The 112,362-nt window shown below is 65.2% G+C and carries 116 protein-coding genes, 1 tRNA gene and 1 pseudogene (1 of these 118 cut by a window edge); 21 read left to right on the forward strand and 97 right to left on the reverse strand.

Annotated elements, in window-relative coordinates; all coding sequences use genetic code 11:
- The 3 genes from rpsI to VLI63_RS05595 all read right to left on the reverse strand — a co-directional run.
- Positions 1-336 (reverse strand): 30S ribosomal protein S9 (gene rpsI, locus VLI63_RS05585; protein WP_409155910.1); only part of this gene is annotated, 336 nt, incomplete at its 3' end.
- Positions 337-368: 32 nt separating this feature from the next.
- Positions 369-815, reverse strand: coding sequence for a 50S ribosomal protein L13 (gene rplM, locus VLI63_RS05590; protein ID WP_185201693.1), 447 nt, complete (start codon positions 813-815; stop codon positions 369-371).
- 168 nt (positions 816-983) lie between these two features.
- Positions 984-1,895, reverse strand: a complete 912-nt coding sequence (locus VLI63_RS05595) for a tRNA pseudouridine synthase A (protein WP_409156585.1) — start codon at positions 1,893-1,895, stop codon at positions 984-986.
- Between the two features lie 139 nt (positions 1,896-2,034).
- Here VLI63_RS05595 and VLI63_RS05600 point away from each other — a divergent pair, with 139 nt between their 5' ends.
- A complete protein-coding gene (locus VLI63_RS05600; RefSeq protein ID WP_409155911.1) occupies positions 2,035-3,915 on the forward strand; it encodes an acyltransferase family protein in 1,881 nt (626 codons plus the stop codon).
- Between the two features lie 13 nt (positions 3,916-3,928).
- Here the strand turns inward: VLI63_RS05600 and ligD are convergent, their stop codons facing one another.
- The 62 genes and pseudogenes from ligD to VLI63_RS05910 form a co-directional block, all read right to left on the reverse strand.
- Entirely contained in the window at positions 3,929-4,954 is a 1,026-nt protein-coding gene (ligD, locus tag VLI63_RS05605) for a non-homologous end-joining DNA ligase (protein ID WP_409155912.1), read from the reverse strand.
- An 86-nt stretch (positions 4,955-5,040) separates the two neighbouring features.
- Complete coding sequence (gene rplQ, locus VLI63_RS05610) at positions 5,041-5,586, reverse strand: 50S ribosomal protein L17 (protein ID WP_409155913.1); 546 nt, start codon at positions 5,584-5,586, stop codon at positions 5,041-5,043.
- A gap of 39 nt (positions 5,587-5,625) precedes the next feature.
- Positions 5,626-6,621 (reverse strand): DNA-directed RNA polymerase subunit alpha, encoded by a 996-nt coding sequence (locus VLI63_RS05615; RefSeq protein WP_354574440.1) that lies wholly within the window; start codon positions 6,619-6,621, stop codon positions 5,626-5,628.
- A 261-nt stretch (positions 6,622-6,882) separates the two neighbouring features.
- The gene (rpsK, locus tag VLI63_RS05620) at positions 6,883-7,281 is read right to left on the reverse strand and encodes a 30S ribosomal protein S11 (RefSeq protein WP_161885428.1); all 399 of its coding nucleotides are present in this window, start codon (positions 7,279-7,281) and stop codon (positions 6,883-6,885) included.
- A gap of 42 nt (positions 7,282-7,323) precedes the next feature.
- Entirely contained in the window at positions 7,324-7,698 is a 375-nt protein-coding gene (gene rpsM / locus VLI63_RS05625) for a 30S ribosomal protein S13 (RefSeq protein ID WP_185201698.1), read from the reverse strand.
- A 162-nt stretch (positions 7,699-7,860) separates the two neighbouring features.
- Positions 7,861-7,977: a 50S ribosomal protein L36 gene (gene rpmJ, locus VLI63_RS05630; RefSeq protein ID WP_185201699.1), complete on the reverse strand. Its 117-nt coding sequence runs from the start codon at positions 7,975-7,977 to the stop codon at positions 7,861-7,863.
- Positions 7,978-8,062: 85 nt separating this feature from the next.
- Entirely contained in the window at positions 8,063-8,284 is a 222-nt protein-coding gene (gene infA, locus VLI63_RS05635) for a translation initiation factor IF-1 (protein ID WP_022883252.1), read from the reverse strand.
- A gap of 176 nt (positions 8,285-8,460) precedes the next feature.
- Entirely contained in the window at positions 8,461-9,291 is an 831-nt protein-coding gene (gene map, locus VLI63_RS05640) for a type I methionyl aminopeptidase (protein ID WP_409155914.1), read from the reverse strand.
- Positions 9,288-9,878, reverse strand: coding sequence for an adenylate kinase (locus VLI63_RS05645; protein WP_409155915.1), 591 nt, complete (start codon positions 9,876-9,878; stop codon positions 9,288-9,290). The genes map and VLI63_RS05645 overlap by 4 nt, the downstream gene beginning before the upstream one ends.
- Complete coding sequence (gene secY / locus VLI63_RS05650; protein WP_409155916.1) at positions 9,875-11,200, reverse strand: preprotein translocase subunit SecY; 1,326 nt, start codon at positions 11,198-11,200, stop codon at positions 9,875-9,877. Before secY ends, VLI63_RS05645 begins: the two co-directional genes overlap by 4 nt.
- Before the next feature lie 104 nt (positions 11,201-11,304).
- Complete coding sequence (gene rplO / locus VLI63_RS05655) at positions 11,305-11,913, reverse strand: 50S ribosomal protein L15 (protein WP_409155917.1); 609 nt, start codon at positions 11,911-11,913, stop codon at positions 11,305-11,307.
- Positions 11,913-12,098, reverse strand: a complete 186-nt coding sequence (gene rpmD / locus VLI63_RS05660) for a 50S ribosomal protein L30 (protein WP_097060176.1) — start codon at positions 12,096-12,098, stop codon at positions 11,913-11,915. The genes rplO and rpmD overlap by 1 nt, the downstream gene beginning before the upstream one ends.
- On the reverse strand, positions 12,098-12,760 hold the full coding sequence (gene rpsE / locus VLI63_RS05665; protein ID WP_185204175.1) for a 30S ribosomal protein S5: 663 nt from the start codon (positions 12,758-12,760) through the stop codon (positions 12,098-12,100). Before rpsE ends, rpmD begins: the two co-directional genes overlap by 1 nt.
- A gap of 32 nt (positions 12,761-12,792) precedes the next feature.
- Positions 12,793-13,164 carry a 50S ribosomal protein L18 gene (gene rplR / locus VLI63_RS05670; RefSeq protein ID WP_185204174.1) on the reverse strand — a complete coding sequence of 124 codons (372 nt, stop codon included), beginning with the start codon at positions 13,162-13,164 and terminating at the stop codon, positions 12,793-12,795.
- Between the two features lie 2 nt (positions 13,165-13,166).
- On the reverse strand, positions 13,167-13,703 hold the full coding sequence (gene rplF / locus VLI63_RS05675) for a 50S ribosomal protein L6 (RefSeq protein ID WP_185201704.1): 537 nt from the start codon (positions 13,701-13,703) through the stop codon (positions 13,167-13,169).
- Between the two features lie 6 nt (positions 13,704-13,709).
- Positions 13,710-14,108 (reverse strand): 30S ribosomal protein S8, encoded by a 399-nt coding sequence (gene rpsH / locus VLI63_RS05680; protein ID WP_354574444.1) that lies wholly within the window; start codon positions 14,106-14,108, stop codon positions 13,710-13,712.
- 75 nt (positions 14,109-14,183) lie between these two features.
- Positions 14,184-14,774, reverse strand: coding sequence for a 50S ribosomal protein L5 (gene rplE, locus VLI63_RS05685; RefSeq protein WP_185201706.1), 591 nt, complete (start codon positions 14,772-14,774; stop codon positions 14,184-14,186).
- 320 nt (positions 14,775-15,094) lie between these two features.
- Positions 15,095-15,430 (reverse strand): annotated as a pseudogene (gene rplX / locus VLI63_RS05690) (50S ribosomal protein L24); the annotation flags it as partial.
- Positions 15,431-15,432: 2 nt separating this feature from the next.
- Positions 15,433-15,801, reverse strand: a complete 369-nt coding sequence (gene rplN, locus VLI63_RS05695) for a 50S ribosomal protein L14 (RefSeq protein ID WP_196830804.1) — start codon at positions 15,799-15,801, stop codon at positions 15,433-15,435.
- Between the two features lie 32 nt (positions 15,802-15,833).
- Positions 15,834-16,130: a 30S ribosomal protein S17 gene (gene rpsQ, locus VLI63_RS05700; protein WP_185201708.1), complete on the reverse strand. Its 297-nt coding sequence runs from the start codon at positions 16,128-16,130 to the stop codon at positions 15,834-15,836.
- A complete protein-coding gene (rpmC, locus tag VLI63_RS05705) occupies positions 16,130-16,453 on the reverse strand; it encodes a 50S ribosomal protein L29 (RefSeq protein ID WP_354574445.1) in 324 nt (107 codons plus the stop codon). The genes rpsQ and rpmC overlap by 1 nt, the downstream gene beginning before the upstream one ends.
- The gene (gene rplP / locus VLI63_RS05710) at positions 16,453-16,872 is read right to left on the reverse strand and encodes a 50S ribosomal protein L16 (protein ID WP_147783470.1); all 420 of its coding nucleotides are present in this window, start codon (positions 16,870-16,872) and stop codon (positions 16,453-16,455) included. The genes rpmC and rplP overlap by 1 nt, the downstream gene beginning before the upstream one ends.
- Positions 16,873-16,876: 4 nt before the next feature.
- A complete protein-coding gene (rpsC, locus tag VLI63_RS05715; RefSeq protein WP_185201710.1) occupies positions 16,877-17,686 on the reverse strand; it encodes a 30S ribosomal protein S3 in 810 nt (269 codons plus the stop codon).
- Complete coding sequence (gene rplV / locus VLI63_RS05720) at positions 17,686-18,099, reverse strand: 50S ribosomal protein L22 (protein WP_185201711.1); 414 nt, start codon at positions 18,097-18,099, stop codon at positions 17,686-17,688. Before rplV ends, rpsC begins: the two co-directional genes overlap by 1 nt.
- Positions 18,100-18,124: 25 nt before the next feature.
- Complete coding sequence (gene rpsS / locus VLI63_RS05725) at positions 18,125-18,406, reverse strand: 30S ribosomal protein S19 (protein ID WP_185201712.1); 282 nt, start codon at positions 18,404-18,406, stop codon at positions 18,125-18,127.
- 12 nt (positions 18,407-18,418) lie between these two features.
- A complete protein-coding gene (gene rplB, locus VLI63_RS05730) occupies positions 18,419-19,258 on the reverse strand; it encodes a 50S ribosomal protein L2 (RefSeq protein WP_185201713.1) in 840 nt (279 codons plus the stop codon).
- Positions 19,259-19,277: 19 nt separating this feature from the next.
- Positions 19,278-19,580, reverse strand: coding sequence for a 50S ribosomal protein L23 (gene rplW, locus VLI63_RS05735; protein ID WP_185201714.1), 303 nt, complete (start codon positions 19,578-19,580; stop codon positions 19,278-19,280).
- The gene (gene rplD, locus VLI63_RS05740) at positions 19,577-20,308 is read right to left on the reverse strand and encodes a 50S ribosomal protein L4 (protein WP_409155918.1); all 732 of its coding nucleotides are present in this window, start codon (positions 20,306-20,308) and stop codon (positions 19,577-19,579) included. The genes rplW and rplD overlap by 4 nt, the downstream gene beginning before the upstream one ends.
- Before the next feature lie 4 nt (positions 20,309-20,312).
- Positions 20,313-20,963, reverse strand: a complete 651-nt coding sequence (gene rplC, locus VLI63_RS05745) for a 50S ribosomal protein L3 (RefSeq protein WP_185201716.1) — start codon at positions 20,961-20,963, stop codon at positions 20,313-20,315.
- 8 nt (positions 20,964-20,971) lie between these two features.
- Positions 20,972-21,280, reverse strand: coding sequence for a 30S ribosomal protein S10 (gene rpsJ, locus VLI63_RS05750; RefSeq protein WP_147783478.1), 309 nt, complete (start codon positions 21,278-21,280; stop codon positions 20,972-20,974).
- Between the two features lie 407 nt (positions 21,281-21,687).
- Positions 21,688-22,374, reverse strand: coding sequence for a YoaK family protein (locus VLI63_RS05755; RefSeq protein ID WP_409155919.1), 687 nt, complete (start codon positions 22,372-22,374; stop codon positions 21,688-21,690).
- A 41-nt stretch (positions 22,375-22,415) separates the two neighbouring features.
- Positions 22,416-22,625, reverse strand: coding sequence for an antitoxin (locus VLI63_RS05760; RefSeq protein ID WP_409155920.1), 210 nt, complete (start codon positions 22,623-22,625; stop codon positions 22,416-22,418).
- An 87-nt stretch (positions 22,626-22,712) separates the two neighbouring features.
- On the reverse strand, positions 22,713-23,681 hold the full coding sequence (locus VLI63_RS05765; protein ID WP_409155921.1) for a DNA topoisomerase IB: 969 nt from the start codon (positions 23,679-23,681) through the stop codon (positions 22,713-22,715).
- A 305-nt stretch (positions 23,682-23,986) separates the two neighbouring features.
- Positions 23,987-25,180, reverse strand: a complete 1,194-nt coding sequence (gene tuf / locus VLI63_RS05770) for an elongation factor Tu (RefSeq protein ID WP_185201720.1) — start codon at positions 25,178-25,180, stop codon at positions 23,987-23,989.
- A 108-nt stretch (positions 25,181-25,288) separates the two neighbouring features.
- A complete protein-coding gene (gene fusA / locus VLI63_RS05775) occupies positions 25,289-27,406 on the reverse strand; it encodes an elongation factor G (protein WP_409155922.1) in 2,118 nt (705 codons plus the stop codon).
- A gap of 120 nt (positions 27,407-27,526) precedes the next feature.
- Complete coding sequence (gene rpsG / locus VLI63_RS05780; RefSeq protein ID WP_185201722.1) at positions 27,527-27,997, reverse strand: 30S ribosomal protein S7; 471 nt, start codon at positions 27,995-27,997, stop codon at positions 27,527-27,529.
- Complete coding sequence (rpsL, locus tag VLI63_RS05785) at positions 27,997-28,371, reverse strand: 30S ribosomal protein S12 (protein WP_130981949.1); 375 nt, start codon at positions 28,369-28,371, stop codon at positions 27,997-27,999. Before rpsL ends, rpsG begins: the two co-directional genes overlap by 1 nt.
- Positions 28,372-28,758: 387 nt before the next feature.
- The gene (locus VLI63_RS05790; protein ID WP_409155923.1) at positions 28,759-29,055 is read right to left on the reverse strand and encodes a WXG100 family type VII secretion target; all 297 of its coding nucleotides are present in this window, start codon (positions 29,053-29,055) and stop codon (positions 28,759-28,761) included.
- A gap of 141 nt (positions 29,056-29,196) precedes the next feature.
- Positions 29,197-30,066, reverse strand: a complete 870-nt coding sequence (locus tag VLI63_RS05795) for a hypothetical protein (protein ID WP_409155924.1) — start codon at positions 30,064-30,066, stop codon at positions 29,197-29,199.
- A 149-nt stretch (positions 30,067-30,215) separates the two neighbouring features.
- A complete protein-coding gene (locus VLI63_RS05800; protein WP_409155925.1) occupies positions 30,216-30,794 on the reverse strand; it encodes a hypothetical protein in 579 nt (192 codons plus the stop codon).
- A gap of 121 nt (positions 30,795-30,915) precedes the next feature.
- The gene (locus VLI63_RS05805; RefSeq protein ID WP_409155926.1) at positions 30,916-31,509 is read right to left on the reverse strand and encodes a hypothetical protein; all 594 of its coding nucleotides are present in this window, start codon (positions 31,507-31,509) and stop codon (positions 30,916-30,918) included.
- Positions 31,506-32,030 (reverse strand): hypothetical protein, encoded by a 525-nt coding sequence (locus VLI63_RS05810; RefSeq protein WP_409155927.1) that lies wholly within the window; start codon positions 32,028-32,030, stop codon positions 31,506-31,508. The genes VLI63_RS05805 and VLI63_RS05810 overlap by 4 nt, the downstream gene beginning before the upstream one ends.
- Positions 32,031-32,143: 113 nt before the next feature.
- Positions 32,144-33,472: a putative T7SS-secreted protein gene (locus tag VLI63_RS05815; protein ID WP_409155928.1), complete on the reverse strand. Its 1,329-nt coding sequence runs from the start codon at positions 33,470-33,472 to the stop codon at positions 32,144-32,146.
- Positions 33,469-33,780 carry a hypothetical protein gene (locus tag VLI63_RS05820; RefSeq protein ID WP_409155929.1) on the reverse strand — a complete coding sequence of 104 codons (312 nt, stop codon included), beginning with the start codon at positions 33,778-33,780 and terminating at the stop codon, positions 33,469-33,471. The genes VLI63_RS05815 and VLI63_RS05820 overlap by 4 nt, the downstream gene beginning before the upstream one ends.
- Before the next feature lie 117 nt (positions 33,781-33,897).
- Entirely contained in the window at positions 33,898-38,388 is a 4,491-nt protein-coding gene (locus tag VLI63_RS05825) for an FtsK/SpoIIIE domain-containing protein (RefSeq protein WP_409155930.1), read from the reverse strand.
- 68 nt (positions 38,389-38,456) lie between these two features.
- On the reverse strand, positions 38,457-38,951 hold the full coding sequence (locus VLI63_RS05830) for a DUF6121 family protein (protein WP_409155931.1): 495 nt from the start codon (positions 38,949-38,951) through the stop codon (positions 38,457-38,459).
- 9 nt (positions 38,952-38,960) lie between these two features.
- Positions 38,961-39,833, reverse strand: a complete 873-nt coding sequence (locus tag VLI63_RS05835; protein ID WP_409155932.1) for a hypothetical protein — start codon at positions 39,831-39,833, stop codon at positions 38,961-38,963.
- A 99-nt stretch (positions 39,834-39,932) separates the two neighbouring features.
- On the reverse strand, positions 39,933-40,634 hold the full coding sequence (locus VLI63_RS05840; protein ID WP_409155933.1) for a hypothetical protein: 702 nt from the start codon (positions 40,632-40,634) through the stop codon (positions 39,933-39,935).
- On the reverse strand, positions 40,631-41,317 hold the full coding sequence (locus VLI63_RS05845; RefSeq protein ID WP_409155934.1) for a hypothetical protein: 687 nt from the start codon (positions 41,315-41,317) through the stop codon (positions 40,631-40,633). Before VLI63_RS05845 ends, VLI63_RS05840 begins: the two co-directional genes overlap by 4 nt.
- Positions 41,314-42,366, reverse strand: a complete 1,053-nt coding sequence (pilM, locus tag VLI63_RS05850; protein WP_409155935.1) for a type IV pilus assembly protein PilM — start codon at positions 42,364-42,366, stop codon at positions 41,314-41,316. Before pilM ends, VLI63_RS05845 begins: the two co-directional genes overlap by 4 nt.
- Positions 42,367-42,390: 24 nt before the next feature.
- Positions 42,391-43,224 carry a prepilin peptidase gene (locus tag VLI63_RS05855; RefSeq protein ID WP_409155936.1) on the reverse strand — a complete coding sequence of 278 codons (834 nt, stop codon included), beginning with the start codon at positions 43,222-43,224 and terminating at the stop codon, positions 42,391-42,393.
- Entirely contained in the window at positions 43,221-44,798 is a 1,578-nt protein-coding gene (locus tag VLI63_RS05860) for a hypothetical protein (protein ID WP_409155937.1), read from the reverse strand. Before VLI63_RS05860 ends, VLI63_RS05855 begins: the two co-directional genes overlap by 4 nt.
- Entirely contained in the window at positions 44,795-45,442 is a 648-nt protein-coding gene (locus VLI63_RS05865; protein ID WP_409155938.1) for a type II secretion system protein J, read from the reverse strand. Before VLI63_RS05865 ends, VLI63_RS05860 begins: the two co-directional genes overlap by 4 nt.
- Positions 45,435-46,082: a prepilin-type N-terminal cleavage/methylation domain-containing protein gene (locus VLI63_RS05870; RefSeq protein WP_409155939.1), complete on the reverse strand. Its 648-nt coding sequence runs from the start codon at positions 46,080-46,082 to the stop codon at positions 45,435-45,437. Before VLI63_RS05870 ends, VLI63_RS05865 begins: the two co-directional genes overlap by 8 nt.
- A gap of 105 nt (positions 46,083-46,187) precedes the next feature.
- The gene (locus tag VLI63_RS05875) at positions 46,188-46,598 is read right to left on the reverse strand and encodes a prepilin-type N-terminal cleavage/methylation domain-containing protein (protein ID WP_409155940.1); all 411 of its coding nucleotides are present in this window, start codon (positions 46,596-46,598) and stop codon (positions 46,188-46,190) included.
- Positions 46,599-46,822: 224 nt separating this feature from the next.
- Positions 46,823-47,212: a type IV pilin protein gene (locus VLI63_RS05880; protein WP_409155941.1), complete on the reverse strand. Its 390-nt coding sequence runs from the start codon at positions 47,210-47,212 to the stop codon at positions 46,823-46,825.
- Positions 47,213-47,266: 54 nt separating this feature from the next.
- Positions 47,267-48,490 (reverse strand): type II secretion system F family protein, encoded by a 1,224-nt coding sequence (locus VLI63_RS05885; RefSeq protein WP_185201746.1) that lies wholly within the window; start codon positions 48,488-48,490, stop codon positions 47,267-47,269.
- Positions 48,490-50,289, reverse strand: coding sequence for a type IV pilus twitching motility protein PilT (locus VLI63_RS05890; protein ID WP_409155942.1), 1,800 nt, complete (start codon positions 50,287-50,289; stop codon positions 48,490-48,492). The genes VLI63_RS05885 and VLI63_RS05890 overlap by 1 nt, the downstream gene beginning before the upstream one ends.
- 64 nt (positions 50,290-50,353) lie before the next feature.
- Positions 50,354-52,024: a GspE/PulE family protein gene (locus tag VLI63_RS05895; RefSeq protein WP_409155943.1), complete on the reverse strand. Its 1,671-nt coding sequence runs from the start codon at positions 52,022-52,024 to the stop codon at positions 50,354-50,356.
- A 320-nt stretch (positions 52,025-52,344) separates the two neighbouring features.
- Entirely contained in the window at positions 52,345-56,226 is a 3,882-nt protein-coding gene (locus tag VLI63_RS05900) for a DNA-directed RNA polymerase subunit beta' (RefSeq protein ID WP_409155944.1), read from the reverse strand.
- Positions 56,227-56,295: 69 nt separating this feature from the next.
- Entirely contained in the window at positions 56,296-59,805 is a 3,510-nt protein-coding gene (rpoB, locus tag VLI63_RS05905; RefSeq protein ID WP_409155945.1) for a DNA-directed RNA polymerase subunit beta, read from the reverse strand.
- A 314-nt stretch (positions 59,806-60,119) separates the two neighbouring features.
- A complete protein-coding gene (locus VLI63_RS05910) occupies positions 60,120-60,479 on the reverse strand; it encodes a group I truncated hemoglobin (RefSeq protein WP_409155946.1) in 360 nt (119 codons plus the stop codon).
- A 133-nt stretch (positions 60,480-60,612) separates the two neighbouring features.
- On the opposite strand from VLI63_RS05910, the gene VLI63_RS05915 reads away from it, so the two are divergent.
- The 4 genes from VLI63_RS05915 to VLI63_RS05930 are packed head-to-tail and all read left to right on the forward strand — an operon-like array spanning position 60,613 to position 63,614.
- Positions 60,613-61,476, forward strand: coding sequence for a spermidine synthase (locus VLI63_RS05915; protein WP_409155947.1), 864 nt, complete (start codon positions 60,613-60,615; stop codon positions 61,474-61,476).
- A 36-nt stretch (positions 61,477-61,512) separates the two neighbouring features.
- Complete coding sequence (locus VLI63_RS05920) at positions 61,513-62,634, forward strand: PQQ-dependent sugar dehydrogenase (protein WP_409155948.1); 1,122 nt, start codon at positions 61,513-61,515, stop codon at positions 62,632-62,634.
- Positions 62,635-62,644: 10 nt separating this feature from the next.
- Positions 62,645-63,157, forward strand: a complete 513-nt coding sequence (locus VLI63_RS05925; protein WP_409155949.1) for a hypothetical protein — start codon at positions 62,645-62,647, stop codon at positions 63,155-63,157.
- On the forward strand, positions 63,150-63,614 hold the full coding sequence (locus tag VLI63_RS05930) for a SprT-like domain-containing protein (RefSeq protein WP_409155950.1): 465 nt from the start codon (positions 63,150-63,152) through the stop codon (positions 63,612-63,614). Before VLI63_RS05925 ends, VLI63_RS05930 begins: the two co-directional genes overlap by 8 nt.
- A gap of 43 nt (positions 63,615-63,657) precedes the next feature.
- Here the strand turns inward: VLI63_RS05930 and VLI63_RS05935 are convergent, their stop codons facing one another.
- Complete coding sequence (locus VLI63_RS05935) at positions 63,658-64,068, reverse strand: SRPBCC domain-containing protein (protein ID WP_409155951.1); 411 nt, start codon at positions 64,066-64,068, stop codon at positions 63,658-63,660.
- A 49-nt stretch (positions 64,069-64,117) separates the two neighbouring features.
- Between VLI63_RS05935 and VLI63_RS05940 the strand changes: the two genes are divergently transcribed.
- Positions 64,118-64,726, forward strand: coding sequence for a CGNR zinc finger domain-containing protein (locus VLI63_RS05940; RefSeq protein ID WP_409155952.1), 609 nt, complete (start codon positions 64,118-64,120; stop codon positions 64,724-64,726).
- A gap of 16 nt (positions 64,727-64,742) precedes the next feature.
- On the opposite strand, the gene VLI63_RS05945 is transcribed toward VLI63_RS05940, so the two are convergent.
- Positions 64,743-65,048, reverse strand: a complete 306-nt coding sequence (locus tag VLI63_RS05945; protein ID WP_354574482.1) for a DUF427 domain-containing protein — start codon at positions 65,046-65,048, stop codon at positions 64,743-64,745.
- An 89-nt stretch (positions 65,049-65,137) separates the two neighbouring features.
- On the opposite strand from VLI63_RS05945, the gene VLI63_RS05950 reads away from it, so the two are divergent.
- From VLI63_RS05950 to VLI63_RS05960, 3 genes are all read left to right on the forward strand, one after another.
- Positions 65,138-65,617, forward strand: coding sequence for a hypothetical protein (locus VLI63_RS05950; RefSeq protein WP_409155953.1), 480 nt, complete (start codon positions 65,138-65,140; stop codon positions 65,615-65,617).
- Entirely contained in the window at positions 65,614-66,228 is a 615-nt protein-coding gene (locus VLI63_RS05955; protein ID WP_409155954.1) for a DUF1684 domain-containing protein, read from the forward strand. Before VLI63_RS05950 ends, VLI63_RS05955 begins: the two co-directional genes overlap by 4 nt.
- A 230-nt stretch (positions 66,229-66,458) precedes the next feature.
- Positions 66,459-68,000, forward strand: coding sequence for a DEAD/DEAH box helicase (locus tag VLI63_RS05960; RefSeq protein ID WP_409155955.1), 1,542 nt, complete (start codon positions 66,459-66,461; stop codon positions 67,998-68,000).
- 148 nt (positions 68,001-68,148) lie between these two features.
- Here VLI63_RS05960 and VLI63_RS05965 read toward each other — a convergent pair whose 3' ends face one another.
- On the reverse strand, positions 68,149-68,688 hold the full coding sequence (locus tag VLI63_RS05965) for an NUDIX hydrolase family protein (protein WP_354574486.1): 540 nt from the start codon (positions 68,686-68,688) through the stop codon (positions 68,149-68,151).
- On the reverse strand, positions 68,666-69,154 hold the full coding sequence (locus VLI63_RS05970) for a hypothetical protein (RefSeq protein ID WP_409155956.1): 489 nt from the start codon (positions 69,152-69,154) through the stop codon (positions 68,666-68,668). Before VLI63_RS05970 ends, VLI63_RS05965 begins: the two co-directional genes overlap by 23 nt.
- Between VLI63_RS05970 and VLI63_RS05975 the strand changes: the two genes are divergently transcribed.
- From VLI63_RS05975 to VLI63_RS05985, 3 genes are read left to right on the forward strand one after another with little or no spacing between them, the layout of a single operon-like run.
- Complete coding sequence (locus VLI63_RS05975) at positions 69,153-73,784, forward strand: ATP-dependent helicase (RefSeq protein WP_409155957.1); 4,632 nt, start codon at positions 69,153-69,155, stop codon at positions 73,782-73,784. The two genes, VLI63_RS05970 and VLI63_RS05975, sit on opposite strands and share 2 nt — an antisense overlap.
- A gap of 33 nt (positions 73,785-73,817) precedes the next feature.
- Positions 73,818-74,594 (forward strand): DNA-formamidopyrimidine glycosylase family protein, encoded by a 777-nt coding sequence (locus tag VLI63_RS05980; RefSeq protein WP_409155958.1) that lies wholly within the window; start codon positions 73,818-73,820, stop codon positions 74,592-74,594.
- A gap of 55 nt (positions 74,595-74,649) precedes the next feature.
- On the forward strand, positions 74,650-75,216 hold the full coding sequence (locus tag VLI63_RS05985; protein WP_409155959.1) for a hypothetical protein: 567 nt from the start codon (positions 74,650-74,652) through the stop codon (positions 75,214-75,216).
- A 6-nt stretch (positions 75,217-75,222) separates the two neighbouring features.
- On the opposite strand, the gene VLI63_RS05990 is transcribed toward VLI63_RS05985, so the two are convergent.
- Positions 75,223-75,678, reverse strand: a complete 456-nt coding sequence (locus tag VLI63_RS05990; RefSeq protein WP_409155960.1) for a hypothetical protein — start codon at positions 75,676-75,678, stop codon at positions 75,223-75,225.
- A gap of 147 nt (positions 75,679-75,825) precedes the next feature.
- Between VLI63_RS05990 and VLI63_RS05995 the strand changes: the two genes are divergently transcribed.
- Together VLI63_RS05995 and VLI63_RS06000 are read left to right on the forward strand one after the other, a co-directional pair.
- A complete protein-coding gene (locus tag VLI63_RS05995; RefSeq protein WP_409155961.1) occupies positions 75,826-76,614 on the forward strand; it encodes a hypothetical protein in 789 nt (262 codons plus the stop codon).
- Positions 76,615-76,658: 44 nt separating this feature from the next.
- The gene (locus VLI63_RS06000) at positions 76,659-77,288 is read left to right on the forward strand and encodes a DedA family protein (protein ID WP_409155962.1); all 630 of its coding nucleotides are present in this window, start codon (positions 76,659-76,661) and stop codon (positions 77,286-77,288) included.
- A 6-nt stretch (positions 77,289-77,294) separates the two neighbouring features.
- Here the strand turns inward: VLI63_RS06000 and VLI63_RS06005 are convergent, their stop codons facing one another.
- Both VLI63_RS06005 and VLI63_RS06010 read right to left on the reverse strand, forming a co-directional pair.
- The gene (locus VLI63_RS06005) at positions 77,295-77,639 is read right to left on the reverse strand and encodes a hypothetical protein (protein ID WP_409155963.1); all 345 of its coding nucleotides are present in this window, start codon (positions 77,637-77,639) and stop codon (positions 77,295-77,297) included.
- Between the two features lie 25 nt (positions 77,640-77,664).
- Positions 77,665-78,306 carry a LysR family substrate-binding domain-containing protein gene (locus tag VLI63_RS06010; RefSeq protein ID WP_409155964.1) on the reverse strand — a complete coding sequence of 214 codons (642 nt, stop codon included), beginning with the start codon at positions 78,304-78,306 and terminating at the stop codon, positions 77,665-77,667.
- Positions 78,307-78,374: 68 nt separating this feature from the next.
- Here VLI63_RS06010 and VLI63_RS06015 point away from each other — a divergent pair, with 68 nt between their 5' ends.
- A complete protein-coding gene (locus VLI63_RS06015; RefSeq protein WP_409155965.1) occupies positions 78,375-78,785 on the forward strand; it encodes a DUF5997 family protein in 411 nt (136 codons plus the stop codon).
- A 234-nt stretch (positions 78,786-79,019) separates the two neighbouring features.
- On the opposite strand, the gene VLI63_RS06020 is transcribed toward VLI63_RS06015, so the two are convergent.
- Positions 79,020-79,676, reverse strand: a complete 657-nt coding sequence (locus VLI63_RS06020) for a response regulator transcription factor (RefSeq protein WP_409155966.1) — start codon at positions 79,674-79,676, stop codon at positions 79,020-79,022.
- Positions 79,677-79,897: 221 nt separating this feature from the next.
- Between VLI63_RS06020 and VLI63_RS06025 the strand changes: the two genes are divergently transcribed.
- Positions 79,898-80,506 carry a hypothetical protein gene (locus VLI63_RS06025; RefSeq protein ID WP_409155967.1) on the forward strand — a complete coding sequence of 203 codons (609 nt, stop codon included), beginning with the start codon at positions 79,898-79,900 and terminating at the stop codon, positions 80,504-80,506.
- A 447-nt stretch (positions 80,507-80,953) separates the two neighbouring features.
- Here the strand turns inward: VLI63_RS06025 and VLI63_RS06030 are convergent, their stop codons facing one another.
- The 8 genes from VLI63_RS06030 to VLI63_RS06065 all read right to left on the reverse strand — a co-directional run bounded on the left by VLI63_RS06030 (position 80,954) and on the right by VLI63_RS06065 (position 91,457).
- Complete coding sequence (locus VLI63_RS06030) at positions 80,954-81,610, reverse strand: response regulator transcription factor (RefSeq protein WP_409155968.1); 657 nt, start codon at positions 81,608-81,610, stop codon at positions 80,954-80,956.
- The gene (locus tag VLI63_RS06035; RefSeq protein ID WP_409155969.1) at positions 81,607-83,085 is read right to left on the reverse strand and encodes an ATP-binding protein; all 1,479 of its coding nucleotides are present in this window, start codon (positions 83,083-83,085) and stop codon (positions 81,607-81,609) included. Before VLI63_RS06035 ends, VLI63_RS06030 begins: the two co-directional genes overlap by 4 nt.
- A 60-nt stretch (positions 83,086-83,145) precedes the next feature.
- The gene (locus VLI63_RS06040) at positions 83,146-84,678 is read right to left on the reverse strand and encodes an FAD-binding oxidoreductase (protein WP_409155970.1); all 1,533 of its coding nucleotides are present in this window, start codon (positions 84,676-84,678) and stop codon (positions 83,146-83,148) included.
- Between the two features lie 169 nt (positions 84,679-84,847).
- Positions 84,848-85,489, reverse strand: coding sequence for an alpha/beta hydrolase (locus VLI63_RS06045; RefSeq protein ID WP_409155971.1), 642 nt, complete (start codon positions 85,487-85,489; stop codon positions 84,848-84,850).
- 4 nt (positions 85,490-85,493) lie between these two features.
- Entirely contained in the window at positions 85,494-87,434 is a 1,941-nt protein-coding gene (locus VLI63_RS06050) for a dioxygenase (RefSeq protein WP_409155972.1), read from the reverse strand.
- Entirely contained in the window at positions 87,431-88,519 is a 1,089-nt protein-coding gene (locus VLI63_RS06055) for a maleylacetate reductase (protein WP_409156586.1), read from the reverse strand. Before VLI63_RS06055 ends, VLI63_RS06050 begins: the two co-directional genes overlap by 4 nt.
- Positions 88,516-90,312 carry an FAD-dependent oxidoreductase gene (locus VLI63_RS06060; RefSeq protein ID WP_409155973.1) on the reverse strand — a complete coding sequence of 599 codons (1,797 nt, stop codon included), beginning with the start codon at positions 90,310-90,312 and terminating at the stop codon, positions 88,516-88,518. The genes VLI63_RS06055 and VLI63_RS06060 overlap by 4 nt, the downstream gene beginning before the upstream one ends.
- A 92-nt stretch (positions 90,313-90,404) precedes the next feature.
- Positions 90,405-91,457, reverse strand: a complete 1,053-nt coding sequence (locus VLI63_RS06065; RefSeq protein ID WP_409155974.1) for an AraC family transcriptional regulator — start codon at positions 91,455-91,457, stop codon at positions 90,405-90,407.
- Positions 91,458-91,662: 205 nt separating this feature from the next.
- Between VLI63_RS06065 and VLI63_RS06070 the strand changes: the two genes are divergently transcribed.
- Positions 91,663-91,938 carry a DUF4342 domain-containing protein gene (locus VLI63_RS06070; RefSeq protein WP_409155975.1) on the forward strand — a complete coding sequence of 92 codons (276 nt, stop codon included), beginning with the start codon at positions 91,663-91,665 and terminating at the stop codon, positions 91,936-91,938.
- A gap of 341 nt (positions 91,939-92,279) precedes the next feature.
- On the opposite strand, the gene VLI63_RS06075 is transcribed toward VLI63_RS06070, so the two are convergent.
- From VLI63_RS06075 to VLI63_RS06120, 10 genes are read right to left on the reverse strand one after another with little or no spacing between them, the layout of a single operon-like run.
- Entirely contained in the window at positions 92,280-93,764 is a 1,485-nt protein-coding gene (locus VLI63_RS06075; protein WP_409155976.1) for an NAD-dependent succinate-semialdehyde dehydrogenase, read from the reverse strand.
- Positions 93,761-94,963 (reverse strand): iron-containing alcohol dehydrogenase family protein, encoded by a 1,203-nt coding sequence (locus tag VLI63_RS06080; RefSeq protein ID WP_409155977.1) that lies wholly within the window; start codon positions 94,961-94,963, stop codon positions 93,761-93,763. Before VLI63_RS06080 ends, VLI63_RS06075 begins: the two co-directional genes overlap by 4 nt.
- A complete protein-coding gene (locus VLI63_RS06085) occupies positions 94,960-95,886 on the reverse strand; it encodes an NAD(P)-dependent oxidoreductase (protein WP_409155978.1) in 927 nt (308 codons plus the stop codon). Before VLI63_RS06085 ends, VLI63_RS06080 begins: the two co-directional genes overlap by 4 nt.
- A gap of 14 nt (positions 95,887-95,900) precedes the next feature.
- A complete protein-coding gene (locus tag VLI63_RS06090) occupies positions 95,901-97,406 on the reverse strand; it encodes an aldehyde dehydrogenase (protein ID WP_409155979.1) in 1,506 nt (501 codons plus the stop codon).
- Positions 97,403-98,506 (reverse strand): mandelate racemase/muconate lactonizing enzyme family protein, encoded by a 1,104-nt coding sequence (locus VLI63_RS06095; RefSeq protein ID WP_409155980.1) that lies wholly within the window; start codon positions 98,504-98,506, stop codon positions 97,403-97,405. The genes VLI63_RS06090 and VLI63_RS06095 overlap by 4 nt, the downstream gene beginning before the upstream one ends.
- The gene (gene fae / locus VLI63_RS06100; protein ID WP_409155981.1) at positions 98,503-99,048 is read right to left on the reverse strand and encodes a formaldehyde-activating enzyme; all 546 of its coding nucleotides are present in this window, start codon (positions 99,046-99,048) and stop codon (positions 98,503-98,505) included. Before fae ends, VLI63_RS06095 begins: the two co-directional genes overlap by 4 nt.
- On the reverse strand, positions 99,049-99,987 hold the full coding sequence (locus VLI63_RS06105; RefSeq protein ID WP_409155982.1) for a glycine betaine ABC transporter substrate-binding protein: 939 nt from the start codon (positions 99,985-99,987) through the stop codon (positions 99,049-99,051).
- Positions 99,988-100,047: 60 nt separating this feature from the next.
- The gene (locus VLI63_RS06110; protein WP_409155983.1) at positions 100,048-100,827 is read right to left on the reverse strand and encodes an ABC transporter permease; all 780 of its coding nucleotides are present in this window, start codon (positions 100,825-100,827) and stop codon (positions 100,048-100,050) included.
- Positions 100,824-101,882 carry an ABC transporter ATP-binding protein gene (locus VLI63_RS06115; protein WP_409155984.1) on the reverse strand — a complete coding sequence of 353 codons (1,059 nt, stop codon included), beginning with the start codon at positions 101,880-101,882 and terminating at the stop codon, positions 100,824-100,826. Before VLI63_RS06115 ends, VLI63_RS06110 begins: the two co-directional genes overlap by 4 nt.
- On the reverse strand, positions 101,875-102,564 hold the full coding sequence (locus VLI63_RS06120; protein ID WP_409155985.1) for an ABC transporter permease: 690 nt from the start codon (positions 102,562-102,564) through the stop codon (positions 101,875-101,877). The genes VLI63_RS06115 and VLI63_RS06120 overlap by 8 nt, the downstream gene beginning before the upstream one ends.
- Positions 102,565-102,677: 113 nt before the next feature.
- On the opposite strand from VLI63_RS06120, the gene VLI63_RS06125 reads away from it, so the two are divergent.
- Positions 102,678-103,547, forward strand: a complete 870-nt coding sequence (locus tag VLI63_RS06125) for an IclR family transcriptional regulator (RefSeq protein WP_409155986.1) — start codon at positions 102,678-102,680, stop codon at positions 103,545-103,547.
- Between the two features lie 251 nt (positions 103,548-103,798).
- Here the strand turns inward: VLI63_RS06125 and VLI63_RS06130 are convergent.
- A tRNA-Ser gene (locus VLI63_RS06130) sits at positions 103,799-103,888 on the reverse strand.
- A 60-nt stretch (positions 103,889-103,948) separates the two neighbouring features.
- On the opposite strand from VLI63_RS06130, the gene VLI63_RS06135 reads away from it, so the two are divergent.
- Positions 103,949-104,725, forward strand: a complete 777-nt coding sequence (locus VLI63_RS06135) for an SGNH/GDSL hydrolase family protein (RefSeq protein ID WP_409155987.1) — start codon at positions 103,949-103,951, stop codon at positions 104,723-104,725.
- Between the two features lie 10 nt (positions 104,726-104,735).
- Positions 104,736-106,094: a DNA repair protein RadA gene (radA, locus tag VLI63_RS06140; RefSeq protein ID WP_409155988.1), complete on the forward strand. Its 1,359-nt coding sequence runs from the start codon at positions 104,736-104,738 to the stop codon at positions 106,092-106,094.
- A gap of 2 nt (positions 106,095-106,096) precedes the next feature.
- Here the strand turns inward: radA and mmuM are convergent, their stop codons facing one another.
- The 4 genes from mmuM to VLI63_RS06160 all read right to left on the reverse strand — a co-directional run bounded on the left by mmuM (position 106,097) and on the right by VLI63_RS06160 (position 110,973).
- Positions 106,097-107,017 (reverse strand): homocysteine S-methyltransferase, encoded by a 921-nt coding sequence (gene mmuM / locus VLI63_RS06145; RefSeq protein WP_409155989.1) that lies wholly within the window; start codon positions 107,015-107,017, stop codon positions 106,097-106,099.
- A 28-nt stretch (positions 107,018-107,045) separates the two neighbouring features.
- Positions 107,046-107,663 carry a hypothetical protein gene (locus tag VLI63_RS06150; RefSeq protein WP_409155990.1) on the reverse strand — a complete coding sequence of 206 codons (618 nt, stop codon included), beginning with the start codon at positions 107,661-107,663 and terminating at the stop codon, positions 107,046-107,048.
- A gap of 70 nt (positions 107,664-107,733) precedes the next feature.
- A complete protein-coding gene (locus VLI63_RS06155) occupies positions 107,734-110,334 on the reverse strand; it encodes an ExeM/NucH family extracellular endonuclease (protein WP_409155991.1) in 2,601 nt (866 codons plus the stop codon).
- Between the two features lie 138 nt (positions 110,335-110,472).
- On the reverse strand, positions 110,473-110,973 hold the full coding sequence (locus VLI63_RS06160; RefSeq protein ID WP_409155992.1) for an amino-acid N-acetyltransferase: 501 nt from the start codon (positions 110,971-110,973) through the stop codon (positions 110,473-110,475).
- 345 nt (positions 110,974-111,318) lie between these two features.
- On the opposite strand from VLI63_RS06160, the gene VLI63_RS06165 reads away from it, so the two are divergent.
- Positions 111,319-111,819 (forward strand): hypothetical protein, encoded by a 501-nt coding sequence (locus tag VLI63_RS06165; protein WP_409155993.1) that lies wholly within the window; start codon positions 111,319-111,321, stop codon positions 111,817-111,819.
- 64 nt (positions 111,820-111,883) lie between these two features.
- Here VLI63_RS06165 and VLI63_RS06170 read toward each other — a convergent pair whose 3' ends face one another.
- Positions 111,884-112,362 carry the 3' portion of an ATP-dependent Clp protease ATP-binding subunit gene (locus VLI63_RS06170; protein ID WP_409155994.1) on the reverse strand. The gene runs 2,008 nt beyond the window's last position, so the window shows 479 of its 2,487 coding nt (coding positions 2,009-2,487); its start codon lies beyond the right edge, outside the window; it ends in the stop codon at positions 111,884-111,886.

The raw sequence follows: 112,362 nt of genomic DNA on the forward strand, positions 1-112,362 counted from the left end.
GAGACGCAGAGCGCCGGCCTGGCCCGAGGGGCCACCACCGGTGATGCGGGCGATCACGTCGTAGCTGCCGAGCAGATCGAGGATCTTGAACGGGTCGTTGATGAGCTGCTGGTGCAGCTTGTTGGGGGAGTAGTCCTCGAGGGTGCGACCGTTCACGGTGATGACACCGGATCCGGGAGCAATGCGCACGCGGGCGATGGCCTGCTTGCGACGTCCGACGGCTGCGCCGGGAACGTTCAGAACCGCGCGAGGGGTCTTCGTCTCGACCGCTGCGCTGCTCTCGGTGGAATAGCTCTCGAGAACTGCTTCGTCGAGTGAATCTTCGATCTTCGCCATGATGTTGGAAATCCTTATTCTGTCGGTGCGCGCTACTGCGCGACCTGGCCGAGGGTGTAGGTCTTGGGCTGCTGGGCAGCGTGGGGGTGCTCGGCGCCTGCATAGACCTTGAGCTTGGTGAGCTGGGCGCGACCGATCGAGTTCTTCGGCAGCATCCCTCGCACAGCCTTCTCGACGGCGCGCGTCGGGTGCTTCTCGAGCATCTCGATGTAGGTCATCGAGCTGAGGCCGCCCGGGTAACCCGAGTGGCGGTAGGCCCGCTTCTGCGCGAGCTTCGCGCCGGTGAGGGCGACCTTCTCGGCGTTGATGATGATGACGAAGTCGCCCATGTCCATGTGGGGAGCGAAGGTCGCCTTGTGCTTGCCGCGCAGCAGGACTGCCGCGTGGGTGGCCAGACGACCGAGGACGATGTCAGTGGCGTCGATGATGACCCACTCACGCTGAACGTCTTCGGGCTTGGGGGAGAAAGTGCGCGTCACAGTAGTACTGCTTTCTTGTGTCGAAATGAGGTGTTCGTGAATCCCACTCCGATGGGTGTTCCGCTGACGATGTCGCGGAACGCTGCCGGTGGAGGGCTCAAGTTCGTGATACCACGCCACACAGCGCAGGCACCAAGGGTCAAGACTAGTCTCTGCGCCCGTCTGGGGTCAAACCGGCCGACGGTTGCGCGTGATGTGCGCGCGGGCCACCATCTCCGTCTCCGGCGGATAGCCCACCTCCACGAGAGTCAATCCCTTGGCAGGCAGAACCTTGAAGTCACTCGGCCGATCGAGCTCGTCTCGCAACTCGACGAGTCGGTCGGACTCGAGCTTGGACTCCCCCACCGCGATCGTCGCACCGACGAGGGATCGCACCATGCTGTGGCAGAACGCGTCGGCCCGCACCTCTGCCGTGAGCACCCCGTCGTCGGCCCTGGTCCAGAAGAAGCGCTCGAGACTCCGCACCGTGGTCGCCCCCTCTCGCGGTTTGCAGAAGGCGGCCCAGTCGTGCAGCCCGAGGAGATCCTCCGCCGCCTGGTTCATTCGATCGAGGTCGAGAACGGCGGGATACCAGAGCGTGTGACCCCGAAGCAGCGGATTGCGCGGGGCCGAGGCATCCGCTACCCGATACTGGTACCGCCGCCAGGTCGCCGAGAACCGGGCGTCGAATCCCTCGGGAGCGAAGGATCCGCGCGACACGTAGATATCGGCGTTCAGCCCCGCGATGCCATTGAGCCGCCTGCCGAGGGCGCGCGGTCCGTCGAAACGAGCCCCGGGCGCCAACGGAGGTGTCTTGCCCCTCGGGCGGGACAGGACACCGAGTTGCTCCTTCGTCACGTCGAGATGCGCAACCTGTCCGGTCGCATGCACCCCCGCATCCGTTCGTCCGGCGACGGTGAGCGGCTCGACCGGCCCGTGCTTGCCGAAGATGATGGCCAGCGCCGACTCGAGCTCGCCCTGGACGGTACGCAATCCTGGCTGCGCAGACCAGCCGAGGAAATTGCCGCCGTCATAGGACAGGTCGAGTCGGATGCGGGTCTTTCCCGGCAGGGGACCGGACACCTGCGGAGGGCCGTGCATGATGTTCACGCCAGGGAGATTCTCGACGTCCACACCCCAGAGTCTAGATCGAAGTGTGTTCATCGATCTGCCCACCGGGCGCCGCTCCGAGCGGAGTTGACCTCCCGCCCGGTCCCGACGAAACTCGAGTGGTCTCCCTATGACCACTTCCCCCACACTTCTCGAATCGACGGCTCCCGCGCCAGCGGGGATGCCGCGCTCCGTCGATCCCCGATCGACGCGGCTACCCGGGCTGGACGGCCTTCGCGCCATCGCCGTCGCCGCGGTGATCCTCTACCATCTGGGATCCGGCATCCTTCCGGGCGGATTCATCGGCGTCGATGTCTTCTTCGTGATCAGCGGATTCCTCATCACCGGGCTCCTGATGCGCGAGAAGGATTCGCAGGCTCGCATCCGCCTCGCCGGGTTCTGGGTGCGCCGCGCCCGGCGCCTCTTGCCGGCCCTCGGCCTCGTCGTGGTGGTGTCTGCGACCCTCGCCCTCGTGATCGGCGGCAATCCGCTCGTTCACCTGGGGCGCCAGGTACTCGGGGCCGCGACCTTCAGCAGCAATTGGCTGTCCATTGCGGCAGCCCAGATTTATTTCGATGAGACTTCGCCCGAGTTGTTCCGCAACCTCTGGTCGCTGGCGGTCGAAGAGCAGTTCTACCTCGTCTGGCCGGTGGTGATCCTGCTGGTGCTCGCACTGCGGTCCCGGCGTGCACGGTTGCTCGTCGTCGTGGCGATCGGCGCGGCCTCGGCCACAGCCATGATCCTCCTCGCCTCGACCGGTGATCTCAGCCGCGTCTACTACGGCAGCGACACGCACAGCTTCGGCCTGGCGATCGGGGCGACGCTCGCGATCCTTCACCGGGACTGGCCGTCGAGCACCGGGCCGACCGCCCGCCGGGCGCTCCCCCCGGTGGCCGTGGTCTCGATTCTCGGCATCCTCGCCATCGCCCTGGCGCTTCCGGCCGGTGCCGCGTTCACCTACCGAGGCGGGCTGCTGTTGGTCGCCCTGCTCACCGCGCTGGCGATCGCCGGTGCCGTCGTCTCCCGCGTCGGCGCGGCTCTCGACTGGCCTCCGCTGCGCTGGATCGGCGCGCGCTCGTACGGCCTCTATCTCTGGCACTGGCCGGTGTGGGTGTTGGTGACGGCTGCACTCCCCTCGCTGTCGAGCAGCGGGAGCGGATGGATGCTCGGCGTGATCGCACTCGTACTGACCGTCGGGGCCGCCGCTGCCTCCTACCGCTTCATCGAGCAGCCGATCCACCGCACGGGGTTCCGCGCTGTTGTCGCCGGATGGCTCGGATCCGGGCCGCGGACGGCGCCCAGGATTATCGGGATCGTCTCGTCTGCGGCGCTGATTGCGGCGCTCGTCGGCACCACCGGTGTCGCCATCGCGGCCGACCCCGGGACCACCGACGCGCAGGCCGTGATCGAGAAGGGGAGCAAGTCGGTGGCGCCGGCGCGCCCACGGCCCTCCCCCACCGCCGCGACCCCTCCCGCCTTGCCGGGCGGGGACCAGATCGATGCGATCGGCGACTCGGTCATGCTCGCTTCCGCGCCCGAACTCCAGGCCGGCTTTCCCGGCATCCAGATCGACGCCGTCGTGTCACGGCAGCTCTCTTCAGCACCCGCGATCGTGCAGGGAATGCGCGACTCCGGTACGCTGCGGCCGGTGCTTCTGATCGGCCTCGGTACCAACGGCCCGATCGACCGGCAGTCCCTCGACCAGATCCGGTCCATCGTGGGCCCCCGTCACGAGATCGTGGTGGTGAACGTGCAGGCTCCCCGTGGCTGGACCGATGAGGTCAACGTCACCCTCACGCGATTCGCCCAGCAGTATCGCTCGGTCGAACTGGCCAACTGGCGTGACGCCATCTCCTCCCGGCTCGACCTGCTCGCCAGGGACCAGATCCATCCCGGAGCCGCCGGCGGTGTCATCTATGTTCGCGCGGTGACGGATGCACTGCAGCGGCTGGCCGAACTGCCGCCCTCACGCAGCCCCAACGACTTCGGGCTCGCCGGCGTGCCGCTCTAGAAACGGTTCGGGGTCAGGACTCCGGATGCTTCGCCCGACTGGGCTGCACGCGTGGGGGCTCCCCGGGCATCTTGGGGAAGTCGGGAGGGAACGGCAACTCGCCGAGACCGTTCGCGAGATCACGCTCCCACCATCCATAGAGCGCGTCTATGGTTCCGGGCTTCTCCCCCATGCGCTGCCAGGGATCGCCCGAGCTCACCAGCCGCGCGGGAACCGTGAGCACGGTGAGCGCTCGAGGGTCCACAGACTCCAGCTCGCTCCACTCGATCGGGCAGGACACCGGTGCGTGCGCAAGCGCCCTCGGACTGTAGGCCCCGGCCATGGTGCGATCCCGGTTGGCCTGGTTGAAGTCGACGAAGATCCGCTCTCCCCGCTCCTCCTTCCACCAGGCCGTCGTCACCTGTTTCGGCATCCGTCGTTCCAATTCCCTGGCCGCTGCGATCACCGCGTGCCGCACGTCGAGAAACTCGCGGCTCGCTTCGATCGGTGCGAAGACATGGAGCCCGCGGTTGCCGGAGGTATTGATGAATGCCTCGAGGCCGACCTCGGCGAGCAGGGCGCGCAGCTCGATCGCCGCGGGAATCGCGTCGTCGAAGTCTGTGCCGGGCTGCGGGTCGAGGTCGATGCGCAACTGGTCGGGATTGTCGGTGTTCTCCGCACGGGAGGGCCAGGGGTGGAAGACGATCGTGTTCATCTGCACCGCCCAGACGGCCGCCGCGGGCTCATCGATGACGAGTTGCGGATGCGATCGCCCGCTCGGGTAGACCACCGGAACAGCGCGCACGAAATCCGGCACCCCTTTCGGCGGGTTCTTCGAGAAGAACTGCTCCCCGTCGATCCCCTCCGCAAACCGCTGGAGGGAGACGGGTCGATCGCCGTTCGCCCGAACAAAGGCATCGCCGACCTCCACCACGTAGCGCGCGAGGTCGAGCTTGGTGATCCCGAGGTCCGGCCAGAGCACTCGTGACGGGCTCGATACCCGCATCTGCCGCGTGCCGTGGGGTCCGGGGACTTCGAGGGTTGCTGCATCGCTGGCCATGGTGCCACGGTACTCGGGCCTGCGGTGCTATGGCCGATTAACGAATGATGGCCCCGCCATCGGCGGGGCCATCATTCGGTGAAAAACTACTTCGCGTCTTCTTCCGAAGCAGCGGGCTCCTCAGCGGTGACCTCGGCGGTCTCGGCGTCGACGGCTTCGACCTCGGCCTCCGACTCGACGACCTCGGCCGCGGGGGCCTCTTCCTCTGCCGGCGCCTCGGCGACGGGCGCCTCGGCCTTGGCGGACTTCTTGGCCGACTTCGGCTTCGGGGTCACGGGCTCGAGGACGAGCTCGATCTGAACCATCGAGGCGTTGTCGCCCTTGCGGAAGCCGAGCTTGGTGATGCGGGTGTAGCCGCCTTCACGCAACTCGACGAGCGGCGCGATCTCGGTGAAGAGCTCGTGCACGACGGTCTTGTCGCCGATCGTCGCGAGCACACGACGACGCGCGTGGAGGTCTCCGCGCTTGGCGAACGTGATGAGCCTCTCGACGAGGGGACGCATGCGCTTGGCCTTCGTCTCGGTCGTCTTGATGCTCTTGTGGGTGAACAGGGCAGCCGCGAGGTTCGCAAGCATGAGGCGCTCGTGCGCCGGTCCACCGCCGAGGCGGGGTCCCTTAGTTGGTGCAGCCATTAGTTATTTCTCCAGGTCTGAAAGGTAGGTGCCGAGGGCCTAGTTGGCTTCTTCGACGTCGTCGTAGCCGCTGTAGAAGTGCGCGCCGTCGAAGCCGGGAACGGTGTCCTTGAGGCTCAGGCCGAGCTCTACGAGCTTGTCCTTGACCTCGTCCACCGACTTCTGTCCGAAGTTGCGGATGTTCATGAGCTGCGTCTCCGAGAGGGCGACGAGTTCGCTGACGGTGTTGATGCCCTCGCGCTTGAGGCAGTTGTAGCTGCGCACAGACAGGTCGAGGTCCTCGATCGGCATGCTGAGTTCGCTCGAGAGAACGGCGTCGACCGGAGCCGGGCCGATCTCGATGCCCTCGGCGGCCGAGTTGAGCTCGCGCGCCAGGCCGAACAGCTCGGTCAGCGTGCGACCGGCGGAAGCGATGGCATCGCGAGGGGTGATCGCGTTCTTGGTCTCGACATCCACCACAAGGCGGTCGAAGTCGGTGCGCTCACCGGCGCGGGTGGCCTCGACGCGGTAGGTGACCTTGAGAACCGGGGAGTAGATCGAGTCGATCGGAATCTGGCCGGCTTCGCTGAACTCGCTGCGGTTCTGCGTCGCGGAGACGTAGCCGCGGCCACGCTCGATGGTCAGCTCGAGTTCGAACTTCGCCTTGTCGTTGAGCGTCGCGATCACGAGCTCCGGGTTGTGGATCTCGACCCCGGCCGGAGCCGAGATGTCTGCGGCCGTGACCTGGCCCGCGCCCTGCTTGCGCAGGTAGGCGGTAATCGGCTCGTCGTGCTCGCTCGAGACGACGAGGCCCTTGATGTTCAGGATGATCTCGGTGACGTCTTCCTTCACGCCCGCGATCGTCGAGAACTCGTGCAGGACTCCGTCGATGCGGATGCTCGTGACGGCAGCTCCGGGAATCGAGGAGAGGAGGGTGCGGCGAAGAGAGTTGCCGAGGGTGTAACCGAAGCCGGGTTCGAGCGGCTCGATGATGAACCGTGAACGGAACTCGGAGATGTTCTCTTCGGTAAGAGTTGGACGCTGTGCAATAAGCACTGGTGATTCCTTTCGGCGAAGTGTCCGCTATTTGACACTTGTGCGTGCGGCGGGTGGCGGGCCCGTCGTTCTATTGAGTTGTGTTCGTGGTGGAACCTGTGCTGGTCGAGTGGGCCGCGTGCGGCCGTATCGAGACCCCCGTGCTGGCCGGGTAGGCCGCCTGCGGCCGTATCGAGACCCCGCACGCGGTGGTGGCGGTGTCTCGACACGCTCGACAAGCGCTCCCTACTCGACCAGCAGGCGAGTGTTGGCGCTTCGCGCCTACACGCGCCTGCGCTTGGGCGGGCGGCAGCCGTTGTGTGCCTGCGGGGTGACGTCGTTGATCGAGCCGACCTCGAGGCCTGCAGCCTGAAGTGAGCGGATCGCGGTCTCGCGGCCGGATCCCGGTCCCTTGACGAAGACGTCGACTTTCTTGACGCCGTGCTCCTGCGCCTGGCGCGCAGCGGACTCGGCGGAGAGCTGGGCGGCGAACGGCGTGGACTTACGCGAACCCTTGAAGCCGACGGTGCCGGACGATGCCCAGCTCAGTACGGCACCGGTGGGATCGGTGATCGTCACGATGGTGTTGTTGAAGGTCGACTTGATGTGAGCCTGACCGACAGCGACGTTCTTCTTCTCTTTACGACGCGGCTTACGAGCGGCCGATTTTGGTGCTGCCATTGTTTTCTCCTAAAACTTTTATGGCGATACGAGCAGTGCTCGCTATCGGGCCTTCTTCTTGCCTGCGACGGTGCGCTTCGGGCCCTTGCGGGTACGAGCGTTGGTTTTGGTGCGCTGTCCGTGAACCGGGAGACCACGGCGGTGACGAATGCCCTGGTAGCTGCCGATCTCGACCTTGCGACGGATGTCCGCGGCGACCTCGCGGCGGAGGTCACCCTCCACCTTGAAGTTTCCTTCTACGTAGTCGCGGAGCGCGATGAGCTGGTCATCGGTCAGATCCTTGACGCGGATCTCCCCGCTGATTTCGGTGTCCGCGAGGGTCTTGAGTGCCCTCGTGCGGCCAACACCGTAGATGTAGGTCAATGCGACCTCGACGCGCTTATCGCGCGGGATGTCGACTCCTGCTAGACGAGCCATTGTGGCTTCTCCTGGTTGTGAGTGGAGGTCTGTAGCAGCACCTGTGCAGCGGCCTCCGACCTCTGGTGTCCCCCACCTGCGTGGGATCTGGTGTTGCTATGTGTGGTGCGTTTTCAGTTGTGTCCGGTGCTCGAATGGGCCGCTCAGCGGTCCTCTCGAGACCTAGCCCTGGCGCTGCTTGTGGCGCGGGTTGTTCTTGCAGATGACCATGACGTTGCCGTTGCGACGGATCACGCGGCAGTGCTCGCACATGGGCTTGACGCTCGGGGCGACCTTCATTGTTTTCTTCTTTCGCTGTCTTCGTACTGGTTCGACATCATGCCGAACCAGCCGTTACTTTCCAGCAATCACGTGCCGGGTGGCACTACTTGTAGCGGTAGACGATCCGGCCGCGGGTCAGGTCGTACGGGCTCAGCTCTACGATCACGCGGTCCTCAGGGAGGATACGGATGTAGTGCTGGCGCATCTTCCCCGAAATATGGGCGAGGACTTTGTGGCCGTTGGTCAGCTCAACGCGGAACATTGCGTTGGGCAGAGCTTCGACTACTGCACCCTCGATTTCGATGACACCGTCTTTTTTGGCCATAGCCTCTTCGTCGCTAAAAGTATTGTTTACTGGTCGTGCGGATGGATTGTGGCAGTCTGGGCGTGATTAAACAGGCAGCAGACACCAAAGATCGATCTTATGCCAATCCCGGGCGTTTTGCCAACTTGTGCCATACTCCGCCTCCGCCCCCGGCGAACGGCGGTGCGGGAGCCTATTCAGGGGATGGGTACGGGGACGACGCCGAGCGCAGCGAGACCGGCTGCGCCGCCGTCCTCGGCGGTGAGCACCCAGATGCCACCGGCGTGAACAGCCACTGAGTGCTCCCAGTGCGCAGCCATCGTGCCATCCACAGTCGCAACGGTCCACTCGTCTTCCCGGGTGAAGGTATCGATCCCCCCGGCGGTCACCATCGGTTCGATCGCCACGACGAGCCCGGGTTTCACCCGCGGTCCCCGGTCGCGCACCCGGTAGTTGAACACGGGTGGATCCTCGTGCATGGAGCGCCCGATACCGTGGCCGACGTAGTCCTCGAGGATGCCGTAGCTCCCCTGGGAGTCGATGTAGTCCTCCATCTCCCCACCGATGTGGTTGAGATGGGTGGCGGAGGCGAGGGAGGCGATGCCGCGCCAGAGAGACTGCTCCGTGACATCCGAGAGCTTCTGCCGCTCCGCAACGAGGGAAGGGCGCGACGGGTCCGGCACGACGACGGTGATGGCCGCGTCCCCGTTCCAGCCGGCGAGCTCGGCTCCGCTGTCGATCGACACGATGTCACCCGGCTCGAGCACGCGCGCGCCCGGTATGCCGTGCACAATGTCGTCATTCACGGAGGTACAGATCGTGTGCCGGTATCCCGGCTCCTTCATGAAGTTGGGCGCGGCGCCGAGCGCCCTGATCGTCGCCTCGGCGATCGCGTCGAGCTCGAGCGTCGTGACGCCCGCCCGAATCGCCGACTTCACTGCGGCGAGGGATGCTGCCGTGGCGCGACCTGGCGAAACCATGAGCCTCAGCTCCGCCGGAGTCTTGTAGATGTTCTTGCGAAGGCTCACTTCGCCGAGGGCACGATTCCGCGAGCGGCGAGTGCCTCGGAGATGCGGGAGCTCACGTCGTCGATGTCACCGAGGCCGTCGACCTCGATGAGCAGGTCGCGGTCGCGGTAGACCGCGATCAGGGGTGTGGTCTCGCGGCCGTACACCTGCTGACGGTGACGGATCGCCTCTTCCGTGTCATCGGCGCGACCCTGATCGATCGCGCGCTTGCGCAGCCGGGCGACGACTTCCTCCTGGTCGGCGACGAGCTGGATCACCGCGTCGAGGGACTGTCCCATCGCTGCGAGCAGGTCGTCGAGGTAGGACACCTGCTCGAGGGTGCGGGGGTAGCCGTCGAGCAGGAAACCGTCCCGCGCGTCAGCTTCTTCGAGACGACTCTTGACCAGCGCGTTGGTGAGCGAATCGGGAACGTAGTCGCCCGCATCCACGATCGCCTTCACCTCGATGCCGAGAGGGGTCTCTTCCTTTATGTTCTTGCGGAAGATGTCTCCGGTGGCGATCGCCGGAATCGAATACGTCTCAAGAAGTCGAGCTGACTGCGTGCCCTTGCCGGCCCCGGGCGGACCGACGATCAGCAGCCGGGTCAACGGAGCAGGCCCTCGTAGTGGCGCTGCTGCAGCTGGGAGTCGATCTGCTTGACCGTCTCCAGTCCGACACCCACGATGATCAGGATGCTCGCTCCACCGAAGGGGAAGTTCTGGTTCGCCCCGAACAGGCCGAGCGCGATCAGCGGCACGAGAGCGATCAGGCCGAGGTAGATGGACCCCGGCAGAGTCACGCGGGTGAGAACGTAGTCGAGGTACTCGGCGGTCGGGCGGCCGGCACGGATGCCGGGGATGAATCCGCCGTACTTCTTCATGTTGTCGGCGACTTCCTCCGGGTTGAAGGTGATCGCGACATAGAAGTAGGTGAAGCCGACGATGAGCAGGAAGTACAGGACCATGTACAGCGGGTTGTCACCCGTGCGCAGGTTGTCGGTGATCCAGGTGACCCAGGGGGCCGGGGCCTTGCCCGCAGCCGGCTGGTTGAACTGGGCGATCAGCGCCGGCAGGTAGAGCAGCGAGGAGGCGAAGATCACCGGCACGACCCCGGCCATGTTGACCTTGATCGGAATGTAGGTGTTGTTGCCGCCGTAGGTGCGCCGGCCGACCATCCGCTTGGCATATTGCACGGGGATGCGTCGCTGGGACTGTTCGACGTAGACCACGAGCGCCATGATCACGATGCCCATCGCGATGACCAGCAGGAAGGTCTCGAAGCCCTTGGACTGCTTGATCGCCCAGAGGGATCCGGGGAAGCGGGCGGCGATCGAGGTGAAGATGAGGATCGACATTCCGTTGCCGATGCCGCGCTCGGTGATGAGCTCGCCCATCCACATGATGAGGCCGGTGCCCGCCGTCATGGTGATCACCATGAGGAGGATCGCGTACCAGGCGGAGTTGGTGATGAGGGCCGAGCACTCCGGCGTTCCGGTGGAGGTCGGGAACAGGGCGCCGCTGCGAGCGACGGTGATCAGGGTCGTGGACTGCAGCACACCGAGCGCAATGGTGAGGTAGCGGGTGTACTGGGTCAGGCGAGCCTGGCCGGACTGGCCCTCTTTGTAGAGGGTGTCGAAGTGTGGGATCACCACGCGCAGCAGCTGCACGATGATCGATGCCGTGATGTAGGGCATGATGCCGAGCGCGAAGATCGACAACTGGAGCAGTGCCCCGCCGCTGAACAGGTTGACCAGCTCGTACAGACCAGAGGTGCCGGAGTTGGCGGCGAGACAGGTCTGCACGTTGCCGAAGTTGACGAACGGCGACGGGATGAAGGACCCGAGGCGGAAGAGCGCAATCAGTGCGAGCGTGAAACCGATCTTCTTACGAAGATCGGGGGTGCGGAAGATCCGCGCTACGGCTCTGAACAACGAGGCCTCCTGGTGAGAACGGTCGGGCGAAGCAGGTGGCCCTTTCGGGCCACCTGGACGGCTGCAACTACGGTAGATCACCGGGCCGTGGCCCAGCGGTCGCCTTAGTTTACGGAACCGCCCGCTGCAACGATCTTCTGCTCGGCAGAGCCAGAGACCTTGTCAACTGCAACGTTCAGCTTAACTGCAATGTCACCAGCGCCGAGAACCTTGACCTTCTCGTTCTTGCGCACAGCACCCTTGGCGACGAGGTCGCCGATGGTGACGTCTCCACCGGCCGGGTAGAGCTCGGCCAGCTTCTCGAGGTTCACGACCTGGTATTCGACGCGGAACGGGTTCTTGAACCCGCGCAGCTTCGGGGTACGCATGATGCTGTTCAGGTTTCCACCCTCGAGTCCGACGCGCACCGTGTAGCGGGCCTTCGTGCCCTTGGTTCCACGGCCTGCAGTCTTACCCTTGGATCCTTCACCGCGTCCGACGCGAGTACGGTCCTTCTTCGCGCCGGGAGCCGGGCGGAGGTGGTGCATCTTCAGCACCTGCGGACGCGCCTCGGAGACAGGCTCTGCAGCCTTCTTCGCCGGAGCGGCCTTCGTGGTGGTCGCCTTGGCAGCGGGCGCCTTCTCAGCAGCAGCCTTGGGGGCTGCAGCCTTCGCCGTGCTGGCCTTTTTGGGGGCTGCGGCGGGGGCCTTGTCGGCCTTCGTTTCTTCAGCCATTAGTCAATCTCCTCGACCTTGACCAGGTGAGCGACGGTGCGAACGTAGCCGCGGTTCTGCGAGTTGTCCTCGCGAACCACGACATCGCCGATGCGGTGGAGCCCGAGGCTCCGCAACGTGTCGCGCTGGTTCTGCTTCTCACTAATTTTGGACTTGATCTGGGTCACCTTCAGGCGAGCAGCCATCAGACACCTGCCTTTGCGTCAGCCTGGGCACGCAGGAGACGCGCGGGCGCGACATCCTCGAGCGAGAGACCGCGACGTGCGGCAACCGCACTCGGCTCCTCGAGCTGCTTGAGGGCAGCAACGGTAGCGTGCACGATGTTGATCGTGTTGGACGAACCGAGCGACTTGCTCAGCACATCGTGGATACCGGCGCACTCGAGTACGGCACGCACCGGTCCACCGGCGATAACACCGGTACCGGCGGATGCCGGACGCAGAAGCACGACGCCGGCTGCGGCCTCACCCTGTACGGGGTGCGGGATGGTCACTCCGACGCGGGGAACGCGGAAGAAGTTCTTCTTCGCTTCCTCGACGCCCTTGGAGATCGCTGTCGGCACCTCGCGGGCCTTGCCGTAGCCGACACCGACCAGTCCGTTGCCGTCGCCGACGACGACGAGAGCGGTGAAGCTGAAGCGACGACCACCCTTGACGACCTTGGAGACGCGGTTGATGGTGACGACGCGCTCGAGGAACTGGCTCTTCTCAGAGTCACGGCTCCCGCGCTGCTGGTTGGGGTTGCGCTCGCGTCCACCGCGGCGGGCCTCACGAGGCTCGTTTGCAGCGGGCTCGGTTGCGGCCGCAGTCTCGACGACCGTGACGGTCGGTTCGGCTTCGGTTGCCACAGGAGTCTCCTTGCTGGTGTTAGTTGTGTCGCTCACAGGTCCAGTCCACCCTCTCGAGCTCCTTCGGCGATGGCAGCGACGCGTCCCGCGTACTTGCTTCCACCGCGATCGAAAACGACGGCTTCGACGCCGGCGGCTTTCGCGCGCTCGGCAACGAGTTCGCCGACCTTGCGTGCCTTGGCGGTCTTGTCACCGTCGAACGTGCGCATGTCTGCTTCGAGGGTCGATGCCGAGGCGAGGGTGAAACCCTTGCTGTCGTCGACGACCTGCACGAAGACGTGACGGGCCGAACGGGTGACCACGAGACGCGGTCGAAGTTCGGTGCCGACGATCTTCTTGCGAAGACGTGCGTGCCTGCGGCCCTTTGCGGCCGACTTGCTCTTGCCTCTAGTTCCGAGAGCCATGATCACTTACCACTCTTTCCGGCCTTGCGGCGGACTACCTCGCCTGCGTAGCGAACACCCTTGCCCTTGTAGGGCTCAGGCTTGCGCAGCTTACGAATGTTGGCGGCGACTTCTCCGACAGCCTGCTTGTCGATGCCATGCACCGTCAGCTTGTTGTTGCCTTCGACGGCAAAGGAGATGCCGGCCGGGGGATCGACCGTGATCGAGTGCGAGAAGCCGAGAGCGAACTCGAGCGAGCTACCCTTCGCCTGCACGCGATAACCGGTACCGACGATCTCGAGGCCCTTGGAGTAGCCGGTCGTGACGCCGATGATCTGGTTGGCGATCAGGGTGCGGGTGAGGCCGTGGAGCGAACGCGATTCGCGCTCGTCGTCCGGGCGGGTGACCAGGAGCTGGCCATCCTCGATCTTGACCTCGATCGGGCTCGCGACGGTGAGCGCGAGCTCACCCTTCGGGCCCTTGACGGTGACGGCCGAGCCGGTCACCGTGACATCGACCCCTGTGGGGATCTCAATGGGAAGGCGTCCAATACGTGACATCGGTGGTTACCACACGTAGGCGAGGACTTCCCCACCCACGCCCTTCTTTGACGCCTGGCGATCCGTGAGGAGGCCAGAGGAGGTCGAGAGGATCGCGACACCGAGTCCACCGAGAACGCGAGGGATCTCCGTGGACTTCGCGTAGACGCGGAGGCCGGGCTTCGAGACGCGCTTGATTCCAGCGATGGAGCGCTCACGGTTGGGGCCGTACTTGAGGTCGAGGGTCAGGGTCTTGCCGACGCGCGCATCCTCGATCTTCCATCCTCCGATGTAACCCTCGGTCTTGAGGATCTCGGCGATGTGGGACTTGAGCTTGCTATTCGGCATTGACACGGTGTCGTGGTAGGCCGAGTTCGCGTTGCGCAGTCTGGTCAGCAGGTCTGCGACCGGATCTGTCATTGTCATGATGGTGGTGCCTTCCTCACCCGGTTTCGCCAGCTCTTACGGAACTGGCGACCTTGATGATCGGTGGTGCATGGGTTAGACGGGAGTGTTCTCCGCGTTGCGGAACGGGAACCCGAGGGCCTTGAGCAGTGCGCGGCCCTCGTCGTCGGTCTTGGCCGTGGTGACGACGGTGATGTCGAAGCCGCGGACCCGATCGATGCGGTCCTGGTCGATCTCGTGGAACATGGACTGCTCCGTGAGGCCGAAGGTGTAGTTGCCGTTGCCATCGAACTGCTTGTCCGAGAGACCACGGAAGTCGCGGATGCGGGGAAGCGCGAGCGAGAGCAGACGGTCGAGGAACTCCCAGGCCCGGTCACCGCGGAGGGTGACGTGGGCGCCGATCGGCTGGCCCTCGCGGAGCTTGAACTGCGCGATCGACTTGCGAGCGGCGGTCACCTGCGGCTTCTGGCCGGTGATCGCGGTGAGGTCCTTGACGGCCCCATCGATGATCTTGCCGTCACGGGCAGCCTCGCCGACGCCGGTGTTGACGACGATCTTCACGAGCCCGGGCACCTGATGCACGTTCGTGAAGCCGAAGTCCTTCGCCAGCTGGGCAGAGATCTCGGTCTTGTACTTCTGCTTGAGACGCGGCTGGATTTTGCCAGCTGCAGTTGCAGTGTCAGTCATTAGTCGGCGTCCTTCTCAGTTGCCTTGGTGGTCTTGGGTGCGGCCTTCGCCTTGGGAGCAGCAGCCTTGGGAGCAGCAGCCTTGGGAGCAGCAGCCTTCGGAGCAGCAGCCTTCGGAGCAGCGGCCTTCGCCTTGGGAGCAGCCTTCGCCTTGGGCTCTACAGCCTCGGTGGCAACGGGAGTCGTCGACTCCTCGTCGCTCACGATTCCGTCGGTGACCACGAGTTCATCGGCCTTGTCAGCCTTCGCGGTGTCAGCCTTCGCGGTGTCAGCCTTCTTGGGGTCGGCCTTCTTCGCGGTCGCCTTCACGGGAGTGCGTCGTGAGTCTTTGAAGTAGCGCGTGCGGGTCGTCTTGCCCGAGGCATCCGTCTCCACCGTGAAGCCGACGCGAGCCGGCTGCTTGGTGTCGGGATTGACCAGCTGCACGTTCGACACGTGGATCGGCGCTTCGCGCGTCTCGATGCCACCGGTCTTGGTGCCGCGGTCGCTCTGGCCCACGCGAACGTGCTTGGTGATGTAGTTGAGCCCCTCGACGACGACGCGGTTCTTCTCCACGAGCACCTCGATGACGCGACCCTGCTTGCCACGGTCGCCACCGCGAGCCTGGCTGCGGCCGCTGATGAGCTGGACGAGATCGCCCTTTTTGATGTTCGCCATGGTTACAAGACCTCCGGTGCGAGCGAGATGATCTTCATGAACTTCTTGTCGCGGAGTTCGCGACCGACCGGTCCGAAGATTCGAGTGCCACGAGGGTCGCCGTCTGCCTTGAGAATGACGGCGGCGTTCTCGTCGAACTTGATGTACGAGCCGTCGGGACGACGGGTCTCTTTCTTGGTGCGCACGATGACTGCCTTGACGACGTCACCCTTCTTGACGTTGCCGCCAGGGATCGCATCCTTGACCGTGGCGACGATGACGTCGCCGAGGCCGGCGTAACGACGGCCGGAGCCACCGAGTACGCGAATCGTGAGCAGCTCCTTGGCACCGGTGTTATCGGCGACCTTGAGCCTGGATTCCTGCTGAAGCATTTAGGTGTCCTTATACGAAGTAAGCGCGAGGCCTACTTGGCCTTCTCGAGGATCTCGACCAGGCGCCAGTGCTTGGTGGCACTGAGCGGACGGGTCTCGCTGATGATGACGAGGTCGCCGATACCGGCCGCGTTGGCCTCATCGTGCGCCTTGACCTTGGAGGTGCGACGGATCACCTTGCCGTAGAGGGGGTGCTTTACGCGGTCCTCGACCTCGACGACGATGGTCTTGTCCATCTTGTCGCTCGTGACATAGCCACGACGGGTCTTGCGGTATCCGCGGTCCGCAGCCGTTTCCTGCGGCTCGGTGCTCTTGGTCTCGGTAGCCATTACTTCTTCTCCTCAGCCGACTCGGGGGTTGCTTCCGCAACATCCGCAGTCTTCTTGGTCTTCTTGGCGGCAGCCTTCGGGGCTACCTCGACCGGAGCGGGAGTCGCACGGATGCCCAGCTCGCGCTCACGGATGACCGTGTAGATGCGAGCGATGTCGCGCTTGACAGCGCGAAGGCGACCGTGGCTTTCCAGCTGGCCGGTGGCCGACTGGAAGCGCAGGTTGAACAGCTCTTCCTTGGCCTTCTTGAGTTCGTCGACGAGTCGCTCGTCTTCGAAGGTGTCGAGCTCGTCTGGAGCGAGCTCTTTGGAACCGATCGCCATTATGCGTCGCCCTCCTCGCGCTTGATGATGCGTGCCTTGAGTGGCAGTTTGTGGATGGCGCGGGTGAGCGCCTCGCGAGCGACAACGTCACTGACGCCGGCGAGCTCGAAGAGCACGCGACCCGGCTTGACGTTGGCGATCCACCACTCTGGAGAACCCTTACCGGAACCCATGCGGGTTTCGGCCGGCTTCTTGGTGAGCGGGCGGTCGGGGTAGATGTTGATCCACACCTTTCCACCACGCTTGATGTGACGGGTCATCGCGATTCGAGCTGCCTCGATCTGGCGGTTGGTCACATAGGCGGGAGTAATGGCCTGAATGCCGTACTCGCCGAACGTCACAGTCGTGCCACCGGTCGCCTGGCCGCTACGGCCGGGGTGATGCTGCTTACGGTGCTTGACCCTGCGGGGAATCAACATGGCTCTAGGCCTCCACTGCTACGGCTGCCGGAGCAGCGTCTGCCTTCGGAGCGGCCGCGGCTGCCGGGGCAGCTCCACGACGCGGTCCGCTGTCGCGGGCACCATCACGACGGTCGTCGCGGCGCTCTGGGCGCGTTGACTTGGCGTTGGCCTGCTCGCGAGCGAGCTCCTTGTTGGTGATGTCGCCCTTGTAGATCCAGACCTTCACGCCGATGCGGCCGAAGGTGGTCTTGGCCTCGTAGAAGCCGTAGTCGATGTTCGCGCGCAGCGTGTGCAGCGGAACGCGACCCTCGCGGTAGAACTCGGAGCGGCTCATTTCCGCACCACCGAGACGACCGGAGACCTGGATTCGAACACCCTTGACCGTGGGAGTGCGCTGGGCACCCTGGAGTCCCTTGCGCATGGCACGGCGGAACGCGACACGAGCGCTGAGCTGCTCCGCGATCCCCTGTGCGACGAGCTGGGCCTCGGCCTCGGGGTTCTTGACCTCGAGGATGTTGAGCTGGATCTGCTTGCCCGAGAGCTTCTCGAGGTCGGTGCGAATGCGCTCCGCCTCGGCGCCACGACGACCGATCACGATGCCCGGACGGGCGGTGTGGATGTCGACGCGAACGCGGTCACGGGTGCGCTCGATCTCGATGCGCGCCACTCCGGCGCGGTCGAGCGAGGTCTTGAGCAGGTTGCGGATCTTGATGTCTTCGGCGACGAAGTCGCTGTAGCGCTGTCCGACCTTGGTGCTGTCCGAGAACCAACGCGACACATGGTCGGTGGTGATTCCCAGGCGGAACCCGTAGGGGTTTACTTTCTGTCCCATTACTTCTTCCCTGCCTTCGCAGTCGATGGACGCTTGGAAGCCACAACAGCGGTCTCGTTCTCGTCCGGCGTTGCCAGGACGATCGTGATGTGGCTGGTGCGCTTCAGGATCTGGAACGCGCGTCCCTGGGCACGAGGCTGGAAGCGCTTGAGGGTCGTTCCCTCGTCGACATAGGCCGACGAGACGAACAGGTCCTGCTCATCCAGGTAGCTGTTGCTGGCATCGGCCTTGACCCGGGCGTTGGCGATAGCCGACTCCACGAGCTTGTAGACCGGGGTGCTGGCACCCTGAGGCGCGAACTTCAGGATGGCCAGGGCCTCATGTGCCTGCTTGCCGCGGATCATGTTGACGACACGACGAGCCTTTGTGGCGGTGACGCGAATGTGCTTCACGCGAGCGATGGATTCAACCATTTCTCTTTACCTTTCCGTCCCCGCGTTAGCGGCGACGACCCTTCTTGTCGTCCTTCTCGTGTCCACGGAAGGTGCGGGTGGGAGCAAACTCTCCGAGCTTGTGCCCAACCATCGTCTCGGTGATGAACACCGGGATGTGCTTGCGGCCGTCGTGCACTGCGATGGTGTGTCCCAGGAAAGACGGGATGATCATCGAGCGACGCGACCAGGTCTTGATAACGCTCTTGCTGCTGGCTTCGTTCGCCTTGGCCACCTTGCGAAACAGGTGGTCGTCGACGAAGGGGCCCTTTTTAAGACTGCGTGGCATCCTTTACAACTCCTACTTGCGCTTCTTGCCGACATTGCGGCGGCGAACGATGAGCTTGTCGCTCTCTTTGTTGATGTGGCGGGTGCGGCCCTCTTTCTGGCCCCACGGGCTGACCGGGTGGCGTCCACCGGAGGTCTTGCCCTCTCCACCACCATGTGGGTGGTCGACCGGGTTCATGGCGACTCCACGCACGGTCGGGCGAACGCCCTTCCAGCGCATACGGCCGGCCTTCCCCCAGTTGATGTTCGACTGCTCGGCGTTGCCGACCTCGCCGATCGTGGCGCGGCAGCGCGCGTCGACGTTGCGGATCTCACCGGACGGCAGGCGGAGCTGCGCGTACGGGCCGTCCTTGGCGACGAGACGAACCGATGCTCCGGCAGAGCGAGCCATCTTGGCTCCCCCGCCCGGCTTCAGCTCGATCGCGTGGATGACAGTACCGACCGGGATGTTGCGCAGCGGCAGGTTGTTACCCGGCTTGATGTCTGCGCCGGCGCCCGACTCGATGATGTCGCCCTGGTTGAGCTTGTTCGGAGCGATGATGTAGCGCTTCGAGCCATCCACGAAATGAAGCAGCGCAATGCGCGCCGTGCGGTTCGGGTCGTACTCGATCTCGGCGACGCGGGCGTTGACGCCGTCCTTGTCGTTGCGCTTGAAGTCGATCACGCGGTACTGGCGCTTGTGGCCACCACCGATGTGACGGGTCGTGATGCGACCGGCGTTGTTACGGCCACCGGTCTTGGGCAGCGGGCGAAGAAGCGACTTCTCCGGGGTCGAACGCGTGATCTCGGCAAAGTCTGCAACCGAGGAACCGCGACGACCGGGAGTCGTGGGCTTGTACTTACGAATAGCCATTGTTTTCTCTCCTCAGTCCCTAGCCGACAGCCGTGAAGATGTCGATGGAACCGGACTTGAGGGTCACGATCGCGCGCTTGGTGTCCTTGCGCTTGCCGAGACCGAACTTGGTACGGCGGGTCTTGCCCTTTTTGTTCAGGGTGTTGATCGACGCAACCTCGACGCTGAAGATCTTCTCGATCGCCAGCTTGATCTCGGTCTTGTTCGACCGCGGGTCGACGATGAAGGTGTACTTGCCCTGGTCGATCAGGCTGTAGCTCTTCTCGGAGACGACCGGCGACAGGATGACGTCGCGGGGGTCCTTCTGGGTCGCGATGCTCATGCGGATGCCTTCTCTCTACGTGCCGCTGCACGCTCAGGGCTGACGCGCTTCTTGCTGACCGGCGCGTCGTCCTCGGTGGCCTCGACCTGTGCGGTCTTGACCGGTCCGGCGACGAAGCCGTCGAAGGCGCTCTTGGTGAACACGATGTCGTCGCTCACGACGACGTCGTAGGCGTTGAGCTGGTCCCAGGTGAGCACGTGCACGCCGGGGATGTTGCGAACGCTCTTCTGGCTGATCAGGTCGTCGCGCTCGATGACGATGAGCACGTGGCTCGAGGTGGCGATGCTCGCCAACAGCGCGACGATGGTCTTGGTCGATGGCACGTCTCCGACGGAGAGCGAGTCGACGACGTGGATGCGTCCGCCGCGGGCGCGGTCCGAGAGGGCGCCGCGCAGTGCTGCCGCGATCATCTTCTTGGGGGTGCGCTGCGCGTAGTCGCGGGGGTGGGGTCCGTGGACGATTCCACCACCGGTCATCTGGGGAGCACGGATCGATCCCTGGCGGGCACGACCGGTTCCCTTCTGCTTGAACGGCTTGCGACCAGCACCGGACACTTCACCACGACGGAGCGTGTTGTGCGTGCCCTGGCGGGCTGCGGCGCGCTGAGCGACGACAACCTGGTGGATGAGCGGGACGTTGGTCTGCACGTCGAAGGTCTCGGCGGGGAGGTCGACAGAGCCGACCTTCTTCCCCTTGGAGTCGATGACGTCGAGCGTGTTCTCGGCCATGGCCTTACGCTCCCTTCACTGCGTTGCGGACGAAGACGATGCGGCCCTTGGCGCCGGGAACGGCACCCTTGACCAGGATCAGGTTCTTCTCGAGGTCGACCGAGTGCACGATGAGGTTCATCGCGGTGACGCGGTCACCACCCATGCGGCCGGCCATGCGCATTCCCTTGAACACGCGGGAGGGCGTGGAGGATGCACCGATCGAGCCGGGCTTGCGGTGGTTGCGGTGAGAACCGTGAGACGAGGAGACACCCTTGAAGTTGTGGCGCTTCATGACTCCGGCGAAGCCCTTGCCCTTGGAGGTACCGACGACGTCGACCTTCTGGCCGGCCTCGAAGATGTCGACCGCGATCTCCTGGCCGAGCGTGTACTCGGCGGCATCCGCGGTGCGAACCTCGGTGAGGTGACGACGAGGCGTGACGCCCGCCTTGTCGAAGTGACCAGACGCCGGCTTGTTCACCTTGCGGGGGTCGATCTGGCCGTAGGCGATCTGCACGGCGAGGTAGCCGTCGACCTCCTCTGAGCGCAGCTGGGTCACGACGTTGGGAGTGATCTCCACGACGGTGACGGGGATGAGCTTGTTGTTCGCATCCCAGACCTGGGTCATGCCGAGCTTCTTGCCCAGCAGTCCCTTGCTTGTCTTAGTAGTAGCCATGATTCGTCCTACAGCTTGATCTCGATGTTGACGTCGGCGGGGAGGTCGAGTCGCATGAGCGAGTCGACGGCCTTCGGCGTCGGGTCGATGATGTCGATGAGGCGCTTGTGGGTGCGCTTCTCGAAGTGCTCGCGGCTGTCCTTGTACTTATGAGGGGAACGGATCACGACGATCACGTTCTTCTCGGTAGGAAGGGGCACCGGGCCGACGACAGTAGCACCGGCACGGGTGACCGTGTCGACGATCTTGCGCGCCGAGCTGTCGATGACCTCGTGGTCATACGACTTAAGTCGGATGCGGATCTTTTGTCCCGCCATGTGTGACTCACTCTCTTTAATGCATCTTGGCTTCGCGACACGCGCTCGGCTATTGGATGCTCGGTTTGCTCAGTCCGCGCCCTTGGGAGGCCCGGTGCTGTCGCACCACTGTTTTTGTGTCAATGAATACTTGAGTTTTGTCGACCCCCGCGCCCGGGCGTGTTGCCCGCACACCGAACATGTTTGTGACCACATCCAGGGGATTCGATTAAGTCGTGTTCTGCTACCCGCGGCCCAGATGATGACGCTGGATCATGACGATCCGGTCTCGCATCTGTGCACTGCCTGGCAGTGATCCCGGCGCAAAGCCGGTTTTGTTGAACTAGGAGAGTCTGCCACAGGTTTGGAGTGTCTGCAACCCGGGCGTGTCACGCTGCGGCGTGTCGCACCCGCCCCGGAAAACGGGCTCAGAGGGAGCGACGATCCGCCGTGACGAGTGTGATCGTTCCGCCGGTGAAGATGATCGTGCCGGCGAGCAGTGCGACGGCACCACCGGCCCACTGCACGCACAGTGCGCCGATGGCCGCGCCCACTCCCATGGCAACCACCGCAGCGAGGCGCGGGAACCAGTTCTTGCTGGTTCCTCCGGCCAGCCTGCTGTCCCGAGCGAGGTTGGCGAGGGTGTTCGTGACGACGATCGTGGTGACATCCGAGTTGCCGATGGGCTTGACCGCGGAGACCTGGGCACCCATGACGACAGCGAGAAGAGCGGTCACCGCGAGGAGCGCTGGGTGGCTGAGGTCGTGGACGAGCAGCCAATAGATCGCGAGGGCGATCATCAACACCGCTCCCCCGATCAATACCCCGCGGCTCGAGCGCGGAAGTCCCTTCGGTGCCGATTGGCCGACGATCCGTCCACCCAGAATCGATCCGAGGACGAAGCCGAGGAGCGCGATGATGTTGTTGAGCAGCAGCGACTTGCCCGCTCCGACCAGGCTGAAGCCGATGAACAGCACGTTACCGGTCATGTTGCCGGTGAACACCTTGTCGAGGGCGAGGTAGCTCACGGCATCGATGCACCCGGTGGAAGCGGTCAGCAGAAGGAGGCCGGTGACGAAGTGGTGGCCGACGGGGAGAAGTGGGGGGCGCGCCATTCCCCTAACGGTAGTGGAATCGCGCGACCCCCTATCGTCGTCTACTCGGTGCCGACTGCTTTGTCGGCGGCATCCCGGGCACTATCGATCTGCTCTTCGAACTTTCCGCCGGTGATCTTGTTGGCGACGCCGGCTACGCCGTCGAGAAGCCTGTCGCTGATGTCTTCTGCCTGCTCGCTGTGCAGGGCTCCGGCGACCTTGTCATCCTTGAGGAACGCCTCTGCCTTACCGGTGATGTCCTCGAGTCCCATGCGTATCTCCTTTGATCCAGTGCCGCCCAGGCGGCCGGCAGGCTAATTCTGCACCCCCCGCCCTGAGCCGTAAAGAAGGTTCCGCGTTCAGTCGAAGAGCAGGGCGCGCAGTTCGGACTCCGCAGAATTCAGCCGATGCGGATCGATCGTGGCGTGCTCCGCATAGCGGTCGACCAATCGAGGGTCGACATAGCTCTTGCGTGCGATCGAGGGGGTGTTGCCGAGCACCGCCGAGGCATCCCGCATCGCTTGCGCGATGGCGCGGTCGCGGGCGGACTTGCGCTGCTCCGGTCCGTGTTTGGCGAGACTCACTGCTGCCGCGACCGTTCCGTGCAGCGTGCGGAAGTCCTTCGCGGTGAACTCTCCCCCGGTGCGGTCGCGCACGTACGCATTGATGTCCGGAGCCACCACCGGATGCCACCGTGAGCCCTCCTTCCACGCGAGAAGACGCGCATTCGGCCCTCGCCTCTTCAGCGACCGCACCACCGTGGCCAGGTCGGGGTCAGTGATCTCCGACTGCCACTCCTGACCGCTTTTCGCGGGGAAGTGCAGTGCAACCGTGTCGCCACTCACCGTCGCGTGAGAGCACAACAGCGTGGCAAGGCCGTGGCTGCCGTTGGACTCGGCGTACTGCTCCGAGCCCACTCGCAGCGAGCCGGTATCGAGCATCCGGAATGCCGCGGCGAGAGCCCGCTCGCGCGAGGGCTCGTCGGCGCGCAGCTCGATCGTCACCCGTCGGCGCGCGGCGGGAAGCGATTCGGCGAGGCTCAGCGCCCGATCGAACTTGATGCGGTCCTTCTGCTCACGCCAGGTGGGGTGATAGATGTATTGGCGGCGGCCCGCGGCATCCACTCCCGTCGCCTGGATGTGGCCGTTGGGATACGGGGCGATCCAGACTTCCGTCCATGCCGGGGGGATGGCGAGATGTTCGATCCGTTCCCTGAGCTCCGGGTCGACGATCGGATGTCCGGCGGCGTCCTTGTAGGAGAAGCCGCGCCCTGCCCGCACCCGCCGCAATCCCGCACCGGAGGAGTCACTGCGGCGAAGTCGGGGCATGGTTCCAGCCTAGGCAGCGGATGTCGGGTGGCAAGCGGGTTGCGCGAGAGGGCCTTCCGTGCGTGGCCGCTGTCCGCCGCGCCCTCCCATTTGTCCCTCCGTGCGTGGCCGCCCCCGCCACCGAGTCGTCGCTATCTGCCCATTCCGGCTGGCCCGGGGACAGAAAGTGTCGTCTCGACGCTCAGGGAAGGGCGAAGACGCCGGCGGAGAGTGAGCGGGGAGGCAGTGCGTGCCCGGAAACCACGAAGGGCCGCACCCTCTCGGGTGCAGCCCTTCGTTTGCGCTGAATCAGCGCCGAACTGTTACTACTTGAGGATCTTGATTACCGTGCCGGCGCCGACGGTGCGTCCACCCTCGCGAATAGCGAAGCGGAGGCCTTCCTCCATGGCGATCGGCTGAATCAGGTTGACCGTCATCTCGGTGGTGTCGCCGGGCATGACCATCTCGGTGCCCTCGGGCAGCGAGATGACGCCGGTGACGTCCGTGGTGCGGAAGTAGAACTGCGGGCGGTAGTTCGCGTAGAACGGGTTGTGACGGCCACCCTCATCCTTGGAAAGGATGTAGGCGTTCGCCTCGAACTCGGTGTGAGGCGTGACCGAACCGGGCTTCACGACAACCTGGCCGCGCTCGACGTCTTCACGCTTGGTTCCACGGAGAAGGAGTCCGACGTTCTCACCGGCGCGCGCATCTTCGAGGGTCTTGCGGAACATCTCGATGGCGGTGACGGTGGTCTTGGAGGACTTCTCCTTGATGCCGACGATCTCCACCTCGTCGTTCGGGTGGAGGATTCCACGCTCGACACGACCGGTGATGACGGTTCCACGACCGGTGATCGTGAAGACGTCCTCGACGGGCATGAGGAAGGGCTTCTCGGTCTCGCGGACGGGCTCGGGAACGAACTCGTCCACCTTGTCCATGAGGTCGGCAACGGTCGCTGCCCACTTCTCGTCGCCCTCGAGGGCCTTGAGTGCGGAGACACGCACGACGGGAGCGTTGTCCCCGTCGAACTCCTGGCTCGAGAGCAGCTCGCGAACCTCGATCTCGACGAGCTCGAGGATCTCTTCGTCGTCGACGACGTCGGACTTGTTCAGTGCGACGACGATGTACGGCACGCCGACCTGGCGAGCGAGCAGAACGTGCTCACGCGTCTGGGGCATCGGGCCGTCAGTGGCGGCGACGACCAGGATCGCGCCATCCATCTGGGCAGCACCGGTGATCATGTTCTTGATGTAGTCGGCGTGGCCGGGGGCGTCTACGTGTGCATAGTGGCGCTTCTCGGTCTGGTACTCCACGTGGGAGATGTTGATCGTGATTCCACGCTGCTTCTCCTCAGGGGAGTTGTCGATCTGGTCAAACGCGTAAGAAGCGTTCAACGTCGGGTACTTGTCGTGCAGCACCTTGGTAATTGCAGCCGTCAACGTGGTCTTACCGTGGTCGACGTGACCGATGGTACCGACGTTGACGTGTGGCTTAGTCCGCTCGAACTTTGCCTTCGCCAATTGGTCCTCCTCAGGACTTAGGTGTAGACGCCCGCGGTTCGAATTGTTTCGAACCGCGTGCGCTACGGGGTTTGGATGTAGATATTTTACTTGGGCAGATAGCGGAAGCTATTCGCCCTTGTTCTTCTGGATGATCTCGTCGGCCACCGCGCGCGGCACCTCAGAGTAGCTGTCGAACGACATCGAGTACACCGCACGCCCGGAAGTCTTAGACCGGAGGTCTCCGACATATCCGAACATCTCCGACAGGGGCACCTTCGCGGCGATGACCTTCACGCCCGTGGCATCCTCCATCGACTGGATCTGTCCACGGCGCGAGTTGAGGTCGCCGATCACGTCACCCATGTACTCCTCCGGGGTGCGTACCTCGACGGCCATGAGCGGCTCGAGCAGCACGGGATCGGCCTTGCGGGCCGCTTCCTTGAATGCCATCGAGCCGGCGATCTTGAATGCCATCTCCGAGGAGTCGACATCGTGAGATGCACCGTCGAGCAGGATCGCCATCACGCCGACCATCGGGTAACCCGCGAGCACGCCGACCTGCAGCGCGTCCTGGATTCCGTGATCGACCGACGGGATGTACTCGCGCGGGATCCGACCACCGGTGACCTTGTTGACGAACTCGTAGCTCTTCTCCGCGGTCACCTCCATCGGCTCGAGCGAGATCTGGATCTTGGCGAACTGGCCAGAACCACCGGTCTGCTTCTTGTGGGTGAAGTCGTGCTTCTCGACGACACGACGAATCGTCTCGCGGTAGGCGACCTGCGGCTTTCCGACGTTCGCTTCCACGCCGAATTCGCGCTTCATGCGGTCGACCAGGATGTCGAGGTGGAGCTCGCCCATTCCCTTGATCACGGTCTGGCCGGTGTCGATGTTCTGCTCCGTGCGGAAGGTCGGGTCTTCTTCAGCGAGCTTCTGGATCGCGAGACCCAGCTTCTCCTGGTCGGCCTTCGTCTTCGGCTCGATGGCGACCTCGATGACCGGCTCCGGGAACGTCATCGACTCGAGAACGACCTGGTTCGTCGGGTCGGTGAGGGTGTCACCCGTGGTCGTGTCCTTGAGGCCGATGACCGCGTAGATGTGCCCGGCGGTGACGCTGTCGACCGGGTTCTCCTTGTTGGCGTGCATCTGGAAGATCTTGCCGATGCGCTCCTTCTTGCCCTTGGTCGCGTTGACCAGCTGGGCACCGGAGTCCGCCTTGCCCGAGTAGACCCGGATGTAGGTGAGACGACCGAAGAACGGGTGCACCGCGACCTTGAAGGCCAGGGCAGCGAAGGGCTCCGTCGAGTCCGGGTGGCGAAGGATGACCTTCTCTTCGTCGCGCGGGTCGTGGGCTTCGATGGCCGGCACGTCGAGCGGGGTCGGTAGGTAGTCGACGACCGCATCGAGCATCGGCTGGACGCCACGGTTCTTGAACGCGGAACCGCAGAGCACCGGGTAGATCTGGCTCGAGATGGTGAGCTTGCGGATGGCGGCCTTGATCTCGGCGACCGAGAAGTCGGTGTCACCCTCCATGAAGCGCTCGAGGAGCGCGTCATCGGTCTCGGCGACGACCTCGAGGAGGGCCGCACGGTACTCGTTGGCCTTCTCGACCAGGTCGGCGGGGATCTCTTCGATGTCGTACTTCGCACCGAGCTCGACGTCACCCTTGGAGTCTCCGCGCCAGGTCAGCGCACGCATCTCGACGAGGTCGACGACACCTTCGAAGGTGTTCTCGAACCCGATCGGGAGCTGGATGACGAGGGGCTTCGCACCGAGGCGCTTGATGATGGTGTCGACGGTGTAGTAGAAGTCGGCTCCGAGCTTGTCCATCTTGTTGACGAAGCAGATGCGCGGAACGTCGTACTTGTCGGCCTGGCGCCAGACGGTCTCGGACTGGGGCTCGACGCCCTCCTTGCCGTCGAACACTGCGACAGCACCATCGAGAACGCGGAGCGAACGCTCCACCTCGACGGTGAAGTCCACGTGGCCGGGGGTGTCGATGATGTTGATCTGGTGCTTGTTCCAGAAACAGGTCGTCGCAGCGGACGTGATGGTGATTCCACGCTCCTGCTCCTGCGCCATCCAGTCCATCGTGGCTGCACCATCGTGCACCTCACCGATCTTGTGGGTGATGCCCGTGTAATACAGGATGCGCTCGGTGGTGGTGGTCTTGCCGGCATCGATGTGAGCCATGATGCCGATGTTTCGGACCTTGTTCAGGTCGGTGAGCACGTCTTGTGCCACGGAGTGTCCTTACGGTTAAAAAGTGGAATGGATGCTGGTCGAGTAGGGCGCGCAAGCGCCCGTATCGAGACCTGGATCTCGATACACGCGCCGGGGCGCGTTACTCGATCAACGAAGTTGTTACCAGCGGTAGTGCGCGAAGGCCTTGTTGGCGTCGGCCATCTTGTGAGTGTCCTCACGACGCTTCACGGCGGCACCGAGGCCGTTGGAAGCATCGAGGATCTCGTTGGTGAGACGCTCGGTCATGGTCTTCTCGCGACGACCCTTGGCGTAGGTGGTGAGCCAGCGCAATGCGAGGGTGTTGGCGCGGTGAGGCTTGACCTCGACCGGCACCTGGTAGGTGGATCCACCGACACGGCGGCTCTTGACCTCGATGGTGGGACGAACGTTGTCGAGCGCCTTCTTCAGCGTGACGACGGCATCCGCACCGTTCTTGGTCGATACTCCGACGAGCGCGTCGTAGACGATGCGCTCGGCGAGGCCCTTCTTGCCATCAAGAAGGATCTTGTTGACGAGCTGGCTGACGATGGGGGCTCCGTAGACCGGGTCCGCAACTACGGGACGCTTCGGTGCTGGTCCTTTACGAGGCATTACTTCTTGTCCTTCTTCGCGCCGTAGAGGCTACGGGCCTGCTTGCGGTTCTTAACGGCCTGGGTGTCGAGCGCGCCGCGCACGATCTTGTAACGCACACCGGGGAGGTCCTTGACGCGACCGCCGCGGATGAGCACCATCGAGTGCTCCTGCAGGTTGTGGCCTTCGCCGGGAATGTAGGCGGTCACCTCGGTGCCGTTGGAGAGCTTGACGCGCGCGACCTTGCGGAGAGCCGAGTTCGGCTTCTTCGGGGTGGTCGTGTACACGCGGGTGCACACACCGCGCTGCTGCGGGTTGCCCTTGAGGGCGGGCGCCTTGGTCTTGACGACCTTGGGGCTGCGGCCCTTGCGGACCAACTGCTGAATGGTGGGCACTACATACTCCTTGTATTTACTGCACGGTGACAGATGTTGCGTAGCATCCGTTCCGACGTTCTGTAGGTCCGTCGGAAACGTTTTGCACCACACGCGAATCTCACGAGAATGTTCGATCCTGAGTGGTATGCCGTGGGGGCTGCTGGTCTTTCACAGACCGGCAAACCTAGCTTGTATGGCTGTAGTCGAGCCTGAACCGCACCCCGAAACGGCGGGCGCGGTTCAAGCGCACGACAAAGCGCACACCTCGTAGATACTAGCCTCCGGGAGGGGTGGTGGTCAAATGATGGTCGGGGCTCGGGCCCGCATCCATCACGCCCTCGGTGAACGCAGAAACGCGAGCCGGACCTGAGGCCCGACCCGCGTTCTGGCGACGCAGTGGGAAGATCAGCCGCCGATGCCCTTGGCGAGCTCGGAGTCCACGTTCTCGAGGGCCGAGGCCGCCTTGGTGAGGAACTGGGACATGCCGTCGAGGCCGCTCACGGCATCCGTGGTGCCCTTGGTGAACTGCTCGTAGGAGCTGTGGAAGGCACCCGAGGCAGCATCCGTGACGAAGCCACCCTGCACCAGGTTGTTGACCAAGGACTGCAGCTCGTGGAGCTTCGAGGTGATGTCGTCCTTGCCCGTGGTCAGACGGTTCGCCGCATCGGTCATCTCGCCATACGTGACATTCATGTTCGCCATGAGTTGAACTCCTTGTTCGATCGGGGGCCGACCCCCTAGGCCAACCAACTAGGTACAACCTACCGGGCGGCTTTGGGCGCCGGAATGGGCAGGACTCCCCATGCCTGCAGGCCCGCTCTGGCAGCCTCAGTCGGCGGCGATTCAGATCACCGACTCCGCGACGCCCTCGGCATAGCCGGAGCGAGGGGAGGCGACGGCGAGCGCGACGGCGATGATCGCGAGGGCTACGGCAATGAGGGCGACGGTGGGCACGGCATCCGACTCCACCGGAGAGGTCGTTCCGCCGACATTCGCGAGTGCCAGGGGAAGAACCCCGGCGAGGCCGCCGGCAAGAAATCCGAACCAGGATTCGATGCGCCACTGCACGGAAGCGATACGCCAGAACCGGAGTTCTCCCGCGCCGACGGTGGACACCTTCGCTCGGGCATAAGACATTCGCTTCACGATACTGACCACGACGATGCCCCAGAACCCGGCCGCGATGAAGCCGTAGACCATGCTGATCCGCCACAGGTCTTCGGAGGGGTCGCTGCCCTGACGAACGAACGCCACCGGCACCACGACCAGGATCGCCCACGCGGCGAGAGGCACAAGGGACCACAGTGTGAGAAGCCACAGGGGAAGCGTCCGGACCTTCAAGGTGGTCATGCCAGCAGTTCGCAACTCGATGTCCCGGAACTCCCAGCGACCGCGCCGAAACATCTCACCGAGGAACAGGGCACATCCGGCGAACATCAAGGGCCCGATCGGGAGGGAAAGTCGCGACTCTTTCGCGGACACTGTTGGGAACATCTTGTCGATATAGCCTCCGCGGAGGGAGTAGTCGACCATCATCACGAGAATGACGATCGCAACCGCCACCAGAACCCCGCCGACGAGAAAGAACGGGAGCGGATGCGGCATCCTCCGAGCCGTGGCCTCCCTGCCTCGGATGACCGCCTCGGTGCGGGCACGCCGTGCAGCCCGCTGCGCGGCCGACTGCTTCGCGCGTGAGCTGTTGCGACTACCCATGAAGGTCGATCTCCAATCATCTGAAGTGAGGGATACGTCTGAGGAAAATGGTGGAGGCGTTCGCCTGCTTGTACAGCTCGCGATCCCGTTACGGCCGCGTTTCCGAGGAAGAGAGCGAATTGCTGACGACTCAAAAAGGATAGATCTGCCTACGCGAGCGCGCGGGAACGGATTCGGCGGATGCCCAACCAGACGATGGGGGCGAGCGTACCGAGGGCAAAAACTATTGCGGGTGGTGTGAGCATCGTGCGGACCCCATCGAAGTTCGGACTGCCGGGCAGCACACCGGTCATGAACTGTAGCGGCACGACGGCCAGGAAACACACGAGGGATGCGGCGGAGAGGATCAGCAACGCACCGGTTGAAATCGCTCGTGGGCGCCGCCGGGAGATGTCCGCGATTGCTATCAACAGCCAACCCACCAGAAACATCACGATCGACGGACCGGCGATCCCTGCGACCTCCGAGGCTGTCGTTGTGCCGAACTCATTGGACGAGGTGTGCATCGCATACGACATCCCGATGAACTCAATCGGATCCGTAACGGCCGTGATCGTCAGCTGGGCGTAAATCACAATGGCCCCCAGCACGAGGAGAACCCCCGCAGCCAAAGCGAGTCGGAACTTCGGTGGCTTCAGGTTTGTGAGACCCCATTTGCGCGCTCGGATTTCGGCAACCTTCGCGTCCGCAGCCTTCCGTGCAGAAGATGAATCCCCGTTTTTTGCCACGATTCAGGCTACCAAGTCAACGGTGCCGTCACGCCCCGGCCCGGTCTACTGCTACATACCCTGGCGGACTGTACCTTCCCCGAATCCCTCGGCCGCTCGCTTCTCCGAGTCACCAGATTCATCAGTCGCTTGTCGGAAACCAGCGAATCGAATCGACGATGGCATCGAAGAGTGCCGCGATGATCTCCGGGTCGCAGTCGATAGGCACATCCGCGACTAGGTGCAGCGCCCTTTCGCCGCCGGGTGCGCTGAGGAAGTACTCGAGCTTGATGTCGGGTATCGCCGCGGTTCCTGGTCTGATCGTGGTTCTCACGAAGGTTCGGGTCGCCAGCCCCGACTCAAACTCAAGCAACTCACCGTGGGGCAGAAGTACCTTCAAGGCGGAGGCGATGGTTGGCTGCGTTTCTCCGACCACAACGGGCCATTCGCGGTAGTCGGCCATGAGTGACGCGGGGAACGGAACTCCAGGAAGGAGTTCGAGTGAAAGTGCGAGCATGACCGCATTCGACTCGCGTGCATCCCGAGCGACCTCCTCTAGCCGCTGCTTCGCGTCCCGTCGAAGTGTGGCCAGTCGATCATTGCGACCGACTTGACGCTTCACCAGGCTCGAGACAGCCGCCTCCGACGACGCAGCATCGTCCAGGGGGATATTGGCCCAGGTGCCGGGCAGAACCAAGGAGAGTCGAGCAGGCTCGACTTGGACAGAGCGGGTCACGAGGCCGACTCTTCCAGTGTGACCCTGAGGGTCTCGACGATGGCTTGGGTGTCCTTCGGCATGTCATCGAAGGCAGCCAGATCTGAGACGGTGAAAATGAAGCGCACCATGTCGCTGGATTTCGGCGGAAACACCCCGAAGATAGTCCGCTGTTCGAGGCGCCCCTCCTCGTCGCCGAGTTCGCGCAGATCGAAGCGATGGAAGAGGCCGACGACCTCGCCGATCATCGCCTCTGTCCTCCACGTCTCGGCCACTCGCGTACGAGTGCCGCGCGCGGGACTGGCCGTGCCATCCTTCAGCATCACCTCGAATGTGTCTGGCGAATCGTCATCATCGAGTGGAAACTGCTGCACTTGCATCAGGCATCCGATTGTGATCTCGAGTTCTGGCCGCAATGAAACCAGAGCGGTGAGCCACGAGTTGTCTTCGGAGAGGAGGCGCCGCCGTAGCTCAGCCAACTGGTCGACGATGTCTCCGATGGCGCCGGGACTTTCCGCACCGCTCACGACGTCGTCGATCACACTCCGCGCCCAGGTCACGCTGTCGATCTCCTGGTCACCGTGGAGGGGAACGGGATAGAAAGCCGGGGGAACATCGAAATCGAAGGCGACAATTTCGGAAGGCCTGGCGACACTCATATTCCGAGAGTACTTCGGATCGTTCTTTCTTGAGCTTGAACAGCGGGCCGGAAGACCTGCTCTGGCTTGAGGTTGATGTGATTGTCGCCTCCGCCAAATAGATCGTTTCCGGCATTGAAGAGCTTCTCGCCCGTCGTCAACACCTTCCGACCGTCCATGACGAACATGGCTACCTTTGCCCCAGAAAGCGGGGCAGTGCCGAGGACGGCGAGACCGTTGTCGGCCGAACTGAGACTGAGCGGGTTCTTGAGGAATTTCGCGAAGTTCGTTGCCGCGCCGTCAGTGAATTTCTCGAAGAGATTTCCTCCCTTGCCCAGTTTCAGGTCGAAGGGATTCTTGATGTCCTTCATCATTGTCTTGAATCCGGGTCCCTCGGAGAACAGGTTCTTCAGCTTGCCCGATCGAAGTGCGGCCTTCGATTCGCCGAATACGGTCTTGAACGCTTTGCTGTTGAGAAAGTCCTCACCCTTCGTCATAACCTTCGCGGCGGCCTGGAACTTCACGAGCTTTCCCAGGTAGGCGACGAACTTGCCTCCGAATGCAGCGAGAACGACACCCACTGCGGCGAAGATTACGTCGGTGAAGCTACCGCCTTTGGCGAACGCGACTATCGACTCGACGAGGGTGATGAGCGCGCCGAGGATGGCGAGACCTACGAGTATCGCGCCGAGAATCGGCACCCAACTGAGGAAGATGGAGAGGAATCCGGCGATCTCACAGATCTTTTTGATGATGTCGCCCCAGTCGTCCCAGAAGCTGTCCTCGAGCCCGTTATTGCCCTTGCCATCCACGACGTCGACGATCGCCTTTACGGCAGTTGCTGCGGCATCGTTTTTCATCGCGAGGGCGGCGTGCCACTCGTCATGTGCTGCCTTGAGCTCGCCGTTGGCGGTGATTGCGGCGTCGGATGCCTTGTCCGCGGCAGTCTGGGCTGTGGACTTATCCGCATCAGCCGCGGACTCAGTGTCGTGGCGTGCGACCGTCGAGGCCCGATTGGCGTGGTCTGACTCGGTCTGCTTCTGGTGGATGTGGGTGATCGCGGTATCGGCCGCATCCTGCGCCGATCGAAGCGAAGTCGAATACGTCAGCAACGCCTTGGCCGTGACGGCATATCGATCGCGCGCCTTTTCAATATCGTTCGCTACGTCCTCGGCTTTGTCCTGCAGGGCGGTTGTCGCCTTGCTCTTCATCTGGCCCAGGTCGTTTATCTTCCTGAGGGTGGTCACCGACCTCGTGATGGCGTCTGCGATGTTCGCGTAGTGACGGGCCTTGCGCTGGAGCAGGTCTGGGTCACCGGTGAGGGGATTGAATTCGCTGTCGCTCATTTCGCGCTCGGTCCGGTCGTCATGCCCGAATCCCGAAGGCCTTTGGCGAAGCCCGTGTCGACGGAGGTGAAGCCGTCTGCGATCCCTGCGATCTGAGCCTGCAACGCCTCGATGCTCTCGGTCATCTTCTTGCGCTTGTCATTCCACTTGTGGGCGAAGTCGCGCACCGGGTCATGCAGCGCGTCGCTACCGGTTGCTTCAGCGACGTCGTCGCTGAAGTCATCAGCGTCCTTGAAATCGGAAACGACAGCGTCGAGATCATGCTTCAGTTGCTCTAACGCCGTCAGGTTGAGTATCAGGTCAGCCATTTGGATCAATCCCCTCAAAAAGCAATTCGCTCGCCCTACCCCGATGGCACCCGCGAGCTACCGACAAAACTATCGACTAGGCCCAGGTTGCGACATGGGCAGCACTCCCCATGACCGTCACCCCTCCACCAACGGCAACTGCACCCGCGCGGACTTGCCCTTGGCGATGTACATTCCGCGCCCGGGAGGGAACTCGGACTTGTTGATGCGCGGCAGCTGCGTCTTGAGGATGATGTCGCCCTCGACCGTCTCCGGCTGCAACAGGAATCCCCGTCGCCCGTTCTTGAATTCTCCGAGGAGCGGCCAGGAGGATCCCCACGCCGACATCTCCGCTTCGGCGATCACCAGGTGATCGCTGCGCTTCGCGGCACGAGCAAGCTCGACGATCGCGCCATCCGCGGGGGTCTGCAGGTAGTCGCCGATCGATTCGATGAGTACCACGATGCGTCCCTCGGTGTCGGCATCGGCGATCGCGGCGGACAGGTCCTTCGCGAGAGCGGCCACCGCCTCGACGGTCGTCGCCGAGCCGGTCCAGGGCATAGCCTGCGAGAGCGGCGAACGCGCGTTGCCGAGGTAATAGAGCCGGGCATCCGGATCGAATCGCTGCACTGACCTTGCGAGCGCATGAAGCGCGTTGCTCCTCCCGCTCGCCGGTGGCCCCGCGAGCAGGAAGGTGCCGACCGGGTCGAACCCGAGGGGCCCGAGATCGACGTCGCTGATGCCGAGCACCGGCTCGCCCGCGATCGCCGGCGGCAGCTCCGCATCCGCATACTCCTTCGGCAGAGATCCGATGCCGGGTGCCGATGCGACTCCCGCCCGCACCATGGCCTCGGCGAGAGACTTGGTCGCGCTCGCCTGCTCCGAGACCGACGATGATCCGCCGAGGATGGCGATCTGCGTCTCGAATCCGTCGACGATCGCACGCCCAGCGGGCGACTTGGAACCGAGGATGTCACTCGGCACATCGAGCATGCCGTAGCCGTCATCCGCGAGTCGCAGCACCACCTTGCGCTGGATGCTCGAGCCGATCGATGCCGGAACCGCGCCGGCCCGGTCGGCGGTCAGCGCGACGTGGATGCCGAGCTGGCGGCCGTCGCTGAGGATGTCCTTGAACACGTCGTACCAGATCGATCGCCCGGCGGGGATCTCGAAGTCGTTGCGGAAGTTGGGGAAACCGTCGATCAGCAGCAGGATGCGGGGCTCCTGCGGCCGGTTCGCGAGCCGACGGTACTCCACGATGCTCGAGGCGTTGGCCGCGGCGAAACGGGGACCGCGGTCCTCGAGCTCGGCCTGCAGCATCCGGAACAAACGGATGATGCGCTCAGAGTCGTCCCCGGCGATCACCGCGCCGACGTGCGGAAGGGTCTCGAGCATGCGGAGGCTGCCGGAGCCGAAGTCGATGCCGTAGACCTTCACCGGCCCGCCGCGCGGGGTGATCGCCGCAGCCGCCGCCAGGGTGCGCAGCACGGCGCTCTTGCCGGAGCCGCCGGTACCGAAGATCGAGAGGTGCCCGTCGACATCCGGCCGGAAGTAGGTGGGAAGCTGCTGCTGGCGCTCGGCGATGTCGGAGACCCCGAGCAGCAGCTCGGAGTCGGTGCGCTGCGGCAGACGCCCGAGGTCGTAGAGACCCGCGAGTTCGTCGAGCCAGGGGCGGCGGGGTGGCGGGATCTGCGCGTCACCGTTCGCCTTGACGATGGATGCCACGAGCTTCTGCTGGTCGGTGGGGCCGAGATCCCGCGCCTCGTCGACCGTGCTCGCGGTGAGGTCCTCCCAGCGGTTCTCGCCGCCGAAGCGAAGCTCGGCCACCTCGATATCCGCGTTCTCGGGTTCACGGCTCGTCCATCCGCCGGCATAGCCGGACTGGAACAGCGCGAGGCGGCCCGGGCCGGTCTTCGCGACACCGCGGCCGGGGATGGCCGGGTCGAAATGCGCGGCGTCCTTGATGCCCACCACGTCCTGGCTGTCGGACTCGTCGGCCATACGAAGAGCGATGCGCAGGTTGGTGTTGGCTCGCAGGTTGTCTTTGATGACACCGGCCGGGCGCTGGGTCGCCATGATCAGGTGAATGCCGAGCGAGCGACCGCGCTGGGCGATGTCGACGACGCCGTCCACGAACTCCGGCACGTCTCCAACCAGGGCCGCGAACTCGTCGATGACGAGCACGAGGGCGGGCGGGCTGTCCGGGTCGCCGCGCTTCTCCAGCTCGAGCAGGTCCTTGGCCTTCTTCCGGTTGAGCAGGTGCTCGCGGTAGTGCAGTTCGGCGCGGAGCGAGGTGAGCGCGCGGCGCACGAGGTGCGGGCTGAGGTCGGTGACGAGGCCGACGGTGTGCGGCAGCGAGACACAGTCGGCGAAGGCCGATCCGCCCTTGTAGTCCACGAACAGGAAGGTCACGCGGTCGGGGCTGTATTCGGCGGCCATGCCGAGCACCCAGGCCTGGAGAAACTCGCTCTTGCCTGCTCCGGTCGTGCCGCCGACGAGCGCGTGCGGTCCCTGGGTGCGCAGGTCGAGGTGCAGCGGATCCACCCCGGCGGATCCGATGATCGCGCGGAGCTTGCCGGCCCGGCGGGGCTTCGGAACAGCGCCGGGGGTGCGGTCGTGCATCGACGCGTTCTGGCGCCATCGGTCAATGACAGCGTCGCTCGTCTCGATCAGCTCGTGACCGAGGAGAGTGATCATCGAGACCGAGCGCGGGATGTCGCTGGAGTCGGCCACCACCGCGCCCGCGTCGATCACGGGGGCGAGTTGCTTCGCGAAGTCGAGGGCCCGCGCGGAATCGACCTGCTCGGTCTCGACCTCGGTTATGGTCTCGCCGAGACGCACGAGCCCGACCGTGCCGAGCGCGGACTGCGGCTCGAGGTGCAGGTAGGTGCGGCAGACCGCGGGAAGGGCCGGCACGCTGGGCGCAACCCAGATCGGGTAGACGCCGGCATCGGCCGCCTGCTCAGCGAGCTGCACGAGACGTGCGCGGTCGACCGCCACGTCATCGGAGATGAGCAGCACGATCGCGGGCACCGGTGATGGGGTACCGACTGTGGTGTTGGCGGAGCCGACCTCCGCACCGCGCTCGAGCGCAGCGCCCTCCTGCTCCATGGCACCGCGACGCTGGGCGCCCTTGCCGGCAAGGCGATCGGCGACGAGGCCCTCGATCGCGGAGAGGAGCTGGGACCCGCTCGCCGCACTGTCGGCGAGGTGGCTGACCTCGAGCGGGCTGTGCGGAGACGAGGTGTGCGGCATCCACTTGAGCCACTCGAGTTCTCGGGACCAGGCGGGACTCACCAGGGCGGCGACGACGAGCTCCGCCGGGGAGTGCAGCGCGGTGATCTGCACGAGTACAGAATTGACCGAGCCGAGGGTCGCAGAGGGGGGGCCGGCGATGCCGAGTGCCCCGGAGTCGAACAGGTTGTCGATGATCGGCACGCCGGCGATCAGGCGGTTGTCCTCGACCACGGTGTCGAGGCGGCTCTGGAACTCGGGGAGCATCTCGCCCTTGGGCTGGGTGGCGACGATGTTCCTGGACGCCATCGTGCCGATGCCGATGCGCACGTTGAGGAATGACCAGTGCTCCGGGCGACGGGTCCAGAGCAGCGGACCGCGACGGATCGCCTGGTCGAATGCCTGCTCGGTGGAGGGTGACTCGTTGATGCGCAGTTCGAGTTCCCTCACCCGCTCTTCGTCGAGCTGGGTGGTGAGCGAGGCGAGGTGCACATCGAACTTGCCGATGGCCTTCTTGAGGCGACGCTTCTCGCGGGTCTTGCCGGTCATGAAGTTGCCGATCAGCATGATCGGTGACATCGCGACGAAAATGAGGGATGTCGCCGAGCCGGATATCGCGAACATCGCACCGCCCATGAGCACCGGCGCTATCATCGCCAGCAGTGGGAACGGCTGGTCCTGTTTCTCTGCCGGCACGGCCGGCCCGGCGAACTCCTGGCCGGCATAGCGCCGCTCCACCTTCGGCGAGCGGTTGAAGAAGACGGGTCCCGCGGTCGGTGCCACTCCGCTCTGAACGGCGGAGTCCGCGACGGTGACGCGAACCTCGGAGTCGCCGATGAGCAGAGTCTCCTCTTTCTCGATGCGGAGGCGGGTGACGATCCCGCCGTCGACGACGACCCCGTTGGCCGAGCCGAGGTCCACCACCTCCACCACCGAGGAGACCTCGAAGCGCACGTGACGCTTGGAGACGAGCGGATCGTGGAGGGTGATGTCTGCGGCATCCTCCCGCCCGAGCACGGTGGTGCCCGCGGCGAGCGGGAATTCGCGCCCGGCATCCGGCCCAGAGACGACAGTGAGGGTCGCGATCGTCGGCGCCTTGCCCGAGGCGGGAGGCTGGTAGTAGGTGCCGGCATCAGCGATGCTCACGGTGGCTCCGCTGCCGATCCAGGCTTCGCCGAGAGGAGCATCCGGGGGCAGGAGGAGCGCCTCGGTCTGCCCAGGGAGGGTGGCGTGCAGGGTGAGGACGCGCTGCGGATCCGGCTTCGCTGCTGCAGCATGCGGATCGAGCCGGGCGATCGTCGCCGCCACATCCGAGATGCTCGCCGAGGCATCCGCCGTGACGACGATGTCGTCAGTGACTCCGGATGCCCGCCGAAGGGTCAGCTTGAGACGCACGTTCTTCCTCCCCCGAGGCGACCTGCTGGGCGCTCAGGCAAGTATAGGGAGAAGAGAGAGAGACAAACTCACTCGTTGCAGTCACGGTCATCGCGGTTCTCCCACCACCAGCGCGGAGCCTGTCCCGCTCCCCCGCTGTCACGGTAGGAGAGCAACAGGAAAAAGGCCAGAGCGACGATGAAGGCGATCACCGCGACGGCGACCGCGAAGGGGCCGACCGCATTGGACCCGAAGAAGAGCAAGGAGAGCAGCGGACGTCCCTTGCCGAGGGAGTAGAGGGTCGATCCGCTGACCAGGAAGAAGAAGTAGGTGATGACGGCGGTGATCAGGGAGGCAGCCAGCACGGATCCCCGGCGGCGGCCGAAGGTGACGAGAAGGGCATACAGCGCAGCGGTCGCCGCGGCGAACATCGTCGGCGCGATCAGCGGTCCGGCATCCCGCTCGGTGAGCACCTCACGGTCGGCATACAGGCTGATGATGCCGCTGGCGGCGATCGCAAGCGCGAGGAAGAGCACGACGGCGAACACTGCGATCATGCTCGCGTAGCGCGTGCGTGCATCCACCCGGTCGAGCTAGATCGTTGTGGCGGGCGTCGCGTAGCGCGACTTCTCGTACTCCGCCGTGCGCTCGGCGGACTCCCGATCGAAGGTGTCGCGCGCCTCGAGGTTGCGCACCTTCACCTTGCGCCCTCGAGCGCTGATGAGCGCTCCCATCCACATGGATACCTCGCGGGCGAGCAGCGCCGCCGCGATGATGAAGGGGCTGGTGAGCGCGACCGAGAAGAGTCGGGCGGCGCTGTTCGGGGTGAGGGCGAAGACGTTGTTGACCAGGAGACTGGTGCCGACGGATCCGAAGTAGACGACGAGCCCGACGAGGAGGCTCCCCAGTACATAGCTCCACCAGGATGCCCGATTGGCGAGCAGCACGACGATGACGAAACCGATGAAGAAGAAAGCGATGGGCGTGTAGTACGCCAACGAGCCGAAGAAGTCGAAGCGGAATGCGCCGATCTCCACCGAGTGAATCGCCGCGATGGCCACCGCGTACAGCGCAGCGAAAACCACGCTCGACAGCAGGGCGATCAGCACGCCGAATCCGCGGTTGCCCTTGCGGCGAGGCGGCACCGGCGAAGGCACATAGATCGTCTGCATGGAAGCGGCGGAGGTCGCAGCGAGCGGAACGGATGCGGGCTCACGCTCGGTCACGGTGGTTTCCGCCGCGGCCGGATCGGAGGTCGCTACGACCGGCTCAGAATCGGACGGCGAGGAAGCCGTGGTGAGGGTCGCCGGAGGTGCAGCCGGCGGAACCTCGACGAGGTCGTACACCGGCTCCTGCCCCGCAGTCGCCGGCAACTCCTCCGCCGGCACGATTTCGCCGTCGATGTCTGGTCCGTCGACGCGTTTCGGAGGCTGGTTCGCAGCGGTCTCGGGCGTGTTGTCGCTCATCGGTGCCACTCCTTACGGGCCGGCCGGGGCATCCCGGCAGTTCACGTCACTCTAGCAATGACGGGGAACTGCCGGGAGTTCGGCTCGCGCGGGGAGTGGTTACGGGGTGGTGGCTGCCGCGCCGCTAGCCGTCGTCGCCGCCGCCGCCGGGTCCGCCAATGCGTAGACGTTACCTGCAAGATCGCCTGTGAACACGCCGCCCACACTGGCTACGGTGAGGGTCGTCACCAGAAACAGCCGCGGTCCCGACTGCAGTGCCCCGGCGAAGGCCATCACCTGGTCATAGCTTCCACTGACGGAGACCTGAATCGGTATCACAAACAGTCCGCTTGACGGGTTCGCAGGCGTCACCGAGGGAGCCACCGTACCGGCCGCCGGCGCCGAGGCGCTCGGAGAGGGTGTGGGGGTTGCGGCTGGCGTTCCAGCGGTCGCCGCTGGCGCTGCGACGACAGGCGCGACGTAGGCGGAGACCCCACTTACTGCGACGCTTCTCAGCGTGATCCCTTGGGCGTCCCCATATTCCTTAATGGTGCGCAGGAAGACGGGCATATCCGCGGTGGCCGGTATGGAACCGCGGAGCGTGTCGAGCTCCCCCTGGGTGACGCTGATGTTCTCGAACTGCTTCTTCAACGCGACAAGCTTTGTCGCATTGAGGTCATTCGCGGAAGTGACGCTGGCACGGTCCTCGTCGGCGGATGCAACTTGAGAGAGGATCGGAGAGACTCCCACTATCCAGCCGAGGATTCCGACAAGGGCGATGGCCCCGAGGATCGCCAAGGTGAGGATACGGTCGCGGTTCATTTCTTCGCTGCTTTCACCGGGGCGAAGCGCTGGGAAAGCGCATCTGAATTGACCAGGAGGTCGACTTCGACCGTGTAGTGACCGGTCACCTCGACCAGAGTTACGCTGCCTGGCATTGCGGCGACGAAACCTTTCATCTTGGCGAGATTGTCGAGCCAGTCAGAGATGGGCTGCTGGGGGCTGTCCGCGGTGATCTTGACGTCAGCGATATGACTCGGTGTCAGGGTGTCCGTTGAGGCAACCGGAGCTACCGCGGCGCTTCCCGTCTCTGCGGTGAAAGCCGTAATGGTAGTCCCCGCCGGAAGGGTCGCCCTCACACTCTCGAGATATGGCGCCCAGAGTATTTCGTCTGCAGCGGCAATGGGCTGCGACAACTTGATCTGGTCGACTTGACTCTGAAGCGTTGTCACATCGCTGTATTTCGCACGAGCCAGAGTGAGGAGGCTGCTACGAGACTGCTCATTCGCGAGTTGGGCGTTCGCGGTGAACAGCGCGAAGGTCGCGCCAACGGTAGCGAGGATTGCGAGCACGACAACGATCACTAGTCCGGCAAGAAGTCGACGTCTCAACGCCCGAGACTTCTGCCCTTCCCCGACCTCTCGGGGCAGCAGGTGAACTCGCGGCATCCCCCCGAGGATGAGCGAAGCGTCGACCGAGGGCCGACCGAGTGTGATGGCGCTCATGCGGCTGTCCCCAGCGCGAGACCGATTGCTACTGTCATGGACGAATCCACGCCTCTCTCTTTCATCGACTTGTCTGCCTGGCGCCCGATCGCGATGTTTCCGAAGGGATCACCCGCCGAGACGGGCAGCCTGGTGTATTCCGAAACCGCTGCACCGAAGCCTCCGAGCGCTGAGCCGCCCCCCGAGAGCACGACGCGTTCGATCGTGTTGCTCGCCCCCGTGGAGGCGAAGTAGGTGAGGGTGTTGCGGAGGCTGGTGATGAGCTCGCCGGTCGTCTCGAAGATGATTCCCACGGCGGCGTTCTCCTCAGCGGTCGTCGGCGCCGTGGCCAGCCCGAGCGCCCGTTTGGCACGCTCCGCTACCTCCATCGACACCCCCATCCGACTGGAAAGAGCGTGGGTGAGGTCATCACCTCCGGTGGGGATAATTCGTACGAAGCGAGGAACCCCATCGGAGGAGACCACGACGGTCGTCGTCGTGGCGCCGACGTCGATCATCGCGGAGGTACCGTTGAGCTGCGAGCCGCGAAGGAGGATGCGACTGAGAGCGAAGGGGATCAGGTCGACCGCGACCGGGTTGAGTCCGGCGAGTTGCACGGCCTTCACGTTGCCGAGCACCGCCTCCTTGAGCGCGGCGACCAGCAGTCCGTTGACGACCGGCCCGTTGGCATCCACCCCCTCGCTGATCGGGTAGAAGTCGAGGAGGGCGTCCTCCGTCGGAAAGGGCAGCATCTCCTGCACGTGGAACGGGAGAGATTCGCGGATGCGATTGAGCGGCGCTTTCGGCACGCTCAGGTCGCGCGCGAGCACCCGTGAATTGCCGATTCCCAGCACGACGTTCTTCGTGCTGAAGCCACCCGCAGACCACAGTTGCTTGAGCACGGTCGCGACGGTCGCCGGCTCGGCGACTTCGCCGCGGTTGACCGCTCCGGGCGGCAGGGGAAGCGAGTGATAGCGCAGAAGCTCCGGGCGCGACTTCGATGCCGCGCCGAGCTCCGCTGCCCGAATGCCATTTGCGCTGATGTCGAGTCCGACAATTGTTTTCGCCATTTTTCCCCCTGTGTGATGCGTGTGCTAGGCGACCGTGAGGTCGAATACTGAAAGGTAGCTCGCGAAGACCGCGTTGCCGACGACGATTCCGAGCCATGCTCCCGCGAACATCCACGGCCCGAACGGGATCCCGCTTTTGCGCCCCGCGCGCTTAGTCGCGAGAAGAATGATCGAGAAGCCCCCAGCCAGCAGGAAGGCGCTGAACGCACCCACGGCGACGGCTCCCCAGCCCGCCCAGCCCAGATAGATACCGAGCACGCCGGCCAGCTTGACATCCCCGAGACCCATGCCTCCGGGGTAGACGAGAGCCATCACGAGATAGAAGAGGAACAAGCCCGCCATGGCAATGCCCGACCCGATCAACGGGCCGAAGTCCCCGGACAGGATGCTCGCCGCGCCGAAGAGGGCAGCGCTCACGGCATAGGCGGGAATGACGATGACGTTGGGGAGTTTGTGCACGTCGAGGTCGATGAGTGCAAGCGCGATGGTGATCGCGGCCAGGTAGAGGAAGGCGACCATGACGAGTACCGCCGCGACCGCGCCAGCGGATGTCGTGGCCGCAAACGCCGCAGGGGCGAAGCCGAGCGCCACCAGGGCGAAGGAGACCGAGGTGGCGAGTTCTACCAGGGGGTAGCGAGCCGAGATGGGTGCCGCGCAATTCCGGCACTTGCCCCGGAGAAGGAGCCAGGACAGCACCGGGATGTTGTCGTAGGGCTTGATCTCGTGCTCGCAATTGGGGCATGCGCTCGGTGGCGACACTATGGACTTGCCGATCGGAACTCGATAGACGACGACGTTAAGGAAGGAACCGAGAAGCAGTCCGAGCACTGCCGCGAGGACGACGGTCACGGCGATCACTTGCTGTACTCCTTGTAACCACTCACGTCGGAATCGCTATAGATAGCGGGCGCATTCCACTTCTGCTCGAGACCACCGTTGCAGCCGGTAACGATCATCTTCGACCACTGACCGCTGGTGTAGGTATCCGTGGCATCGACCGCAAGGCAGCGACCGAGGTAGTCGGTGAAGAGATAGCTGGTGGCATACGTGCCGGTGTTGAGAAACCGTGTCCATCGCTGCGTCGTCGTGTTCCCGTTGTTGCAGAGCGTAAAAGTAACCAGTTTGCCGCCAGCCGACGGGGTCGTGAGGCAGTTCTTCTTGGCCGCGTCGCCCTGGTCGTAGACCACGATCTGCTGATTACCAAGGGACGCACTCGGGAGAGTCGGCTCGGTGTAGAACCATTTGTGGTTCCAGTTGAGTTTCGTTCCCGTGCCCGTGGGGTCCTGCTTGCACGGGTACGAAATCATGAACGCCTTCCCAATGCTCTGGTCAGTGACGTCGGCGCAACGACCAAACTCCTTGTAGTTGACCATCTGATTGGTGTTGTAGCTCGCCGCACCTGCTCCCACTGCGGTCGTCGGAGTGAACCCGCCGCCCGTGGTGGTGCTCACTGTGAGAACCACATCGGTAGCCGGGGTCGCGGAACTGAGGTAGAAGTTGGAGTAGTCGGTGTTGTTTGCCTGCTGGCCCTGCCAGGTATTCGAGCCGAACCAGCTCCACAGCTGGTTCCAACGGGTCGCATCCGAGCGACAGACCGCGAGGACCGCATTCCCGGCGAGCGCAGCTGTCTTACCGGCATTCGTCGGGCTGGAAATACAGAGGGGCGAGGTGAGCAGAGAACTAGCGAGTTTGATCTCGTAATCGACGTCATACACCCAGAGTTGGGTGGCGTCGTTCGCTGACTTGCAGTTGGCCGCCGACTTGAAGACGATCGTGGCACCAACGACTGCCGAGCTCGCCTGGAGGCAAAAGCCGTTGTTGTAGTCATAGATACGTCCGCCGGCGATGTTGACGTTGGACACTTTGAACTTGTACACCGCCGAGATGTAGCGATTTCCATAGGCGGCATCTGCCTGGCCGGGTACTGCCGCTCCGATGCCGTCGGCGAGAGCCAGGGCGAAGAGTGGCTGCGTGGTTCCCGAGAGCACGCTGCCCGCGCAGTCCATGTCATTCGCGTCCTGCCACGCGGTGTCCTTGCCGGTGGGGTCGACCATGAAATATTTCATGACGACGGAGTAGGTCGAGGTGGCGTCGTTTCCATCGACCTTTCCCGCAACCGTGCAGGGCAGCTTCGAGCGGATGCCCGTTGTCTTTCCCGTGGCGATATCCGTCTGCGCCAGGGATCGAACGACTCCAAGTGACGCTTGAATGCCTGCCTGGGCAGCGTAGACCGTGCGCGTGTTCTTCTGCGCAGTGAAGACGGGTGTCGCTTGGGAGAGGATCACGCTGAGCAACACCACGGACAGCCCCGCCACTAACAGCATGAAGAGGATCGCTGTCAGCAGTGCGACGCCCGCCTCGCTCTGTTCGCGGTCACGTCGTCGAGCCGCGATAGCGCGAACCGCGTCGAAGAGCCGGGTGATCGCCATCATGATCGATACCCACCGAAGGTGCAGACCGGAGTAAGCGGATCATTACTTCGCGATTTGATCGAGGTGTTGCGAGCAATGAACGTCGTCGACATTGATGCTCCCGCATTCTGGGCATCGGCGCCCGAATTGAGTGATAGAAGAAGTTGTTGGCGTGGAGTGTCGGTGATGTTCGCCGGCACCAGTTGGAATGGGTGGGTGGCGACCCCGTCGTTGGCCATATCGGTGAGCTTGACTGACCATGCCGTAGCGCTGGCGGAGTTGCCTTCGTTCCACTGACGAGACTCGAGCCTCAAATTCGTTACCGAGAATCGCCACTGGTAGCAGATCGCGACGAGACCGCCGGCGGTGCTCGCTGCTGGTACGCGGAACTCTACGTATTTGTCGCCGGACGCTCCAACCCCCGGGTAGTTGATCGAATCGGAGTAACGTACCTGCCGATCCATGATCCCGAAGAAGACCAGTGTGCTGTTCGTCGATTGTCCCACCAGCTGTGTGCGCACTTCGCTGCGCGAAATCGACGCGACGGACGTGAGCACGATGACCAGGAACACCGTGAAGATGGCCATCGCGACCAACAACTCGACGAGGCTGAAGCCGGACTGCGGGTCCCGTTCCGACACGTCCAAGGAACGTCGGTCAGCCATTGGTCTTCCATTCCAGGTCGGAGTGGGAATCGATCAGAGTGGAGATCGTGTAGACACAGGATCCGGCGACGGCGCATTCCTGGCCGGCCGTCCAGCCCACAACGACTATCACCCTCGTCAGCGGCGTATAGCCGGTGTAGAGGGCCGGTGCGTAGGTCAAACCGTCGATTTTTGTGCAGTCCCCGCCGGCAGTCTGTCCCCCGTTGGTACCGAGCTTCTCGAAGCATGTGCCGATCAGCGTTGTGACGGTGTAGGCGGTGCCGTTCTGGGTGACAGGATCGTCGATACGTATCGTCTGGGTGCCCGGCAGTGGAAGCGTGTGGTCGTACTCCTGGTACGTGTTACTGATACCGCTCGTGCCGGCATTTGCGGCGAAGCTGCCCTGGACCAGGGCCTGAGACCGGCCGCCATAGAGAATGGATGCGGGAAGGCCGTTGGCCTTTTCCATCGCCGCGTTCGCGACAGTCACGGCGATTGCCCGGCGCTGCTGGGAAACCGATCCTGTCGTCGCAGAAATCGCTAGGCCGATCGCGGCAGTGGCAACGATGCTCATGATCGCGATAGCCACGATCACCTCGACGAGGGTCATGCCAGTCGAGTCAGCGGCATTGCGCTCGAATCGACGTCTAATGGCTTTCATGGCCCCTCCTCTCGAGTGGCTGTCGAATCACGGGTAGGACTGGAATTGCGAGAACGATGCGGAACATGGACTGGGCCATGTTCCGCATCGTCGCCTTGCCGGAACTTACGGTGTGAACTTCCCGAGGCCACCAGCACTGCTGTCGTAGGTCTGGCTTCCCGTGACGTTCGTGTTCGATCCGAGGATCGTGTAGGAAGTCGCGCTCGGGGTTACGGTGATCGTGTTGCCATCGCTTACCTTGATGCCGTTGGTCGCGTTGCTCACCGGGAAGGCTGAGAACGAGCCGCTGTGGCTGGTTCCCCAGGTCTCGACGACCACAGCAGCGTTCTTGAGGTCGGAAGCCACGGAGGCCTTCCAGGCGCTCTGGCGCTGGTTGAGGAACACCGGGATGGCGATCGCGGCGAGGATGCCGATGATGATGATGACGACGAGGAGCTCGATGAGCGTGAAGCCCTTCTCCCCATCCTTACGAGCCTCGCGGCCGGCCGTCATGGCCTTGTTCATGCGAATGATCATGTGATTGATTCCTGTTCATTGAGAATGTTGATGGACAGGTGGCCCCCAATTGCAATGCCCCCTGAGATCATGTTGGCCGCACCGTTAGCCCCGCGGAATCCCGCAAACAGGGGTAATCCGGCCAGAACGCGCCCCCAGTACGGGGGCAAGTCGGCGATTCCGGTTACGCCAAAGCGACAGCATCCGATAGGAGTGCTGTCGCTTTGCCTCACTGACAGAAGTGACTAGGGCGTGAACTTTCCCAGTCCGCCGGCAGCTCGGTCATAGACCTGGCTGCCGGGGCTCACGTTCGCGTTCGACCCGAGAATGGTGAAGGTGGTTGCGCTTGGGCGCACCACGATCGTGTTGCCATCGGTCGCCTTGATGCCGTTGGTCGCATTGCTCACCGGGAAGTCGGCGAACGACCCGTCGTGGTTCATTCCCCAGGTCTCGACCACGATTGCGGCATTCTTCAGATCACTCGCCACTGTCGCCTTCCAGGCGCTCTGGCGCTGGTTGAGGAAGACCGGGACGGCGATCGCAGCAAGGATGCCGATGATCACGATGACGACCATCAACTCGATCAGCGAGAAGCCCGCCTCACCCTGAATGCGAGCCTGGCGCGCGCGGATCAATCTCCGGTGTGTACGGCTGATCATGTGGTTTGTCCCTGATCGGAGCGAGCGAGACTACTTGTTGATCTCGTTGAAGATGGTGAAGATCGGCATGTAGAGCGCCACGATCATGCCACCGATGACAGTGCCGATCACGGCGATCATCAAGGGCTCGATGAGGGATGTCAGCGCTTCTGCGGTGCTCTGCACCTCTTCTTCATAGAAGTCAGCGACCTTGGTCAGCATGATCTCCAGGGCCCCCGAATCCTCTCCGACGGCGATCATCTGCACCACCATCGACGGGAAGATCGGCTGTTCCGCGAGCGGTGCAGCGATCGAATTGCCGGTGCGCACAGACTCCTGGACTTTCTTCAGTGCATTTTCGATCACCCAGTTGCCCGAGGTCTCTCCGACGATGCTGAGGGACTGCAGGATCGGAACTCCGGCGGCGATCATCGCTGAGAAATTCCGGGTGAAGCGCGCGACAGCCACTTTTGCGAACAGCCCGCCGAATACCGGGATCTTGAGTTTGAGCGGGTCGAATACGCTCCGAACGCTGTCCTTCTCCTTATTCAACCGCCACCAGACGCTGGAGCCCACTATGGCCACGACAAGAAGAGGGAAGATCCAGATCATGTTCTGAGAGAGCGTCACAAGAATCTGTGTCGGCAGCGGCAGATGTCCACCCAGGCTCGTGAACATCGCCTGGAACACCGGCACGATGAAGATGAGCATGGCGATGACCGCCACGAAGGCCATGATGAGCACGGCGATCGGGTAGGTCAGTGCGGACTTGATGGTCGCGCGCAGCTTCACGTCGGATTCGAAGTTGTTTGCGATCGACTCGAGCGCTCCGTCCAGGAATCCACCGGTCTCGCCGGCACGCACCAGATGGATCATCAGGCGCGGGAAGACTCTGGGGAACTTCGCGAAGCTCGCCGACAGCGAAGAACCACCCTCAATGTCGGAGCGGACCTCACCGAGCGTGGACGCGAGGGCCTTGTTTTCCGTCTGGTCGGCAAGGATGGTGAGCGTGCGCAGCAGCGAGAGTCCGGCAGCGATCATGGTCGCCATCTGCCGACTCATGATGGCGAGGTCCTTGAGCCCGACTCCCTTGCTGAGGAACTTGATCTCCATGTTGAGACCGGTGCCCTCTTTGGACTCCTCGATCGAGGTCGGGGAGACCCCCATCGAGCGCAGGCGCATCGCCGCATTCGATTCGGTGGATGCTTCGAGCCTGCCCTTGACGACCTTGCCCTGGGCATCCCGACCCTTGTAGGCGTAGGCGAGAGTGGCCATTATTCACCGATCTTTCTCGAGTAGGCGTCCTTGAAGTCGATTCCAGTGGATGCCATCGCCTGGGCTGCGACATCCGTCGCGCTCTCATTGCGATGGATGAGCTGCTTCAGCGATTCGGCATCCTGTGCCTTCTCGATCGCGGCGGCCACCGTGATGGTGCCCGCATTGGCCAGGTCGGCGAGGTGAGAGTCCATGGTGTGCATGCCGTGGTCTCGGCCGGCCTGCATCGCAGAGGCGATCTGGTAGGTCTTTCCCTCACGGATGAGGTTGTTGATGGCCGGCGTGGCGATGAGGATCTCGGTGGCCACTACTCGGCCGGATCCGCTCGCCTTCTTCACCAGCGTCTGGCAGACGACTCCCTGAAGCACGGCGGCGAGTTGGGAGCGTACCTGACCCTGCTGGTGCGGGGGGAACACGTCGATGATGCGGTCGATGGTCTGCGCCGCGTCCTGCGTGTGGAGGGTCGCGAACACGAGATGTCCGGTCTCAGCCGCTGTGAGGGCCACCGAGATCGTCTCGAGGTCTCGAAGCTCACCGATCAGGATCACATCGGGGTCCTGCCGCAGCACGTGCTTGAGCGCGGCCTGGAAGCTGTGAGTGTCAGGACCGACCTCGCGCTGGTTCACCAGCGACTTGTGGTTCTTGTGCATGAACTCGATCGGGTCTTCCACCGTGACGATGTGGTCGGCACGAGTGCGGTTCACCAGGTCGATGAGCGCGGCGAGGGTGGTGGACTTTCCAGAACCGGTCGGGCCGGTCACGAGCACGAGACCGCGCGGGAGTTTGGCGAATCGGCCGATGGTCTCGGGCACGCCGAGGTCCTTCAGCTGCTTGATCTCGGTGGGGATGAGTCGGAAAGCCGCCCCCATCGAGTTGCGCTGCTGGTAGATGTTGACGCGGAATCGGGCGTTGGCCGAGAGCGTGTACGCCAGGTCGAGCTCGAGCTCTTTGTCGAAGGCGATGCGCTGCTCCGGACTGAGGATGCTGAGAAGCGCGGAAGTGACCTTGGCCCGGTTCCAGACCGAAGTGCCGCCAACCTGACGCAGCACACCGTCCACCCGGATGGTCGGCGCTGCGTTGACCGTGACGTGGAGGTCGGATGCTCCGGAGTAGAGCACGTCGGTGAGAGCGGCGATGAGGTCGGCGTCGACGTTGAGGCGGGGGGAAGAATTGCCCTCCCCCGCGGTCGGCTCCTCGAAGAACGGTGAATCGTCCCCGTCGTCCCCGTCGTCCCCTTCGTGCTCATCGTCGAGGTCATAGGTCGTTGCCGACCCGGAGGTGATATCGGCGAGTGCCCGCTCGAGCAACGTGCTGGTCTCCGAGGGAGCCGAGTACGGCGTCGGTGCGGCGACCACGGGAGCCGGCGCTTCGAACAGGTCGTAGGCGGGAGGCGCGGTGGGCGCCTCATAGGTGTGGGAAACGGTGGGCGGCGGAGCGGCGGCATACGCGGGAGGCGAATAGGCGGGCGCGGCACTGGCGGGCGGCACGATCGTGAGGTCCCAGGCATCCGGCTCCGCGGTCGGAGAGTAGGCTCCGGCAACCGGGGCGACCCCGAAAGGCGAGGTTCCGGCGACCGGGGGCGCGAGGTCGGGCGTGTGCCGATGCGGCTGGCTGGTGAAGAACTCCTCCGGCGGAAGCTGGCCGGCGGGCTCGACGTACTCCGGAGCCGCGTAGGTCGGAGCTGAATAGCCCAACGGATCCGCGTTCATCGCTGCCGCGTCGGCGGCGGCCTGCGCGGCGCGGCGCGGCGACAGGATCGGCGTGATGTTGCCCACCGGAATCTCATACGGCTGGTTCATTCGGATTTCCCCCTTGGTACAAAGTGCGAACCGCGACCCCCTCGGACGCGGAAACAGGTGTGAGTTAGGCGACCACGCGCAGAATCTCTTCGATCGAGGTGAGACCCATCTGGGCCTTCGACCAGCCGTCCTGCCGAAGCGTGAGCATGCCCTCGGCCATCGCGACGCTCTTGATCTCTGCGCTGGATGCACGACGCACGGCCATGCGCTCGATTTCCTCGCTGACCGCCATGATCTCGTGGATCGCGATGCGTCCGCGGTACCCGGTGTTCGAGCAGACCGAGCATCCGATGGGCTGGTGAAGGGTCGGAACCGGCTGCTCGGGATCGATGTAGAACCCGAAGGCGGCCATCTCGGTAGCGACCGGCGTATAGGGCTCTTTGCAGCGATCGCAGAGACGCCTCGCGAGTCGCTGGGCCACCACGGAATCGAGGGCGGAACCGACGAGGAACGGCTCGATCTCCATCTCGATGAGACGGGTGATCGCGCTCGGCGCGTCGTTGGTGTGAAGGGTCGAGAGCACGAGGTGGCCGGTGAGCGAGGCTTCGATGGCGATCTGTGCCGTCTCGTGGTCGCGGATCTCACCGAGCAGCACGACATCCGGGTCGGATCGCAGGATCGACCGGAGAGCGCTGGCGAAGGTCAGACCGGCTTTCGGGTTCACCTGCACCTGGTTGATGCCGGCCATGCGGTATTCCACCGGGTCCTCGACGGTGATCACGTTGATCTCGGGCTTCGCCACAGTGTTGAGCGTCGTATACAGGGTCGTCGACTTGCCGGATCCCGTCGGCCCGGTCACGAGGATCATGCCGTAGGGCTTTGTGTACGACTTCTTGTAGACGTCGAAGTTGCGCTTCAACAGTCCGAGGTCGTCGAGGTTCATGCTGGACCCCGAGTTGTCGAGGATTCGCATGACGACCTTCTCGCCCCACACCGTGGGGAGGGTCGCGACGCGCAGGTCGATCTTTCGACCGGCGTGGATGACGGAGAGGCGGCCATCCTGTGGTTTGCGTCGCTCGGCGATGTCGATGTCGCTCATGATCTTGAGGCGTGAGATCACGCCGTTCTGGATCTGCTTGGGCGCGCGTTGCATCTCGTGCAACACGCCGTCGATGCGGTAGCGCACACGCATCTCGTGTTCGGCCGGCTCGATGTGGATGTCCGAGGCGCGGTCCTGGATGGCCTGGCTGATGAGCAGGTTGACGAAACGCACGATCGGCGCGTCGTCTTCGAAGGATTCGCTTCCCACCGGCACCATGTCGGCGGAGGGCTTGACCTCCTCCTCCAGCGCGGTGGTGAGGTCGCTGAGCTCTCCGTCGGCGCGAAGCAGGCGATTCATGGCGTTGCGCAAGTCCTGGCGCTCCGCGACCACCGCGTTCACACGCATCCGTGTTGCTGCTCGAATGTCGTCGAGGGCGAAGACGTCGCCGGGGTTCGCCATTGCAACGGTGATCGTGTCTCCGGCAACCGACAGCGGCAGCAGATCGTGGCGACGGCAGAGGGTGGCGGAAACGAGCGAGACCGCGGTGCGGTCGATGGGGAAGTCGACGAGTTCCACGAAGGGCAGCCCGGCTTGTGCGGCACGTGCTGACGCGACCTGGACGTCGGTGAGCACTCCCTTGTCGATCAGGTTGATGATCTGGAGTTCATCGGTGGCCGGGTCTCCACTGATGTCGTCGAGACTCTCGATCGGCATGAGGCCACGGATGATGAGGATCTCAGCAACTGAAGACATTCCCGCGCCCTTTCTGTTCGTATTAACCGGGAAGGCGCAAAACGAAAGTAGGACGATCCCCCCGGAAATCCCACGCTATAGGCGCAGCGTGAGCAAACACAGTCCCGCGATAGGGGGGCACGGCGTGGTTGACCGCGAACGTCCCCCCTCCGTAGTAGGGCCTGTCCGGCCGTGCCGCACGGTCGAGATGCCACCAACTGCTCTCACACCCGCCGGGGAAGACACATTGTGGCATCTCGAGGGGGATGGGGGGAGAGAAGGGAGCAGCTAACGACGGATGGCCCCTCACCGTGGTGAGGGGCCATCCGTCTAGAAGGTGCTTAGTTGTACGTACCCGGCGTGTAGTCGTCCGACGAGAAGCTGTCGAAGTCGACGAACGAGAGGTCCGCCTCCGAGAACACCGAGTCATCCGTGAAGATGCGGTTCGGGTAGCGCTCGGCCTTCGCCTCTTCCGTCGCCTCGACGGAGACGTTGCGGTACTTCGGCAGGCCGGTTCCGGCAGGAATCAGCTTTCCGATGATCACGTTCTCCTTCAGGCCCATCAGCGGGTCGGACTTGCCCTCCATGGCGGCCTGCGTGAGAACACGCGTGGTCTCCTGGAACGACGCAGCCGACAGCCACGACTCGGTCGCGAGGGATGCCTTGGTGATACCCATGACCTCCTGGCGAGCGGATGCGGTCTTCTTGCCCTCGGTGAGCGCGGAACGGTTGAGCTCGTTGTACTTGAGGCGGTCGACGAGCTCACCCGGAAGCAGACCGGTGTCACCGTGATCGACGACAGTCACCTTGCGGAGCATCTGGCGAACGATGACCTCGATGTGCTTGTCGTGAATCGGCACACCCTGCGAGCGGTAGACGCCCTGCACACCGCTGACGAGGTGGATCTGGACGGCACGCACACCGCGGACTCGAAGAACTTCCTTCGGGTCGATCGCGCCGACGTGCAGCTGCTGTCCGAGCTCGACGTGCTGGCCATCCTCGACGAGGAGGGTCGCGCGCTTGAGCACCGGGTAGGCGATCGGCTCGTCACCGTTGTCGGGGGTCAGGATCAGCTTGCGGCTGCGGTCCGTGTCCTCGATCGTGATGCGACCGGCGGCCTCGGCGATCGGGGACGCACCCTTGGGGGTGCGGGCCTCGAACAGCTCGGTGACGCGCGGCAGACCCTGGGTGATGTCATCCGCGGATGCCACACCACCGGTGTGGAAGGTACGCATCGTGAGCTGTGTTCCGGGCTCACCGATCGACTGGGCCGCGATGATGCCGACGGCCTCTCCGATGTCGACGAGCTTTCCGGTAGCGAGCGAACGGCCGTAGCAGGTCGCACACACACCGACAGCGGACTCACACGTGAGCACCGAACGCACCTTGATGTTGTGAACACCGGCAGCGAGCAGGGTGTCGAGCAGCACGTCTCCGACGTCCGCACCGGCCTGGGCGATGACCTCGCCCTTGTCGTTGACGGCGTCAGCGGCGAGGCTGCGAGCGTAGACCGAGTTCTCGACGTTGACGTCCAGCGACCAGTTGCCTGCGGCATCCTGGACGGCGATCGGCATGTCGAGGCCCTTGGTGGTGCCACAGTCGTCCTCGCGGATGATGACATCCTGCGATACGTCGACGAGTCGACGCGTCAGGTACCCGGAGTCGGCGGTACGAAGCGCCGTGTCGGCCAGTCCCTTGCGAGCACCGTGAGTCGCGATGAAGTACTCGGCGACCGAGAGTCCTTCGCGGTAGCTCGAGATGATCGGGCGGGGGATGATCTCACCCTTCGGGTTCGACACGAGTCCACGCATACCGGCGATCTGGCGAACCTGCATCCAGTTTCCACGGGCACCGGAGGTGACCATGCGGTTGATGGTGTTGTCGGCCGGCATGTTGTCTTCCATCGCCTTGGCGACTTCGGCCGTTGCCTTGTTCCAGATCTCGATGAGCTCCTGGCGACGCTCGGCGTCGGTCGTGAGTCCCTTCTCGAACTGGGTCTGGACCTTCGTGGCCTGCTTCTCGTAGCCCTCGATGATCTGGCGCTTGTTCGGCGGGGTGAGCACGTCGCTGAGCGCGACGGTCACACCGGAACGGGATGCCCAGTGGAATCCGGCGTCCTTGATGCGGTCGAGCGCAGCGGCGACCTCCACCTTGGGGTACCGCTCGGCGAGATCGTTGACGATCGCGGAGAGCTGGCCCTTGTCGGCGACGGCCTCGACGTACGGGTAGTCCGCCGGAAGGGTCTCGTTGAAGATGGCCCGACCGAGGCTCGTGTTCACGAGCACCGGCTTGCCCGCTTCGAATCCTTCCGGCTCCTGTCCCTCGGCGAAGACGACATCCGACAGGCGGATGCGCACCTTCGCGTTGAGGTCGACCGAGTGCTGGTCGTGAGCGAGGATCGCCTCGGCGATCGAGGAGAACGCGCGGCCTTCGCCGACGACGCCTTCCTTGAGCGTGGTGAGGTGGTGCAGACCGATGATCATGTCCTGCGTCGGCAGGGTGACCGGGCGACCGTCGGACGGCTTCAGGATGTTGTTCGACGCGAGCATCAGGATGCGCGCCTCGGCCTGGGCCTCGACCGACAGCGGAAGGTGCACAGCCATCTGGTCACCGTCGAAGTCGGCGTTGAACGCCGCACAGACGAGGGGGTGAAGCTGGATGGCCTTGCCCTCGACGAGCTGAGGCTCGAACGCCTGGATACCCAGGCGGTGAAGGGTGGGCGCACGGTTGAGCAGCACGGGGCGCTCGCGGATGATCTCCTCGAGCACATCCCACACCTGCGGACGCGAACGCTCGACCATGCGCTTGGCGCTCTTGATGTTCTGAGCGTGGCTGAGGTCGATGAGTCGCTTGATCACGAACGGCTTGAACAGCTCGAGTGCCATCTGCTTGGGCAGACCACACTGGTGGAGCTTGAGCTGAGGTCCGACGATGATGACCGAACGACCGGAGTAGTCGACGCGCTTTCCGAGCAGGTTCTGGCGGAAACGACCCTGCTTTCCCTTGAGCATGTCGCTCAGGGACTTGAGGGCACGGTTGCCGGTACCGGTGACGGGGCGACCGCGGCGACCGTTGTCGAACAGTGCGTCGACGGCCTCCTGCAGCATCCGCTTCTCGTTGTTCACGATGATCTCGGGAGCACCGAGGTCGAGGAGACGACGCAGGCGGTTGTTGCGGTTGATCACACGACGGTAGAGGTCGTTGAGGTCGGAGGTCGCGAAACGTCCACCATCGAGCTGCACCATCGGGCGCAGTTCCGGCGGGATGACCGGCACGACTTCGAGCACCATGGCGGCCGGCGAGTTGCCGGTCTGGAGGAAGGAGTTGACGACGCGCAGTCGCTTGATCGCGCGGATCTTCTTCTGGCCCTTGCCGTTGGCGATCTGGTCGTGCAGGTCGTCGCTCTCGGTCGCGAGGTCGAAGGCCTGGAGACGCTTCTGGATGGCCTCGGCGCCCATGTAGGCCTCGAAGTACACCCCGAAACGGTCCTGAAGGTCGTGGAAGACCGCGTCCTCTGGCTTGAGGTCGCCGACCTTGAGGCTGCGGAAGTCATCCCACACGCGCTCGAGCTGGGCGATCTGCTCGTCGAATGACTTGCGGGCCTGGCCCATCTCCTTTTCGGCGACGTCCTTGGTGCGACGCTTCTGGTCTGCCTTCGCACCCTCTTCTTCCAGGGCGGCGAGGTCGGTCTCGAGGCGCTGCAGGCGGTCGGCGATGCGGGCATCGCGCTGGCTCTCCAGCTCCTTGATCTCGAGGCGGATCTCGTTCTCGAGTCCGGGCATGTCGTCGTGACGGCCCTCCTCGTCGACGGAGATGACCATGTAGGCAGCGAAGTAGATGACCTTCTCGAGGTCCTTCGGCGCCATGTCGAGCAGGTAACCCAAGCGCGACGGGACGCCCTTGAAGTACCAGATGTGGGTGACCGGGGCGGCGAGTTCGATGTGGCCCATGCGCTCACGGCGCACCGACGACTTCGTGACCTCTACGCCGCAGCGCTCACAGACGATTCCTTTGAAGCGCACGCGCTTGTACTTGCCGCACGAGCACTCCCAGTCGCGGCTCGGTCCGAAGATCTGCTCTCCGAAGAGGCCATCTTTCTCGGGCTTGAGCGTGCGGTAGTTGATCGTTTCGGGCTTCTTGACTTCACCGTGCGACCAGCGACGGATGTCGTCAGCGGTTGCGAGGCCGATACGAAGCTCATCGAACGTTGTTACGTCGAGCAATTTTTCTCCTACTTTAGAAAAACTTTGAAAATGGGTGTCGGGGTTCGTGACCTAAGAGCCTTAGCGGACTCAGATGTCGTCGATCGACGAGTTCTCGAAGCGGGTGGAGATGTTGATGCCGAGCTCCTCAGCGGCACGGAAGACCTCGTCGTCCGTGTCGCGCAGGCTCACTGCCGTGCCGTCCGCCGAAAGGACTTCGACGTTGAGGCACAGCGACTGCATCTCCTTGATGAGCACCTTGAAGCTCTCGGGGATACCCGGCTCCTGAATGTTCTCGCCCTTGACGATGGCTTCGTACACCTTGACTCGGCCGAGGATGTCATCCGACTTGATCGTCAGAAGCTCCTGCAGTGCGTAAGCGGCGCCATAGGCCTCGAGGGCCCAGACCTCCATCTCACCGAATCGCTGACCACCGAACTGCGCCTTACCACCCAGCGGCTGCTGCGTGATCATCGAGTACGGTCCCGTCGAGCGAGCGTGGATCTTGTCGTCGACTAGGTGGTGGAGCTTGAGGATGTACATGTAACCGACCGACACCGGCTGCGGGAACGGCTCACCGGAGCGACCGTCGAACAGCTGGGCCTTACCGGACGAACCGATGAGGCGGTCGCCGTCGCGGGTCGGGGTCGTGGAGTCGAGAAGACCCTCGATCTCGGCCTCGAGCGCGCCGTCGAACACCGGGGTCGCGACCTTGGTGCCCGGAGCGGCCGACTTGGCCTCCTCGGAGATCTTGGCGGCCCACTTCGGGTTGCCCTTGATGTCCCAGCCCTGCTTGGCGACCCATCCGAGGTGCGTCTCGAGCACCTGACCGAAGTTCATTCGACCGGGGATACCGAGCGGGTTCAGGATGATGTCGACCGGGGTTCCATCGGCGAGGAACGGCATGTCTTCGACCGGGAGGATCTTGGAGATGACGCCCTTGTTGCCGTGACGGCCGGCGAGCTTGTCGCCCTCGGTGATCTTGCGCTTCTGGGCGATGAACACGACAACGCGCTGGTTGACACCAGAGCCGAGCTCGTCGTCACCGTCCTGCGAGTCGAACACCTTGACGCCGATGATAGTTCCGGCCTCACCGTGAGGAACCTTGAGCGAGGTGTCGCGCACCTCGCGGCTCTTCTCGTTGAAGATGGCGCGCAGCAGGCGCTCCTCGGCCGAGAGCTCGGTCTCGCCCTTCGGCGTGACCTTTCCGACCAGGATGTCACCGGGGCGAACCTCGGCTCCGATGCGGATGATGCCGCGCTCGTCCAGGTCTGCAAGCAGCTCCGGGCTCACGTTCGGCAGGTCGCGAGTGATCTCTTCCTTGCCGAGCTTGGTGTCGCGGGCGTCGACCTCGTACTCCTCGATGTGAATCGAGGAGAGGGTGTCGTCCTTCACCAGGTTCTGGCTCAGGATCATCGCGTCCTCGAAGTTGTAGCCCTCCCACGGCATGAATGCCACGAGCAGGTTCTTTCCGAGGGCGAGTTCGCCGTTCTCCGTCGCGGGGCCATCGGCCAGAACCTGGCCGACCTCGATGCGGTCGCCCGCACTGACGATGACGCGGTTGTTGTACGAGGTTCCCTGGTTCGAGCGGTTGAACTTGCGCAGGTAGTAGTCCTGCGTTCCACCGGCGTCGAGCTGGATGGTGACGACGTCAGCCGAGACCTCGGAGACGACACCAGCGGCATCCGCGGTGATCACGTCTCCGGCGTCGATGGCCGCATAGCCCTCCATACCGGTACCGACGAGCGGCGACTCGCTGCGGAGCAGCGGCACGGCCTGGCGCTGCATGTTCGCACCCATGAGGGCGCGGTTCGCATCGTCGTGCTCGAGGAACGGGATGAGCGAGGTCGCGACCGACACCATCTGGCGCGGCGAGACATCCATGTAGCCGATCTCGTCGATGAGGAAGAGGTCGACCTCTCCACCCTTCTTGCGAGCAAGCACACGGGGCTCGGCGAAGCGGGCATCGGGGGTGAGCGGTGCGTTGGCCTGCGCCACCACGTACTCGTCCTCTTCGCTCGCCGTGAGGTAGTCGATGGTCTCGGAGACCACACCGTTGATGACGCGACGGTAGGGGGTCTCGATGAAACCGAAGGAGTTGATGCGTGCGAACGACGCGAGCGAACCGATCAGGCCGATGTTCGGGCCTTCCGGGGTCTCGATCGGGCACATGCGTCCGTAGTGCGAGGGGTGAACGTCTCGCACCTCGACGCCGGCACGCTCACGGGACAGACCACCCGGGCCGAGCGCGGACAGGCGGCGCTTGTGGGTGAGACCCGCGAGCGGGTTGTTCTGGTCCATGAACTGAGACAGCTGCGAGGTACCGAAGAACTCCTTGATCGCGGCGACGACGGGGCGCACGTTGATCAGGGTCTGCGGGGTGATCGCTTCGATGTCCTGCGTGGTCATGCGCTCGCGAACGACGCGCTCCATGCGGGAGAGACCGGTGCGCACCTGGTTCTGGATGAGCTCACCGACCGCGCGGATGCGACGGTTGCCGAAGTGGTCGATGTCGTCCACGTCGAGGCGGAGCTCCACCGGCTTGCCATCGCGGATGCCCGGGAGCGTCTTCTGCTCGTCGTGCAGGGCGACCAGGTACTTGATCGTCGCGAGGATGTCCTGCTGGCTGAGCACGGAGTTCGACAGCTGCGCGTCGATACCCAGCTTGCGGTTGATCTTGTAACGACCGACCTTCGCCAGGTCGTAGCGCTTGGAGTTGAAGTAGAAGTTGTCGAGGAGCGCACGCGCTGCCTCGGCGGCGACCTGCTCTCCCGGACGGAGCTTGCGGTAGATGTCCTTGAGCGCCTCATCCTTCGTGAGGATGTTGTCCTTCTCGAGCGTCAGCTCGATGGACGCGAAGCCCTTGAACTCCTCGAGGATCTCTTCACTCGTAAGGCCGAGGGCCTTGAGGAACACAGTGACCGACTGCTTGCGCTTGCGGTCGATGCGCACGCCGACCTGGTCGCGCTTGTCGATCTCGAACTCGAGCCAGGCACCACGGCTCGGGATGATGCGAGCGGAGTAGATGTCCTTGTCGGAGGTCTTCTCCTGCTGGCGCTCGAAGTACACACCGGGCGAACGCACGAGCTGGGAGACGACGACACGCTCGGTGCCGTTGATGACGAAGGTCCCCTTGGGGGTCATGAGCGGGAAGTCGCCCATGAAGACGGTCTGGGTCTTGATCTCACCCGTGAGGTGGTTCATGAACTCGGCCTCGACGTACAGCGGCGCGGAGAAGGTCTTGCCCTTCTCCTTGCACTCGTCGATCGAGTACTTCTTCTCTTCGAGGAAGGGGTTCGTGAACGAGAGCTGCATGGTCTCGCCGAGGTCCTCGATCGGAGAGATCTCTTCGAAGATCTCCTCGAGGCCGGTGAGTGCCGGAAGGTCCTGGCGACCGGAGGCTTTTGCCTCGGCAGCGCGTTCCTTCCAGAGGTCGTTCCCGACGAGCCAGTCGAAGCTCTCCGTCTGGAGTGCGAGAAGATCGGGAACTGTCAGCGTGTCGGTGATCTTCGCGAACGAGAGGCGCTCAGCTGAGCGTCCGTTCTTGGGAGATCCCTTTTTCGACGAGTTCGTGGTGGATGCGTTGCGAGCAGCAGCCAAGGAAATAACCTCCGGTGGGCGGTATTACGCGCCCCATTGCCTAATTTGGGAGTTCAGTCGGTGATGAGTGTCGCTCCAGGGGTGTGCTCGAAAGTGAACGAGCGCAGCCGACCGCAATATGAAGGCAGAGATTTCCTGGGAGCGCAAAGAACCACTATAGGCCGGAATTGGTCACAAGTGCAAGTCGATTCTTGACCAATTTCACAAAAGCGAGTATAAACACCGCATTCTGTCGAATCGGGGGGGCTCGGACGGCGGATCTGACGGCCAACGGAAGGCTGCGGGAAGGCCGGTAGCGGGCTCGCCCCGCGAACTCAGCTCTCGACTTCGACGATCACCGCACGCAGCTGCGAGAGCCGGGCACTCACCCGGCGGATGTTCTCCGGAGCGGCGCCCACTGTCTCGAGAGACTCCCCCAGACTGTGCACCAGGAGGTCGAAGGCCTCGCCGGTGACCCGGAGACCCGCGTGGGCGTGACGCATGCTCCGGCCCTCATAGCGCTCCGGGCCGTCGAGCGCGACGGTGAGGTAGGCGTGCAGGTGCAACCGGAGTTGGCCACTGTCAATGACAGAGAACCAGGGCGACAGGAGTTCATCGGTGCTGACCCGCTGCCAGAACTCGGACACCACAGCGGCGACAGCGGCGTCTCCGCCGATCTCGTCATACAAATTCATTGAATTCCCCGCGCCGACTCGATTACCAGAGTCATTCTCATACGAAAGTGAGGATCTTGACAATTCCCCCCAACAAGGGCTCCCCGAATGAGGCACGCTCCCGCCGATGCAGCGAGTGTGGCAGGGTCGTGGGGTGACCGAACATCCCTCCGCGATCCTCAAACTCAGCGGCTATCGAGCGGTGATCGAGCCCGATCGCTGGGTGCCGGGCAGCTTCACCCTCATCGTCGATGGAACCCCGCAGTCGCACGTGAACCTCGAGGACCCGAGCCAGCTGTTCTTCGAATACATCCAGCGCATCGGGCATGTGGTCGACCAGCTCAGGATGCCGGGCGAACCCCTCACGGCCCTGCACCTGGGTGCCGGGGCATTCACCCTTCCGCGCTACATCGAGGCGACCCGCCCGGGATCCCGTCAGCAGGTCGTGGAGATCGAGACCGACCTCGTCGACCTCGTTCGCGCTCACCTGCCGTTGCCGCGAAACGCGTCCATCCGGGTGCGGCACGGGGACGCGAGGGAGGTGCTCGGCAAACTCCCGGGCGGACTCCGCGGCGAGATCGACCTGCTGGTCGTGGATGTCTTCAGCGGCGCCCGCACGCCGGCCCATGTGACGAGTCTCGAGTTCTACCGCGAGGCGGTCGCGCTGCTGAAGCCCGATGGCGTGGTCGTGGCGAACGTCGCCGACGGCCCCGGACTCGCTTTCGCCCGCGGCCAGGCCGCCACCATGCTCGCCGCCACCGGGCATGTCGCCGCCCTCGCCGAAACCCAGATCCTCAAGGGTCGCCGCTTCGGCAACGTGGTGATGGTGGGCTCGCGCGAACCGCTGCCGATGGACTGGATGCCGCGGCTCCTGGCCGGCGGACCGCATCCCTCCAAAGTGGTGGAGGGGGCCGAGCTGCGCAACTGGATCGCGGGAGCCTCGATCGTCACCGACGACACGGCTGTGCAATCTCCTCCCCCGGCCAAGAACATCTTCCAGGTGGGCAACCGCGACTGACGTGAGATTGCCAGCGAATCGGTTCAGACTCGAGAGATGATGCGCCAGACACTGCCGCTCGCTGTGGCCTCGCTCCTCGTGCTCACGGGCTGCGCTGAGGTTTCGGAGCCGCGCGATAGTCCATCGACCGCCCCCTCGGCTCCCCCACCGGCCGGCAGCGTTCGCCCCGTCGGCGAACCGAGGGTGCTGGCGACCGGGCTCGCATCACCGTGGTCGATCGTGCGCCTCGGGGACGCCGATTCCACCCTGATCAGCGAACGGGATTCCGGCACCGTGGTGGAACGGCTGCCATCGGGCAAACTCCGCGACGTCGGTGTCGTCCCCGGAGTCGTGCATGCGGGCGAAGGCGGCCTGCTCGGCCTCGCGGTGCACCCCGCGTCGTCCGGTTCGGCACGCTGGCTCTACGCCTACCTCACGACGGCCACGGACAACCGCATCGTGCGGATGCCCCTGGCCGGGGAATCAGGCTCGTACCGCCTCGGCGATCCGATCCCGATTCTCACCGGGCTCGCCAAGGCCGGCAATCACGACGGTGGTCGCATCGCCTTCGGCCCGGATGGCATGCTCTACGCCACCGTCGGCGATGCCGGGCAACCCAGCCGCGCCCAGGACCCCGCCTCCCTCAACGGAAAGATCCTACGGATGACGCCCACCGGCGGCGTGCCCCGGGACAACCCGACCAGCGCATCCCTCGTCTATTCGCTCGGACACCGCAACCTCCAGGGCATCGCCTGGGACGCGGACGGGCAGCTCTGGGCCGCCGAGTTCGGCCAGAACACCTGGGACGAATTCAACCGGATCGAACCGGGCGGCAACTACGGCTGGCCGGTCGTGGAGGGAATCGGGTCGAAGAGCGGTTTCATCGATCCGCTCTACCAGTGGCCCACCGCCGATGCCAGCCCGAGCGGACTCGCCTTCGCTGGCGGAACGTTCTTTCTGGCGGCGCTGCGGGGAGAACGGCTCTGGGCGATCAACCCGGGAAGCGCCACCACGGCACAGCCCTACTTCACCGGCGATCTCGGACGGCTGAGGGATGCCGTGGCCGGCCCGGACGGATCTCTCTGGCTGCTGACCAACAACACGGACGGGCGCGGAACACCGGGCGAGGGCGACGACAAACTCGTGGAAGTGCGACTGGATGCCTCTCGCGCGGGTTAATCTCAAAGGGATGATTACCGGCTACGACCCCGAGACCCTGCGAGAGCACGTCGACCGTGCCCTCGTCGAATCCCGACTCGCCGAACTGGGCAACGGGCGGAGCACTGCGGTGCTCGGAGAGAAGGCCGAGCTGCTGCGCCTGCTCGGCAGGCACGGCGAGGCACTCGTGGCCGCCGAACAGGCCTTTCGACTCGCCCACTTCAGTGGGGATCGTGAACAGCTCACCGCTGCCCGCCTGCGGCGAGCGCGCATCTTCCAGTACCAGGGTGAACTCGATCGGGCCCTTGCCGAGATGACGGCCGTGCGGGCCACCGCCGCCCTCGAAGAATGGGCGGCCCTCGAGGGCTCGGCCGCCTACTTCTCGGGGTCAACCCTGTTCGACCTCGGGCGCTACACGGAATCCCGGGAGGCATTCGCCGCCGCGCTCGACATCCGCACCGGATCGGAGGCACCCGTGTCCGAGATCGAATCCGCCCGCTTCGCGCTGGAGGTCGCCACGCGACAGGCAGCGGCATTTGGCTGAGCTTCTGCGGGTGCGTCGTTGGGCGGATGCCCTCATCGCCCTGCACCTCGACCCCGCCTGGAGCTTCACGTTCGACTCCGCGAAGACGCGGGCGGGACTCTGCAATTACACCTCGAAGACCATCAGTGTCTCGCGCTATCTCGCCTCGAGATATGAGGACGACGAGATCCACCAGGTGCTGCTGCACGAGGTCGCGCACGCGATCGCCGGCACCCGCGCGGGTCATGGGCCGCGCTGGAAGACCGTAGCGGCAGACCTCGGATACGAGGGAAACCGCTTGCACGACGGGGCGATCGCCAGCGAACTAGCCCCCTGGGTGGGAGCCTGCCCGGCGGGGCATCTCCACTACCGGTATCGCCGTCCCACCCGCACACTCGCGTGCGGACGCTGTTCCCGGCGCTTCGACGCCGCCCACACGATCGCCTGGACACAACGCCAGGTGGCGCGGCAGCGCTGACCGCCCGGCGTCACGTCAGCGGCCGAGATTCACGGGGCGGGAGTCAGCGGTCGGGATCGAAGGCGGCCGCAAGGTGCGCCGCGACGTTCTTCCAGTGGCCGAGCATCATCCGTCGCTCCTCGCGGTCGGCGAGACGGTCGTGGTGGATGACGATCGTCGTGCCGCCGTCCACCTCCTTCACCGATACCTGGAGGGTGGTCTCGTGGGGCCAGTCCTCCGGCTGCCAGGTGAGACGCACCTTCGCGTTGTCCGCGTAGGCGCGCACCTCGCCGGCGACGCCATCCGCGGTGCGATAAGTCTCGCCCTTCACGCGAGGCAGGGTCGTCTCGCCCAACCACAGGGGGAGGCCCTCACCGATCAGGAACTGCCAGGCGACATCGATGCGCGCGGGCACGGTCTGCCGCACGCCGACGTTCCAGCCGGCATCCTTCGTCTTTCCTGGCGTTTCGGTCATTGCTGTCTCCTCCATGAGAGCCAGTCTAGTAACCGGCTACATTGGTTACATGTTCACGACTGATGGCCGCCCGACCGGCCAGGAGATGACCCTGAGTGACGGCCGGGACTGGTGGTTCGACTCGGGCTCGCTGGCGATCGATTTCGCCTACACCGGGGCGATGACCTCCGGCCGGGAGACGCTTCATGCCGCGTCCGACCTCTCGGCGTGGCTCACCGGTCGGTTTCCCGAAGTGGTCGACGGCGCGACCGACCGTGACCTTGTCGACGCACGGGCACTTCGCGGATCGCTCGCCCGCGCGGCTCTTGCCCGAAGCAGCGACACCGAGATCCCTTCGGACGACGTCGACGTGATCAACCTCTTCGCGGCGACCCCGGACATCGCGCCCTCCCTCGTGGGGGGCACGCGCCAGGCCGGACGCTCCCGCGCGAAGGCCAGCCAGGCCCTGTCTGTTCTCGCCAGAGAGGCAGTGGAACTGTTCGCGGCCAACCCGAGCGATCGCATCCGCGAGTGCGCAGCGGATGACTGCGATCTCGTTTTCTACGACGAATCACGCTCCAACAACCGCCGCTGGTGCTCGATGCAGCGCTGCGGGAACAGGGCGAAGGTGCGAGCCCATCGGGCCCGCACCTCCGAAGACGCTCCCCCGCCGAAGTGAGGGTGATCGAGCGGGACTAGCTGACCGTTACCTCTTTCCAGAAGGCGACGTAGTTGCTGAAGTCTTTGCCTTCCGTGCGCGCGAAGGCGGTCTCGTAGGGGTGCGGGTAGCTCCAGGCGCGATCCTGAAGCAGGGTGTCGCCGTCCTTGACGCTGAAGTACTGGCAGGCGCCCTTCCACGGGCAGGTGTACGGCGTCGCGCTGTCGACGAGGAACTCGCTCTTGACGCTCGACGGGGGAAAGTACCAGTTGCCCTCGATCTTGATGAGTTCGTCTTGCGGGGCGTCGGCAATGACGACGCCATTGAGAATTGCCTGGGTCATGATTCCTCCTGGAGGCTATGGGTGGGTAGTAGGCACAACGCTACGCACGCAACCTGAATTCCCTCAGGCGCCGGTGGCAGACTTGACCGATGCGAATCCTCCTCAAGCTCGTGCTGGACTGCACTCCGGATGCCGCGTGGGACGCCGTGCGCTCCCCCCGGGGCATGCAGCAGGTCTCAGCTCCGTTTTCCACCTTCGAGTCGCTCGAACCCGCCGGCTTTCCCGTGTCGTGGTCGGCCGGCGATCATCCGGTGAAGATCTCGAGCTTCGGCTTGGTGCCCGTCGGAGACCAGGTGATCGGCATCTCCTACCCCGAGCGCGATGACGACGTGCGCGTGCAGGTGGACAACGGCCGCGGGCTCAGCGGACCGCTCGCCCTCGTGACCAAATGGCAGCACTCGATCGCCATTGCTCCGGCGGTCGGCGGCCGCACCCTGTACCGCGACCAGCTGGTCTTCGAAGCCGGATCCCTCACCCCGCTGCTCTGGTTGGGCTACTGGGCGTTCTGGCAGTGGCGCGGCGCCCGCATCCGTTCTCTCGCTCCCACCTGGAAGTCCCGCACCTCATGACCGCCTACGAGGTCGCCGACTGGCGCCGGCGCGTCTTCGCGCTCTACGCGGAGGTGCGCGTCGCCACGGATCTCTTCGCCGCCCACGACCTGTGGAGGCGGGAACGGGATCGGCTCTTCGCCGAACATCCGTCGTCCCCGCTGTTGCCCGACGACCTCGCAGCCTTCACCGGACTGCCGGTGAAGCCCTACGACCCGGACTGGCGGTTCGAAGTCGCCGTGACGGCGGCCGAGCCCCGGCACATGGACTTCGAGACCGGAACCGACGGCATCGTGCCCTTCGACCTCATCGGAGTCGCGGATGTCCCCGGCATCGGGCAACTGGACGTCTGGAAGCTCGGCAGCTACGGCGGCGGCATCTTCCTTCCGGTGAAGGATGCCCTCGCCGGGCGTCCGGGCGGCACCTACGGCGGCGGCCGCTACCTCCTCGACACCATCAAGGGCGCGGATCTCGGCCCCGGCCGAGCTCGCGACTCTCTCGTGCTCGACTTCAACTTCGCCTACAACCCCTCCTGCGCCTATGACCCGGCGTGGGCCTGCCCGCTTGCGCAGGCGGGCAATCGCGTGGCCGTGGAGATCCCCGTGGGCGAACGGTATTCGGGAGTGCACTGACCCCACCTGCTAGAGTGGGGGTACTTGCGAGACCACGAAGGTCTCCCTGCGTCGTTGAACGCTCCCTCTTCTCCCCGTCGCATCCCAGGTTTTGTTTGATATCTGCGGCGCGAACGGGTTGTAGATACTTTCTGCGGCGATCGATTGCGGCCATCGTCGCTCTCGCCACTTCACACCCGGGTTTCGACAACCTCGATCGCCGGCGTGTGGTTCTATCCGAAAGCTCGACCATGTCTGAATCCACCTCATCCTTCGGCGCGCTCGGCGTGCCGGCACCCCTCGTCGCGGCCCTGTCCGCGCAGGGGATCGACTCCCCGTTCCCGATCCAGGTCGACACGCTGCCCGACACCCTCTCGGGACGTGACGTGCTCGGCCGCGGAAAGACCGGCAGCGGCAAGACCCTCGCGTTCGCCATCCCAATGATCGCCCGTCTCGGCGGGAAGCTCGCCGGCGGCCAGCGTCGCCCGGGACGCCCTCTCGCGCTCATCCTTGCTCCGACTCGCGAGCTTGCCACCCAGATCACCGTTGCGCTCACCCCGCTCGCGGATGTCTACGGGCTCAAGTCCGTCACCATCTTCGGCGGCGTCTCGCAGCAGCGCCAGGTCGCGGCACTCAAGGCCGGTGTCGACATCGTCGTCGCCTGCCCCGGCCGCCTCGAAGACCTCATGAAGCAGGGCTTCGTCTCGCTGGATGCCGTCGAGATCTCGATCCTCGACGAGGCCGACCACATGGCAGACCTCGGCTTCCTTCCCGTGGTCACCCGCATCATGGATAAGACCCCCCAGTCCGGACAGCGCATGCTGTTCAGCGCGACCCTGGACAACGGAGTCGATCGCCTCGTGAAGAAGTACCTCCACAACGAGGTGCTGCACTCGGTCGACGAAGCGACATCACATGTCAGCGCCATGACACACCATGTGTTCGAGGTCGACTCGGTGGAAGCGAAGAACGAACTGATCAAGAAGCTCGCCTCCGGCACCGGTCGCCGCATCCTCTTCATGCGCACCAAGCACCACGCCAAGAAGCTGGCCAAGCAGCTCACCGACGCGGGCATCCCCTCCGTCGACCTGCACGGCAACCTCTCTCAGGTGCAGCGCGACCGCAACCTCGCCTCCTTCGCCGCCGGTGACACCCGGGTGCTCGTGGCGACGGATGTCGCGGCCCGCGGCGTGCACGTGGACGACATCGAACTCGTCATCCATGTCGACCCGCCGGCCGAGCACAAGGCGTACCTTCACCGCTCTGGCCGCACCGCCCGCGCCGGCAAGGAGGGCGAGGTCGTCACGATCGTGCTCCCGACCCAGCGCCGCGACACCGCCGCCCTGCTCAAGAAGGCGGAGATCACCGTCACCCCGCAGCAGGTCTCGGCCGACTCGGCCGCCGTCACCGCCCTCGTGGGCGACGTCGCCGCCTGGGTCAAGCCCGCTCCGCGCGCCGCCGTCCAGGTCCAGGGTGCTCCGCGGGCCCGCTCCGGCGGACAGCGCCAGTCGCAGGGCGGACGTTCCGCCGGACAGGGTCGCTCGCAGGGAGGTTCGCAGGGCGCGAACGCCCAGCGCAAGCGTGCCAACCGCGACGGTGCGCCTGCAGCCGGTGGCTCGCGCAACTTCTACAGCACGGCAAGTGGCGAGAGTGCGTCATCCGGCGCTCCTCGCACGGGCGGGGCTCCGCGCGGCGGTGCGTCATCCGGTGCCGGCCGTGCCGGATCCGGCGGCGGACTCGTCGGCATGTCACAGGGCGGCGGACGTCGTCGCAGTGGCGGCGGCGGTCGCTAGTCACACGACCTGAAAGGGCCCTCACACTTCGGTGTGGGGGCCCTTTTTTTCGCTTTCAGGGAGCCCGAAGCCCCCTCCGCGCCGCAGAATGACAGGTGCGCTCGTGAGTTCGGGCGCCAGTGTCACTCGGGCCAGCGGAGACGGGCTCTCAGTACAGGCGACCGACCGAGGCGAGGGCCGCGCGAACGAGCGCTCCGCGACCGCCCTCCATCTCGGCGGAGACCTCGTCGGAAGCCGCCTCCTGAGGGGTCATCCAGGTGAGTTCGAGGGCATCCTGACGCGGGTCGCAGGTGCCGGTCACCGGCACAACGTAGGCGAGGGATACCGCGTGCTGGCGGTCATCGGTGAACTGCGATCCCGGAAACGGGAAGTACTCTGCGACCGAGAACGGAATGGGGCTCGAGGGCAGCAGCGGAAATGCCATGGGGCCGAGATCCTTCTCGAGATGGCGGAAGAGCGCGTCACGCAGGCTCTCGCCGTACATCACCCGCCCGGAGACGAGGGTGCGGGTGATCGCGCCGGCGGAGTTGGCACGCAGCAGGATGCCGACCTGGGTGACCTGGCCGACGCCGTCCACTCGCACGGGCACCGCCTCCACGTAGAGCAGGGGAAGCCGTCGCCGTGTTTCGGCGAGCTCCTCATCGGACAGCCAGCCAGAATTCGGGTCAGGTGTGCCTACGGAGCTCATGCTCCATTGTCACCCCTCCACGACCCCCCGCATGACTGGCGACACAGCATGCCTGTGCGGCGAATGACCGGCGATCACGACAGGCGCTCGAGTCGAAGCCGAGGATCAGGTAGTCGACGATCGACCAGACCAACCCCGTGATGGGGATGAGCAACAACAGAACCGACCATCCGCTGTGCGCGGAGACGTGCACGAGCACGATCACGATGATGATCCTGATGATCCTGATGATCGCCAGCCAACCCGGGCTGCCCGCCTTGGCGAAGATGCGCCACAGGGCGATGACGGCGAGCACAGAGATGACGAAGGAGATGATCGAGGTCGTCGATTGCTGCCAAGACGCCTGGTCGGTGTGGAAGTCGAAGCTGCTGAAGCCCCCGTACCGCCAAGGCGGATGCGCCTCCGGTCGGGTCGCAGCCTGGTGACAATCCGCAACTGTCAGCGGGTTCGGGGAGGATAGGAGCATGAGCGATGTGCTCGGGCGATTCTCCCCGGCGACCCGAGACTGGTTCTCGGGGGCGTTCCCCGCGCCCACACCGGCGCAGTTGGGGGCCTGGGAGGCGATCACCGCCGGCGCCAATGCCCTCGTCGTGGCACCGACCGGGTCGGGAAAGACCCTCGCGGCCTTCCTGTGGGCCATCGACCGCCTGGCCACGACACCGGCTCCGGATGACCGCAACCTCCGCACCCGAGTGCTCTACATCTCCCCGCTCAAGGCCCTCGCCGTGGACGTCGAGCGCAACCTTCGCGCCCCGCTCGTGGGCGTCACGCAGACCGCGAAGCGACTGGGGATGTCCCCTCCCGAGGTGACCGTCGGCGTGCGTTCCGGCGACACCACCTCCGGTGATCGCCGGTTGTTGCAACGCTTGCCCCCGGACATCCTGATCACGACCCCCGAGTCGCTCTACCTCATGCTCACCGCGTCGGCCCGGGAGACCCTGAAGGGCGTGGAGACGGTGATCATCGACGAGGTTCACGCCGTCGCCTCGACCAAGCGCGGCGCCCACCTCGCCCTCTCGCTCGAACGGCTCGACCTGCTGCTCGACAAGCCCGCCCAGCGGATCGGACTCTCCGCCACCGTGCGCCCCCGGGAAGAGGTGGCGCGATTCCTCGCCGGCGGCGCGCCCGTGACCATCGTCGCTCCCCCCTCGACGAAGAAGTTCGACCTGAGTGTGGTCGTGCCGGTCGAGGACATGACCGAACTCGGCACGGCTCCGGCGGTGCGGGAGGGATCAGCGGCGGCATCGACCGAGGCCGTGCAGGGGTCGATCTGGCCGCACGTCGAGGAGCAGATCGTCGATCGCATTCTCGAGCACCGGTCCACGATCGTCTTCGCGAATTCCCGCCGGCTCGCCGAGCGACTGACCGCGCGGCTCAATGAGATCCAGGCGCTTCGCGAGGAGGAGACCGAGCTGGAGCCCGCCGGCGCCCCCGCGGGTCGAGTAGCGAGCGCCAGCGAGCGTCTCGAGACCCTGGCCGGCGTCGAGACCCTGGCCGGCGTCGAGACAATTGCGTCGATGCAGGCGCCAGAGCGCCCCACTCGACTAACCGGACTGCTGGCACGCGCGCACCACGGCTCGGTGTCCAAGGAGCAGCGCGCCCTCATCGAAGACGACCTCAAGTCCGGTCGCCTGCGCTGCGTGGTCGCGACGAGTTCCCTCGAACTCGGTATCGACATGGGGGAGGTGGACCTCGTGATCCAGGTCGAATCCCCGCCCAGTGTCGCGAGCGGCCTCCAGCGCGTCGGTCGCGCCGGGCACCAGGTCGGCGAGGTATCGCGCGGCATCATCTTTCCCAAGCACCGGGCCGACCTCATCCACGCCGCGGTCGCCAGCGAGCGGATGTCCGCCGGTCTCATCGAGGCGATGCGCATCCCGCAGAATCCCCTCGATGTGCTCGCCCAGCAAACGGTGGCCGCCGTGGCGCTCGACTCGCTCGATGTCGACGAGTGGTTCGACACCGTGCGCCGCAGCGCACCCTTTGCCAGCCTGCCGCGATCGGCCTTCGACGCGACGCTCGACCTGCTCAGCGGGCTGTATCCCTCGGACGAGTTCGCAGAACTGCGCCCCCGCATCGTCTGGGACCGTGTCGGCGGCACGATCACGGGTCGCCCCGGAGCCCAGCGTCTCGCGGTGACCTCGGGCGGCACGATTCCGGATCGCGGGCTGTTCGGGGTGTTCATGGTGGGCTCGGGCACCGGGGATCGGGCGCCCGCGCGAGTCGGTGAGCTCGACGAGGAGATGGTCTACGAATCCCGGGTTGGCGACGTCTTCGCGCTCGGGGCCACCAGTTGGCGCATCGAGGACATCACCCACGACCGCGTGATCGTGAGCCCCGCGTTCGGTCAACCGGGCAAGGTGCCGTTCTGGAAAGGCGACGGCATCGGCCGCCCCGCGGAACTCGGTCGCGCCATCGGGGAATTCACCCGGGTGATCGCGAACGGCTCGACGTCGGATGCCCGCACCCGCGCCGTGCTCGGGGGACTCGACTACCGCGCGATCAACAACCTCGTCGCGTTCATCGATGACCAGAAGAAGGCGACAGGCCAGGTGCCGAGTGACCGCACCCTCGTCGTCGAACGCTTCCGTGACGAGCTCGGCGACTGGCGGGTCATCCTCCATTCCCCTTACGGCATGCAAGTTCATGCGCCGTGGGCGCTCGCGATCGGAGCGCGCATCCGCGAGCGCTTCGGTCTCGATGGCGCGGCCATGGCAAGCGACGACGGAGTCATTCTGCGCATCCCCGATACCGAGAGCGAGCCACCCGGCGCAGAGCTCTTCGTTTTCGAGCCTGCCGAACTGCGCGACATCGTCACCGAGGAGGTGGGGGGATCGGCTCTGTTCGCCTCCCGGTTCCGTGAGTGCGCAGCCCGGGCGCTTCTGTTGCCCCGCTACAACCCGGGACGGCGTTCCCCGCTCTGGCAGCAGCGCCAGCGGGCCTCACAGCTGCTGGACGTCGCGCGCAAGTATCCGAGCTTCCCGATCGTGCTCGAGACGGTGAGAGAGGTGCTGCAGGACGTCTATGACCTCCCTGCGCTCACCGAGCTCGCCGAACAGATCGAAAGCCGGCGCATCCGGATCGTCGAGACGGAGACGGAGCAGGCATCGCCCTTCGCTCGTTCGCTGTTGTTCGGCTATGTCGCGGCGTTCATGTACGAGGGCGATTCGCCCCTCGCCGAGCGCCGCGCCGCTGCCCTCTCGCTCGACCCGACGCTGCTCGCCGAGCTGCTGGGCCGCGCCGAGCTGCGCGAGTTGCTCGACCCCGCGGTCATCGAGCAACTCGAGCTCGAGCTGCAGAGGCTCGCACCGGATCGGCGTGCCCGCGACGCGGAGGGCATCGTGGACCTGCTGCGCATGCTCGGTCCGCTGACCGAAGCGGAGATCGTGCTTCGTCTCGACCCCGCAAGCGGACTGGTCGGCACGACTCTCGACACGGCGCTGGCGAGCCTCGCCCGATCCAACCGGATCTGGCGCGCCGGCAGCGAACGCTGGGCGATCATCGAGGATGCTGCGCGCCTGCGTGATGCGCTCGGAACCCCCTTGCCCATCGGCATCCCCTCCGCCTTCATCGAGCCGGTGGACGACCCCCTCGGTGATCTGGTCAGTCGCTTCGCCCGCACCCACGCTCCGTTCACCGTCACCGCCGTCGCCGACCGCCTCGGTCTCGGCACGGCCGTCGTACTGAGCGCACTTCGCACCCTCGCGAGCCAGCGGCGCGTGGTCGAGGGCGAGTTCAGGCCGGGCGCGACCGGCAGCGAGTGGTGCGATGTCGAGGTGCTGCGGCGGCTGCGCAGCCGGTCTCTCGCCGCTCTCCGCCACGAGGTCGAACCGGTGGATGCCGCGACTCTCGGGCGATTCCTGCCATCATGGCAGCACATTGACGAGCCACTGCGCGGGGTCGACGGCCTTGCCGCGGTGATCGACCAACTCGCCGGGGTCGCACTGCCGGCATCCGCGTGGGAGTCGCTGGTGCTTCCCGCTCGGGTGAGGGACTACTCGCCGGTGATGCTCGACGAGCTCACCGCATCGGGTGAGGTCATCTGGTCGGGGGGTGGCGCACTCGCCGGCAACGACGGCTGGCTGAGCCTGCACCTGGCGGACAGCGCGAGCCTCACCCTTCCGGAGCCCACCGGGGCCGAGACCACCGAACTGCAGCGATCGATCCTGGCGAGCCTGACCGGCGGTGGCGCGTACTTCTTCCGCCAGCTCTCCAACGCCGTCGGAAGCACCGATGACACGGCGCTGCTCGCCGCACTGTGGGACCTCGTCTGGTCGGGACTGGTGACCAACGACACCCTCTCACCCCTGCGCTCGTACCTCGGGGGCACGACGACCAAGGCTCGAGCGGTTCCGCGGTCGCGCGCATATCGCGGCCGGGCACGGCCAAGTATGCCGAGCGTCGGCGGTCCACCGAGCGCCGCCGGGCGCTGGTCCCTTCTTCCGCTCGCGGAACCGGATGCCACGGTGCGCGGCGTCGCGACCGCTGAGCTGTTGCTCGAGCGCTACGGCGTCGTCACCCGCGGTGCGGTGGTGAGCGAGGGCATTCGCGGTGGATTCTCTCTCGCCTACCGCGTGCTCAGCGGTTTCGAGGAGACCGGGCGTGCTCGCCGCGGATATTTCGTCGAGGGGCTCGGCGCCGCCCAGTTCGCCACTGGGGCGACTGTCGACAGGCTGCGTTCCTTCGCCCGCGAACCCGACTCCGAGCGCGACCCCGTGGCCATCACGCTCGCCGCGACCGACCCGGCGAACGCCTACGGTGCCGCGCTCCCCTGGCCGGCCGCCCCGGTCGTCGAGGGAGCAGACGACTCCAAGCGCGGCCACCGCCCTGGGCGTAAGGCCGGTGCGCTGGTGGTGATCGTCGACGGGATGCTCACCCTGTATGTGGAGCGCGGGGGCAAGACGATGCTCACGTTCACGGAAGACACCCGCGCAGTGGCGGCGGCGGCGCAATCGCTCGCCTCGGTCATCCGTCGCTCGGGCGGTCGGCTCAGGGTCGAGCGGGTGAACGGTGACTTCGTGATCGGCACGAGCCTCGGCGACGCTCTTGTCGACGCGGGTTTCAGCGCGACACCGCAGGGACTCCGGTTGCGCGGATGACGGCGTCGGGCATCCGGATGGCAGGATACTGACGTGCCAGAGGGCGACACCGTCTACCGCACCGCGGTGAACCTGAACACGGCGCTGGCGGGTGGCGAACTCACCCGCTGCGACATCCGTGTACCAGCTTTCGCGACGGTGGATCTCACCGGCGATGTGGTCGAGGGCGTGGTGAGTCGCGGCAAGCACCTGCTGATCAGGGTTGGCGAGCACAGCATCCACAGCCACCTCAAGATGGAGGGGTCGTGGCACGTCTACCGTCATGGCACGAAGTGGCGTCGGCCAGCGTGGCAGGCGCGGGCCGTGCTCGCCACCGCTGACTGGGTCGCCGTGGGGTTCGAGCTCGGTACTCTCGACGTGGTGGCTCGCAACGACGAGGCGAGCGTTGTCGGCTATCTCGGGCCCGATCTGCTCGGTGCGGACTGGAACGCGGATGAGGCGCTCCTTCGCCTCACCGCCGACCCGGACCGCGCGGTCGGCCTCGCCCTGCTCGACCAGCGCGTGATGGCCGGACTCGGCAACGTCTACCGCAACGAACTCTGCTTTCTCAGCGGCGCCCTTCCCACCCGGCCCGTCGGCGATATCGAGAGCCCCGCGAAATTGGTGACCCTGGCCCACCGGCTCATCGACGCCAACAAAGACCGGGTCGATCGCACCACGACCGGCTCGCTGCGCGGGGAGACCGACTGGGTCTATCGCCGTGAAGGCAAGCCCTGCCTGCGCTGTGGAACCCGAATCGAACACGGCGAACTCGGCGAAACGTCACTGCAGCTGCGGGACACCTATTGGTGCCCGAACTGCCAGAGGTGACATGATCTCATTACGCCACTAAGGTAAAGAAATCATCACTTCCTTGGGGGGAACCATGTCCACGTCTTTCACGCCGCCATCAGAGGTGGCACCTGTTCCACTGCCGGAGAACGTCGTGAGGGGTGGGATGTTCGCGGCGGTCGCTGTCCCCCTCGGCATCGTGCTCTGGGTGGTCATCTGGAGCATCGGATTCGTCTCCGCGATCGTCGCTTTCGCGGTGGCTGCTTTCGCCGCCTGGCTCTATCGCAAGGGCTCGGGCGGGCTGGTTTCCAAGGTCGGAGCCCTGGTCATCGCCGGGATCGTGCTCGTGACGATCCTGCTCAGTTTCTACTTCGGTCTAGTCTCCGATTACGCGAAGTTCGCCGGCGAGCAACTCGGGCTCAACCCCTTCGCGGCGGTGCTCGATCCGCTGTTCTGGCCCAACTTCACCGCGGACTTCGGCCTGCTGCTGAACGCCAACCTGCTCAACCTGCTCTTCGCCCTCGCACTGGGAACGCTCGGCGCGTTCAGCGTGATTCGCAAGGCGTACCGGAGCTCGAGCATTCCCGCGCCGGTGGCAAACGCCCCGGTTGCAACCGCCCCGGTGGTTCCTCCCGTCACGAACCCGGCGGAACCGAGTTAGGCCCAGTCAGCGTCGGCGGGACGCCAGCACGAACAGCGTCGCTGTCGCCGTCGCGAGCCCCAGGATGACCAGGAGCGGTGCGGCGATCGTGTAGACGAGCACGAGGTTGTAGTCGAATGCACTGCCGCCACCGGTGGTGTTCAGCCGATCCATCCGGTCCGCGATGTAGCGGACGGTCAGCAGACCGGCGGCGACGAACGCGACGCTGAGCGCCCAGAGGGCGGCGAGGTAGGGGTCGAAGCGTCGCGCGAGGGGCACCGTCGCTTCATCAGGCAGTTGCGCGGGCATCGCTCCTGAGACAGGAGCCGCAGCTACCGGGGGGAGCGGATGCTCGACCAGTTCCGGCACCGGCGCGCGCTCGGCGACGACCGGCGGGCTTTCGTGAACGGCGGGGTCGTAGCCGGGCTGGAAGGCGGGGTTGAAGCGGGGGTCGAACCTGCCGCCGGTGGAGGTGTCCGTCATGGTGACATCGATCCTAAGCTCCCGGCAATCCGGAGGGTCCGAATTTCAGGACTTAAGACCCGGAGGGCTTCGAACCGGGATGTTAGGGTTGCCTAAGTTGGGCCTGTTAAAACGCGCCGGCTCTCTTAACGAAGGGGTTCATTTCAGATGAGCTACGTCAAGTCCGCCCTCCTCGACGAAAAGGGCTACGTCATCCTCGATGCGTACGACCAGGCCGCCGATCCCCAGGAGTGGATGGATCTCGAGTTCGTCGACTGGAAGTCCTCCGGCGTCACCCGGTTCGCCCCCCTCGCCAGCGCCTTCGGCGACATCGAGGTCAACGGATTCTGGAATCACACCCCTCCGCGCACCGACAAGGATGGCGTCTGGATCGATTCCCAGGTCGCGAAGGCCCCCCGTCTCACCGCCCGGGCCACCGAGCCCGGCGCCAACGTCGGCCGGTGCCGCGTGATCGAACTGCAGCCCAACGTCTATTCCGACACCCTCTACAACCTCCACCAGGACGACAACAACCGGCTCAATCCGGATGGCTCCGGGTGGATCGTGCGCGGATTCTTCAACCTCACCGACGACGCCGAATCATTCATGACACTGCGTGAGGATCGTTTCGACCCCACCAACGAGGTGCGGATCGCGCTGCCCGCTGGCGCCCAGATCATCGTCGACACCCAGCGCTTCTGGCACGCGGTGTGGCACAAGGGACCGGAGCCTCGGTACTGCCTCATCACCTCCTGGGAGTCCGGCCCGCAACTCGATGCCTATATCGAGAAATACCACGGGACCAACGCGCACGAGAATCCCCATCTCGCGCCCGAGGTGATCGCCTCAGCCCAGTCCGACGTGCAGCGCCGCCTCGCCGAGCGGGCCGCTGCTCTCGCCGAGCGCGGCGCGAGTGCGAGCGAGACCGACGACGTTCCGAGCGACCCAGAGGCCTGACACCCCTCTCCCCCTTACCGACGGCGATTACTGAAGGACACCGGATGCTCCGACTCGCCGCTCTCGATGGCCAGGTCTCGAGCTGGCTCGACCTGTTCGGGCCGATCGTCTTCTACCTGATCGTCTGGGGGCTCGTCTTCGCGGGCACCGGGCTCTTCGTCGGTGTGTTCATCCCCTTCATCACTGGGGATTCCCTGCTCTTCGCCGCGGGCATCCTCTCCGCCGGCCACAGCGGCATCAACATCTGGGTGCTGGCCATCGGCGTGGGCATCGCCGCTTTCCTCGGTGACCAGGTGGGATTCCTCCTCGGCCGCCACTACGGAAGGCCCTACCTCGACCGGCGCACCGGCGCCTGGGTTCAGCGCAGCATCCGACGCGCGGAGAAGTTCTACACCGACCTCGGCTGGTGGGCGGTCGTCGTGGGGCGTTTCATCCCGTGGGGGCGGGTGCTCGTGCCGCCGATCGCCGGAATCGCCCGCATGGACTACCTCAAATTCGTCGCGGCGAACCTGGTCGGCGCGCTGGTCTGGGGCGTCCTTCTCACAGTGACCGGCTACTTCGCCGCGAGCATCCCCGCGGTCAAGTCGGCCGCCTACGTGATCGGTGGGGCTTTCATCCTCGGCGCGATCATCGCGGGGATCTTGTCGTGGCGGCGCAATCGCGCCGCGGTCTGAAGAGCCCTAACCGAGGGCGTGCGGCAGCAATGCCACGGCGACGAACGCGGCCGAGAGGATGCCCGTGATCACCACCGCGATGCCCAGCCGGGTGAGATCCGGATTGCGCCAGGCGATGAGTGCGCCGGCCAGCAACGTGAGGGCGGCGATCAGCACACTCGGGTAGAACGTGAAATAACTGAGCAACGCACCGGCGTCGCCGATCAGGCCGATCTTCGGGTCGACGGTGGACAGGACAACGGCGAGCGCGGTGAAGCCCAGATCTGCCGCGGCCAGGATGGCGAGCGCCAGAACCAGGCCGGTCGCGATTTTCGCGATCGGGATCCGACGCCAGGCGGAGAGTGCTGTCACACCGCCATGCTAGCCATCGGCGGGCTCATCGCCCCCGGGGCTTGCGGGGGCGGCCGCGTTGCGTGGTTCGAGGCTTGATCGGCACGACCTTGCGTGGCTTCTCCGTCTTGGGGGTGGGGACCGCCCGGGAACTGGCGGCGGTGCGACCCCGCACGATTCCGACGAATTCCTCCACCTCGGGGGTCGTGCGCTCCTCGAGCCAGGCGATCGCGATCGTCGTGACCTCGGCATCCGAAACGGGCCGTGCCACCACGTCTTTGCGGGCATGGAGCCGGGCGATCGACTGCGGAAGAATCACGATGCCACCCCCCGCGGCCACGAGTTCGACGGCATCCTCTGCCGAGAGCGTGTCACCGACGCGATCCTCCCCCACGAGGTCGGCGAGAAGAACACTATCGACGTCGGCGAGTGGATGCTCCTTCGGCACGATCACGACCGCAACCTCGTCGTAGAGGGGGATGACACTCAGGCCCTGTCGGTCGACGGGAAGCCGCACGAAACTCACGTCGGCAAGACCCTCGTGCAACGCGGTCACCTGGTTCGCGGCATCCGTCGGCAGAAAAGCGAGGGGGATGCGACGCTGCCGCTCCTGCCAGGCGCGAGTCCAGCGGGTGAGCGTGACACCGGCCGCGAAGGCGATGGTGAAGGCAGCAGGAACCTCGTCCATGAGCTTCTCCCTCGGTTCTGCGGCATCCCGGGCTGAGCGCCGCAGGGGTCTCAGGCTACGCTGGGCGCATGACCCCGGCGAAATCCCCCCAGACAATGAAACCCGCGACGGCGGCCCAGAAACTCGGAATCTACCTCCCGGCCACGCCCGAATCTTTCCAGGCCGAACCCGTCTCCCGGGAGCAGCTCAACCAGATGATCGCCGATCCGCCGGAATGGCTGGTCGAGCTGCGCAAGTCGGGGCCGCACCCGCGCCCGGTGGTCGCGCATAAGCTCGGCGTCTCCAATGCCGGGCTCGCCCGCGGCGAAGTCACCGAGCCGCTCACCACAGACGAGATCTCCGCCCTGCTTCAGCAGCCCCCGGCCTGGCTGGTGCGCGAACGCGCGACCCACGCGGAGGTAAACGAGGAGAATGCCCGCGTGAAGGCGGTCAAGGCCTACAAGCGCTCACAGCGTGAAGAGGCCGCCGGACGCGCCTGAGTGAGCGGCGCAGACGGCCCGGGTGACGCCTCCGTGACCCGGCTGGCGTTGCTGGGCGGTATCGCTGCCGTGGAGCACATCCCGCTTGCGCTGCGGAAACCGCCTGGGCGGCATCGAAGCCGGGCGCAGGTTCCGCGAGTAGTCGGCGACTGGGACAGCGGGGATGGACGGCCCACCGGCTCGGGCGCACATCGGTAGCGGGGTTCGTCTGTCCGAATCCGCCGAGCGGCGTCGTCAGCGCAGTCGGTAGCCCATGCCGCGCACGGTCTCGATCGAATCTGCGCCGAGCTTGCCGCGCAAGTACCCGACGTAGACCTCCACCACGTTGGATCCGGGATCGAAGTCGTATCCCCACACCCGGCTCAGGATCTGCTCGCGGCTGAGCACCTCGTCGGGGTGAGCCAGGAACTCCTCGGCGAGGGCGAACTCGCGTGCCGAAAGGTCCACGCTCTGCTCACCGACCTGCGCGCGGCGGGTCTTCAGGTCGAGGCTGAGCGAGCCCCGGCGCAGTGATCCCGACCCGATCTGGGCCGTGTCCCGCAGTCTCACGCGAACTCGCGCGAGAAGCTCTTCGAACTTGAATGGCTTCGCCAGGAAGTCGTTTGCCCCGCTATCCAGGCTCAGAACGGTGTCGTGCACCGAGTGACGGGCCGTGAGCATGATCACCGGTGTCGTGGCGTCTGTGAGCCGGAGGCGACGCAGCACTTCGAACCCGTCAAGAGACGGCAGCCCGATGTCGAGGAGCACCAGGGAGAAGGCACCGGACTCGGCTTCAGCAAGGGCCTCGGCGCCATCGGTCCTCACGATGCACGAGTAGCCCTCTGCGGTGAGTCCCCGACGAAGAAAGTCAGAGATTCGCGGCTCGTCTTCGGCGATCAGAATGTGGCTCACTGTGGGTAGTCCTCTGGTCGATAGCGCGCACCCCCCACTCTGCGCGCACGGGCTCCGATTGCCCGGCGGCGCGCCACGGAGGGCTTCCCTCTTATCAATCGGCCGAGAGGGGCGCGTACGTTAGCGGATGTAGCAATATCTTCTCAATCAAATCGTCCGCGACATGCTGAGACTTCTCTTATGTTTCAGCGCGGAAGCGCGGCTTCAGTCACACTGGGCGAATGAAACATCCGCTCCTGCTGGCTGCGCTCTGCGCGACAGGTGCGGTGGCTGTTCTTTCGGGGGTTGCCATCGCGGCGTTCGCCACGCCCGCGACTCCCCAGACTTCGACGGTCCGCGGTGTGGCTCCGCTCATCGTGCCTCTCGACCATCACCCCACCGGGTTCGCCCGCTCGCCGATGACCACAGCGGCCGGCGAGGGAATCCTCGTCGTGGTCGCGGTGCCTGGCGCTCAGCCCGTGGAGGATGCCTACGAGGCGCACCACCCGTCGGCACAGCCGGGCCCCGCGTCAGCCACTCCCTCCCGGACTGAGTCCGACGCAGACTTCAGCGACGTGCCGTCGTCGGGCTCGGTTAAGCCGGATGACGCGGTGAGTCCCTCCGCCGGGTCCGCCAGTTCCCCCTCCTCCGAGGCCGGAAAGGGAACGTCGGCTGAGCCGGCGAAGGTCGAGAAGACACCGAAGCCAGCGAAGGTCGAGAAGGCGCCGAAGCCGGCGAAGGTCGAGAAGGCGCCGAAGTCTCCCTCAGGCGAGCCCGTGACAGGCCGCGGTGCCACTGCTCCCGCCGTGGGTGTGGCGACCGACTCGAAGCCCGCAAAACCAGGCAAATAGCCTCTCGTCGGCTGGACGCCGATTCTCTCGAGCTTGGCCGCGCAGCCGGTCGCGCCCGGTGCGACCATCGATGTGGCTCCTCGGCGGGAATGATCGAGGATCGTGCTCCTGCAACGCCGTGGTGACGCCGTGGTGACGCCGTGGTGACGCCGTGGTGGCGAGCGTTGGGAAGATAAGAGTTCTCTCATCCCTGTCTTGGATACTTCACTCACTCACCCCGGATAATTGCAAACAGGGGGAATTCCATCAGGGATTTCCAGGCGGGGGACGGCTTGCACGGTGGGAAAGAGATCACTTTCGGGTAGTGATCATCAGCTCGACTCTTAGGGAGAGTCGGGCGAGACCCACTGGGAAAGCCACTCTTCTTCTGTTCCGCTCTCCACCGGTTCGGGTCCGAGGAAAGCGCGAACATCGCTAGTGCCCGGTCCATCACGGACCGGGCACTTCCTAGTTGAGGCGATAGCCCGCTCCACGGACCGTCTCGATGAGGTCGGGTCCGAGTTTCGAACGCAACGACGCGATCACGGCTCCGACCGCCTTCGCCGACGATTCCGACCCACTCCCCCAGGCTCGGTCGAAGAGCTGGGTCGGGGTGAGCACCTGCGCGGGGTGTCGGAAGAACTCCACCGCGAGGGCGAACTCTCTCGCGGAGAGATCGACGGCCGTCTCGCCGATGAATGCCCGACGCGACGCGGGGTTCAGCCGCACCCGACCCCTGCATAGCTCGAGCGACAGGTCGGCGGGACGTTCGCGCAGCCGCAGCCGCACGCGGGCGAGCAACTCATCGAATTTGAACGGCTTCGTGATGTAGTCGTTCGCTCCACGATCAAGGCCGTTCACGATGTCTGTCGCACTCTGGCGCGCGGTGAGCATGATCACGGGGAGAACCGGATGGGTGCGTCGAAGCTCCGCAAGCACCGTGAAGCCGTCGAGCTCCGGCAGACCGACGTCCAGCAGCACGAGGTCGAACTGGCCAGACTGGGCCTGATGGAGGGCATCCGCACCGTCGCTCACGACAGTGCACAGGAAGCCGGCGGCACGCAGACCCCTCTGCACGAATGCGGATATCCGCACCTCGTCTTCGGCGAGAAGCACACGGGTCACGGCGTGGGCTCCGCACTACCGGCTTCCTGGTGGTACGGGAGCAGGATCGAAAAACGTGTCGCACCCGGAGCCGAGACGAAGCCGACGCTGCCGCCCTGGGACTCCGCGATGGCCTTCACAATCGGCAACCCGAGCCCCGATCCGGAAATGCCGCGCCCCGCGTCCACGCGCCCGAATCGGGCGAAGATCCGGTCTGCGGCCTCCGGCGGAATCCCGTAGCCGCGGTCGGCGACCCACAGTTCGATGTCGTCCAGGCGACCGGTCGAACCGAGCTCGATGCGCGATCCGAGAGGTGAATATTTCGCGGCGTTGTCGACCAACTGAAGCCAGGCCTGCGTGATGCGGGCAGGGTCGAGGGCAGCTGTCGCATCGGCGGCGTCAGCCAGAACCCACTCGTGCCCGGCGAGGATCGAGGCCTTCGCGAAGACCTGGCGGGTGAGTGACGCGACGTCGACAGGCACCAGATTCGGATCCGCGCGCTGGGATTCCGCCAGGAGAGCGAGGTCTTCGACCAGTTCTGTCACCCGGTCGAGTTCATCGATCGCCAGCGTTCGTGTGGCGTCGACCTCCTCCGGATCGAAGGCGTTCAGGATCTCCAGGTGCCCACGCACGATCGTCACCGGGGTGTGCAGCTCGTGACGCACGTCGTCGAGCAACTGTCGCTGGTGCGTCATCGCGCGGTCCAGTCGATCGAGCATCAGGTTGACGGTGCGCGTGAGCGAGGAGAGGTCGTCGTGGCCGACGATCGGGATCCGCTCGCTTCGATTCGTCGACGTGACCCGGGATGCCGCAAGCCGCAGCGTACGGATGGGGTTCAGCAGCCGTCCGGCGATGAACCAGGCCGACGACGCGATCAGGATCATCGCCCCCGCGATGACGCCCCAGAAGGTGGCGAATGTCGACGACAACTCCCCCAACTGCGCGTCGAGGTCGACGGCTGCGACGTAGATCCCCCGGTCCGGGTTGCCCGCCACGCTCACCGGCGTCGCCACATAGCGGACCGGACCGAAGGAGGAGGGCACGGTGCCGAGATGGGTCTTGCCGTCGGCGACCTCGCGCACGACGCGGGGCACGAGACCGGCGACCGACTGCAACCCGAAATCGGTCGGCACTCCCGGAACGAATCTCGCCCGGCCATCTAGTACGCCGAGCGAACTCTGGTGCCGGTTGGGAAGCACGCGCCCGATCACGGCCTGGAGCGCGTCGGCACCCGTGTGGAATGGCTCGGGCACCGCACCGTTGGCGTTGCCGGAGTCAGTGCTGTTCGAGGCGCCGAGCACGACGAGGCGTGCAGCATCGATGTCCGCCAGAAGCGAGACATCCACGGACGCGAGCATCCGTTGGCGCTGGATGAGGAAGGTCGCGGCACCTCCGGCGGCCATGCCGAGGGCGGAGACGAGAACGAGCGCGACCACGAGGCGCGCACGCACAGACCGGAACGGCCAGCGTAACCGGCGTCCCCCGAGACGATTCACCTCCCCAGTATGTCGGTGTCCGCCGGTCGCGCACGGCGGCACTCCGCGAGACCGACCCTGCTACCAGGGCTGCGGCTGGGTGAAGAGCCCCTCTGGGTCGTACCGGCGGGCGATCTTCTGCAGCCGCTCCGCGTTTGCCCCGAAGTAGGCGGCGCTGGCATCGGCGATGTCGGCGTCGGCGTAATTGACGTAGGCCCCGGTGCCCCACTGGGGGACGAGGGCGGTGCGGAATCCCCGCACCCAGCGCGTCGGAGGATCGGCGTCCGCGCCGTCTGTGAAGGTGGCCGTGTACTGCACGGTCATCAGCGCGTCCCGGTGCGGGAACGCGGTCGCGTCGGCCGCGATTCCCTGCACCGCGCCGCCGAGGGCATCCATGGAGATGCCGCCCTCGATCATCCCGGGCACGGACTTCGCGCTCATCACCGTGTCGATCACGGTCTGGATTCCCGCCGCCTCCAGCTTCGTCATGGCAACGTGCGAGGTGCCGGCGAAGGACTCGCGGGTGAGGATACCCCCTGATCCAGTCGTGCAGGATGAGGCGGGAGACGAACCGCATCCCGCATAGATCATCATCGCGTCCCGGTATTCGTGGGTGGAAGAACCCCTCGACTTCGGTGTGCCCGCCGCGGCGAGAAAGGACTGGAGCTGGCCGGCGAGGGCACTCGGATCACCGATCCAGGTGCCGGAGACGAACACTCCGGGTTCCGTGGAGTACCGCGCGCCGTTGAGCAGCTTGAGGGTCGACCACAGCCTGGGGTCGGCGCTCGGCGCCCAGTCCTGCCAGGCCCGGAGCACCGCTGAGGCCTCTGCGAAGTGCCAGCCGAGGGTGAACATCGTGACATCGGGCGCCGGCCTGGTCGCGAAGGTGAGTGCCGTGACGACGCCGACGTGGCCACCCCCTCCGCCGCGGCTCGCCCAGTAGAGGTCAGGGTCGGTCGAGGCATTTGCCGAATGCACGGTGCCATCCGCGGTGACTATCTCGACACCGACGAGGGAGTCGCAGGTGAGGCCGTACGCCCGCACCAGCACCCCGACGCCCCCGCCCAGGGCGAGCCCGGAGATACCAACGGTGGCGCAGGACCCTCCCGCGATGGCGCGGCCCTTCGAGCCGATGGCGTCATACAGGGCGGCGAGGGAGGCGCCGGCACCCACCCGCACCGTGTTGTCCGCGGCGACCTCGACCTGCGCCATCCGCCGGGTGTCGATCACCAGGGAGGGTTTCACACCGGTGCCGGGTGCGCCGCCGGCGGAATAGCCGGGGTAGCTGTGGCCGCCGGAGCGCACGGCGATGGGCACGCGATACCGCGCGGCGAATCCGATCGCCACCGCGACATCCGATGCCGTCTCTGCCGAGAGCACAGCGAGGGGTCGAGCGGCGTCCCAGCGCGGATTCTCGGTGAGCCTCACCGTGTCGTAGGTCGCGTCACCCGGCCGGGAGAGGGTGCCGCCGACGCTGCCGGCGAGCGCCGCCCAGTCCGGTGGTCCCCCCGGGGATGCACTCGGGGAAGGATTCGGAGTCACCGGTGCGCAGCCGGACGCGACGAGGCCGACCCCCGCCAGCGCGAAGAGGTGCCGTCGAGAGACTGTGCCCATCACCCCATCGTAGGCACGGTCTACCTCAGGGCAGCGGGATCACCGTGCCGGCGAGCGCGCGGGATTCGGCGAGAGTGAGGGCTGCGCTCACAAGCTCGAGCGGGAAGCGCGCAGCGACGTTTCCGAGTTCCCGGGCGGTGATCCTCCCCGGGCGTGCCGGACACGACCACTACCGAAGAGTCTCGGCCTCGAGCCAGTCCCGTGCCGTCTGCCGTTCGTCCTCCGTCACACCGTGCCCACCGGCGCGGGTGCGACGATCCACGGTTGCGCCCCTCCCACGAAGCTGCTCCTCCAGCCGGGCCACGCTCGGCTGCGGGGCCATCGGATCGTCTTGCCCGTTGAGAAGCAGGGCCGTCAGCCCGCTGACACCCGCGGGGAGGTCTCGGTCTGCATAGGGGTACATTCCGGAGAACGCCACGACTCCCGTCACCAGCTCGGGATGACGTGTGGCCAACGCCAGTGCCATGTTGGCCCCATTGGAGAATCCGACGGCGATGAACCGGCGGCCGACCAGTCCGTAGGTCTCCTGTGCACGAAGAACGAATTCGGCGAGGCGATCCGCTTGCAGTTCCACATCGTCCACGTCGAAGACCCCTTCGCCCATGCGCCGAAACCACCGCACATGCGGACCCTCGACGACGAGGCCCCGGGGGGCGAGCACGGCAGCATCGTCATTCAGCTGTCGGGCGAAGTCCGCCGTGGAGTCCTCGGAGCCTCCGGTGCCATGAAGCGCGAGCAGAACGGGCGACTCCGGGCCAGCGCCCGGGAGGAATACGTGCGGCCGATCGAGAGAGGCGTCGTCCCGTGTCATCGGACTAGGCCTGCGGAGCGGCGAACGAAGGGTTGTTCTCCTCGGGCACCGTGATCTTGGCAACCGAGCGCTCGATCATCTCGCGGGACGGCTCGAGCCACGGCGGCAGCTTGAGACCACGACCGAGTTCGAGAAGGGGCTCGTCGATGTCGAAGCCGGGGGTGTCCGTGGCGATCTCGAAGAGCACTCCGCCCGGCTCGCGGAAGTAGATCGAGGTGAAGTACTGCCGATCGAGCACCTGGGTGACCTGAAGGCCACGGTCCAGCAGCTCATCCCGCCATTGGAGTTGTGCCGCGGCATCCGGCGCGCGGAACGCGATGTGGTGCACGGTGCCACCGGCGGTCAGCCCGACCGGCGCGGAACTGTCGGCGACGACATCCACGATTCCGCCGGCAGCGCCCTCGCCAGCAGCGAATCGGAATCGACCCGGGGTCTCCGAAATGAGCTTCAGCCCGAGATCGTGGGTGAGCACGCTGACGGTGCCAGCGGGATCAGCGACGGTGAGCACCGACGAGTGCTCGCCCCGAATGGCGTATTCGGCGGGGACGGATGCCGAGTCCCAGGGATTCCGGGGATCGGCGACCGACGACGCCACGAGGTCGAGCTGAAGCCCGTCGGGGTCGCGGAGCGAGAGCCGCTCCTCGTCGGGGCTCACCTCCACCGCCGAAGACTCGATGCCGAGGTCGGAGAAGTGACCCTTCCACCAACCGATGCTGCCCTGCGGCACGGAGAAGGCGGTGGTCGTCGACTGCCCGCTGCCGATGGTGCCCTGGGGCACCCCGTTCCAGGGGAAGAAGGTCATCAGGCTCCCCGGGCTTCCGGCGGTGTCACCGTAGTACAGGTGATAGGTCTTCGAGTCGTCGAAGTTGACGGTCTTCTTGACGAGGCGCAGCCCCATCCCCTTGATATAGAAATCGATGTTCTTCTGGGGATTGCCACCGATAGCGGTGACGTGGTGTAGGCCCGATGTGATTGAGCTCATGGGATGGATTCCTTCCGCCGTGATTGATATACATGCAAACACATAGAACTGGAATCTATTCCCGCAGGTCTCGCAGGGGCCGAGGGCAATGTCGAACCGTGTGGAGGTCCAGGTTCGGCCGTCGAGAGCACGGCCGTCGGGAGTCGGCTCGGTCGCCCGGTGGTGGTCGAACTCGACGATGAGCGAGTCCTTCACACCGAAGACCGAATCGCTCGACAGGAACTCGTCACCCCGCACGAAGATGTGGGTGACGAGAGTGCGCATCTGCGGCGCTGTGACCATGAAGTGGAGATGTGACGCCCTCATCGGGGACCGTTCCGCAGCGGCAAGAAGAGCTCCGACCGGGCCGTCGTGGGGAATCGGATACGGAGTGGGAGTCAGCCCCCAGAAGCGGAAACCGCCCTGATCGTCGCTGAGCAGCCAGGCGCGGCCGGCGACGCGGTCGTCCGCGTACTGGGCGTCGTAGAAACCATCCTCGTCTGCCTCCCAGACTTCGATTCTCGCTCCGCTGAGCGGCCGCCCCTCCGTGTCCCGCACGGAACCCTCGACCCAGCACGGCTCACCCGGGCTCGCACCGGCGATGTCGCCGCCATTCTGGATCTGCGGGGCCGAGTCGTTGAAGAACGGCCCGAACACCGTCGCCTCGGTCGCGTTCTCGAAGGCCTCGTTGTTGATCGCGACAGTCTGCATGGAGATGCCGAGCACATCGGAGAGCAGGATGAACTCCTGCCGGCGGTCATCGGTGATATCCCCACAATCCGTGAGGAACTGGATGGCTGTGTTCCATTCCGGCTCGCTCAGTCTCACCTCACGCACGAAGGCATGGAGGTGGCGCGTGAGCGATTGCATGATCTGCCGCAGGCGAGGATCGGGAGCGCCCTCGAACGATGAGACGACGGTCGCGACGAGCTCGTCCTCGCGCGCGATCTGCTCGGCAGTCAGCGGGTGGTGCGGTTTCGTCATGGGGCGTTCCCTTTCTCGGAGAGTTCGACAGCGGGGGAACCCGCCCAGGCCGCGGTCAGAATCCGTTCGACATCCGCAAGCCCGAAGGGGCGCGGATTCGACCGGGGGATGGCGGCAAGGCAGAGTTCGGCCGCGTGGGGGATGTCTGATTCCTTCAACCCGATGGAGGCGAGCGAGCGTGGCGCAGACAGGTCAGTGCGCAGCGCTTCGAGGCCACTGAGGCCGTCGAGTGATCCGAACGCTGCTGCGAGCCGCGCGTTGGCGACGGGCACGGCTTCGGCGTTGAACGCCGTCACGTAGGGAAGCACTATCGCGTGGGTGGGAGCGTGAGGCAGGTTGAAGGTGCCGCCGAGCACGTGGCAGATCTTGTGGTGCATCCCGGATCCGGATGAGGCGAATGCCACCGCGGACAGGTAGGTGCCGAAGAGCGCGCTTTCATAGCCGCCGACGGCGGTGGGGTCGGCCACGATGCCGCGCAACCCGGAAGACAGCGCACGGATCCCCTCCACGGCCAGCGCCTGGTTGATGGGGTCCGTTCGCGGGGCCCACAGCGAATCGACGCAGTGCGCGAGCGCATTGAGCCCGGACGATGCGGCCAGGTCGACGGGGAGGCTCATCGTCAGTTCGGCGTCGTAGATCACGACCGAAGGGAGCACCCGCGGGTCGACCCCGGTGGCTTTGCGCGAGGCTTCCGTGAGGCCCCAGACGTTGGTCGCCTCCGAGCCCGCGAACGTCGTTGGCACGGCGACGATCGGGATGCCGGTGGTGAGGGCGACAGCCTTGGCCAAACCGGTCGTCGATCCTCCCCCGATGCAGACGATCAGGTCGGCCGAGAACTCAGACGCAACCTTCCTCGCGCGCTCAGCAGACGCGATCGGCACATGCTGCACGATCTCGCTGAAACGGATGCTGTCGGCCAGCCCCTTGGCCACATCGTCGGTGAGGCCGGTCTCGCGATTGCCGGAGACAACCAGAACTCGGTGCGCACCGCGCAAGCCGATCTCCTCGCGGACCGCCTCCCTCGCCGTGCCGGTGCCGAATCGCACCCGCTGACCCAGGGTCTCGTGGACGAAGCCGAGCATCAGCTGGCCCGGCTGAGGATGGCAGAGAGGGCGGCGATCAGAGTTCCCGCGGGCTCGGTGACAGTGCTCATCGACCGCCAGGCGATGATCTTGTCAGGGCGCACGAGGAGGGCGCCGCCCTCTTCGACCTCCCGGATCCGCGCCCAGTCGAAATAGAGGTCGGTGACGCGCTGGCCGGGTCCGATGACGATCACTTCGAGGGGGATGCCGAGCTCGCGCGCGACCGCCGGCGCGGCATCCGCCCACGACTGCCCGGCAATGCCGGTGAAGAGAGTGAAGCGACTGCTCGGCGCGAGGTCGAGAGTGGAGAACTTGCGGGTCGCATCGCCCAGCCAGACATGAGGCAATGGGGACCCGGGAACCGTGGATGGCTGGTAGTAGAGCTCCGGATCACGGGCGGGCACCGGCCGTGAGGTCCCATCCGAGACCACCGCGGTGGACTCGTAGAACTGCCCGAGTTCGACACCGTGAGCGTTGAACTCGTAATTCTTGATCTCCATCGCGGCTTCGACGGCGGCACGCTTCGCCACGCCTTCGGGAGTGTTGTTCTTGCGCTCCTCGATGCGCTCGACCATCTCGACCTCGGATTTCGCGGTCGTCACACCGAGCGCTTCGAACAGCTGGCCGAACTCCCGGGAGGACTTGTTCGCCCGCGTGACTATCTGGCGGGCGATCGGAGCACGCTCCGCGGTGTACGTGTCGAGCAGAGCGGAGCCGGCCTGGCCGCGGATGACCGCGGCGAGCTTCCAAGCGAGATTGTAGGAGTCCTGGATTGAGGTGTTCGATCCGAGCCCGTTGCTCGGCGGATGACGGTGGATCGCATCTCCCGCGCAGAACACACGCCCCTTCTGCAGCGTTGTCGCGAACATCTCGTTGTTGCCCCAGAGGGAGATCCCGGTGATCTCGGGCTCGAGATCGGGCATCCCGAGTAGATTGCGCACGATGACCTTTGCCGCGGCTTCGTCGACCAGGGGTGGCGGCCGAGTGATGTCGTAGCCCCAGACGATGAGCCACTGATTCCAGGGCCTCACCATGCGCACGAGGCCCGCACCGATGCCACCGACATTCGAACCCGGCTGAACCACCCAGTAGAGCACCGAGGGACGATGGCCGACGAGCTCTTCGATGTCGGCGGTGAAAGTGATGTTCATGGAGCCGGCGATATCCATCGCGCCCTCCATCGGAAGATCGATGTCGGCGGCGACCGCAGAACGGGCACCGTCGCATCCGATCAGATACTTGGCGCGCACGACATATTCGCGACCGGTGACGCGATCGAGCACGCGAACAGTCACGCCCTCCGAATCCTGGCTGTGGGAGATGTATTCGCTGGAGAACCGGGTCTGGGTGCCGCGGCTCGTCGCGTTCTTGACCAGGATCGGTTCGAGGTAGTTCTGGGGGATATCGCAGTTGAGCGTCGGCGACGCCAGCACGTAGTCGCCATGGCGACCGGGGTGCGTGCCCCAGGTGAGGATCCGCCCGAGTTCCTCGCCCGCGATCGACGTGCAGAACACGGTGTCCCCGATCAGGTGGTGGGGGGTCGCCTCCGCGAGGACCTGCCCCTCGATCCCCATGTCACGGAAGAACTCCATCGCACGCTGGTTGGTGATGTGAGCGCGGGGCGTATTGGCTGTCCACCGATACTTGGTGATCATCATGTTGGGGATACCGAGGGTCGCCAGAGCCAGCGCCATCGACGCTCCGCTGGGGCCGGATCCGACGATCAACACATCCGTCTCGACAATATCCGTGTCGGGAAGGATGGTGTCGGGGATGCCGTCGCTGAATGCCGCCATGTGAGATTCCTCGCTCGTGCCACGTCGTCGTGGTTCGTCTAGCCAGTATCTCCGGACTCGCCAGGCCGGGAGCCGTGGGTGGCGGAAACCGGCTAGAGCGTGTCCGGAATGGTCAAATCCTGCGCGGACCCGGCAGACGACCGGATCTGTGCCGGGGTCTCCTCGAACCGCTCACGGAACACCCGGGTGAAATGCGCATGAGAGGAGAATCCGCATTGGGCGGCCACGTCGCCGACCGAGAGCGCCCCGCCGCCGCGAAGGATATGCCTGGCCAGATCGAGCCGCTTCTCCAGGATGACCCGGGCCGCACCGGTGCCGGTCTCCGCGAAGATGCGAGTGAGCTGCCTCTCGCTGATACCGACCGAGGCTGCCACCTGTCCGACCGAGAGTCGCGGGTCCCGGAGGTGGCGATCGATGTAATCGAGCGCGGTGAGGCGGTGCGTGACGGCACGTCGAGCGGAGTCGGTCGAGAAGATCGAGCGAAGGAGTGTGAGCGCGCTCGACTCGACATCCGCGAGATCTTGCTCTCCGGCGGCGGAAAGGGTCGAGCGAACCAGGCGCGCCAGCCTCGCGGCATGCGCATTCGCGCCGGGGATGCGCGCGAAACTCATGGTGATCGGACGGCGAGGGGTCGGATCTTCGGAGATCTCCTCGAACAGCTCGCGAGGAACGGTGAGCACGAATTCCTGAAGACCATGCGCGAATCCGCGCATGAACGGCTCATCCGCCCCGCAGACCAGAAGCCCGCCCGGGCGCTGGAGGTGCACACCCTCGTCGCAGTAGAAGAATGACTCGCCAAACAGGGTGAAGTAGAGGGCGACCCCACCCAGGGGAGTGCGCGCGATCTGCGCGGCATCCCGCTCCACGATGTGAGGGTTGGCAGCGACGTGGGCGAACTGGAGTTGACCAAGCGTGAGATTGACCTCGGTCGCCTCGAGCGGCACACCGTTGAGAGTTCGCGCCTGGAGCCCCACGAGCGAGCGAGCGTTGTGTTCTTCCCAGAGCTCGATTCGTTGTCGCTCCACGACGCCGACTGTAGAGAACTGCTGGACAGCCGGATTGGGGGCGACAGTGGCAGCGGTGTCGCGCGGGAAGTCGCGCAGCGACCAGAAGGGTGCGGGTCCCGCACTCTCGTTGCGCTCCATCGCGGCCTCCAGACGCCGCAATCCTACGTTCGGGAGTCGGGCGGGGCAACGCGACGGATCAGATTCCGAGCCTCCGGTGCCGGCGATGGTTGCGCGGGGTCCGAGACTGCACACCAGGGGCCGGGACCTTCGCCCCTGGCGATTGTCCGTCGGGGATTGTTGGATAGGAGTCACCAGTCCAATCAATGGAGAACGGAACATCACCATGAGCACCCAGAACGGCACGGAACCGCCAGAAGAACCCTTCGCCGAGAAGCTGCGTGTGAAGGGTGAGGCGATGGTCGCCAAAGTCAGGGAGTTACTCCACGAGGGCAATGTGCGGCGGATCACCGTGAAAGACGGCGCGGGTCACACCGTGATGGAGATCCCGGTGAACGCGGGGGTCGTCGCCGCCGTCGTGGCACCGGTGCTGGTCGCCGTCGCCGCTATAGCGGCACTCGCCAGCGATTGGCAGATCGAGGTCTATCGGTCGGGTGTGTAGCGGATTGCCGAAGTCCCCGAGCGACGGTTCGCCGCCGCCCTGCTGTTGGCCAGCTCCCGGCCATGTAGTCCCCTCGGTCAGAGGTGGGACAGTCCGGTTCTCCGGAACCGCGATGTCCCCTGCGCCCCGCCTCAATCCCCTCACGGCGCGGCCAGCGGGAGCGAGTACAGAAGGACGCCTACCTCGAGTTCGAGGCCTCCGTCCGCGACTACTTCAGGGTCATGATCGAGCGGATCGCGCGAAAGCGAATAACGGTAAAGACGGGGGAATCCATCTCAGCGAGATCATAGGTTCCCGGTCGGATCAGCCTCGCTAGCGGCTGCACAGACTACGCACCATCCTCACACGTCAGCAAAAGGATCTGAAATTCCGACGTAGCGTGTCTCAAGGTATTCGTCGATGCCTTCGAATCCCCCCTCGCGCCCCAGCCCTGACTGCTTCACTCCGCCGAACGGTGCCGCCGGATTGGACACGATGCCGGTGTTGATCCCGAGCATGCCGACCTCGAGTTCCTCGGCTAGCCGCAATCCGCGATTGAGATCACGCGTGTAGGCGTAGGCGACGAGCCCGAACTCCGTGTCGTTGGCAAGACGGATGGCATCAGCCTCGGTCACGAAGGTGGAGATCGGCGCCACGGGCCCGAACACCTCCTCGTGCAAGATGCGGGCGTCCGGCGGCACCTGGGTGAGCACTGTCGGGAGGTAGAAGTAGCCCGGCCCGTCCACGGCTGATCCGCCGAGCGCAAGGGTTGCGCCGGCCTCGACGGAAGCGGTCACGAGCTCATGCACCTTCTGGCGGGTGCCTTCGTCGACCAGCGGACCGATCTTCGAGTCCGGGTCGGTGCCCCGGGCGACGGTATGAGCCCGCATTCGTTCGATCAGCTTCATGGTGAACTCGGACGCCACCGACTCCTGCACCAGGAATCGGTTGGCCGCGGTGCACGCCTCTCCCCCGTTGCGCATCTTCGCGATCATCGCGCCCTCGACGGCACGATCGATGTCGGCATCTTCGAAGACCAGGAAAGGCGCGTTTCCACCGAGTTCCATCGAAACTCGCAGCACCTGCTCGGCCGCGTCGGCGATGAGTCGCCGTCCGACCTCGGTCGAACCGGTGAAGGACAGCTTGCGCAATCGGGCGTCTTTGATGAGAGGCGCCGTGACTGCGGCGGCCCTCGTGGTCTGAACCACGTTGAGCACGCCGGCCGGAAGGCCGGCTTCCCGCAGCAATTCCGCGAAGAACAGTGCCGTGAGCGGAGTCAGCGCTGCTGGCTTCAGCACCATCGTGCAACCGGCGGCGATCGCGGGGGCGATCTTGCGGGTGGCCATCGCCAGCGGAAAGTTCCAGGGGGTGATGAACAGGCACGGGCCGACCGCGCGCCGGGTGACCAAGAGGCGGCTGTTCCCATCGGGTGCCGTCGCGAAACGTCCGGAGATGCGCGCAGTCTCCTCCGAGAACCAGCGCAGGAACTCGGCTCCGTAGGTCACTTCGCCGCGCGCCTCTGCCAGCGGTTTCCCCATTTCGAGCGTCATCAGCAGAGCGAAGTCATCCGCTCGGGCCGTGAGCAGTTCGAAAGCGGTGCGCAGGATCTCGGCGCGCACTCGTGGAGCGGTTCGCGCCCAGCCGCGCTGTGCAGCGTCCGCCGCCGCGAGGGCCGCCGCCGCGTCTTCGGGAGTGGCATCCGAGATGCTGAGCAAGACTTTTCCCGTCGACGGATCGTGAACGTCGAAAGTACCTCCGTCGCTTGCATCTCGCCATTCGCCGTCGATGAACAGGCCGGTCGGGATGCGGTCGAGCAGTGCGGCTTCGATGGCCGGTGTGATGGTCATAGTGAATCCTCGAGGATGCCGATGACGTCGTCAGCGGTGGGCTGGATGGGGTTGTTGACAGTGACGGAATCGGCGAGGGTGTCTGCCGCAAGTGACGGCAGTGCGTCGACGGTGACGCCGAATTTCGACAGCGGCCCGGTCATGCCCACCCGGACGGCGAGGTCTGCGATGCCGGCGATGGCCGCCTCCGCGTTCTGCGAGGTGGATGCCGCTGTGTCACCGACACCGAGGGCGAAGGCAACGCGGGCGATGCGCTCCTGCCTCGCTGCGAGGTTGAAGCGGAGCACTGCTTCGATCACGATACAGAGCGCGAGTCCATGGGGGATGTTGAACTGGCCACCGAGGGGATGCGCGATTCCGTGCACGAGCCCCAGTCCCGTGTGCGAGAAACCCACGCCCGCGATGTGACTGGCGAGCAGCAGCTCCGCCCGAGCTTCGATGTCCGATCCGTCCGCGACTGCACGAGGAAGGAAGGTAGCGACGGTCGAGATCACCTGGAGCGCGATTCCGTCGCTGTAGGGGTTGGCGCGCACGGACAGGTACGACTCGAGAGCGTGAGTGAGAGCATCCATCCCGGTGGCGGCGGTCGCACTGGCGGGCAGCCCGACTGTGAGGTCAGGATCGAGGATCGCCGCCCGGGCGAGTGCGCTGTCGTGCCCGACATAGAACTTGCGATGACTTGCGACGTCGGTGATCACCCCGAATGCGTTGACTTCGGCACCCGTGCCGGCGGTGGTGGGGATTGCGATGATCGGTAGGGCTGATCGGAGGAAGGTGCTCGTGTAGTCGAGTCCGATGCCGCGCTGGGGATTGACCGCGCCGAGAGCTATGCCCTTGGCGGCGTCCATCGATGAACCGCCGCCGACCGCGACGATCGCTTCGGCTCCGATGGTCGAGGCGAGATCGCTGCCCTCGTCGACACACGTCGTGGTCGGGTTCGGTGTCACTCCTCCGTAGACAGTCACGGCGAGACCGGCCTGTTCGAGCGATGCACGCACAAGGGCGACCACCGGGGAGCCGGCTAGAAACGGGTCGGTGACGATCAGGGCACTCGTCGCCCCCGTGGACGCCGTGACAGCGCCCACCTGGGAGACGGTGCCACGACCGAAGTGAGCGATCGGCTTGGGGTCGAGGGTGAGCTGGATCTCATCGAGCGGCCGGGAAAGTGGTACGAGGCCGGTGGCAGCGGGAGCGCTCATGCCAGCACCTTCTCGAGTCGCAGTTCTACGCCTATCAGGTCTTCGTAGAGTTTCACCGGGGTCATCTCACCGGCTAGGTCGCCGTACTGGGCGCGGGCCCGGCGGTAGATCTGTTCCACGAGGGCACTGAGCTCGGAGGGTGCTCCCACTGAGCGCGCCAGGTCGATCGAGAGGCCGAGGTCCTTGCAGGCGAGTGCGATCGCGAACCCTTCGTCGTAATCGCCGTTGTCGAGGATGGAGAGCACATCGTTCTGTACGAAATTGCTGTTCGCTGGGCTCGCGATGAGCGAGTTTCGCAGCACACCGAGGTCGACACCGGCTTTCACACCGATCGCGAGCACTTCCGCGGTCGCGACGAGGTGCGAGAACCACAGTTGGTTGATCATCAGCTTGACGGCGTATCCCGCGCCAGCCGCCCCCACATGGAGAATTCGCTCCGGGTCGCCCATCGCTTCGAATACCGGGCGAAGGCGCGCGACATCCGCTTCCTCGCCTCCGATGAAGATCTGCAGCATGCCGTTGGCTGCGCCGATCGACATGCCACTGACCGGGGCATCGAGGATGCGCAGACTGCGCTCCGGGTTCTCGGCCCTAACGCGCTGGGCGACCTCCGGAACCGAGGTGGACATATCCACCCAGGTGCCCCCGTCGGCGATGCCCGCGAGAATGCCTGTGGGTCCGTTGACAACGGATTCCACGTGCCGGGGGGTCGGGAGCATGGTGATGACAACATCCGTCGCCGCCGCGACCTCCGCCGCAGTCTCGGCCCATTCGGCGCCGTTTGCTACGAGGTGGTCGGCGGATTCCCGACGGATGTCGGTGACGACGAGGTCGAATCCCGCTTTCTGGAGGTTGCGTGTCATTTCGGAGCCCATGTTTCCCAGGCCGATGAAGCCGACGCGTGTCGGCGAAGTGGTGCTCATGTGTTCGTGCATTCTCAATCGTTAGTCAGGGGCGAATTGCCCAGGTTGATCCAGGTGGTCTTGAGGGCCGTGTAGGAGTCGAAGGCGTGAAGCGACCGATCTCGGCCACTGCCCGAACTCTTGAACCCGCCGAACGGCGTAATGACGTCCGCGACGTCGTAGGTGTTGACCCACACCGTGCCGGCACGTAGCTGCTGCGCGACGCGGTGAGCCGTGGTGACTTCGCGGGTCCACACGCTGGCGGCCAGCCCATAAGCGCTGTCGTTCGCGACACGCACCGCATCGGCCGGACCGCGCACTTTCGACACGGCGAGTGCCGGTCCGAAGATCTCCTCCTGGCCGATACGCCCCGAGTTGTCGACACCGGTGAATACCGTCGGTTCTACATAGAAGCCCTCGGCGAGTCCCTCAGGACGCACCCTGTCCCCACCGTGAACGGAGATCCCTTCATCGCGGGCGACGGCGGTGTAACCCAGCACTCGATCGAGCTGGATCGCGCTGGCAATCGAGCCGATCTGCGTCGCGTCGTCCAGCGGGTCACCGAGCACCATCGAGTCGCCTGCGGCGATCACCTCGCTCACGAGCTCGTCATGCACGCGCTCGTCGACGATAAGACGGCTCCCGCCGTGGCAGGTCTGGCCGGCGTTGTAGAAGATTCCCCACGCGACTGCCGAGGCACACGCAGCGAGGTCTTCCACATCCGCCAGCACCACCTGCGGCGATTTTCCGCCGAGCTCGAGGGCAACCTGTTTGCCGTTGGACTCGCCGGCATAGGAAAGGAACTTCCGACCGACGGCCGGTGAACCGGTGAAGGTGATCTTGTCGACGAGCGGATGGCGCCCCAGCGCCTCCCCGGCAACCGACCCGAGCCCGGGCACCACGTTAAACACGCCGGCGGGAAGCCCGGCCCGCGCCGCCAACTCGGCGAGTCGCAGTGCGGAGAGGCTGGTGAGCTCTGCCGGCTTCAGCACGACGGAATTGCCGGCCGCGAGAGCTGGAGCGATCTTCCAGGCGGTGATGATGAGTGGGTAGTTCCACGGCACCACCGCCCCGATGACCCCCAGTGGCTCTCGGGTGACCAGCGCGAGGGCGTTCTGCGGTGCGGGAGCGATCTCGTCGTACATCTTGTCGATGGCCTCCGCGTACCAGCGCATCGTGCGGGCCGCGTTGGGCACATCCACGCGTCGGGCATCGCCGATCGGATGCCCGGAGTCCAGTGATTCGAGGAGCGCGAGTTCGTCGAGGTCCTCGAGCATGAGCTCGCTGAGACGCAGCATCACCCGCGCCCGTTCACGGCGATCAGCTCGAGACCAGATTCCGGCCTCGAAGGCGCGACTTGCGGCGCGGACCGCGAGGTCGACATCCGCGGTTCCCCCCGCACTCACGGCCGCGATCAGGCTGCCGTCCCGGGGAGCGATCGTGTCGAAGGTGGCCCCGTCGAGGGCCGGGCGGAACTCGCCGTCGATGAACAGGCGAGTTTCAGGGGTGAGCGCCGCCGCGCGGTCTGCCCAGTTCGTCATATCGTGTACCTCTTCACGGCATCCCAGTCGATGTCCACGCCGAGACCAGGGGCGGCAGGCACCACAACACATCCGGCATCGTCGATGTCGATCGGCTGCATGAAGAAGTCGCGACGTTCCGGGGTCCATCCGGGCGGGTCATACGGAAACTCCAGGTACGGCCCGGCATCCACCCCGGCGGCGACGTGAAGGTTGGCGAGCAGTCCGAGCCCGTTGCTCCAGGTGTGGGGGGTGAAGAGCCGGTGGCGCAGGTTGGCGGACTCGGCCACCTGCCGAGCGCGGAACATGCCGACAGCGAGCACCACATCGGGCTGGTAGATGTCGTAGGCGTCGGCTTCGATCAGCGCGGCAAGCTCGGACATGCTACGCACCATTTCGCCGCCGGAGATCTGGATACCCGTCTGGGCGCGCACCCGACGAGCTCCGACGACGTCGGCCTGCGGAAGGGGCTCCTCGAGCCAGAGCACTCCGAGTTCGCGCAGTTCTTCGGCGATCTTCTGGACGCGCGCCAGAGGCAGCGCAGGTTCGATGTCGCCACTCATCCGCCACATCTGGTTGAGGTCCACCATCAGGTCGAAGTCTGCACCGACCGCCTCGCGGGCCGCCCGCACCGCCGCTATTCCGCCGGCAACGTCGTCTCGGGAGATGCGGATCTTCATGGCGCGGAATCCGCGGGCCTTGGCCGCGATCGCTGACTGGGCGCGAGCTTCCGGCGCCTTGAGTTCACCGCACGATGCGTAGGCGGGCAGGCGGTCTCGTGCGCCACCGAACAATACGCTCACCGGCAGGCCTGCGACCTGGCCGATGATGTCCCAGAGCGCCGCTTCCAGCGGCCAGTACCGTCCCCCGTGGAAGTTGATCGTCTCGATACGCCGCACCTGGTTGAGGATCTGCAGCGGATCAGTGCCGAGGAACAGGTGCTCGTAGGCCTCGAACCCATCCATCGTGTCGCCGGAGCCGACACCTACTATGCCCGCGTCGGTCTCGACTGTGACGAGGGTGGCGGGGAAATCCCGGCGCGGAGTCGGGTCCCACGCCGCGTTGAACGGCGGGTCGAGCGGCAGGTTCATCCGCGTGAGGCGGATGGCTGTGATCTTCATACGGAACTTCCTGGATCGGTCGAAGGGGCGGGGTGGACCCGCGGTGTGAAGAACGGGTTGAACGGTGAGTTCCGTGCCGCGATGACTTCGTCCGTGTCCGGGAGCGAGAGCGCTCCGTTCTCGAGCGCGGTACGCACCGAGAGCCGGTTATTGGCGAACACGATCTCCGCGTTATCCGCCGAAGGGTTGACCCAGACGGCGGCGATGATCACGTGGGAATCGGCCTGGTCGCGAGAGATCACACCATCGGCGAGGGCATCCGCGACTCCGGCTGCGATGCCGGCCTGGGCCGGACCCCAGATGAGGAGTCCGTGTTCGTCTCCGGCCGGGGCGGCCTTGGTGACGAACAGGGTGAGCGGCTTCACCGGCAGTGAGGGCCGAAGCACGGTGACGAAGGGCACATGCCCCTGGCTGGGGGTGGCGAGGGCCGAAGCCCAGGCCACCCCGGCCGGCCCCTCGCGGTGGCCGAAAACCGTGTTGACGTGAGCGGCATTGATGCCGTCGCCGACAAAGCTCTCGCCGATCTGAAGGGCCTGGCTCATCTAGATCAGCCCCTGCTTCACGAGCCAGTCGTGGGCGATGGTCTTCGGGTCATCTCCGTCGACATCGGCCTGCGCATTGAGGGTCTGCATCTCGGTTGTGGTGAGCTTGCCGGCCATCAGGGCGATCACCTTGGCGATTCCCGGGTACTTGTCGAGGGTGGTCTGCTTCACCGTGAAGGCACCCTGGTAGACCGGGAAGAACTGCTTGTCGTCCTTCATGACGGTGAGGTCGAGCGCCTTGATGCGGCCGTCGGTCTGGAACACCTCGCCGAAGTTGCAGTCCGTGCCCTTCTGGGTGGCCGTGTAGATGACGCCGGTGTCGAGGAGGGACACGTTGGAGTCCGGCACCGTGATGCCATACGCCTTCTTGAGTCCGGGCCAACCGTCGTCACGGGTGGAGAATTCGCTCTCGATGCAGAATGTCTGGTCCTTCTCCGGCAGTTTCGCGATATCGCTGAGCGAGGTCACGCCCAGCTTCTTCGCCTTGTCGGAGCGGATGGCGAACGCATAGGTGTTGTTGAGCGGGGCCGGATCGAGCCAGGCGATGCCGTTCTTGGCATCCGCCGCTTTGGTCGCGTCGAACTGGGCGGCCTCGCCCTTCACCGGCGTCGTGTTCTTGTTGTAGGTGATCCACGAGGTGCCGGTGTATTCCCAGTACCCCATGAAGTTGTCGCTCTCGAGCGCCGCGCGGACGTTGGCCGAGCCGACGACCTTGATATTGGCCTCGGTCTTGGCACCGTGTGCGTTGAGTAGGTCGCTCGTGAGGTAGGCGAGGATGTACTGCTCCGAGAAGTCCTTGGCCCCGATGGTGCCCGTGAGACCTTTGAGCTCCGTGCCCTTGCCCGACGTCGTCGTCGAGCCGGATCCCGAGGAGCAGGCGCTGAGGGCGAGAATGCCAACCGCGGCGACCGCCAGTAGGCCTGTGGTGCGTTTGTTCATTTACTTCTCCTTGTGATTTCTGTGTGGGGGTGCTGTGTCGAATTGACGGGTCTGATGAGGTCAGGTGCCACGGGGCCGCAGTCGATCTTCGGCGAGGCCTGCGATCCAGTCGATGAGCAGAGCGATGCAGGCCACGAGCACTGCCCCGGTTATCAGCACCGGGTAGCGCTGCAGCTTGAGGCCGTTGACGATCATGTCGCCGAGCCCGCCCGCGTTGATGAAAGTCGCGACGGTGGCGACTCCGACGCAGAAGACGAGTGATGTGCGAAGCCCGGCCAGGATCACCGGCACCGCGAGGGGGAGTTCCACGTCGCGGAGTACTTGGTTGGGCGTCATACCCATGCCGCGGGCAGATTCGCGCACGCTCTCGTCCACCTGTTGGAGGCCGATGAGGGTGTTGCGAAGCACGGGGAGGAACGAGTAGATCACCAGGGCGACGAGCGCTGTGGCGTAGCCGGTCTGCCACACGATCGCGAGCAGGATGATCACGCCGATCGCCGGCGTCGCCTGCCCGACGTTCGCGATACCCAGCACAATTCCGCGCACCACCCGGGACTTCGTGCGGCTGAGCGCGATGCCCGTGGGGATCGCGAGTACGGCGACGAGAGCGGAGGCCACGATCGTGAGGCCGAGGTGCTCGCGAGTGCGGTTGAGAATGTAGTCAATGTTGAGGGTGCGTTTCTCGATGGAGTCGAGTTGCATGCTCGAGAGCCAGAGCACGAGCGCGACGAGCACTGCAGCAACGACAAGGGGCGTGATGAAGCGGCGCGGGGTGAAGAATCGCTCCCGTCCGGCCCCGACCTCATAGCTGGTGGTGGCACGCTCGGTGGTGTCGGTCATGATCGGTTACCCGGCACGAGAGGGACGCTGCTTGGCGCCGCTGGAACTTCGGCGCCGAGCACCGCCGAGATCCGCTCCATGCTGATCGAACCGATCGCGACATCGTCGTAGTCGAGCACGGTGAGAGCGGGGAGACCGGTGAGTACGAGCGAATCGAGCGCATCCCGGAGGGTGTCAGTGGCCCGCACTGAGATGGGGCCACCGGAGGATTCGCTTGCCGGGCCCAGCCGCGCCTCGGTCACCGGGATGAGAGTGAGTCGCTTGATCGCCGCCCCGTGCCCGATGAAGGAGGCCACATAGTCGTTGGCCGGTGCCGCGAGGATGTTCGCCGGAGTATCGAACTGCTCGATCTGGCTGCGCTCGCTCAGAACGGCGATCCGGTCGCCGAGCCGCACGGCCTCATCGAAGTCGTGGGTCACGAAGATGATCGTCTTGCCGAGGTTCTCCTGCAGGCGGAGGAACTCGGCCTGCAGCTTCTCGCGAGTGATCGGGTCCGTGGCCCCGAAAGGCTCGTCCATCAACATCACCGGCGGGTCTGCGGCGAGCGCACGCGCCACCCCGACCCGCTGCTGCTGCCCACCGGAGAGCTGTTTGGGATACCGGTGGGCGAAGTCCTTCGGGTTGAGTTCGACCGTGGCGAGAAGTTCATCGATACGGCTGCCGATCTTCTCCTTGCTCCAGCCGAGCAACTTCGGCACTACCGCGATGTTCTCGGCGATGGTCATGTGCGGGAAGAGCCCGATCTGCTGGATCACATAGCCGATGTGCCGGCGCAGTTCGTGCGGGTCGAGGGAGAGCACGTCTCGCCCGTCGATCGAGATGGACCCGCTCGTCGGTTCGATGATGCGGTTGATCATCTTCATGGTCGTCGTCTTGCCGCAGCCACTCGGGCCGACGAACATGATCAGCTCACCGGGCTCGGCAGTCATGGAGAAGTTCTCCACCGCCGACACCGGTTGGTTGGCGTAGCTCTTGGTCACGTGATCGAGCACGATTCGGGCACCGCTGGTGTTGCGGGCGATCTGCAGGATGGCGGTATTTGGTGTTTTAGGCACGGAGTCCCCTTGACGTGGAGTAGCGGGTGATGGCAACGAACAGCGCGTCGACGATGAGCGCGAGAAGCACCACACCGAGGGTTCCGGTGAGCGCGAAATTGAGGGCATTGACAGAGCCGAGGGACGAGAGCCCCTGGAAGATGTAAGTGCCGAGCCCGGGGCCTGCAACATACGCTGCGATAGCGGCGATGCCGATGGTCAGCTGGGCCGCGACCCGCACCCCGGTGAGGATGATCGGCCAGGCGATCGGTAACTGCACCTTGAGTAGCACTGAGAACTGGTTCATCCCCATTCCCTTCGCCGATTCCATGACGGCGGGCGGCACTTCGCGGAGGCCGACGACGGTGTTGCGCACGATGGGCAGCAGAGAATACATCACCAGCGCGATGATCGTCGGGGTCCAGCCGAGGCCGAAGGCGGGGATCAGGAGCGCGAGCATGGCCAGAGACGGGATGGTGAGCGCGACACCGGCGGCCGCGATCACGACAGACCGCGGGATGGGGCGGTCCCACACCAACATGCCGATTCCGACGCCGATGATCATTGCGATCAGCAGCGCGACAGCTACGACCGCGATGTGTTCCACCACGAGGCCGAGAATGTCGGATGCTCGGGTATCCCAGAAATGCAAGAGACGACTGAAATCAAACTCGGTCACGAATGCATCCACCTCACTCTTCATTGAGTTGCCGCTGCTCGGGGGCGAGCCGCGGCTGATGGAGCAACAGTAAACGGTGGTTTCTATTTGAGCAACTACCGTTGCGCAAATGGCAACTAAAGGGATAACGTGAGACTGTGAAACCTATCGATGACGCTCCCCCGGTCGCCCCGCGCCGCAATTCCGCGGGCCTGCGTCGGGACCTCGAACTCCTGGAGTTGCTTGGCTCACCGGAGGCAGAATCGGCTGGCGGTCTCGGCGTTGTTCGAGTAGCGGAGCTCGCCGGTCGAGACAAGGGTGCCGTCTCGCGGACGCTCGCGACACTCGCGGACTCCGGGCTCGTTTCACGAGACCCGGTAACCCAGATCTATCGACTCGGCTACCAGCTGTATGCCCTCGCGGCCCGCACGCTCGAGTCGCGGCTAGTGCGGGCATCGGCCCCATTCCTCCGCCGCGTGGTCACGGCCACCCATGAGACCACCCACCTCTGCGTGCTCCGCGGCGGCAGCGTCCTCACCCTGGCGAGCGAACTGAGCGAATTCGCTTTCCGCGGCCTCGGTTGGGAGGGCGTGAGTACCGCGGCGTGGCAGACCTCCTCCGGGCGTGTTCTCGTGAGCGACTGGGCCGAAGAGGACCTCCGTCGCTGGTACGCACAGCACGGCCACGATGAGCCGGTGACCAGTCCCGTGACGCCGCCTCTCCAGAACTCGGCAGGGACCGTTTCGGCACCTGCCGATGTGAAATCGCTCGTCACCGACTTCGAGAGCCTGTTGGCGGAGGTCGCGCGCATCCGACGACGCGGCTACGCCACCGTCGATGAGGAATTCGAACAGGGCGTCGTCGGAGTCTCGGCACCGGTCTTCGACTTTCGCGGCAACATCATCGCCGCGATCAATGTCAGTGCGCCAAAGACACGTCTCGGCGCGCACCTCGATGAGGCCGGTGCGCTCACCGCTCGCGTCGCTGCGGAGCTGTCAGCCCAACTCGGGGCGCCGGCCCGCGCCTGATAGTCCGCCGGTCTCAGTGAAAGCGGGGTTCGCGCAATTCCTCGAGGCTCACATTGGCGTCCTCCCACTGTCGCTCTCGCGAGGACGAACTTCCCGCTCTTTGTGACCCGAGGACGTCAAGCTGGGCGCAAAAAGAGGACGGAATCCCCGGCATTCGGGTCGATGCTCCTCAGTGGTGTGCAAACGAGCCGGGAATACCCCTCCCGCAACGAAAAAACCCCGCAATCACAGGGATCTACGGGGCATTCGTCTGGCGGAACCGGTGGGATTTGAACCCACGGTGGGCTCTCACCCACACAACTTTTCGAGAGTTGCACCTTCGGCCGCTCGGACACGGTTCCGCAAATGATCCTAGTACACGCGCTGGATCGGTCACGGATCACCTCCCCTAAAGTAGAACCGTGACCGCGTTGCCCTGGATCGTGAGCGGTGTGGCGGTTGCCGCCCTGGCAGTGGTGGCCCTCCTCGTGCGGTCTCTCGTGGTGAGCCGGCAGCGCGCCGGCGCCGATCGACTCGCCCGCACCCTGCACCTCAACGCGCGGTGGTGGAAAGAGCAGCGGGCGAAGGACGGCGAGCTGCTCTACGTAGCCATCGGCGATTCGGCCGCGCAGGGGGTCGGCGCGAGCCAACCCGGGCGCAGCTATGTCGGACTGATCGCCCGGCATCTGCGAGAGCGCACCGGGCGCTCGGTGCGCGTCGTGAATCTGAGCATCTCCGGCGCCCGCCTGCGCGAGGCGATCGCTGTGCAACTCGCCCCCCTGCGACGGCTATCGCCCGACATCGTGACGGTCGCGATCGGTGCCAACGACATGCCGGCCTTCGATCGGGATCGCTTCACCCGCGAGCTCACGGAGGTATTCGCATCCCTGCCCGCCGGCTCGATCGTCGCCGAGCTGCCCGCCTTCTACCTGGGATCAGCGGAACGCAATGTGCGGGTGGCGAATGCCATAGTGCACCGTCTCGCCGAGGAACACGGATTCCCCGTTGCGCCGCTGTACGCCCGCACCCGGGGACAGGGTGCGGCGCTCTACGCGCTCAACCGGGTGGCGGCCGACTTCTTCCACCCGAACGATCGCGGCTACCGGGTGTGGGCCTCCGCATTCCTCCCCCTCATCGACGAGGTCGACCTGTCCACCGCCCACGATGGTGCGGACCGTGGTGACGGCGGCCTCGCTTAGGCTGTCGACCATGGCACGAGTCCAGTCCACTTTCCGTTGCACCGAGTGCGGTTGGACCACCCCGAAATGGGCCGGCCGCTGCGCCGAATGCCAAGCCTGGGGCACGATCGTGGATGCGGCGGACTCGCCTCCCCCGCTCGGCGGTCGACTGCGAGCCGTCACTCTCAGTGAGGATCGCACCGCGAAATCCATTGTCGCGATCAGCGCTGACGAGGTGGCCCACTGGCCGAGCGGCATCGCCGAATTCGACCGGGTGCTCGGTGGCGGAATCGTGCCGGGTGCCACCATCCTGCTGAGCGGGGAGCCGGGGGTCGGCAAGTCCACCCTGCTTCTCGAAGTCGCCTCCAAGGCCGCCGCGACCGGCATGCGCGTGCTCTACGTGACCGCCGAGGAATCCGTGAGCCAGGTGCGGCTCCGCGCCCAGCGCACCGGCGCGCTTCAGCCGCTGCTCTTCCTCGCCGCGGAAGTCGATCTCGCCACTGTGCTCGGCCAGATCGACCAGGTGAAGCCCGACCTGCTCATCGTCGACTCCGTGCAGACGGTCTCGTCGTCGCTCGTCGACGGACTCGCCGGAGGCCCCTCGCAGGTGCGCGAGGTGGCAGCCACCCTCATCCGCGTGTCGAAGGACCGCAACCTGCCTGTGCTGCTCGTCGGTCACGTCACGAAAGACGGCTCGATCGCCGGCCCCCGACTGCTCGAGCACCTGGTGGATGTGGTGTGCCAGTTCGAGGGCGACCGGCAGACCTCGCTACGCTTCATCCGCGCCCACAAGAACCGCTTCGGACCGACGGACGAGGTGGGCTGCTTCGAGATGACCGGGGACGGCATCGCCGAGGTGGCCGACCCGAGCGGGCTCTTCCTCTCCCGCGGAAAAGTCGCCGTCAGCGGCACCTGTGTGACGATCGCGGTGGAGGGCCGCCGCGCCCTGCCCGTGGAAGTTCAGGCGCTGATCGTCAAGTCCAGTGCTCCCAACCCTCGTCGGGTGACGAACGGAGTGGACTCCTCGCGGGTCGCCATGCTTCTCGCGGTGCTCGAGCGTCGGGCCGCCCTCAAACTCAGCGAGTGCGACGTCTACGTGTCGACGGTCGGCGGCATCAAGCTCACCGAGCCGGGAGCGGATCTCGCTATCGCGCTGGCCATCGCCAGCGCTCACAGCGGCATCGCACTGCCGGCATCCCTCGCCGCCATCGGGGAGATCAGCCTCGCCGGCGAGATCCGCGCCGTGTCACAGGCCAAGCAACGCGTGGCCGAGGCCCGTCGGCTGGGCTACACGACCGTGATCGATGCGGAACACGGGCTCTTGCGTGAGGCCATGCGAAAGGCCTTCGCGGCCGCACCCACGCAGCAGGCGGACGTTCCCGCGTTCTGACGCTAGCTCGCCGCCGACGCCGCCGCCGCGAGCGAGGCTATCTGCGCCGGGCCGATGCGGCAGCAGCCGCCGACCGCGGCGGCGCCGAGTGCGATCCACTCCCGCACCATCTCCTCGGAGAGCCCGGCCTCCCCCGTCCAGCGGCGCCCGACCGCATCCCAGGTCTCGCCCGAGTTCGGATACACGATCACCGGGGCCGATGTCGCCTTCCGGGCGGCCGCGAGCGCTGCGGCGATGTCCCGCGGGTGGGTGCAATTGACGCCGACGGCGATCACCTCATCGATGTCGGAAGCGATCTCGAAGGCCCGCTCGAGGGACTCCCCCGAGCGGAGCAGACCATCCGCCGATGTGACGGAGATCCACGCGGGCATCCCGGTGCCGTCGATCTCGCTCACGATCGCCTCGACCTCGGCGAGCGACGGGATGGTCTCGACCGCGAGCACGTCGGCCCCGGAGTCGATCAGCACCTCCAGCCGACGGCGATGCCAGTCACGCAACTCCGCGACGGTGAGCCCATAGTCGCCGCGGTACTCCGACCCGTCCGCACGGGCAGCGCCGAAGGGACCGACGGATGCCGCGACCCAGCCTCCCGGACGGATTTCGTCGCGCGCCTCGGCAGCCAGTGAAACGCTGAGGCGCAGCAGGTCGTCCACCGCGCCGGCGCCCTGACCGATTGCGGCGAGGGAGTCGTAGCTCACCTGGTACGAGGCCGAGATGGCGACATCCGCTCCCGCTCGGAAGTACTCCCGGTGGGCGTCGAGAATCGCCTGCGGGCGCTCCATCAGGAGCCGTGCGGACCACAGTGACGACGAGAGGTCGTGCCCGCGAGCCTCGAGCAGGGTGCCGAGTCCGCCGTCGAGCAGAACGCCCCCGAAACAGAGTGCAGCCCCGATGGATCCCGGGGCTGCCGGGCGGGAAGTCATCCCGTCAGCTTAGAAGACAGCCAGCCCCTCAGTTGAGCAGGAACTGCACGGTGGACTTGGAGCTGAGCGCCCCGACCTTGACGCCGAGGTGGTAGCTCGCACCGCCCCCGGTCACCGGTGGGCGGCTGGCGGCACAGGTGGTCTTCGAGGAGCGTGTGCGGTCCCAGGCGATGGCCGGTGTCGTCACCGCGACCCCTGGCTTCAACGTGACGGGGGTGTCGACCGGAGCCGTCTGGCAGTCCTTCGAATCCCAGATCGTCTCGGACCCGCTCGTGACGATGAGCTCCTGCTGGGTCGAGCCGAGGTTGATCGTGCAGTCGGCGGCGCCCGTGTTGGTGATCGACATGCTGATCTGCGGCTGCTCCGTCGCGGCGTAGGTCGTCTTGTCGGTCACTGCGACGAGCTTCACCTTGGCGGGCACGCACGGGGCCCCGGCGGCCGGCGCGGATGCTGCCGCGCTGGGTGTCACGGACGGCGACGCGCCCGGTTTCGTCGTGCCCGCCGGGCTCGGGCTGCCCGATCCCGGACGCACGATGATCAGGATGATGATCACGATCACTGCGAGCGCGCCGAGACCGAGGATCAGGCGGCGACGCCAGTACACCTTCGGTGGCTGCGGGCCGACAGGAGTTCGAAACGTCGACATGGGCTAAGGGTAGCCAGCGCACGCTCGTTTGCCCGGCATTTGCGGGGGCGTGTGACCGGCTCGCAGCACTCTAGAAGAAGTGATGCCCGCAGCCGCCGTGGCCTCCCCCGCCCTGCCCGTCGTCCCCGCCGTGGTGGCCATCGTCTCCACCATCGTGACCTCCACCCTTGGTCGGCAGATCGAGGCCGAGGATCACCGGATCATGGTCACTCGACCGGTAGGGACTCACCTCGTAGAGGTTCGTCACGTTGGCGTTGAAGCGGCTGTACTCCAGACCCACCGACTCGACGGAGTTGATATTCCAGACATCCGCCCCGGACACGCTGCGGTCGGCCGCCGTCGACGCGAAGACGTGGTCGAGCGAGCCGACCATGCCGTCGAAGGCATACGTCTGCTTGCCCGTCTTCGGCACCTGGTCGACATAGCCCGCGGCTGCGAGGGTGAGAATTGGATCCTCCTGATCGTAGGAGTTGAAGTCGCCCACGAGCAGTACCTTGTCGGTCTTCGCCGCCGCCTTCTGTCGATCGGCGAAGGCGATGAGCGCCTGCGCCTGCCGGGTGCGGTCGCCGTTGTAGGCACCCTGACCGGCATCAACATTGTCACCGGTGGTTGCGCTGGGGCTCTTCGACTTGAAGTGGTTGGCGATGACCAGGAAGGTGGATCCCTTCTTGCCCCGCGTGGGCTGGAAGGCCTGGGCCAGCGGCTCACGCGCATTGGTGAACGCCGGCGACCCGATCAGGATGGTGGATGCCCCGACCGGCTTCGCCGTGGCCGTGCGGTAGATGAACGCGGTGCGGATGACGTCCTCATCGGCCGCCGCTGGCACCGTCGCGGGCGAGCGAACGTAGTCCCAGATCTTGCCCTTCGAGTTCAGGGCCGCGACGAGAGTCGCGACCGCGGCATCCCGGTCCTGCCCGAGCTTGGCGGAATTCTCGATCTCTTCGAGAGAGACGACATCCGCGCCGAGCGCTCCGATCGCCGTGACGATCTTGGCCTGCTGGCGTTGGAAGCTGGCCTCATTCGCTGCTCCGCGCACGCCGCAGCCCGGAGCGTCACTGTTGTTGACCGTCGTGGGCACGCCCTCGCGGTCGGTGTAATAGGTGCATCCGACGCGCTTCTCCCCCGTGGTGGGGAAGTAGTTGAGCACGTTGAACGTGGCCACCTTCAGGGTGCCGCCGACCTTCTTCGGCGCGGTCGTGCGCGTGTTTGCAAAGGTTGCCGGTTGCACAACGGCGGCGTCGGCGGGAGTCAGTTCGGTCGTCGGCTGCAGCTTCCACAGGCTGTTGCGGAAGTCGAGGATCACCGGCCGCGTGAAGGTGACTGGTGCGCCGATCCGCAGGGGGGCGGCGAAGCTCAGCCACGGGAGCGGCTTGCCGGTGTTCGCCGCGGAGAGGAAGTTCGTGCTCGCCCCGTCATCGAGAGTCACGCGGATGGCCGCATTCTTAGCCATCACGGCGAGGTAGCCGGCCGTGCCCACCGGAGCAACGGCGGTGGGCTGCAGCAGGGCGCTCGTGTCGTGAGCCAGCTCGACCTCGCCGTACTGGTTCGTCGAGTAGTTGTCCGTCACGGTGTAGGCGCCCTGCGGTGCCACCAGCATTCCCTCGAGCGACTCGCGCTGGGCATCCGTGGCCGGAAAGCCGACGGTGGCCGGCACCGGTGCGACGATCCCGGACTTGTCGAGTTCGGTGAGCCCGGCGGCGGATGCCACGGAGAGCTCGGTGAGGTGGCTGAACTCGCTCACCGCCCCGGTGACCTTCACGTGGTCACCGATCTCGACGCTGGCGACCGTGCTCGGGGAGTAGACGAAGATGCCGTCGGATGCGGTGTGGGTGTCGAGGTCGATGACCCCACCCGTGCCAGCGGTCTGAAGGTAGAAGCCGTTGAACCCGCCGGTGGGGTAGGCGGCGGTCACCACACCGGTGGTCTCGACCGTCTTTCCCACCTGAGGGCTGACGTCCGTCGTGCCCTGGATCTCGGCGATCGAGAGGGCGACGGGCGGATTGGTGGGACCGCCCGGGTCGCTCGGCCCGCCTGCCTTCGGCGTGATCGTGGCCGAGAGAGAGAAGTCGGCGGCGTTGCTGTCGGAGTCGGCGAACGCCGTGCGCACGAGCGACTTCACGTCCGAATTGCCGGCCGGTGCTGCAGCATCCGCCGACTCGAAGGTGTTGGAGGTGCCGTATCCGAGCAGGTCGACCACTGCGGGGTTGCCGGTGATCGAGCCCGCCGGCAGCGTGAGAGCCGAGGCCGTGTTGGAGAGGATGATCGTGCCGGCCGAGCCGCTCGGATTGAGGGTACCGACCACATCCGGAGTCGGCAGCGGCGAGCCGTTCCCGCCGTTGCTGCCGCCCTGCACGAGGAAGTACGCGGAGGGCGCGATCGACCCGGACAGGGCGACAACACCGGATGCCGCACCCGTGCTGGTCGCGGGGCGATACTGCAGGGACCATCCGGCGAGGCTCACGCTGGAGGCACCGGGGTTATAGAGCTCGATGAACTTGTTGGAGTATGCCGCTCCAGCGCTGCCCCCACTGAGGTAGACCTCGTTGATCACCACGCCGGTGCCGGCGGTGCTCGCCTGGCTCGGCAGCGCCGCAAGCGGAGCCGCCACGAGGGCGGTCACCGCCAGGAATCCGATTCCGATCCGTCGCACGAATCTTGAGTATGCGGTCATCATTGCCCTCCCCGAGTGAACACAGCTGCGTGATCAGCGCACGCGAATCCCAGCCAACGGTCCTCGGGTGGCCGTAGGAGGGCGTCAAAGCGAACGCTCGGTAAAGACTAAGTGACTACCCTCATTCGGGGGTAGACCCTAGATTCTCTTGATCATCCTGGTGTTGCCGAGGGTGTTGGGTTTCACCCGGGCGAGGTCGAGGAACTCGGCGACGCCCTCGTCGGGCGAGCGAACGAGCTCGAGGTAGACGGCTGGATCGATCGGCTCCTCCGTCATCGGTTCGAATCCGTGCCGGGTGAAGAACGGCACCTCGAACGTGAGACAGAACAGGCGGCTGAGCCCCAGGTCGCGCGCATCCGCCTCCAGCTGCTCCATGAGGGCATGGCCGACACCGCGGTGCAGCCACTCGTCGATGACGGCGAGCGTGCGCACTTCGGCGAGGTCCTGCCAGATCACGTGCAGGGCGCCACAGCCGATGACGTTGCCGGTCTCGTCTTCCGCGATGCGGAACTCCTGGATCGCCTCGTAGAAGACGACGGAGTCCTTGCCGAGCAGAATGCGGCGCTGCACGAGCGGCTCGACGAGCGCCTGGATGAACGGTACGTCACTGGTGCGGGCTGCTCGCACGGAAAAGGTCATCCGTAGAGCTTAAACGCCGAACTGGCCTTGGGCCACACAGCGAGTGCCTTCAGGTCGGCGGTTGAGCGATGCGGGGTCCAGAATCCCTCGATAACGATTCTCGAACGGAACGCTGCAACTCCGTTCGTCCCGCTCGTCGCGATTGATACTAAAGCTGACAATACTTCCGCACCCGCTGCCATCGAGGATGAAGTGCAACGCACACTGAGGACCGCAGTCGCTGTATTGGCAGTGAGCATTCTACTTTCGGCGTGCACCGGGCCAGAGACTTCGAGCCCGGTTCCCGCCAGCACCCCCCGTGCCTCCAGCCACGCGCCTGCATCGCCGAGGCCCACTCAGACGCCGATGAACCCGGCAGACCCTTCAACGTGGATCGTCTCGGATACCGGCATCGGCCCCTTCCAGCTCGGTTCGAATTGGAAGAACGTGACTGCACAATTGCCAGCCGGACGCGCACCAAACGAAGAATGCCCGAATCCGCTCGCAGGCTTCTTCGATCTCGCTGGCATTCGGATCGCCGTTTTCCTTGACGACAGCGGGGCCATCCTCGGTGTCTCAGCAGGAAATCCGTTTCAGACCCCGAACGCCGCGACCGACAGCGGACGACGCCCACTCGGCGGCCCTCACACTCTCGAGGGAATCGGCTACGGCTCGACCGTAGCCGAGCTGACGTCTGCATACCCGTCAATCGAGCGCCCCGCCCCCGACGACAACGAGAACTTCCCGCGCTTCATACAGCGGACCACCGCTCGACCCTCGATCAGCTTCACCGTGAACCTCGCGAGCCAGGCTGTCAACGACATGGGGGTCTGGCCGGACTCACCCCCCTACGAGTACTGCGGCTGAGCACGGGCGACACAACGCAAGAAGGGCGACATCTTTCGATGCCGCCCTTCCTTTGTGCCAGTGCTTAGGCTTCCAGCGCCGCGATCTCCGCTTCGAGCGACTCGCGACCCGGCTGGCGGCCGGTCGTGAAGACGAACTCGTCGTTGATGTAGTCGACGTGCACGTGGTCGCCCGCGTTCAGGTCGCCGGTGAGGATGCGCTCGGAGAGCTGGTCCTCGACCTCGTGCTGGATGGCGCGGCGCAACGGTCGCGCACCGAGCGAGGGATCGAACCCGACCTTGATCAGGTGCTCCTTGGCGGGCACGGTGATCTCCACGGTCATGTCGCGGTCCAGCAGGCGGTCGGAAAGACGCTTGATGAACAGGTCCACGATCTGCAGCAGCTCGTCCTTGCTGAGCTGCGGGAAGACGATCGTCTCGTCGACGCGGTTGAGGAACTCCGGCTTGAAGTTCTTCTTCAGTTCCTCGACCACCTTGCCGCGCATCCGGTCGTAGCCGGTTGCGGTGTCAGTGGAGGAGGTGAACCCGAGCGGGGTGCCCGAGA

It is taken from the genome of Lacisediminihabitans sp. H27-G8 (genome assembly GCF_046156175.1).
Classification (GTDB): Bacteria; Actinomycetota; Actinomycetes; order Actinomycetales; family Microbacteriaceae; genus Lacisediminihabitans.

What these genes read in the sequence shown, in the direction of transcription:
- VLI63_RS05595 (WP_409156585.1), bottom strand. Translation starts at nt 1,895, where the DNA reads ATGCACGGCCCTCCGCAGGTGTCCGGTCCCCTGCCGGGAAAGACCCGC.
- VLI63_RS05600 (WP_409155911.1), top strand. Translation starts at nt 2,035, where the DNA reads ATGACCACTTCCCCCACACTTCTCGAATCGACGGCTCCCGCGCCAGCG.
- ligD (WP_409155912.1), bottom strand. Translation starts at nt 4,954, where the DNA reads ATGGCCAGCGATGCAGCAACCCTCGAAGTCCCCGGACCCCACGGCACG.
- rplQ (WP_409155913.1), bottom strand. Translation starts at nt 5,586, where the DNA reads ATGGCTGCACCAACTAAGGGACCCCGCCTCGGCGGTGGACCGGCGCAC.
- rpsK (WP_161885428.1), bottom strand. Translation starts at nt 7,281, where the DNA reads ATGGCAGCACCAAAATCGGCCGCTCGTAAGCCGCGTCGTAAAGAGAAG.
- rpsM (WP_185201698.1), bottom strand. Translation starts at nt 7,698, where the DNA reads ATGGCTCGTCTAGCAGGAGTCGACATCCCGCGCGATAAGCGCGTCGAG.
- rpmJ (WP_185201699.1), bottom strand. Translation starts at nt 7,977, where the DNA reads ATGAAGGTCGCCCCGAGCGTCAAGCCCATGTGCGAGCACTGCCGCGTG.
- infA (WP_022883252.1), bottom strand. Translation starts at nt 8,284, where the DNA reads ATGGCCAAAAAAGACGGTGTCATCGAAATCGAGGGTGCAGTAGTCGAA.
- rplO (WP_409155917.1), bottom strand. Translation starts at nt 11,913, where the DNA reads ATGGCTGAAGAAACGAAGGCCGACAAGGCCCCCGCCGCAGCCCCCAAA.
- rpmD (WP_097060176.1), bottom strand. Translation starts at nt 12,098, where the DNA reads ATGGCTGCTCGCCTGAAGGTGACCCAGATCAAGTCCAAAATTAGTGAG.
- rplR (WP_185204174.1), bottom strand. Translation starts at nt 13,164, where the DNA reads ATGGCTCTCGGAACTAGAGGCAAGAGCAAGTCGGCCGCAAAGGGCCGC.
- rplF (WP_185201704.1), bottom strand. Translation starts at nt 13,703, where the DNA reads ATGTCACGTATTGGACGCCTTCCCATTGAGATCCCCACAGGGGTCGAT.
- rpsH (WP_354574444.1), bottom strand. Translation starts at nt 14,108, where the DNA reads ATGACAATGACAGATCCGGTCGCAGACCTGCTGACCAGACTGCGCAAC.
- rplE (WP_185201706.1), bottom strand. Translation starts at nt 14,774, where the DNA reads ATGACTGACACTGCAACTGCAGCTGGCAAAATCCAGCCGCGTCTCAAG.
- rplN (WP_196830804.1), bottom strand. Translation starts at nt 15,801, where the DNA reads ATGCTTCAGCAGGAATCCAGGCTCAAGGTCGCCGATAACACCGGTGCC.
- rpsQ (WP_185201708.1), bottom strand. Translation starts at nt 16,130, where the DNA reads ATGGCTACCGAGACCAAGAGCACCGAGCCGCAGGAAACGGCTGCGGAC.
- rpmC (WP_354574445.1), bottom strand. Translation starts at nt 16,453, where the DNA reads ATGGCGATCGGTTCCAAAGAGCTCGCTCCAGACGAGCTCGACACCTTC.
- rplP (WP_147783470.1), bottom strand. Translation starts at nt 16,872, where the DNA reads ATGTTGATTCCCCGCAGGGTCAAGCACCGTAAGCAGCATCACCCCGGC.
- rpsC (WP_185201710.1), bottom strand. Translation starts at nt 17,686, where the DNA reads ATGGGACAGAAAGTAAACCCCTACGGGTTCCGCCTGGGAATCACCACC.
- rplV (WP_185201711.1), bottom strand. Translation starts at nt 18,099, where the DNA reads ATGGTTGAATCCATCGCTCGCGTGAAGCACATTCGCGTCACCGCCACA.
- rpsS (WP_185201712.1), bottom strand. Translation starts at nt 18,406, where the DNA reads ATGCCACGCAGTCTTAAAAAGGGCCCCTTCGTCGACGACCACCTGTTT.
- rplB (WP_185201713.1), bottom strand. Translation starts at nt 19,258, where the DNA reads ATGGCTATTCGTAAGTACAAGCCCACGACTCCCGGTCGTCGCGGTTCC.
- rplW (WP_185201714.1), bottom strand. Translation starts at nt 19,580, where the DNA reads ATGAGCATCGCGACCCAGAAGGACCCCCGCGACGTCATCCTGTCGCCG.
- rplD (WP_409155918.1), bottom strand. Translation starts at nt 20,308, where the DNA reads ATGGCCGAGAACACGCTCGACGTCATCGACTCCAAGGGGAAGAAGGTC.
- rplC (WP_185201716.1), bottom strand. Translation starts at nt 20,963, where the DNA reads ATGGCTACTACTAAGACAAGCAAGGGACTGCTGGGCAAGAAGCTCGGC.
- rpsJ (WP_147783478.1), bottom strand. Translation starts at nt 21,280, where the DNA reads ATGGCGGGACAAAAGATCCGCATCCGACTTAAGTCGTATGACCACGAG.
- VLI63_RS05755 (WP_409155919.1), bottom strand. Translation starts at nt 22,374, where the DNA reads ATGGCGCGCCCCCCACTTCTCCCCGTCGGCCACCACTTCGTCACCGGC.
- VLI63_RS05760 (WP_409155920.1), bottom strand. Translation starts at nt 22,625, where the DNA reads ATGGGACTCGAGGACATCACCGGTAAGGCAGAGGCGTTCCTCAAGGAT.
- VLI63_RS05765 (WP_409155921.1), bottom strand. Translation starts at nt 23,681, where the DNA reads ATGCCCCGACTTCGCCGCAGTGACTCCTCCGGTGCGGGATTGCGGCGG.
- rpsG (WP_185201722.1), bottom strand. Translation starts at nt 27,997, where the DNA reads ATGCCTCGTAAAGGACCAGCACCGAAGCGTCCCGTAGTTGCGGACCCG.
- VLI63_RS05790 (WP_409155923.1), bottom strand. Translation starts at nt 29,055, where the DNA reads ATGGCGAACATGAATGTCACGTATGGCGAGATGACCGATGCGGCGAAC.
- VLI63_RS05795 (WP_409155924.1), bottom strand. Translation starts at nt 30,066, where the DNA reads ATGGGTAGTCGCAACAGCTCACGCGCGAAGCAGTCGGCCGCGCAGCGG.
- VLI63_RS05815 (WP_409155928.1), bottom strand. Translation starts at nt 33,472, where the DNA reads ATGAGCGACAGCGAATTCAATCCCCTCACCGGTGACCCAGACCTGCTC.
- VLI63_RS05820 (WP_409155929.1), bottom strand. Translation starts at nt 33,780, where the DNA reads ATGGCTGACCTGATACTCAACCTGACGGCGTTAGAGCAACTGAAGCAT.
- VLI63_RS05835 (WP_409155932.1), bottom strand. Translation starts at nt 39,833, where the DNA reads ATGAGCGACAACACGCCCGAGACCGCTGCGAACCAGCCTCCGAAACGC.
- VLI63_RS05840 (WP_409155933.1), bottom strand. Translation starts at nt 40,634, where the DNA reads ATGAACCGCGACCGTATCCTCACCTTGGCGATCCTCGGGGCCATCGCC.
- VLI63_RS05845 (WP_409155934.1), bottom strand. Translation starts at nt 41,317, where the DNA reads ATGAGCGCCATCACACTCGGTCGGCCCTCGGTCGACGCTTCGCTCATC.
- pilM (WP_409155935.1), bottom strand. Translation starts at nt 42,366, where the DNA reads ATGGCGAAAACAATTGTCGGACTCGACATCAGCGCAAATGGCATTCGG.
- VLI63_RS05860 (WP_409155937.1), bottom strand. Translation starts at nt 44,798, where the DNA reads ATGATGGCGATCACCCGGCTCTTCGACGCGGTTCGCGCTATCGCGGCT.
- VLI63_RS05865 (WP_409155938.1), bottom strand. Translation starts at nt 45,442, where the DNA reads ATGGCTGACCGACGTTCCTTGGACGTGTCGGAACGGGACCCGCAGTCC.
- VLI63_RS05870 (WP_409155939.1), bottom strand. Translation starts at nt 46,082, where the DNA reads ATGAAAGCCATTAGACGTCGATTCGAGCGCAATGCCGCTGACTCGACT.
- VLI63_RS05875 (WP_409155940.1), bottom strand. Translation starts at nt 46,598, where the DNA reads ATGATCATTCGCATGAACAAGGCCATGACGGCCGGCCGCGAGGCTCGT.
- VLI63_RS05885 (WP_185201746.1), bottom strand. Translation starts at nt 48,490, where the DNA reads ATGGCCACTCTCGCCTACGCCTACAAGGGTCGGGATGCCCAGGGCAAG.
- VLI63_RS05890 (WP_409155942.1), bottom strand. Translation starts at nt 50,289, where the DNA reads ATGAACCAGCCGTATGAGATTCCGGTGGGCAACATCACGCCGATCCTG.
- VLI63_RS05895 (WP_409155943.1), bottom strand. Translation starts at nt 52,024, where the DNA reads ATGTCTTCAGTTGCTGAGATCCTCATCATCCGTGGCCTCATGCCGATC.
- VLI63_RS05910 (WP_409155946.1), bottom strand. Translation starts at nt 60,479, where the DNA reads ATGAATTTGTATGACGAGATCGGCGGAGACGCCGCTGTCGCCGCTGTG.
- VLI63_RS05920 (WP_409155948.1), top strand. Translation starts at nt 61,513, where the DNA reads ATGATGCGCCAGACACTGCCGCTCGCTGTGGCCTCGCTCCTCGTGCTC.
- VLI63_RS05925 (WP_409155949.1), top strand. Translation starts at nt 62,645, where the DNA reads ATGATTACCGGCTACGACCCCGAGACCCTGCGAGAGCACGTCGACCGT.
- VLI63_RS05935 (WP_409155951.1), bottom strand. Translation starts at nt 64,068, where the DNA reads ATGACCGAAACGCCAGGAAAGACGAAGGATGCCGGCTGGAACGTCGGC.
- VLI63_RS05940 (WP_409155952.1), top strand. Translation starts at nt 64,118, where the DNA reads ATGTTCACGACTGATGGCCGCCCGACCGGCCAGGAGATGACCCTGAGT.
- VLI63_RS05945 (WP_354574482.1), bottom strand. Translation starts at nt 65,048, where the DNA reads ATGACCCAGGCAATTCTCAATGGCGTCGTCATTGCCGACGCCCCGCAA.
- VLI63_RS05950 (WP_409155953.1), top strand. Translation starts at nt 65,138, where the DNA reads ATGCGAATCCTCCTCAAGCTCGTGCTGGACTGCACTCCGGATGCCGCG.
- VLI63_RS05955 (WP_409155954.1), top strand. Translation starts at nt 65,614, where the DNA reads ATGACCGCCTACGAGGTCGCCGACTGGCGCCGGCGCGTCTTCGCGCTC.
- VLI63_RS05960 (WP_409155955.1), top strand. Translation starts at nt 66,459, where the DNA reads ATGTCTGAATCCACCTCATCCTTCGGCGCGCTCGGCGTGCCGGCACCC.
- VLI63_RS05965 (WP_354574486.1), bottom strand. Translation starts at nt 68,688, where the DNA reads ATGAGCTCCGTAGGCACACCTGACCCGAATTCTGGCTGGCTGTCCGAT.
- VLI63_RS05975 (WP_409155957.1), top strand. Translation starts at nt 69,153, where the DNA reads ATGAGCGATGTGCTCGGGCGATTCTCCCCGGCGACCCGAGACTGGTTC.
- VLI63_RS05970 (WP_409155956.1), bottom strand. Translation starts at nt 69,154, where the DNA reads ATGCTCCTATCCTCCCCGAACCCGCTGACAGTTGCGGATTGTCACCAG.
- VLI63_RS05985 (WP_409155959.1), top strand. Translation starts at nt 74,650, where the DNA reads ATGTCCACGTCTTTCACGCCGCCATCAGAGGTGGCACCTGTTCCACTG.
- VLI63_RS05990 (WP_409155960.1), bottom strand. Translation starts at nt 75,678, where the DNA reads ATGACGGACACCTCCACCGGCGGCAGGTTCGACCCCCGCTTCAACCCC.
- VLI63_RS05995 (WP_409155961.1), top strand. Translation starts at nt 75,826, where the DNA reads ATGAGCTACGTCAAGTCCGCCCTCCTCGACGAAAAGGGCTACGTCATC.
- VLI63_RS06000 (WP_409155962.1), top strand. Translation starts at nt 76,659, where the DNA reads ATGCTCCGACTCGCCGCTCTCGATGGCCAGGTCTCGAGCTGGCTCGAC.
- VLI63_RS06010 (WP_409155964.1), bottom strand. Translation starts at nt 78,306, where the DNA reads ATGGACGAGGTTCCTGCTGCCTTCACCATCGCCTTCGCGGCCGGTGTC.
- VLI63_RS06015 (WP_409155965.1), top strand. Translation starts at nt 78,375, where the DNA reads ATGACCCCGGCGAAATCCCCCCAGACAATGAAACCCGCGACGGCGGCC.
- VLI63_RS06025 (WP_409155967.1), top strand. Translation starts at nt 79,898, where the DNA reads ATGAAACATCCGCTCCTGCTGGCTGCGCTCTGCGCGACAGGTGCGGTG.
- VLI63_RS06040 (WP_409155970.1), bottom strand. Translation starts at nt 84,678, where the DNA reads ATGGGCACAGTCTCTCGACGGCACCTCTTCGCGCTGGCGGGGGTCGGC.
- VLI63_RS06045 (WP_409155971.1), bottom strand. Translation starts at nt 85,489, where the DNA reads ATGACACGGGACGACGCCTCTCTCGATCGGCCGCACGTATTCCTCCCG.
- VLI63_RS06050 (WP_409155972.1), bottom strand. Translation starts at nt 87,434, where the DNA reads ATGACGAAACCGCACCACCCGCTGACTGCCGAGCAGATCGCGCGCGAG.
- VLI63_RS06060 (WP_409155973.1), bottom strand. Translation starts at nt 90,312, where the DNA reads ATGGCGGCATTCAGCGACGGCATCCCCGACACCATCCTTCCCGACACG.
- VLI63_RS06065 (WP_409155974.1), bottom strand. Translation starts at nt 91,457, where the DNA reads ATGGAGCGCAACGAGAGTGCGGGACCCGCACCCTTCTGGTCGCTGCGC.
- VLI63_RS06070 (WP_409155975.1), top strand. Translation starts at nt 91,663, where the DNA reads ATGAGCACCCAGAACGGCACGGAACCGCCAGAAGAACCCTTCGCCGAG.
- VLI63_RS06075 (WP_409155976.1), bottom strand. Translation starts at nt 93,764, where the DNA reads ATGACCATCACACCGGCCATCGAAGCCGCACTGCTCGACCGCATCCCG.
- VLI63_RS06080 (WP_409155977.1), bottom strand. Translation starts at nt 94,963, where the DNA reads ATGAGCGCTCCCGCTGCCACCGGCCTCGTACCACTTTCCCGGCCGCTC.
- VLI63_RS06085 (WP_409155978.1), bottom strand. Translation starts at nt 95,886, where the DNA reads ATGAGCACCACTTCGCCGACACGCGTCGGCTTCATCGGCCTGGGAAAC.
- VLI63_RS06090 (WP_409155979.1), bottom strand. Translation starts at nt 97,406, where the DNA reads ATGACGAACTGGGCAGACCGCGCGGCGGCGCTCACCCCTGAAACTCGC.
- VLI63_RS06095 (WP_409155980.1), bottom strand. Translation starts at nt 98,506, where the DNA reads ATGAAGATCACAGCCATCCGCCTCACGCGGATGAACCTGCCGCTCGAC.
- fae (WP_409155981.1), bottom strand. Translation starts at nt 99,048, where the DNA reads ATGAGCCAGGCCCTTCAGATCGGCGAGAGCTTTGTCGGCGACGGCATC.
- VLI63_RS06105 (WP_409155982.1), bottom strand. Translation starts at nt 99,987, where the DNA reads ATGAACAAACGCACCACAGGCCTACTGGCGGTCGCCGCGGTTGGCATT.
- VLI63_RS06110 (WP_409155983.1), bottom strand. Translation starts at nt 100,827, where the DNA reads ATGACCGACACCACCGAGCGTGCCACCACCAGCTATGAGGTCGGGGCC.
- VLI63_RS06120 (WP_409155985.1), bottom strand. Translation starts at nt 102,564, where the DNA reads ATGAAGAGTGAGGTGGATGCATTCGTGACCGAGTTTGATTTCAGTCGT.
- radA (WP_409155988.1), top strand. Translation starts at nt 104,736, where the DNA reads ATGGCACGAGTCCAGTCCACTTTCCGTTGCACCGAGTGCGGTTGGACC.
- mmuM (WP_409155989.1), bottom strand. Translation starts at nt 107,017, where the DNA reads ATGACTTCCCGCCCGGCAGCCCCGGGATCCATCGGGGCTGCACTCTGT.
- VLI63_RS06150 (WP_409155990.1), bottom strand. Translation starts at nt 107,663, where the DNA reads ATGTCGACGTTTCGAACTCCTGTCGGCCCGCAGCCACCGAAGGTGTAC.
- VLI63_RS06155 (WP_409155991.1), bottom strand. Translation starts at nt 110,334, where the DNA reads ATGACCGCATACTCAAGATTCGTGCGACGGATCGGAATCGGATTCCTG.
- VLI63_RS06160 (WP_409155992.1), bottom strand. Translation starts at nt 110,973, where the DNA reads ATGACCTTTTCCGTGCGAGCAGCCCGCACCAGTGACGTACCGTTCATC.
- VLI63_RS06165 (WP_409155993.1), top strand. Translation starts at nt 111,319, where the DNA reads ATGAACCCGGCAGACCCTTCAACGTGGATCGTCTCGGATACCGGCATC.